Origin of the sequence: Streptomyces sp. NPDC085596 (genome assembly GCF_044541565.1) — a bacterium.
In the GTDB taxonomy this organism is placed as follows: Bacteria; Actinomycetota; Actinomycetes; order Streptomycetales; family Streptomycetaceae; genus Streptomyces.
On sequence record NZ_JBITTC010000005.1, the window covers coordinates 336,600 to 450,842 of the forward strand.

General features: G+C 70.3%; 100 protein-coding genes, 3 tRNA genes and 1 riboswitch (2 of these 104 running past the window's edge). Of the genes, 47 read left to right on the forward strand and 56 right to left on the reverse strand.

Going from position 1 to position 114,243, the window contains the following annotated elements:
• The 4 genes from ACIGA3_RS17635 to ACIGA3_RS17650 all read left to right on the forward strand — a co-directional run.
• A protein-coding gene (locus tag ACIGA3_RS17635) for an FtsW/RodA/SpoVE family cell cycle protein (protein WP_399716180.1) crosses the window boundary here: on the forward strand, positions 1-164 show its end. Its footprint begins 1,300 nt before the window's first position; the window shows 164 of its 1,464 coding nt (coding positions 1,301-1,464); the start codon falls outside the window, past its left edge; its stop codon occupies positions 162-164.
• A gap of 178 nt (positions 165-342) precedes the next feature.
• Positions 343-1,818: a peptidoglycan D,D-transpeptidase FtsI family protein gene (locus ACIGA3_RS17640; RefSeq protein WP_399716182.1), complete on the forward strand. Its 1,476-nt coding sequence runs from the start codon at positions 343-345 to the stop codon at positions 1,816-1,818.
• A gap of 170 nt (positions 1,819-1,988) precedes the next feature.
• A complete protein-coding gene (gene pknB / locus ACIGA3_RS17645) occupies positions 1,989-3,971 on the forward strand; it encodes a Stk1 family PASTA domain-containing Ser/Thr kinase (protein WP_399716185.1) in 1,983 nt (660 codons plus the stop codon).
• Positions 3,972-4,074: 103 nt separating this feature from the next.
• Positions 4,075-4,713, forward strand: a complete 639-nt coding sequence (locus tag ACIGA3_RS17650) for a restriction endonuclease (protein ID WP_399716187.1) — start codon at positions 4,075-4,077, stop codon at positions 4,711-4,713.
• Here the strand turns inward: ACIGA3_RS17650 and ACIGA3_RS17655 are convergent, their stop codons facing one another.
• The 5 genes from ACIGA3_RS17655 to ACIGA3_RS17675 all read right to left on the reverse strand — a co-directional run bounded on the left by ACIGA3_RS17655 (position 4,714) and on the right by ACIGA3_RS17675 (position 8,401).
• Positions 4,714-5,460: a class E sortase gene (locus tag ACIGA3_RS17655; RefSeq protein ID WP_399716672.1), complete on the reverse strand. Its 747-nt coding sequence runs from the start codon at positions 5,458-5,460 to the stop codon at positions 4,714-4,716.
• A gap of 47 nt (positions 5,461-5,507) precedes the next feature.
• On the reverse strand, positions 5,508-6,635 hold the full coding sequence (locus ACIGA3_RS17660) for a class E sortase (RefSeq protein ID WP_399716189.1): 1,128 nt from the start codon (positions 6,633-6,635) through the stop codon (positions 5,508-5,510).
• Entirely contained in the window at positions 6,632-7,273 is a 642-nt protein-coding gene (locus ACIGA3_RS17665) for an aminodeoxychorismate/anthranilate synthase component II (RefSeq protein ID WP_399716192.1), read from the reverse strand. Before ACIGA3_RS17665 ends, ACIGA3_RS17660 begins: the two co-directional genes overlap by 4 nt.
• Positions 7,270-7,431: a hypothetical protein gene (locus tag ACIGA3_RS17670; RefSeq protein WP_399716194.1), complete on the reverse strand. Its 162-nt coding sequence runs from the start codon at positions 7,429-7,431 to the stop codon at positions 7,270-7,272. Before ACIGA3_RS17670 ends, ACIGA3_RS17665 begins: the two co-directional genes overlap by 4 nt.
• 181 nt (positions 7,432-7,612) lie before the next feature.
• The gene (locus tag ACIGA3_RS17675) at positions 7,613-8,401 is read right to left on the reverse strand and encodes a DUF881 domain-containing protein (protein ID WP_399716197.1); all 789 of its coding nucleotides are present in this window, start codon (positions 8,399-8,401) and stop codon (positions 7,613-7,615) included.
• A 152-nt stretch (positions 8,402-8,553) separates the two neighbouring features.
• On the opposite strand from ACIGA3_RS17675, the gene crgA reads away from it, so the two are divergent.
• Positions 8,554-8,808 (forward strand): cell division protein CrgA, encoded by a 255-nt coding sequence (gene crgA / locus ACIGA3_RS17680; RefSeq protein ID WP_030805947.1) that lies wholly within the window; start codon positions 8,554-8,556, stop codon positions 8,806-8,808.
• 272 nt (positions 8,809-9,080) lie between these two features.
• On the opposite strand, the gene ACIGA3_RS17685 is transcribed toward crgA, so the two are convergent.
• Both ACIGA3_RS17685 and ACIGA3_RS17690 read right to left on the reverse strand, forming a co-directional pair.
• Positions 9,081-9,998 (reverse strand): rhomboid family intramembrane serine protease, encoded by a 918-nt coding sequence (locus ACIGA3_RS17685; RefSeq protein ID WP_399716200.1) that lies wholly within the window; start codon positions 9,996-9,998, stop codon positions 9,081-9,083.
• Positions 9,999-10,128: 130 nt separating this feature from the next.
• Complete coding sequence (locus ACIGA3_RS17690) at positions 10,129-10,659, reverse strand: peptidylprolyl isomerase (protein WP_399716202.1); 531 nt, start codon at positions 10,657-10,659, stop codon at positions 10,129-10,131.
• A 278-nt stretch (positions 10,660-10,937) separates the two neighbouring features.
• Between ACIGA3_RS17690 and ACIGA3_RS17695 the strand changes: the two genes are divergently transcribed.
• Positions 10,938-11,636, forward strand: a complete 699-nt coding sequence (locus tag ACIGA3_RS17695; protein ID WP_399716205.1) for a DUF5324 family protein — start codon at positions 10,938-10,940, stop codon at positions 11,634-11,636.
• Between the two features lie 138 nt (positions 11,637-11,774).
• On the opposite strand, the gene ACIGA3_RS17700 is transcribed toward ACIGA3_RS17695, so the two are convergent.
• A tRNA-Ala gene (locus ACIGA3_RS17700) sits at positions 11,775-11,847 on the reverse strand.
• Positions 11,848-12,027: 180 nt separating this feature from the next.
• On the opposite strand from ACIGA3_RS17700, the gene ACIGA3_RS17705 reads away from it, so the two are divergent.
• Together ACIGA3_RS17705 and ACIGA3_RS17710 are read left to right on the forward strand one after the other, a co-directional pair.
• A complete protein-coding gene (locus ACIGA3_RS17705) occupies positions 12,028-12,576 on the forward strand; it encodes a DNA-binding protein (RefSeq protein WP_399716207.1) in 549 nt (182 codons plus the stop codon).
• 86 nt (positions 12,577-12,662) lie between these two features.
• Positions 12,663-13,958, forward strand: coding sequence for a protein kinase (locus tag ACIGA3_RS17710; protein ID WP_399716209.1), 1,296 nt, complete (start codon positions 12,663-12,665; stop codon positions 13,956-13,958).
• Positions 13,959-14,028: 70 nt separating this feature from the next.
• Here the strand turns inward: ACIGA3_RS17710 and ACIGA3_RS17715 are convergent, their stop codons facing one another.
• Together ACIGA3_RS17715 and ACIGA3_RS17720 are read right to left on the reverse strand one after the other, a co-directional pair.
• Positions 14,029-15,327 (reverse strand): hypothetical protein, encoded by a 1,299-nt coding sequence (locus ACIGA3_RS17715; protein ID WP_399716212.1) that lies wholly within the window; start codon positions 15,325-15,327, stop codon positions 14,029-14,031.
• Between the two features lie 205 nt (positions 15,328-15,532).
• Entirely contained in the window at positions 15,533-15,661 is a 129-nt protein-coding gene (locus ACIGA3_RS17720; RefSeq protein WP_003999697.1) for a DLW-39 family protein, read from the reverse strand.
• A 338-nt stretch (positions 15,662-15,999) separates the two neighbouring features.
• On the opposite strand from ACIGA3_RS17720, the gene ACIGA3_RS17725 reads away from it, so the two are divergent.
• Complete coding sequence (locus tag ACIGA3_RS17725) at positions 16,000-16,389, forward strand: DUF6344 domain-containing protein (RefSeq protein ID WP_399716215.1); 390 nt, start codon at positions 16,000-16,002, stop codon at positions 16,387-16,389.
• Positions 16,390-16,526: 137 nt separating this feature from the next.
• On the opposite strand, the gene ACIGA3_RS17730 is transcribed toward ACIGA3_RS17725, so the two are convergent.
• The gene (locus ACIGA3_RS17730) at positions 16,527-16,715 is read right to left on the reverse strand and encodes a ferredoxin (protein WP_393913246.1); all 189 of its coding nucleotides are present in this window, start codon (positions 16,713-16,715) and stop codon (positions 16,527-16,529) included.
• A gap of 468 nt (positions 16,716-17,183) precedes the next feature.
• Between ACIGA3_RS17730 and ACIGA3_RS17735 the strand changes: the two genes are divergently transcribed.
• The gene (locus ACIGA3_RS17735; protein ID WP_399716218.1) at positions 17,184-21,254 is read left to right on the forward strand and encodes an AAA family ATPase; all 4,071 of its coding nucleotides are present in this window, start codon (positions 17,184-17,186) and stop codon (positions 21,252-21,254) included.
• A 214-nt stretch (positions 21,255-21,468) separates the two neighbouring features.
• Here the strand turns inward: ACIGA3_RS17735 and ACIGA3_RS17740 are convergent.
• The 9 genes from ACIGA3_RS17740 to dnaA all read right to left on the reverse strand — a co-directional run bounded on the left by ACIGA3_RS17740 (position 21,469) and on the right by dnaA (position 34,543).
• Positions 21,469-21,542, reverse strand: a tRNA-Ile gene (locus ACIGA3_RS17740).
• Between the two features lie 110 nt (positions 21,543-21,652).
• Positions 21,653-22,426: a DUF3566 domain-containing protein gene (locus ACIGA3_RS17745; RefSeq protein WP_399716220.1), complete on the reverse strand. Its 774-nt coding sequence runs from the start codon at positions 22,424-22,426 to the stop codon at positions 21,653-21,655.
• Positions 22,427-22,443: 17 nt separating this feature from the next.
• The gene (gene gyrA, locus ACIGA3_RS17750; protein ID WP_399716222.1) at positions 22,444-25,059 is read right to left on the reverse strand and encodes a DNA gyrase subunit A; all 2,616 of its coding nucleotides are present in this window, start codon (positions 25,057-25,059) and stop codon (positions 22,444-22,446) included.
• A 42-nt stretch (positions 25,060-25,101) separates the two neighbouring features.
• Positions 25,102-27,171, reverse strand: a complete 2,070-nt coding sequence (gene gyrB / locus ACIGA3_RS17755; RefSeq protein WP_399716224.1) for a DNA topoisomerase (ATP-hydrolyzing) subunit B — start codon at positions 27,169-27,171, stop codon at positions 25,102-25,104.
• A gap of 381 nt (positions 27,172-27,552) precedes the next feature.
• Positions 27,553-28,101, reverse strand: coding sequence for a DUF721 domain-containing protein (locus ACIGA3_RS17760; protein ID WP_399716227.1), 549 nt, complete (start codon positions 28,099-28,101; stop codon positions 27,553-27,555).
• On the reverse strand, positions 28,098-29,219 hold the full coding sequence (gene recF / locus ACIGA3_RS17765) for a DNA replication/repair protein RecF (protein WP_399716229.1): 1,122 nt from the start codon (positions 29,217-29,219) through the stop codon (positions 28,098-28,100). The genes ACIGA3_RS17760 and recF overlap by 4 nt, the downstream gene beginning before the upstream one ends.
• A gap of 82 nt (positions 29,220-29,301) precedes the next feature.
• The gene (gene gnd / locus ACIGA3_RS17770) at positions 29,302-30,183 is read right to left on the reverse strand and encodes a phosphogluconate dehydrogenase (NAD(+)-dependent, decarboxylating) (protein ID WP_389004458.1); all 882 of its coding nucleotides are present in this window, start codon (positions 30,181-30,183) and stop codon (positions 29,302-29,304) included.
• Between the two features lie 138 nt (positions 30,184-30,321).
• Positions 30,322-31,452: a DNA polymerase III subunit beta gene (gene dnaN, locus ACIGA3_RS17775; protein WP_030806004.1), complete on the reverse strand. Its 1,131-nt coding sequence runs from the start codon at positions 31,450-31,452 to the stop codon at positions 30,322-30,324.
• A 1,153-nt stretch (positions 31,453-32,605) separates the two neighbouring features.
• Positions 32,606-34,543: a chromosomal replication initiator protein DnaA gene (gene dnaA, locus ACIGA3_RS17780; RefSeq protein WP_399716232.1), complete on the reverse strand. Its 1,938-nt coding sequence runs from the start codon at positions 34,541-34,543 to the stop codon at positions 32,606-32,608.
• Positions 34,544-34,948: 405 nt separating this feature from the next.
• Between dnaA and rpmH the strand changes: the two genes are divergently transcribed.
• From rpmH to ACIGA3_RS17825, 9 genes are all read left to right on the forward strand, one after another.
• On the forward strand, positions 34,949-35,086 hold the full coding sequence (rpmH, locus tag ACIGA3_RS17785; RefSeq protein WP_064728817.1) for a 50S ribosomal protein L34: 138 nt from the start codon (positions 34,949-34,951) through the stop codon (positions 35,084-35,086).
• A gap of 21 nt (positions 35,087-35,107) precedes the next feature.
• Entirely contained in the window at positions 35,108-35,479 is a 372-nt protein-coding gene (gene rnpA / locus ACIGA3_RS17790; protein ID WP_399716235.1) for a ribonuclease P protein component, read from the forward strand.
• A complete protein-coding gene (yidD, locus tag ACIGA3_RS17795) occupies positions 35,476-35,838 on the forward strand; it encodes a membrane protein insertion efficiency factor YidD (RefSeq protein WP_030806014.1) in 363 nt (120 codons plus the stop codon). The genes rnpA and yidD overlap by 4 nt, the downstream gene beginning before the upstream one ends.
• A 3-nt stretch (positions 35,839-35,841) precedes the next feature.
• Positions 35,842-37,146 carry a membrane protein insertase YidC gene (gene yidC, locus ACIGA3_RS17800; protein ID WP_399716238.1) on the forward strand — a complete coding sequence of 435 codons (1,305 nt, stop codon included), beginning with the start codon at positions 35,842-35,844 and terminating at the stop codon, positions 37,144-37,146.
• 15 nt (positions 37,147-37,161) lie between these two features.
• The gene (locus tag ACIGA3_RS17805; RefSeq protein WP_399716240.1) at positions 37,162-37,674 is read left to right on the forward strand and encodes a protein jag; all 513 of its coding nucleotides are present in this window, start codon (positions 37,162-37,164) and stop codon (positions 37,672-37,674) included.
• A gap of 117 nt (positions 37,675-37,791) precedes the next feature.
• Entirely contained in the window at positions 37,792-38,508 is a 717-nt protein-coding gene (rsmG, locus tag ACIGA3_RS17810) for a 16S rRNA (guanine(527)-N(7))-methyltransferase RsmG (RefSeq protein WP_399570095.1), read from the forward strand.
• Positions 38,509-38,852: 344 nt separating this feature from the next.
• On the forward strand, positions 38,853-39,926 hold the full coding sequence (locus tag ACIGA3_RS17815; protein ID WP_399716244.1) for a ParA family protein: 1,074 nt from the start codon (positions 38,853-38,855) through the stop codon (positions 39,924-39,926).
• On the forward strand, positions 39,923-41,017 hold the full coding sequence (locus ACIGA3_RS17820; protein ID WP_399716247.1) for a ParB/RepB/Spo0J family partition protein: 1,095 nt from the start codon (positions 39,923-39,925) through the stop codon (positions 41,015-41,017). The genes ACIGA3_RS17815 and ACIGA3_RS17820 overlap by 4 nt, the downstream gene beginning before the upstream one ends.
• A 163-nt stretch (positions 41,018-41,180) precedes the next feature.
• Positions 41,181-41,798 (forward strand): GNAT family N-acetyltransferase, encoded by a 618-nt coding sequence (locus ACIGA3_RS17825; protein ID WP_399716250.1) that lies wholly within the window; start codon positions 41,181-41,183, stop codon positions 41,796-41,798.
• A 118-nt stretch (positions 41,799-41,916) separates the two neighbouring features.
• Here ACIGA3_RS17825 and trxA read toward each other — a convergent pair whose 3' ends face one another.
• The 7 genes from trxA to ACIGA3_RS17860 all read right to left on the reverse strand — a co-directional run bounded on the left by trxA (position 41,917) and on the right by ACIGA3_RS17860 (position 51,664).
• A complete protein-coding gene (gene trxA / locus ACIGA3_RS17830) occupies positions 41,917-42,249 on the reverse strand; it encodes a thioredoxin (protein ID WP_399716253.1) in 333 nt (110 codons plus the stop codon).
• A gap of 43 nt (positions 42,250-42,292) precedes the next feature.
• Positions 42,293-43,264: a thioredoxin-disulfide reductase gene (gene trxB / locus ACIGA3_RS17835; RefSeq protein WP_399716255.1), complete on the reverse strand. Its 972-nt coding sequence runs from the start codon at positions 43,262-43,264 to the stop codon at positions 42,293-42,295.
• A 171-nt stretch (positions 43,265-43,435) separates the two neighbouring features.
• A complete protein-coding gene (locus tag ACIGA3_RS17840) occupies positions 43,436-44,323 on the reverse strand; it encodes an anti-sigma factor family protein (RefSeq protein WP_399716258.1) in 888 nt (295 codons plus the stop codon).
• Positions 44,320-45,072, reverse strand: coding sequence for an RNA polymerase sigma factor SigM (gene sigM / locus ACIGA3_RS17845; protein WP_399716260.1), 753 nt, complete (start codon positions 45,070-45,072; stop codon positions 44,320-44,322). The genes ACIGA3_RS17840 and sigM overlap by 4 nt, the downstream gene beginning before the upstream one ends.
• Before the next feature lie 26 nt (positions 45,073-45,098).
• Positions 45,099-46,817 (reverse strand): protein kinase family protein, encoded by a 1,719-nt coding sequence (locus ACIGA3_RS17850; protein WP_399716262.1) that lies wholly within the window; start codon positions 46,815-46,817, stop codon positions 45,099-45,101.
• 118 nt (positions 46,818-46,935) lie between these two features.
• Positions 46,936-49,233 (reverse strand): murein biosynthesis integral membrane protein MurJ, encoded by a 2,298-nt coding sequence (gene murJ / locus ACIGA3_RS17855; RefSeq protein WP_399716264.1) that lies wholly within the window; start codon positions 49,231-49,233, stop codon positions 46,936-46,938.
• 46 nt (positions 49,234-49,279) lie between these two features.
• Positions 49,280-51,664 carry a DUF6049 family protein gene (locus ACIGA3_RS17860; protein WP_399716266.1) on the reverse strand — a complete coding sequence of 795 codons (2,385 nt, stop codon included), beginning with the start codon at positions 51,662-51,664 and terminating at the stop codon, positions 49,280-49,282.
• A gap of 260 nt (positions 51,665-51,924) precedes the next feature.
• On the opposite strand from ACIGA3_RS17860, the gene ACIGA3_RS17865 reads away from it, so the two are divergent.
• Positions 51,925-53,370, forward strand: a complete 1,446-nt coding sequence (locus ACIGA3_RS17865) for a CCA tRNA nucleotidyltransferase (protein WP_399716269.1) — start codon at positions 51,925-51,927, stop codon at positions 53,368-53,370.
• A gap of 35 nt (positions 53,371-53,405) precedes the next feature.
• Here ACIGA3_RS17865 and ACIGA3_RS17870 read toward each other — a convergent pair whose 3' ends face one another.
• The 3 genes from ACIGA3_RS17870 to ACIGA3_RS17880 all read right to left on the reverse strand — a co-directional run bounded on the left by ACIGA3_RS17870 (position 53,406) and on the right by ACIGA3_RS17880 (position 56,619).
• On the reverse strand, positions 53,406-54,716 hold the full coding sequence (locus ACIGA3_RS17870) for an MFS transporter (RefSeq protein ID WP_399716272.1): 1,311 nt from the start codon (positions 54,714-54,716) through the stop codon (positions 53,406-53,408).
• A 93-nt stretch (positions 54,717-54,809) separates the two neighbouring features.
• Positions 54,810-55,892: an inositol-3-phosphate synthase gene (locus ACIGA3_RS17875; RefSeq protein WP_399716275.1), complete on the reverse strand. Its 1,083-nt coding sequence runs from the start codon at positions 55,890-55,892 to the stop codon at positions 54,810-54,812.
• Positions 55,893-55,935: 43 nt separating this feature from the next.
• Positions 55,936-56,619 (reverse strand): helix-turn-helix transcriptional regulator, encoded by a 684-nt coding sequence (locus ACIGA3_RS17880; protein ID WP_399716278.1) that lies wholly within the window; start codon positions 56,617-56,619, stop codon positions 55,936-55,938.
• A 364-nt stretch (positions 56,620-56,983) separates the two neighbouring features.
• On the opposite strand from ACIGA3_RS17880, the gene ACIGA3_RS17885 reads away from it, so the two are divergent.
• Positions 56,984-59,626, forward strand: coding sequence for a transglycosylase domain-containing protein (locus ACIGA3_RS17885; protein WP_399716281.1), 2,643 nt, complete (start codon positions 56,984-56,986; stop codon positions 59,624-59,626).
• Positions 59,627-59,752: 126 nt separating this feature from the next.
• Entirely contained in the window at positions 59,753-61,258 is a 1,506-nt protein-coding gene (locus ACIGA3_RS17890; RefSeq protein WP_399716283.1) for a glycosyltransferase family 87 protein, read from the forward strand.
• A gap of 78 nt (positions 61,259-61,336) precedes the next feature.
• On the opposite strand, the gene ACIGA3_RS17895 is transcribed toward ACIGA3_RS17890, so the two are convergent.
• The 3 genes from ACIGA3_RS17895 to ACIGA3_RS17905 form a co-directional block, all read right to left on the reverse strand.
• Positions 61,337-62,368: an alanine racemase gene (locus ACIGA3_RS17895; RefSeq protein WP_384358713.1), complete on the reverse strand. Its 1,032-nt coding sequence runs from the start codon at positions 62,366-62,368 to the stop codon at positions 61,337-61,339.
• A gap of 135 nt (positions 62,369-62,503) precedes the next feature.
• Positions 62,504-63,625, reverse strand: a complete 1,122-nt coding sequence (locus ACIGA3_RS17900; protein WP_217463510.1) for a peptidoglycan bridge formation glycyltransferase FemA/FemB family protein — start codon at positions 63,623-63,625, stop codon at positions 62,504-62,506.
• Positions 63,626-63,807: 182 nt separating this feature from the next.
• The gene (locus ACIGA3_RS17905) at positions 63,808-64,125 is read right to left on the reverse strand and encodes a hypothetical protein (RefSeq protein ID WP_399716287.1); all 318 of its coding nucleotides are present in this window, start codon (positions 64,123-64,125) and stop codon (positions 63,808-63,810) included.
• A 275-nt stretch (positions 64,126-64,400) separates the two neighbouring features.
• Between ACIGA3_RS17905 and rpsF the strand changes: the two genes are divergently transcribed.
• From rpsF to rplI, 4 genes are all read left to right on the forward strand, one after another.
• Positions 64,401-64,691 carry a 30S ribosomal protein S6 gene (gene rpsF, locus ACIGA3_RS17910; protein ID WP_389003639.1) on the forward strand — a complete coding sequence of 97 codons (291 nt, stop codon included), beginning with the start codon at positions 64,401-64,403 and terminating at the stop codon, positions 64,689-64,691.
• Positions 64,692-64,769: 78 nt separating this feature from the next.
• Positions 64,770-65,372, forward strand: a complete 603-nt coding sequence (locus tag ACIGA3_RS17915) for a single-stranded DNA-binding protein (RefSeq protein WP_399716290.1) — start codon at positions 64,770-64,772, stop codon at positions 65,370-65,372.
• Positions 65,373-65,412: 40 nt separating this feature from the next.
• Positions 65,413-65,649 (forward strand): 30S ribosomal protein S18, encoded by a 237-nt coding sequence (rpsR, locus tag ACIGA3_RS17920; RefSeq protein ID WP_003949403.1) that lies wholly within the window; start codon positions 65,413-65,415, stop codon positions 65,647-65,649.
• Between the two features lie 17 nt (positions 65,650-65,666).
• The gene (gene rplI / locus ACIGA3_RS17925) at positions 65,667-66,113 is read left to right on the forward strand and encodes a 50S ribosomal protein L9 (protein ID WP_389003633.1); all 447 of its coding nucleotides are present in this window, start codon (positions 65,667-65,669) and stop codon (positions 66,111-66,113) included.
• A gap of 152 nt (positions 66,114-66,265) precedes the next feature.
• On the opposite strand, the gene ACIGA3_RS17930 is transcribed toward rplI, so the two are convergent.
• The gene (locus ACIGA3_RS17930) at positions 66,266-67,603 is read right to left on the reverse strand and encodes an MATE family efflux transporter (RefSeq protein WP_399716292.1); all 1,338 of its coding nucleotides are present in this window, start codon (positions 67,601-67,603) and stop codon (positions 66,266-66,268) included.
• A gap of 460 nt (positions 67,604-68,063) precedes the next feature.
• Here ACIGA3_RS17930 and dnaB point away from each other — a divergent pair, with 460 nt between their 5' ends.
• Positions 68,064-69,545 carry a replicative DNA helicase gene (gene dnaB, locus ACIGA3_RS17935; RefSeq protein ID WP_389003627.1) on the forward strand — a complete coding sequence of 494 codons (1,482 nt, stop codon included), beginning with the start codon at positions 68,064-68,066 and terminating at the stop codon, positions 69,543-69,545.
• Positions 69,546-69,606: 61 nt separating this feature from the next.
• A complete protein-coding gene (locus ACIGA3_RS17940) occupies positions 69,607-70,998 on the forward strand; it encodes a serine hydrolase domain-containing protein (RefSeq protein ID WP_399716295.1) in 1,392 nt (463 codons plus the stop codon).
• 69 nt (positions 70,999-71,067) lie between these two features.
• Here ACIGA3_RS17940 and ACIGA3_RS17945 read toward each other — a convergent pair whose 3' ends face one another.
• The gene (locus tag ACIGA3_RS17945; protein WP_399716297.1) at positions 71,068-71,520 is read right to left on the reverse strand and encodes a GNAT family N-acetyltransferase; all 453 of its coding nucleotides are present in this window, start codon (positions 71,518-71,520) and stop codon (positions 71,068-71,070) included.
• Positions 71,521-71,530: 10 nt separating this feature from the next.
• Complete coding sequence (locus ACIGA3_RS17950; protein WP_399716300.1) at positions 71,531-71,989, reverse strand: MarR family winged helix-turn-helix transcriptional regulator; 459 nt, start codon at positions 71,987-71,989, stop codon at positions 71,531-71,533.
• A gap of 144 nt (positions 71,990-72,133) precedes the next feature.
• Between ACIGA3_RS17950 and ACIGA3_RS17955 the strand changes: the two genes are divergently transcribed.
• Positions 72,134-73,342, forward strand: a complete 1,209-nt coding sequence (locus ACIGA3_RS17955; RefSeq protein ID WP_399716303.1) for an MFS transporter — start codon at positions 72,134-72,136, stop codon at positions 73,340-73,342.
• A gap of 98 nt (positions 73,343-73,440) precedes the next feature.
• Positions 73,441-73,860, forward strand: a complete 420-nt coding sequence (locus ACIGA3_RS17960) for a heme-binding protein (RefSeq protein WP_399716305.1) — start codon at positions 73,441-73,443, stop codon at positions 73,858-73,860.
• 63 nt (positions 73,861-73,923) lie between these two features.
• On the opposite strand, the gene ACIGA3_RS17965 is transcribed toward ACIGA3_RS17960, so the two are convergent.
• Complete coding sequence (locus ACIGA3_RS17965; RefSeq protein WP_399716307.1) at positions 73,924-74,790, reverse strand: GNAT family N-acetyltransferase; 867 nt, start codon at positions 74,788-74,790, stop codon at positions 73,924-73,926.
• Positions 74,791-75,132: 342 nt separating this feature from the next.
• Here ACIGA3_RS17965 and ACIGA3_RS17970 point away from each other — a divergent pair, with 342 nt between their 5' ends.
• Entirely contained in the window at positions 75,133-76,365 is a 1,233-nt protein-coding gene (locus ACIGA3_RS17970) for a globin domain-containing protein (protein ID WP_399716310.1), read from the forward strand.
• A gap of 15 nt (positions 76,366-76,380) precedes the next feature.
• Here the strand turns inward: ACIGA3_RS17970 and ACIGA3_RS17975 are convergent, their stop codons facing one another.
• The 5 genes from ACIGA3_RS17975 to ACIGA3_RS17995 form a co-directional block, all read right to left on the reverse strand.
• Positions 76,381-76,863: an NUDIX domain-containing protein gene (locus tag ACIGA3_RS17975; RefSeq protein ID WP_399716313.1), complete on the reverse strand. Its 483-nt coding sequence runs from the start codon at positions 76,861-76,863 to the stop codon at positions 76,381-76,383.
• A gap of 109 nt (positions 76,864-76,972) precedes the next feature.
• A complete protein-coding gene (locus ACIGA3_RS17980; RefSeq protein WP_399716315.1) occupies positions 76,973-77,878 on the reverse strand; it encodes a LysR family transcriptional regulator in 906 nt (301 codons plus the stop codon).
• Positions 77,879-78,071: 193 nt separating this feature from the next.
• A complete protein-coding gene (locus tag ACIGA3_RS17985) occupies positions 78,072-79,229 on the reverse strand; it encodes a cystathionine gamma-lyase (RefSeq protein ID WP_399716318.1) in 1,158 nt (385 codons plus the stop codon).
• Positions 79,226-79,717, reverse strand: coding sequence for a low molecular weight protein-tyrosine-phosphatase (locus tag ACIGA3_RS17990; protein ID WP_399716321.1), 492 nt, complete (start codon positions 79,715-79,717; stop codon positions 79,226-79,228). The genes ACIGA3_RS17985 and ACIGA3_RS17990 overlap by 4 nt, the downstream gene beginning before the upstream one ends.
• A gap of 7 nt (positions 79,718-79,724) precedes the next feature.
• Positions 79,725-80,102 (reverse strand): phage holin family protein, encoded by a 378-nt coding sequence (locus tag ACIGA3_RS17995; RefSeq protein WP_399716324.1) that lies wholly within the window; start codon positions 80,100-80,102, stop codon positions 79,725-79,727.
• A 60-nt stretch (positions 80,103-80,162) separates the two neighbouring features.
• Here ACIGA3_RS17995 and ACIGA3_RS18000 point away from each other — a divergent pair, with 60 nt between their 5' ends.
• The 4 genes from ACIGA3_RS18000 (at position 80,163) to ACIGA3_RS18015 (ending at position 82,418) form a co-directional block, all read left to right on the forward strand.
• Complete coding sequence (locus ACIGA3_RS18000) at positions 80,163-80,480, forward strand: cupin domain-containing protein (protein ID WP_399716326.1); 318 nt, start codon at positions 80,163-80,165, stop codon at positions 80,478-80,480.
• A gap of 130 nt (positions 80,481-80,610) precedes the next feature.
• Positions 80,611-80,823: a DUF5326 family protein gene (locus ACIGA3_RS18005; protein WP_030806132.1), complete on the forward strand. Its 213-nt coding sequence runs from the start codon at positions 80,611-80,613 to the stop codon at positions 80,821-80,823.
• Between the two features lie 202 nt (positions 80,824-81,025).
• A complete protein-coding gene (locus ACIGA3_RS18010; protein WP_389003587.1) occupies positions 81,026-81,883 on the forward strand; it encodes an IclR family transcriptional regulator in 858 nt (285 codons plus the stop codon).
• Positions 81,884-81,980: 97 nt separating this feature from the next.
• Positions 81,981-82,418, forward strand: a complete 438-nt coding sequence (locus ACIGA3_RS18015; RefSeq protein WP_161147327.1) for an SsgA family sporulation/cell division regulator — start codon at positions 81,981-81,983, stop codon at positions 82,416-82,418.
• A gap of 104 nt (positions 82,419-82,522) precedes the next feature.
• Here the strand turns inward: ACIGA3_RS18015 and ACIGA3_RS18020 are convergent, their stop codons facing one another.
• Complete coding sequence (locus tag ACIGA3_RS18020; protein WP_399716329.1) at positions 82,523-83,956, reverse strand: YibE/F family protein; 1,434 nt, start codon at positions 83,954-83,956, stop codon at positions 82,523-82,525.
• A 71-nt stretch (positions 83,957-84,027) separates the two neighbouring features.
• Positions 84,028-84,200: riboswitch (TPP riboswitch) on the forward strand.
• On the opposite strand from ACIGA3_RS18020, the gene thiC reads away from it, so the two are divergent.
• Positions 84,193-85,998, forward strand: coding sequence for a phosphomethylpyrimidine synthase ThiC (gene thiC, locus ACIGA3_RS18025; RefSeq protein ID WP_399716331.1), 1,806 nt, complete (start codon positions 84,193-84,195; stop codon positions 85,996-85,998). (Overlaps the previous riboswitch by 8 nt.)
• Positions 85,999-86,026: 28 nt before the next feature.
• Here thiC and ACIGA3_RS18030 read toward each other — a convergent pair whose 3' ends face one another.
• The 3 genes from ACIGA3_RS18030 to ACIGA3_RS18040 form a co-directional block, all read right to left on the reverse strand.
• On the reverse strand, positions 86,027-86,890 hold the full coding sequence (locus ACIGA3_RS18030) for a hypothetical protein (RefSeq protein WP_399716334.1): 864 nt from the start codon (positions 86,888-86,890) through the stop codon (positions 86,027-86,029).
• Positions 86,891-87,037: 147 nt separating this feature from the next.
• Complete coding sequence (locus tag ACIGA3_RS18035) at positions 87,038-88,111, reverse strand: metallophosphoesterase (protein WP_399716336.1); 1,074 nt, start codon at positions 88,109-88,111, stop codon at positions 87,038-87,040.
• 311 nt (positions 88,112-88,422) lie between these two features.
• Positions 88,423-89,535 carry a LacI family DNA-binding transcriptional regulator gene (locus ACIGA3_RS18040; RefSeq protein ID WP_399716338.1) on the reverse strand — a complete coding sequence of 371 codons (1,113 nt, stop codon included), beginning with the start codon at positions 89,533-89,535 and terminating at the stop codon, positions 88,423-88,425.
• Between the two features lie 429 nt (positions 89,536-89,964).
• Here ACIGA3_RS18040 and hisC point away from each other — a divergent pair, with 429 nt between their 5' ends.
• The 4 genes from hisC (at position 89,965) to cydD (ending at position 97,429) form a co-directional block, all read left to right on the forward strand.
• Entirely contained in the window at positions 89,965-91,062 is a 1,098-nt protein-coding gene (gene hisC / locus ACIGA3_RS18045; protein ID WP_399716341.1) for a histidinol-phosphate transaminase, read from the forward strand.
• A gap of 220 nt (positions 91,063-91,282) precedes the next feature.
• Entirely contained in the window at positions 91,283-92,791 is a 1,509-nt protein-coding gene (locus tag ACIGA3_RS18050) for a cytochrome ubiquinol oxidase subunit I (RefSeq protein WP_399716343.1), read from the forward strand.
• A gap of 16 nt (positions 92,792-92,807) precedes the next feature.
• Positions 92,808-93,812: a cytochrome d ubiquinol oxidase subunit II gene (gene cydB, locus ACIGA3_RS18055; RefSeq protein ID WP_399716346.1), complete on the forward strand. Its 1,005-nt coding sequence runs from the start codon at positions 92,808-92,810 to the stop codon at positions 93,810-93,812.
• 59 nt (positions 93,813-93,871) lie between these two features.
• Positions 93,872-97,429 carry a thiol reductant ABC exporter subunit CydD gene (cydD, locus tag ACIGA3_RS18060; protein ID WP_399716349.1) on the forward strand — a complete coding sequence of 1,186 codons (3,558 nt, stop codon included), beginning with the start codon at positions 93,872-93,874 and terminating at the stop codon, positions 97,427-97,429.
• A 12-nt stretch (positions 97,430-97,441) separates the two neighbouring features.
• Here the strand turns inward: cydD and ACIGA3_RS18065 are convergent, their stop codons facing one another.
• Positions 97,442-98,368 (reverse strand): HAD family hydrolase, encoded by a 927-nt coding sequence (locus tag ACIGA3_RS18065; protein WP_399716351.1) that lies wholly within the window; start codon positions 98,366-98,368, stop codon positions 97,442-97,444.
• A 107-nt stretch (positions 98,369-98,475) separates the two neighbouring features.
• On the opposite strand from ACIGA3_RS18065, the gene ACIGA3_RS18070 reads away from it, so the two are divergent.
• Positions 98,476-99,378, forward strand: coding sequence for an LLM class flavin-dependent oxidoreductase (locus tag ACIGA3_RS18070; protein WP_399716354.1), 903 nt, complete (start codon positions 98,476-98,478; stop codon positions 99,376-99,378).
• 13 nt (positions 99,379-99,391) lie between these two features.
• Here ACIGA3_RS18070 and ACIGA3_RS18075 read toward each other — a convergent pair whose 3' ends face one another.
• Both ACIGA3_RS18075 and ACIGA3_RS18080 read right to left on the reverse strand, forming a co-directional pair.
• Entirely contained in the window at positions 99,392-99,940 is a 549-nt protein-coding gene (locus tag ACIGA3_RS18075; protein WP_161187829.1) for an RNA 2'-phosphotransferase, read from the reverse strand.
• A 264-nt stretch (positions 99,941-100,204) separates the two neighbouring features.
• The gene (locus ACIGA3_RS18080; protein ID WP_399716357.1) at positions 100,205-101,956 is read right to left on the reverse strand and encodes an SDR family oxidoreductase; all 1,752 of its coding nucleotides are present in this window, start codon (positions 101,954-101,956) and stop codon (positions 100,205-100,207) included.
• Positions 101,957-102,250: 294 nt separating this feature from the next.
• On the opposite strand from ACIGA3_RS18080, the gene ACIGA3_RS18085 reads away from it, so the two are divergent.
• The 6 genes from ACIGA3_RS18085 (at position 102,251) to ACIGA3_RS18110 (ending at position 106,446) form a co-directional block, all read left to right on the forward strand.
• Positions 102,251-103,213, forward strand: a complete 963-nt coding sequence (locus ACIGA3_RS18085) for an ABC transporter ATP-binding protein (RefSeq protein WP_399716675.1) — start codon at positions 102,251-102,253, stop codon at positions 103,211-103,213.
• Positions 103,203-104,120: an ABC transporter permease subunit gene (locus ACIGA3_RS18090; protein ID WP_399716360.1), complete on the forward strand. Its 918-nt coding sequence runs from the start codon at positions 103,203-103,205 to the stop codon at positions 104,118-104,120. The genes ACIGA3_RS18085 and ACIGA3_RS18090 overlap by 11 nt, the downstream gene beginning before the upstream one ends.
• The gene (locus ACIGA3_RS18095; RefSeq protein ID WP_399716362.1) at positions 104,117-105,028 is read left to right on the forward strand and encodes an ABC transporter ATP-binding protein; all 912 of its coding nucleotides are present in this window, start codon (positions 104,117-104,119) and stop codon (positions 105,026-105,028) included. The genes ACIGA3_RS18090 and ACIGA3_RS18095 overlap by 4 nt, the downstream gene beginning before the upstream one ends.
• Positions 105,029-105,038: 10 nt before the next feature.
• Entirely contained in the window at positions 105,039-105,758 is a 720-nt protein-coding gene (locus ACIGA3_RS18100; protein WP_399716364.1) for an ABC transporter permease subunit, read from the forward strand.
• 96 nt (positions 105,759-105,854) lie between these two features.
• Positions 105,855-106,109: a hypothetical protein gene (locus ACIGA3_RS18105; protein ID WP_399716366.1), complete on the forward strand. Its 255-nt coding sequence runs from the start codon at positions 105,855-105,857 to the stop codon at positions 106,107-106,109.
• Positions 106,110-106,359: 250 nt separating this feature from the next.
• Positions 106,360-106,446 (forward strand) — tRNA-Asn (locus ACIGA3_RS18110).
• Positions 106,447-106,466: 20 nt separating this feature from the next.
• On the opposite strand, the gene ACIGA3_RS18115 is transcribed toward ACIGA3_RS18110, so the two are convergent.
• The 7 genes from ACIGA3_RS18115 to ACIGA3_RS18145 all read right to left on the reverse strand — a co-directional run.
• Positions 106,467-107,270, reverse strand: coding sequence for an HAD family hydrolase (locus ACIGA3_RS18115; RefSeq protein WP_399716369.1), 804 nt, complete (start codon positions 107,268-107,270; stop codon positions 106,467-106,469).
• Positions 107,267-108,544 (reverse strand): serine--tRNA ligase, encoded by a 1,278-nt coding sequence (gene serS / locus ACIGA3_RS18120; protein ID WP_399716372.1) that lies wholly within the window; start codon positions 108,542-108,544, stop codon positions 107,267-107,269. The genes ACIGA3_RS18115 and serS overlap by 4 nt, the downstream gene beginning before the upstream one ends.
• 503 nt (positions 108,545-109,047) lie before the next feature.
• Positions 109,048-109,980: a prephenate dehydratase gene (gene pheA, locus ACIGA3_RS18125; protein WP_399716375.1), complete on the reverse strand. Its 933-nt coding sequence runs from the start codon at positions 109,978-109,980 to the stop codon at positions 109,048-109,050.
• A gap of 113 nt (positions 109,981-110,093) precedes the next feature.
• Entirely contained in the window at positions 110,094-111,377 is a 1,284-nt protein-coding gene (gene efeB / locus ACIGA3_RS18130; protein ID WP_399716378.1) for an iron uptake transporter deferrochelatase/peroxidase subunit, read from the reverse strand.
• Positions 111,378-111,385: 8 nt separating this feature from the next.
• On the reverse strand, positions 111,386-113,485 hold the full coding sequence (locus ACIGA3_RS18135; RefSeq protein ID WP_399716380.1) for a copper resistance CopC/CopD family protein: 2,100 nt from the start codon (positions 113,483-113,485) through the stop codon (positions 111,386-111,388).
• A 13-nt stretch (positions 113,486-113,498) separates the two neighbouring features.
• Positions 113,499-113,951: a copper chaperone PCu(A)C gene (locus ACIGA3_RS18140; RefSeq protein ID WP_399716382.1), complete on the reverse strand. Its 453-nt coding sequence runs from the start codon at positions 113,949-113,951 to the stop codon at positions 113,499-113,501.
• Positions 113,948-114,243: the final stretch of an SCO family protein gene (locus ACIGA3_RS18145; RefSeq protein WP_399716384.1), read on the reverse strand. Its footprint extends 367 nt past the window's final position; 296 of the gene's 663 nt are visible here — the last part of the coding sequence; its start codon lies beyond the right edge, outside the window; the stop codon is at positions 113,948-113,950. The genes ACIGA3_RS18140 and ACIGA3_RS18145 overlap by 4 nt, the downstream gene beginning before the upstream one ends.

Here is a 114,243-nt window from a genome sequence, read left to right on the forward strand (position 1 = left end):
TCGCGTACGGCGGTTCGTCCGTCATCGCCAACTGGGCGCTCATCGGCATCCTGATCCGCATCAGCGACACCGCCCGGCGCCCCGCGCCCAGCCCGGCCGCCAACCCGGACGCCGAGATGACGCAGATCGTGCGCCCCGGCGCCACCGGGCCCGACCCGCAGTGAGCGCGGCGGGCGGCGGGACCGTACCTCTGGTCAGGTCCCGTCGCCCGGCTGCCGGAGCGTCCACGTCCACAGACGGTGCCCCTAGACTGTGGGCGGCCAAGGACGGGGGCCAGCACCAGCGACACCGAGAGACCGAAGCGACAGGCGCCGCCCCTGTCAGCTCGTGGAAAGGCCGGACGTGAACAAGCCCCTGCGCCGCATCGCAATCTTCTGCGGACTGCTCGTCCTGGCATTGCTGATCCGCGACAACTGGCTCCAGTACGTCCAGGCCGACAAGCTCCGCACCGCCGGGGACAACCGCCGGGTCGCCATCGAGCGCTACGCCGCCCCGCGCGGCGACATCATCGTGGACGGCAACCCGATAACCGGCTCCGTCGAGACCAAGGCCGGCGACTACAAGTACAAGCGCACGTACAAGAACGGCGCCATGTGGTCGCCCGTCACCGGCTACTCCTCCCAGGCGTTCGACAGCTCGCAGCTCGAGAAGATCAACGACGGCATCCTCACCGGCAACGACGACCGGCTGTTCTTCCGCAACACCCTCGACATGCTGACCGGCAAGCCCAAGCAGGGCGGCAATGTCGTCACCACGCTCAACTCGTCGGCGCAGAAGGCCGCGTACTCCGGGCTGAAGAACCAGGGCGGCAAGGGCGCGGTCGTCGCGCTGGAGCCCTCCACCGGCAAGATCCTCGCGCTGGCCTCGTACCCCTCGTACGACCCGTCGTCCTTCGCGGGTTCCCGTGACGACGACGCGGCCGCCTGGCAGAAGCTGCAGAAGAAGAGCGACTCCGCCGACCCGATGCTCAACCGGGCGCTGCGCGAGACCTACCCGCCGGGCTCCACCTTCAAGGTGGTCACCGCCGCGGCGGCGCTGGAGAACGGCAAGTACTCCTCGGCCGACCAGAAGACGGACACCCCGCTGCCCTGGGTCATGCCCGGTACGCAGACCGAGCTGAAGAACGAGGGCAACATCCCCTGCAAGGACGCGACGATGCGGGTCGCGCTCCAGTTCTCCTGCAACACCGTCTTCGGCAAGATCGGCGCCGACCTCGGCAACGAGAAGATGCTGGACGAGGCCAAGAAGTTCGGCTTCGACGCCGAGCAGTTCACGCCGATCCGCGCCAACGCCTCGGTGTTCGGCAAGAACATGAACGACTCGCAGACCGCGCTGTCCTCCATCGGCCAGTTCGACACCGCCGCCACCCCGCTCCAGATGGCCATGGTCGCCTCCGCGGTCGCCAACGACGGCAAGCTGATGAAGCCGTACATGGTCGACTCGCTGCAGTCCTCCAACCTCGACCCGGTCGAGAAGACCGACCCGCAGGAGATGAGCCAGCCGCTGTCGCCGGGCAACGCGCAGATCCTGCAGTCGATGATGGAGACGGTCGTCAAGGACGGCACCGGCAAGAACGCGCAGATCAACGGCGTGACGGTGGGCGGCAAGACGGGTACCGCGCAGCACGGTGTGGAGAACAGCGAGAACCCCTACGCGTGGTTCCTCTCCTACGCCAAGCTGCCCGACCACAGCTCGCCGGTGGCCGTGGCGGTGGTCATCGAGGACGACAACGCCGTCCGCGACGACATCTCCGGCGGCGGCCTGGCCGCCCCGATCGCGAAGAAGGTCATGGAGGCGGTCATCAACTCCAAGAAGTGAACCCGCTCACGTGTCCTTCACATCGGCGCACGTTGCGATACCGGTCCGGTATCGGGTTACCGGCTTGGCCAGGGCACACGGAGCGAGCCGGGTACGGTAGGCCCGGACGGCAGCTCCGGCCGCGCACACCCGTGCCGGCCGGGACCGACGGAGAGGGCTGGTAAGTAGCTATGGAAGAGCCGCGTCGCCTAGGCGGCCGGTACGAGCTGGGCCACGTGCTCGGCCGTGGTGGCATGGCCGAGGTCTACCTCGCGCATGACACCCGCCTCGGCCGCACCGTGGCGGTGAAGACGCTGCGCGCGGACCTCGCGCGTGACCCGTCCTTCCAGGCCCGGTTCCGCCGGGAGGCCCAGTCTGCCGCCTCGCTCAACCATCCCGCGATCGTCGCTGTCTACGACACGGGCGAGGACTACATCGACGGGGTCTCGATCCCGTACATCGTGATGGAGTACGTCGACGGCTCCACGCTCCGTGAGCTGCTGCACTCCGGGCGCAAGCTGCTGCCCGAGCGCTCGATGGAGATGACCATCGGCATCCTCCAGGGTCTGGAGTACGCCCACCGCAGCGGCATCGTCCACCGGGACATCAAGCCGGCCAACGTCATGCTGACCCGCAACGGCCAGGTCAAGGTGATGGACTTCGGCATCGCCCGCGCCATGGGCGACTCCGGGATGACGATGACGCAGACCGCGGCCGTGATCGGCACCGCCCAGTACCTCTCCCCGGAGCAGGCCAAGGGCGAGCAGGTCGACGCCCGTTCCGACCTGTACTCCACGGGCTGCCTCCTCTACGAGCTGCTGACCGTCCGTCCGCCGTTCGTCGGCGACTCCCCGGTGGCCGTGGCCTACCAGCACGTCCGCGAGGAGCCGCAGCCGCCGAGCGTGTTCGACCCCGAGATCACGCCGGAGATGGACGCGATCGTCCTCAAGGCGCTGACCAAAGACCCGAACTACCGCTACCAGTCGGCCGACGAGATGCGCGCCGACATCGAGGCGTGCCTCGACGGGCAGCCCGTCGGCGCGACCGCTGCCATGAGCACGGTCGGCTACGGCTACGCCGACGACCAGGCCACCACCGCGATGCGGCAGGAGTCGGCCGGGGCGACGACGATGCTCCCGCCGATGAACCCGGACGACGGCGGCTACGGCTACGACGACCGGCCCGACCGGCGGCGCCAGCAGAAGAAGAGCAACAACAACACCTCGACGATCCTGCTCGCGGTCGCGGGTGTGCTGGTGCTCGTCGGCGCCATCCTGATCGGGATGGTGATGTTCTCCGGCAAGACGGAGAAGCCGTTCGCGGCGCCGAGCTTCGTGGGCAACTCCGTCGAGGAAGCCCGGAAGATGGCGGACGCCACGGATCTGAAGCTGGGCGAGATCACGCGCAAGCCGTGTGAGAACCAGCCCAAGAACAAGATCTGTTCGCAGGACCCGGCGGCCGGTACGGACGTCAAGAAGAAGGACACCGTCAACCTGGTCGTCTCCACGGGCGCGCCCAAGGTGACGATCCCGAGCGTCATCGGGCTCACCTTCGACGAGGCCAGGGAGAAGCTGGAAGGCGACGACTACCAGCTCACGGTGAAGAAGGAGACCCGCGTCTCCAGCGACACCCCGGACAACGTCCTCGACCAGGACCCCACCGGCGGCAAGCAGGTGCAGAAGGGTTCCACGATCACCCTGATCGTCGCCAAGGCCGAGGAGAAGGTCACCATCCCGAACGTCGCGGGCAAGTCCTGCGACGAGGCGAAGGCCGACCTCCAGAACGCGGGCCTCGTCCCGACCTGCACCGACCAGCCCGTGGCCGACCCGGCCCAGAAGGACAAGGTCCAGGGCACCAACCCGGAGATCGGCCGCCAGGTCAAGAAGGGCACCCCGGTCTCCATCAACGTCGGCAAGAACGACGCCCCGCAGCAGGTCCAGGTCCCGGATGTCACCAAGCAGGCCCTGAAGGACGCCCGCAACACCCTCCAGGCCGCCGGCCTCCAGATCCAGCCCACGGGACCGGGCGCGGGCGACGACAACGCCACCGTCCTCACACAGAGCGTCCCCCCCGGCACCCTGGCCAACAAGGGCGACACCATCACGGTGATAGTCGTGAACCAGGGCAACAACGGAGCCGGAGGCGGCGGAATCTTCGGCGGCCAGAACGGCTGACCCCGCTCCCCGGTCCACGACACAGTCCCCGGCACCGTTTGGTGCCGGGGACTGTGTCGTTTTCCGATCGTGCCCTCATATGCCCGCAGGTCGTTGACAGCGCATGATCGACCAAACGGCACTCCTGGAGTCCAAGGCGCTGCGCACCAGCGTGCTGGACCGCACCGAGGTACTGGACCGGGTGAAGGCCCTCTCCCTGCTTCCGGATGGCCTGCATGTGACGACGGCGATGGTGGCGACCTACTTCGGGGTCACCATCGAGGCTGTGCGCCAGCTGACCCGGCGGCATCGGGAGGAACTCGCGGCCAACGGCATGGTCGTCCTGCGCGGCGCTGACCTGCGAACATTCGAGAGTGACAACGTGTCACTCTCGCTGGGAAGTTATCCACAGGCCCGTCGAAGCCTCACCGTCTACTCCCGCCGAGCCGTCCTCAACATCGCCATGCTCCTGCGCGACAGCGAGGTCGCCCGGCAGGTGCGCACGTACCTTCTCGATGTGGAGCAGTCGGTCCGTGCCCGGCTCGACGGCCCGGCGCTGGACGACCGTATCGATCAGCGGATCACACGCATCCTCGGCAGGACGGTCGTGCCGATGTTCAACGCGCTGATCGAGACCTCGGGCGAGCACCAGCGGGAGCTGGTCGCGCTGCGGGACGGGGTGCGGCGGATCGAGCGGCGGCTTCAGCTGCACCACGCTCGGTTGCGGCGGCTGGAGACTCCGCGGGGCGACCCGACGGAGTGATCAGCGGAGTTCCGCAGGGGGCGTCCGGTTGCTGTCCACCTTCTCCGTGCGGACCAGTTCGGCCCAGACCACGTAGCGGTAGCGGCTCGTGTAGACCGGGGTGCAGGTGGTCAGGGTGATGTAGTGGCCCGGCTTGGCCTTGCCGGACTCCTTCGGGATCTGGGCGAGGACGTCGACGTTGTACTTCGAGGTCTCGGGGAGGACCGAGTAGACCTTGTAGACGTACCACTTGTCCTTGGTCTCGAAGACGACCGGGTCGCCCTCGTGCACCTTGTCGATGTTGTGGAACTTGGCGCCGTGGCCGTCGCGGTGGGCGGCGAGGGTGAAGTTGCCCTTCTTACCGGTCATCGGGAGCACGGCCTTGGCCGGGTCGGTGTAGTAGCCGGCCACACCCTCGTCGAGGACGTCCGGGGAGGTGCCCTTCTCCACCAGCACCGTGCCGTTGCGCATCGCCGGGACGTGGAGGAAGCCGATGCCCGCCTTGGTGTCCAGCGCGCCGGGCCCGGTGTCGGAGCGCGCCCAGTGATCGCGGACCTTGTCGGCCTGGCGGTCGGCGTGCCGGTCGGCGACGACGTTCGTCCACCACAGCGAGTACACGACGAACAGCCCGAGCACCGCCCCGGCCGTGATGAGGAGTTCCCCGAGGAGGCTGACCGCCCGCGCGATCGGCCCCTGCCCCCGCGGCGGACCGCCGCCCATGCGGGACGCGGCCGTGTGCTCTTCGGTGCCGTCGGCGGTCGCTGCCACAGATCCCCTGCCCATGTTCGGCTCTTCGGCTGGTCGGCGGACCGCCGCTACTGGATGAGCGCGTCCGGCTTGCCCTTGCTGCGCGGGCGTTCCTCGACCATCTTGCCCCAGACGATCAGCCGGTACTTGCTGGTGAACTCGGGCGTGCAGGTGGTCAGGGTGATGTACCGCCCCTGCTGGGTGAACCCGGACCCCGTCGGCACCGGATTCAGCACACTCGTGTTCGACGGCGGCGTCACCGGCAGCATCGACGCCACCTTGTACACGAAGTACTCGTCCTGCGTCTCGACCACGACCGCGTCGCCCGCCACCAGCCGGTTGATGTAACGAAACGGCTCACCATGGGTGTTGCGGTGCGCGGCGAGCCCGAAGTTGCCGGTCTTGTCGTACGGCATCGCCGTCTTCAGCGGGGCCTCGCCGTAGTGCCCGACCATGCCCTTGTCGAGCACGTTCTTGTTGCTGACGCCCTCCGCGATCGGCGCGACCACGTCCAGCTTGGGGATGTGCAGGATGGCGAACCCCTGCCCCGGCTCGAACGCCCCCGGCGCCCGCTTGCCGTTCGCCCAGTCGTCCTGGAGCTGGCTCGTCTCGCTGCCGGCCTCCGCGTGCGCCCGTACGTTCGTCCACCACAGCTGGTAGGTGACGAACAGCAGCATGACCACACCGGTGGTGATGAAGATTTCGCCGATCGCCCGGCTGACCATGACAGTCGCACCCGGCTTGCGCGCCCGCGCCCGCTGCCGGGCCTCGACCCGCGACAGCGGCCGCCCGGCGCCCTCACCGAACCCCGTCGGCGCCACCGCATCCGCGTCCCGGTCCCCGCCGCTCCGCCCACCGCGCCCGCCACCCCGCTTGGCGGCCTTTCTGCGGGCCGCGCGCCCACCGGTGGCAGGTCCGGCGCCCGAGGCGCCCGCGGAGGCGCTCAGCGAGCCGTACGCGCCCTCCGGCCCACCGGGCACCCGCAGCGCCATCGTCCGGTCCTCGAGGGGGAGTTCGGGCATCGCCGCGTAATCGGTGTAATCGGCGTACTCGGTGTACCCGTTGTACTCGTCGCGCTCGTCCACGGCGGGCATCCGCGCCGTCCCCGGATCGCCCGCGCCCGCGAACGCCGGACCGTAGGACCCGTACGGCACCCCGCCGTACCCGTCCTCACGCTCCGGGCGCGGTGTGGTCACGCCGTGGCCCTGCCCACCACCGGGGCGAGCCCCGCCGACCTCGCCACCGCGTCCGCGTCGCCGCACTCCGCCAGCCAGTTGGCCAGCATCCGGTGGCCGTGCTCGGTCAGCACCGACTCGGGATGGAACTGCACACCCTCGACCGGGAGTTCACGGTGGCGCAGCCCCATGATGATCCCGTCCCCGGTGCGGGCGGTGACCTCCAGCTCGGCGGGCACGGTGGCCGGCTCGGCGGCCAGCGAGTGGTACCGGGTGGCGATGAACGGCGTCGGGAGCCCCGCGAAGACACCCCGGCCCTCATGGATCACGGGCGAAGTCTTGCCGTGCAGCAGCTCGGGCGCCCGGTCCACCACCCCGCCGTAGGCGACCTGCATCGACTGCATGCCGAGGCAGACCCCGAACACCGGGACGCCGGTCGCGGCGCAGTGCCGGACCATGTCCACGCAGACCCCGGCCTCCTCGGGCGTGCCCGGTCCGGGCGAGAGGAGGACGCCGTCGAAACCGTCCTGCGCGTGGGCGGTGGTCACCTCGTCGTTGCGCAGCACCTCGCACTCGGCGCCGAGCTGGTACAGGTACTGGACGAGGTTGAAGACGAAGCTGTCGTAGTTGTCGACGACGAGAATCCGGGCGCTGCTCACTGGTTGTCCACCGTCACATCGTTGAAGGGCAGCAGCGGTTCCGCCCACGGGAACACGTACTGGAACAGGACGTAGACCGCGGCCACGACGAGCACGAGCGAGATCAGTGCCCTCACCAACCCGTTGCCCGGCAGATGCCGCCAGATCCAGCCGTACATGCCGTCCCTTCCGTTCCTCCACGGCTCCTGACTCACGCCGCACGGCACCAGACTAACGGCGGCGGCCCCGCCACCGGCCTGCCTGGCGCACACCTGGACTTACGGGGACGGGCGCCGATCACCTCAATGACGAGCGGAACGGTTTCGCGCCGCGAACACGCGGTCGGCGGGTGAGTCGCGGCTACTTCACGGGCGTCGCGTAGTGCAGGTCCACGGTGCCGGTGTAGCCGGGCAGCGTGACGGTGCCGTCGTCGGCGACGTCCCAGCCGAGGCCGTAGACATTGACGTACACCATGTAGTTCTGGATCGCCTTGCTCGCGGCGAGCGCCTGCTTCAGCCGGTCCGGGTCGCCCACGGCGGTGATCTTGTACGGGGGCGAGTAGACGCGGCCCTGGAGGATCAGGGTGTTGCCGACGCAGCGGACCGCGCTGGTGGAGATCAGCCGCTGGTCCATGACCTTGATGCCCTGGGCGCCGCCGTGCCACAGCGCGTTGACGACCGCCTGGAGGTCCTGCTGGTGGATGACGAGGTAGTCGGGCTGCGGGGCGGGATAGCCGGGGAGCTTGGCGGTGGCGTTCGGCGGGGCGTCGTTGAGGGTGACGGTGACCGCCTTGCCGGTGAGCCGCTCGGTGCCGGCGCTCTTCTCCAGCCCGCCGAGCCGCTCGTCCTGGGCGCGGGTGCTGCCGTCGTCGCCCTCGGCGAGCGATTCGACGCTGTGCCGCAGTGTGGCGTTGGACTCGTCCAGGCCCTGGTTCTTCCGGCTGCGCTCCTGGATCAGGTCCGACAGCTTCAGCAGCGAGGTGTCGGTGCGCAGGTCGGTGCCCTTGGCGGTGTTGAAGCTGGTGACGAAGAGGAGCCCGGCCAGGGCGAAGACTCCGGCGCTGAGTATCCGCACCGGCCTGAAGCGCGCGCGGCGGGCCGGAGCGGGACCCATTGCTCCCGTCCCTGGGGAGTCGGCAGAATTGCTCAACGTACCCTTATCTCCTTCGGCGCCGCGGAAGCACTACGCTAACGGACGTCCGGGGGAGTGCTCGGTGTGCCCTTGCCGTCCCCTTGTACGCTGCCCCGAGCCCGACCCAGACACGTGCGCGGCCACGCAGCGCATCGACAGGAGAGACCCTCGTGCCGAAGTCACGTATCCGCAAGAAGGCCGACTACACGCCGCCGCCCGTCAAGCAGGCGCAGGCCATCAAGCTCACCAACAGCGCCTGGGTCGCGCCCGTCATGCTGGCCATGTTCCTCATCGGCCTGGCGTGGATCGTGGTGTTCTACGTGACCGACGGCTCGCTGCCGATCGACAGCCTGGACAACTGGAACATCGTGGTCGGCTTCGGCTTCATCGCCGCGGGCTTCGGCGTCTCCACCCAGTGGAAGTGACCGGGCTCCAGACCCGGCCCCCACGAGCTCTGCCCACGGCTCTCCGCTGAGTTATCCACAGGCCAACGAAGTATCCACATCCCCCTGGGGAAAAGGAATACGATCTGTGGATAACTAATCCCCGGTTGACGCCGACAACACCATCCGACGACCGGTTCTCCACCTCGCGCCCCCTGCCTGACCTGCGGAGTCACATCCGAGCGGCAGGGGGCACAGCTGTTCCCCCACAGTGTGCACAAGATCGGGCACAGACTGTGGACAACGGTTCGGGCTCAGATGAGCTGAACCGTTCTCACCAGGGTGAGGACGGCCACCACGACGAGCACCAGGGCACACGCGCCGTACTGGATCAGCGCCCGCCGCTCGCGCGGGGCGTGGATCATCGCGTACCCCACGACGACCCCGGCGACCAGGCCGCCGATGTGCGCCTGCCAGGCGATGCCCGGGACCCCGAAGGTGATGATCAGGTTGACCACCAGCAGCACGATGACCGGCCGCATGTCGTAGCGGAGGCGGCGCATCAGCACGGCGGTGGCGCCGAACAGGCCGAAGATCGCACCGGAGGCACCCAGCGACGGCTGGTTGGGCGCGGCCAGCAGATAGGTCAGCGCGCCGCCGGCCAGGCCGCAGACCAGATACAGCGTGAGGTAGCGGGCGCGGCCGAGGGCGCCCTCCAGCGGGCCGCCGATCCACCACAGGCTGAGCATGTTGAACAGGATGTGGACATACCCGCCGTGCAGGAACATCGAGGTCAGCAGCCGGTAGTACTGCCCCTCGGCGATGCCCTGCACGCCGATGAGGTGGGGGACGTAGGCCCGGCCGATCAGATCGAGCTGGTTGGTGAAGACGTCGCCCAGGGAGAGCTTGACCAGGAAAGCGGCCAGGTTCAGCCCGATGAGGATCTTGGTGACCAGCCGGGGGTCGCCGGCGAGGGTGCCGCCCGCCAGGGTGCGGGGCCGGCTGTCGGCCGGGGCGCGGCCCGCGCCGGGAGCGGTGTCGCCGGGGCCGGGGGCGGGGGTGCCGCCGCGCACACAGTCGGGGCACTGGAAGCCGACGGACGCGTCGACCATGCACTCGGGGCAGATCGGCCGGTCGCAGCGGGTGCAGCGCACGCCGGTCTCGCGGTCCGGGTGCCGGTAACACACGGGCACGCTGCGGGCGCCCGGGGCGCTGGCTGCGGCCTGGTCCATGAGATCCCCTTGTCTCTCGCGTCGTCCGCCGAAGCTCCGGGAGCGCGGCACCGCCCCCGCTCATCCTTACGGACGAGCCGGGCGTTTGGTTCCCTATGCGGGATTTACCGGGGCCGGGTCCGGCTCCCGGTCAGCCCTCGGTCTTCTCCACGACGACGGACTCGATGACCACGTCCTCGACCGGGCGGTCGTTGCGGCTGGTGGGGACGGCCGCGATGGCGTCGACGACCTTCTGGCTCGCCGGGTCCGCGACCTCGCCGAAGATGGTGTGCTTGCGGTTCAGCCAGGTGGTCGGGGAGACCGTGATGAAGAACTGCGAGCCGTTGGTGCCCGGCCCGGCGTTGGCCATGGCGAGCAGATAGGGCTTGTTGAAGGACAGGTCGGGGTGGAACTCGTCCGGGAACTGGTAGCCGGGGCCGCCGATGCCGGTGCCGAGCGGGTCGCCGCCCTGGAGCATGAAGCCGCTGATCACCCGGTGGAAGGTGGTGCCGTCGTAGAGCCGGTCCGTGCTCTCGACGCCGGTCCCCGGGTGCTTCCAGGAGCGCTCGCCCTGGGCCAGCTCGACGAAGTTCTTGACCGTGGCCGGCGCGTGGTTCGGGAACAGCCTGATCTTGATGTCGCCGTGGTTGGTCTTGAGGGTGGCGTAAAGCTGCTCGGCCACGATCTGCCTTCCGTTGTCTTTCCGTTCGCCTCCGATCCTCGCACGCTCCGGCCGGCCCGGAGCCGGGCGGGCGGCGGTGAGTTCGGCTCGGAATGGGCGGCGCCCGGCGGGGAATCGTGGCAGGGTCGTCAGCGGGGCCGGTTGCCCGGAATTTCCTGACTTCGACAGAGATCGGCACCCGTATGCCCGTCCACGCATGCTGTGTGGGCCACGGGCAGGCATGATCCGTAACAGGGTGGACAGTCGAAATACCGTACGCCACCGAGGAGGAGGTTCCCGTGACCCGCATCGACAGCGTGCGCGCCGCGACCGGTTCGGCCAAGGACAGCGTGCTGCACGCAGCGGACGTGGTGGCGCCTTACGCCGACACGGCCAAGGAGCGTGCCACGCATTACACGCAGGAGGCACGTGTACGGCTGGCGCCCGTGGTCTCACAGGCTGCCGACCAGGCCCGCCTGCAGTACGACGTCCGGCTCGCACCGCGGGTGGAGCGCGCCCTCTCCCATGTGCCGCCGAAGGTCGACCAGGCAGCGCAGGAAGCCGCCGAGCTGACCCGCAAGGCCGCCAAGCAGGCGGCCGAGTATTCCCGCCCCGTGATCGAGCAGGCCGTGGCCGCCGCCACCCCGGTGTACGACGAGGCCGCCGCGCGCAGCGCCGCCGCCTTCGTCGCGCTGCGGGGCAATGTCTCGGCCAAGGAGATCAAGAAGCTGGCCCGCCGCAATGAGCGCCGGGGCCGGACGGGCCGCGCGCTGAAGTACGTGGCGCTGGCGAGCCTGCTCGCGGGCGGCGCCTACGCCGCATGGCAGTGGTGGGACCGTCAGGCCAACCCGGACTGGCTGGTCGAGCCGCCGGCCGCGACGGAGATGCCGGACGCAGCCCGTCTGCACTCGGTCGACGGCACCGGCCCCTCCGTACTGGACCCGGAGGTCCAGGCGAAGCAGGTCGAGGACGACATCGAAGGCGACGAGAACAGGTGACCTGACGCCCCCAAGTCACGGGCACCGCACGCCGTTTCACGTGAAACAGCACCCCCCGAGGCCCGCCCCCGTCCCCACGGCGGCATAAAAAACCCCCTCTGACCTGCGGAAACGCAGATCGGAGGGGGTTTTTCGCTGTGGAGCCTAGGGGAGTCGAACCCCTGACATCTGCCATGCAAAGACAGCGCTCTACCAACTGAGCTAAGGCCCCGGACGGGAACGACCGGCAGGAGAACGGGCTCCCGGCGGGCGTCGCAGACCAGAGTACCGGTTCACCCCCCGTATCCCGCAAAAAGATTGGGGGTCCCCGCGAATCACCCCGCTCCGTAGGATGCTCGACGTGGTTCGCTACAGCGAACCTCGGTTTCTGGGGAAGCGATGGGGAGACGCAATGGACGCCGCACAGCAGGAAGCCACCGCGAGAGCGCGGGACCTCCAGCGGAACTGGTACGGGGAGCCGCTGGGGGCGCTCTTCCGTAAGCTCATCGACGATCTCGGGCTCAATCAGGCCCGGCTCGCCGCCGCTCTGGGGCTGTCGGCTCCGATGCTGTCGCAGCTGATGAGCGGCCAGCGCGCCAAGATCGGCAATCCCGCGGTGGTCCAGCGGGTGCAGCTGTTGCAGGAGCTGGCCGCGCAGGTCGCGGACGGCAGCGTGAGCGCGGCCGAGGCGACCGACCGCATGGACGAGATCAAGAAGTCCCAGGGGGGCTCGGTGCTGAGCAACACCACGCAGACGACGAGCAGTTCGGGCGCGCCGACGGTCAAGCGCGTGGTCCGCGAGATCCAGTCGCTGCTGCGCTCCGTCGCCGCCGCCGGCGACATCATCGACGCCGCTGACACCCTCGCCCCGACCCACCCCGAGCTGGCAGAGTTCCTCCGGGTCTACGGCGCGGGCCGCACCGCCGACGCGGTCGCGCACTACCAGTCCCACCAGAGCTGACCCCCGGCCCGGTCCGGAGGGGGTCCGGCACCGGGCCCGGTCATACGGCCGGGGCAGCGCACCAGGGGGAGGAGCTGCGAACGGTCATGGGTGAGGTCTTCGCGGGCCGGTACGAGCTGGCCGACCCGATCGGGCGTGGCGGTGTGGGCGCGGTATGGCGCGCCTGGGACCACCGCAGACGGCGTTATGTCGCCGCCAAGGTGCTTCAGCAGCGCGACGCCCACACCCTGCTGCGCTTCGTGCGCGAGCAGGCACTGCGCATCGACCATCCGCATGTGCTGGCACCAGCCAGCTGGGCGGCCGACGACGACCAGGTCCTGTTCACCATGGACCTGGTGTCCGGTGGCTCCCTGGTCCATCTGATCAACGACTACGGTCCCCTCCCACCGGTCTTCGTCTGCACCCTGCTCGACCAGCTGCTGTCCGGCCTGGGCGCCGTGCACGCCGAGGGGGTCGTGCACCGGGACATCAAGCCCGCCAATGTGCTGCTGGAGGCCACGGGCACCGGCCGGCCGAGGCTGCGGCTGTCCGACTTCGGCATCGCCATGCGCTTCGGAGAACCCCGGCTGACCGAGACCAACCTCGTGGTGGGCACCCCGGGTTATCTGGCACCCGAGCAACTGCTGGGGGCCGAACCCGACTTCCCCGGTGACCTGTTCGCCGTGGGCCTGGTCGCCCTGTACCTCCTGGAGGGGGCCAAGCCGGACGGCAAGGAGATCGTGCGGTACTTCCTGGAGCACGGGACGCCGGGTGCGCCCGCGCGGATGCCCGAACCGCTGTGGCAAGTGATCGCCACCATGCTCCAGCCCGATCCGGCGGCCCGTTTCCGCACGGCCACGGGTGCGCGCAAGGCGCTCGCGGCCGCCAGGGAACTCCTGCCGGAGCCCGGACCCGACGACGAGCCCATCGAGATCTTCGACCAGCTCGGCCCCCTGCCCCCCGGCTTCGGCCCCGAGGGCCCGCACAAGCCGGCCGCCGCGGTGGACGCGCGCTGGGAACGCCGGGCCCCCGATGCCCCGGACACCAGCGGCACCACGACCGACGCGCCGCTCCCCAGTGCCTCCGTCACACCCCCGACAGCCGACGTCGGCACCCCGCGCCCGGCCGTCACCGCCCCGACGATGTCCGACACGGGCAGCTTCCACCTCCCACCCCCGCGGCCGCCCCGCCCCACCGCCGACCCGCAGACCGCCGCGTACACCGCCCGCGACCCACGCACCCCTCCACCCGGCCACCCCACCCAGCACCCCCGCACCCCTCCCCCCAGCCACCGCGCAGACGCCCGCCGTCGCTCCGGCCCCCCGGCCAAGGTCGCGGTACCGGTGCTGCTGCTGGCGCTGCTCTGTTACGCCGTCGGCCTCTGGGCGCTGGCCCGCGTCTGAGACCGCCGGGCCGGCAACGATCAGGCCGCCCGGCACCCATGTCGCCGGTGCTGCCGCTCGCGCTGCTCCGTTACACCGGTGGCCTCTGGGTGCCGGCCCGCGCCTGAGACCGCCGGGCCACCAGCGTCCGGCCACCCAGCACCAGCAGCAGCGCGGTACCGGTGCCGAGGCCGCCGTAGGCGAGAGCCCGCATCGCCGGGTCGCTGCCCCCGGTGTCGCCGGTGGCCGCGGCCTGCCGGTCCCGCGCGGTCACGGTGAAGAGGCCGTCCGGCTCGGGGCGCCCCCGGTACTCCGGCCCGGCGTGCGCGTTTCCGTCCACCCGCACCCGGAGGGTCACGCCGAAGGGGCCGGTGCCGAAGGAGTCGGCCATGCGCTCGCTGAGGTGGACGACCAGGTAGTAGTCACCGGCGAAGCGGACCGCGTTCTCGCCGCTGGGTACGGCGTAGCGGTTGGTGTACTCGACCGGGGGCAGCGGTGCGAGGTCAGCGGCGCGCCGGGTGCCGGTGTAGCCGAGGGCCGCGTCGTCGACGGGGCCGCGCGCCGGGTTCAGCAGGGAGAGGGTGAGGGCGCCGCCGACGTAGCCGTGGCCGCCGGTGGTGGCGTCCAGTTCGGCTCCGGCGTGCACTTGGCGGCCCCAGTCGACCGGGACCTTGTAGAAGAGGGTGTCGCCGGGGGCGAGACGGGTGCGCCAGACGCCCTGGCCCAGCGGGCGGGCGGTGCCGAAGCCGCCGCCTCCCCTTCTTTCCCGTGGGGCGTCGTCGGGCGGCTGGGGTGTGGCGGAGTTCCAGGAGCGGGGCGGGGTGGAGGGGCCGGTGGCGGTGAGTCCGGGTTCGGTGGCGGGGGCCAGCTCCAGGTCCCAGCGGTCCGGGTCGGAGTTCTTGGCGTCCAGCCGCTCCACCAGCAGGTAGTACACGGCGGCGCTCTGGCACAGGGACTTCCCGGTGTCCCGCTGGCCGACGGCCGTGACGGGCCGGGGGCTGAGTCCGGCGCCGAAGGAGGCGGAGGAGTAGAAGCAGGGGTTGCCGTCGGCGTCCTGGAGCGAGATCCGGATGCCGTCCGTGGCGGCGACGGTCGCGCCGCGCGGGGGTACGGCGGTGACGGGGACGTAGACGTCGGCCGTGGCGGTGAGGGTGAGGCGGTAGTAGAGCCTGCCGTGCGCCGGGAGGGAGCTGCGGTAGGTCCGGCCGGGCACGAGCGTGCGCGCTCCGGCGGTGTCCGGTGCTCCCGCGAGGGGCTGGGCGCCGGGCGTGAAGGCGTAGTCGGTCCCGCGTGTCACGGCCTGGGCGTCCGGCGCGGGTGCCCAGGCGACGGCCCACATCGCGGCCCCCGCGCACAGGGCCCTCACCGTGAGCCGCAAGCCCCGCCGCATCCGCCGCCCCCTGCCCCTAGGTCACGTGCCGGGGCCCATCCTGCCCGGTTGCCGCTTGCGCCATCAGGGTTTTCGCGCGGCTGTCCGAAACGCCCGTGCCCTCGGGACGAGGCGTACCTCACGTATCGGAACCCGGCAACCCGGAGCAACACAGAACCCCGGCCGCTCGAGCGACCGGGGTTCGTACAGATCGTGGTGCCGGGTTTCAGGAACCGGTGGGCACGGAGTCGGTGGCCTCCGTCCACAGGTCCTGCTCGGCGCGATCGGCCTGGATCTGGCGGTACACAAGGAGACCGCCGATGGCGGCCAGTGCGACCAGGAGCAGCTTCTTCACCGCGCGACCTCGTCTTTCGTTGACGTAGGGGACCTCTGGCGCCCGACTATACACACCGGCCGAGACCGATCGGTGACCTGCGGCGGGCCCCCAACTCCCGCTCCCGCCAGGGGTTGCGGCGGCCCGGAGCCGTTGCGATCGGAGGGTGATCACACCCGCACAGAGGGTTGCGTTCCTCCCGTTTCGAGGTGTCTTCAGAGGCTTTCCACCTCCTTGCGTCCATCCGGGTGGTGTTCATCTGAACATCGACGCGCCACGGGCGTCGGTCCACCACTTCGCGGCCCACATACACATCATGAGGAAAGTACGCAAATCGCCCAAGCTGAAAGTGAGGGGTTATGGCCAGGAACAAGGTCATGACGCTGTGGACCGCCATCGTCACCGCCTTCCTCGCGCTGTGCACGGCGCTCGGACTCGTCACCGCGACCGCCCCGGTCGCCTCGGCCCGCACCGAGAGCCCGAGTCACGGCAGCACGGAGCACACCGCCCCGGAGGCACCGGCGGCCATCAGCCCCCAGGTCTGGCCACAAGCCAGGGCCCTGCCCCCCACGATGAAGCAGCGCATCCGGGCCGAGGCCCACGGGAAGTCCCCCAACTGCCGGCACCGCTCACTCGCCGGACGGGAAGCGGGCACCCTCGCCCCGCACCGCGTCAACGCCCCGGACCGCACCGAGACCACCCACCGGCAGGAAAGCACCGAGCAGTACGTGTCCCACCTCGACTGCTGAGCCCATCGGCCAGGCATCCAGCACCGCGGACGTCTCGACACACTGGCGACTTGCGTACCCGACCGTCGACACGGAACGCCCCCCGGCCCACCGGCCTGGGGGCCCGCACCACGTCCGCCGCGTTCCCCCAGCGGCGCTCAGTCCCCCAGCAGCACAGCCTGCGAAGGACACTTCTCCACGATCTCGCGCACCAGCGGATCGTCGCCGGAATCCTCCCGGCCGGGCCTGACCACGCCGTATCCCTCGACGAAGTCGAAGACCTCGGGAGCGCGGTACGCGCACTCGGCCGAGCCGTAACACGCGTTCCGGTCCACGGACACCTTCATGCGTCCTCCCCTGCTCGCACGGGCGGTGGCCCGGCGCGGCGGGCCACCAGCGGCCCGCGCCTACGACGACCCTGCCCCCGCGACGCCCGCCCGAACCGGCGGCGCGGGTACGGCGCGCGCCACCGCCCGTCCGGTACCGGTCCCTCCCCTCGTGGGGACCGGTACCGAACGGAGCGGGGGGTCTTCGTCCCGCGCCGTGCCGGTGCACCCGGCACGGACGGACGGATCTCATGGCGTCCCGCCACGCCGTGACAGCGTTCCCGGCGAACTTTGACCGAGAACGTTCGGCGCCCGGCGGGGCCTTCTCCCGGAGTCGGCAGGTGGCCTGTCCGGACGGTGTGTGACAGCTCCGCTACCGCGATGTGATCCTGCCATCTATGGCAACCGGCGAGGAGATCCGGAGCACCGAACCAGGGCTTTCCCGCAGGTCAGCCGTATAGGGTGAGTTTTCCGGTCCGGACGCATCAGATGGGGGAAGTGAGGGGTGGGACCTTGGGTTCCGACTCAGGGGCACGCACAGCCTTCGCCGAACGCCTCGCCCTGCTGTACAAGGAGGCCGGCAACCCGCCCCTGAAGAGCGTGTCGGAGGCGGTCGGCCGGCTCCAGCGGGTGGACGAGCGCGGGCGTCCCGTAAGGGTCTCAGCGCAGCGCATCAGTGACTGGCGGCGGGCCAAGAACGCGCCCGCCCAGTTCGCCGCCCTCGCCGCCGTCCTGCAGATCCTCATCCCCGAGGCCCGCCGCGCCAGCCCCGCCCCGGTCTCCAGCGGCCTGTACGACCTGGCCCAGTGGCAGCGGCTGTGGGAACGCGCCCTGGCCGACCCGGTGGGCGAGCGCCCCGACGGCCCCGCCGAACCGCCCCCCGCACAGGACCCGCCCGTCTCGGTCTGCCCGTACCGGGGCCTCGCCTCCTACCGGCAGGAGGACGCCCGCTGGTTCTTCGGCCGGGAGCGCGGCACGGAGGCGCTGGTGGCCCAGTTGCGCGCCGCCGAGCGCGGCGGGGGACTGGTGATGCTGGTCGGGGCCTCGGGCGCCGGGAAGTCGTCGCTGCTCAACGCCGGCCTGATGCCCGCGCTGGAGGAGGGGGGCGCGCGCACGGTCCTCCAGCTCGTGCCGGGCGCCGATCCGCTGGGGGAGCTGACCCGTCTGGTCCCGGCTCTCGCCCCGCTCGCCGCCGAAGCGCGGGCCGCCGAGGAGAAGGAGACGGGCGCCCCGGCTCTCTCCGGGGCGATACGGGAGGCAGTCACCGAGTGGGCGCTCGCCCACAGGCCCCCGGGGACAACCCTCACCATCCCCGGCCCGCGCACCTCACCGGAGTCCCCGGCCCCCCTACCGGAGACCGGCGCCCGCAAGGCGGCCCGGCCGGTGCTGATCGTGGACCAGTTCGAGGAGACCTTCACGCTCTGCCCGAGCGAGGCCGACCGCCGGGCCTTCGTCCAGTTCCTGCACGCCGCCTGCACCCCAGGCCCCTCCGGCCCCGCCCCCGTCCGGGTCGTCCTCGGCATCCGCGCCGACTTCTACGAGGAGTGCCTCGGCTACCCCGAACTCGCCGACGCCCTCCAGCACCGGCACATGGTGCTCGGCCCGCTGACCACGGCCGAGCTGCGCGAGGCGGTGACCGGGCCGGCCAGGGCCGTCGGGCTGGAGCTGGAGGCGGGGCTGACCGAGCTGATCGTCCGCGAGGTGAGCGCGGACGGCCCGCGCGGCGCCCATGACGCGGGCGTGCTCCCGCTGCTCTCCCACGCCCTGCTCGCCACCTGGCAGCGCCGCAAGGCAGGACGGCTGACGGTGGCCGGATACCGGGCGGCCGGCGGCATCCAGGGCGCGGTCGCCGCCACCGCCGAGCGCGCCTGGTCCGGGCTCGACCCGGCCGCCCGTACCGCCGCCCGGCTGCTCCTGCTGCGCCTGGTCCGGCTCGGCGAGGACACCCAGGCCACCCGCAGGCGCGGCACCCGGCGCCAGCTGGCAGCTGAGTCCACGGACCCGGACAAGACCGAGGAGTCGCTGGAGGCGCTGGTCCGCGCCCGGCTGGTCACCCTCGACGCGGAGACCGTGGAGATCACCCACGAGGCGCTGCTGCACGCCTGGCCCCGGCTGCGGCACTGGATCGACGACAACCGGGGCGACCATCTGCTGCGCCAGCGGCTGGAGGAGGACGGCCGGTCCTGGGAGGTGTCCGAGCGCGACAGCTCCCTGCTGTACCGGGGCTCCCGGCTGGAGCAGGCGCGCGGCTGGGCGGAGTCGGCCGGGGACACCTATCTGACGAGGGGCGCGCTGGACTTCCTGGCCGCCTCGGTACGGCTGCGCAGGCGCACGGTGCTGATCAGCCGGGCCGCGGTGGCGGCGCTGACCGTGCTGGCGGTGCTCGCGGCGGGGGCGGCGGTGGTCGCCTGGCAGCAGCGCAACGACGCGGTGTTCGAGCAGGTCCTCGCGGAGGCCGACCGGGTCCAGCACACCGACCCGTCGCTGGCGGCGGGCCTCGACCTGGTGGCGCACCGGCTGCGCCCGGACGACGAGGGCGCCTACAGCAGGCTGATCTCCATCGTGAACGCCCCGCTCGCCACCCCGCTGACCGGCCACTCCGGTGCCGTCTACCTCACCTCCTTCAGCCCGGACGGCAAGATCCTCGCCACCGCCGGCTACGACCGCACCGTCCGCCTGTGGAACGTCGCCGACCGAGGCCGCCCGAAGCCCCTGGGTGCCCCGCTGCACGGTCACCGGAGCTGGGTGAGCAGCGCGGTGTTCAGCCCGGACGGGCACACTCTGGCCAGCGCGGGCGACGACGGCACGATCCACCTGTGGGACGTCACCGACCCCGCGCATCCCAAATCCCTGGGGGAGCCCCTCACGGGTCACGACGGCACGATCTACCTGGTCGCGTTCAGCCCGGACGGCCGCACCCTGGCCAGCGCGGGCGAGGACCGCACCGTACGGCTGTGGAACGTGGCCGACCCGCATCGGGCGAAGCCGCTGGGCGCGCTGCGCGGGCACACCGCGCCGGTGCGCTCGGTGGCGTTCAGCCCGGACGGGCGGACCCTCGCCTCGGCGGGCGACGACGACACCGTCCGGCTGTGGGACGTGGCCGACCCCCGGCGCCCCGAGGCACGGCGCGAGGTGTTGCGGGGGCACACCGATCTGGTGCATTCGGTGGCGTTCAGCCCCGATGGCAAGGTGCTGGCCAGTGGCAGCGCGGACGACACCATCCGGCTGTGGAACGTGGCCGACCCGGCGCGTCCGGCCGCGCTCGGCTCGCCGCTCACCGGGCACACCGGGCCCGTGTGGTCGGTGGCGTTCAGCCCGGACGGGGGCAGGCTCGCCGCGGCCAGCGCCGACAGCACGGCCAGCCTGTGGAACGTCACCGACCCCGCCTCCCCGTCCCAGGTCGGCGAGCCGCTCGCGGGGAGCAGCGGGGAGATGTACGCGCTCGGGTTCAGCCCGGACGGCCGTACCCTCGCCACCGGCAGCGGCGACGGCAAGGCCCGGCTGTGGGCAATGCCGACCTCGGACATGGCCGGGCGCAGCGCCGCGTTCCGCCCGGACGGCGAGGTGCTGGCCACGGCCGCGCGCGACGGCCGGGTCCGGCTGTGGCGGGTCACGGCACCGGGCCGGCCGGTGGCGCTGGGCGCGCCGTTCATGCCCGCGGACGGCGGGCAGCGCACGCTGATGTTCGCCCCGGACGGCCGCACGCTGGCCGTGCTGACCGGGAACCGCTCGGTGTACCTGTGGAACGTCCGCGACCCCGCGCATCCGGTGGTGGCCGGGCCGCCGCTGCGGCTGATGACTCGTTTCATGGGCTCCGACGCGCTCGCCTTCAGCCCCGACGGCCGCATCCTGGCCACCGCCTACGACGACCACCGGCTGCGGCTGTGGAACGTGTCCGACCCCGCCCGTCCGGCCCCCTACGGGGCACCCCTGGCCGGACACCGGGGGTACATCAACGCGCTGGAGTTCACCCCGGACGGGCACACCCTGGCCAGCGGCAGCGCGGACGGCACGATCCGGCTGTGGAACGTCCGCGACCCGGCCCGGCCCGTCCTGCGCGGCCGCCCGCTCACCGGGCACTCCGGCCCGGTCAACGCGCTGGAGTACAGCCCGGACGGCCACACCCTGGTCAGTGGCGGCGACGACGACACGGTACGGCTGTGGGACGTCACCGACCCCGGCTCGGCGGGCCCCGTCGGCCGTACCCTGACCGGGCACACGGAGTCGGTGACCTCACTGACCTTCAACGCCGACGGCCACACCCTGGCCAGCGGCGGCAACGACAACACCGTCCGCCTGTGGGACCTCACCGACCCCGGCTCGGCGGCCCCCATCGGCCAGTCGATGAGCCCGTACGCCAAGACGGGCAACTTCCTCGCCTTCAGCCCCGGCAGCCACGTCCTCGGCGTCTCCAGCGGCGCGGACACGGTACGGCTGTGGAGCCTGGACGCGGACGAGGCGGTCCGCCACATATGCGCGGTCACCCGGGACGTCCTGACCCCGCAGAAGTGGCACGAGTACCTCCCCCGCCTCCCCTACGACCCCCCGTGCCCCCACTGACCCACCAAGATCAGCCAACTCCCCCACCGTTCAACCCCGTTGGCCCCGCAACGCCCCCAACCTTGTTACCCTTGGCCATAGCCCGATCGCTGGTGCATCCCCCGTCGCCAGCGATCGGGTCTTTTGCGTTCACAGGGCCGGCCACAGTCGGCGCGCCCGGCCTCCGGACAGCAGAAGACCCCCGGTCCAAGTGGACCGGGGGTCTTCGCAAATGTGGGGCTAACAGGATTTGAACCTGTGGCCTCATCCTTATCAGGGATGCGCTCTAACCAACTGAGCTATAGCCCCGCCCGCGCTCTGCGGGGTGACCCGCGCGCTGACTCCTGAAGATTAGCGCACGACCGGGGCAGTCCCAAAATCGGTTGTCGGGGGGCCGTCAACCGGGCCGGGAGGCACCCTCACTCGTCCTCCGCCAGCGTCAGTTCGACGCCGCCCACGAAGCCCGCGGAGAGGTTGTAGATGAAGGCACCCAGCGTCGCCAGGGCCGTGGCCAGGACGACGTCGATGACCGCGATGATCGTGGCGAACATCAGCACGTGCGGCAGGGACAGATACGCCTGGAGGTCGAAACCGGTCGCCTCGGTGGCCCCGGTCGCCTCGGAGATCGTGCCGCCCACGGTGGAGAACACGCCCATCGCGTCCAGCACCATCCACAGCACCGCCGACGCCACGATCGTGCAGATACCCAGCGCGATGGAGAGCAGGAAGCTGACCTTCATCACCGACCACGGGTCGGCCTTGGCCACCCGCAGCCGTGCCTTGCGGGTGCGCGGCGCCGTCCCCACACCGGAGCGCGGACGGCGTACCGCGCCCGCCGGCGGCTGCGCCGCGTACGCCTGCGGTGGGTGATAGGGCCCGGCGGGCTGCTCGGGGCCACGCTCACCGGGCAGCGGGGAGGCTGCCATGCCCTCGGTCGCACCGGCCTTGGCCTGGGCACCACGGGTGTCCGTCACGGTTCCCCCCTGGGAACTCGAAGAATCAGGAGTAGAAGCAGAAGAGTCAGCGGAAGGAGTCGGCTGAGTCGGCTCGGCCGACTGCGGGCCGGTCGCGGTACCGGCGCTCCCCGCGCCGCCCCGCTTCCGCCCCGCCTTCGCGGCGGAGCCACGGCCGCCGCCGTCCGTCTCCGTACCCGTTGAGGTACCGGCCGATCCGGCGCCCGTGGCTCCGCTCACGTGATCCACTCCTCGTGCTACTCGACTGAGGGCGCCTCACCCTCGTCCGTGCCGGTGATCTCGATGACCTCGACGGTCTCGTCGACGACGATCTCGCCGTCGACCTCCTCCGCCTCACGCCCCGCTTCGGCGTTGCGAGCGATACCGACCACGGCATCGCGCTTGCCCAGGTTGATCAGCTGGACGCCCATGGTGTCACGGCCCGTCTCCCTGACTCCGCTGACGCGCGTACGAATCACACCGCCGGAGAGGGTGATGGCGAGGATCTCGTCACTCTCCTCGACGATCAGCGCGCCGACGAGCGAACCGCGGTCCTCCACGATCTTGGCAGCCTTGATGCCCAGACCGCCACGCCCCTGGACGCGGTACTCGTCCACGGGCGTGCGCTTGGCGTAACCGCCGTCCGTCGCGGTGAAGACGAACGTACCCGGTCGCACCACGTTCATCGACAGCAGCTCGTCGCCCTCGCGGAAGCTCATGCCCTTGACGCCCGAGGTGGCACGGCCCATCGGACGCAGCGTGTCGTCCGAGGCGGTGAACCTGATGGACTGCGCCTTCCGGCTGACGAGGAGCAGGTCGTCGTCCGCGGAGACCAGCTCGGCGCCGATCAGCTCGTCGTCCGTGCCGTTCTCGCGTGCCCGCAGGTTGATGGCGATGACACCGCCGGAGCGCGGCGAGTCGTAGTCCTTCAGCGGGGTCTTCTTCACCAGGCCCGCCTTCGTGGCCAGCACCAGGTACGGCACCGCCTCGTAGTCGCGGATCGCCAGGATCTCGGCGATCGCCTCGTCCGGCTGGAAGGCGAGCAGGTTGGCCACGTGCTGGCCGCGCGCGTCCCGGCCGGCATCGGGCAGCTCGTACGCCTTCGCCCGGTAGACCCGGCCCTTGTTGGTGAAGAACAGCAGCCAGTGGTGCGTGGTGGAGACGAAGAAGTGGTCGACGATGTCGTCCTCCTTCAGCTTCGCGCCCCGCACCCCCTTCCCGCCGCGCTTCTGCGCCCGGTAGTCGTCCGTCTTGGTGCGCTTGATGTAGCCGCCGCGCGTGACGGTGACGACGATGTCCTCCTCGGCGATCAGGTCCTCGATGGACATGTCACCGTCGTAGGGCACCAGGGTGCTGCGCCGGTCGTCGCCGAACCGCTCGACGATGGTGGCCAGCTCGTCGTGGACGATCTGGCGCTGGAGCGGCTCGGAGGCGAGGATGCGGTTGTACTCGTTGATCTTCGCCTGGAGCTCGTCATGCTCCTGGACGATCTTCTGGCGCTCCAGGGCGGCCAGGCGGCGCAGCTGCATCTCGAGGATGGCGTTGGCCTGGATCTCGTCGATGGCGAGGAGATCCATCAGGCCGGTGCGGGCGATGTCGACGGTCTCACTGCGCCGGATCAGCGCGATGACGTCGTCGATGGCGTCCAGGGCCTTCAGCAGACCGCGCAGGATGTGCGCGCGCTCCTCGGCCTTGCGCAGCCGGAACCGGGTCCGGCGGACGATGACCTCGATCTGGTGCGTCACCCAGTGCCGGATGAACGCGTCCAGCGACAGCGTGCGCGGCACCCCGTCGACCAGCGCCAGCATGTTGGCGCCGAAGTTCGTCTGCAGCTCGGTGTGCTTGTACAGGTTGTTCAGCACGACCTTGGCGACCGCGTCCCGCTTGAGGACGATCACCAGACGCTGACCGGTGCGCGAGGACGTCTCGTCGCGGACGTCGGCGATGCCGCCGATCTTGCTGTCCTTCACCAGGTCGGCGATCTTCTGCGCCAGGTTGTCGGGGTTCACCTGGTACGGCAGCTCGGTGACGACCAGGCACTGGCGGTTCTGGATCTCCTCGACCTCGACCACCGCGCGCATCGTGATGGAGCCGCGCCCGGTGCGGTACGCCTCCTCGATGCCCTTGCGGCCCACGACCAGCGCGCCGGTCGGGAAGTCCGGGCCCTTGATGCGCTCGATGAGGGCGTCCAGCAGCTCCTCCTGCGACGCCTCCGGGTGCTCCAGGTGCCACTGGGCGCCGGCCGCGACCTCACGGAGGTTGTGCGGCGGGATGTTGGTCGCCATGCCGACCGCGATACCGGCCGAGCCGTTGATCAGCAGGTTGGGGAAGCGGGCGGGCAGGACGGTCGGCTCCTGGGAGCGGCCGTCGTAGTTGTCCTTGAAATCGACGGTGTCCTCGTCGATGTCGCGGACCATCTCCATCGACAGGTGCGCCAGCTTGCACTCGGTGTAGCGCATGGCGGCCGCGGGGTCGTTGCCCGGCGAGCCGAAGTTGCCGTTGGAGTCGACGAGCGGCATGCGCATCGCCCACGGCTGGGCGAGGCGGACCAGGGCGTCGTAGATCGAGCTGTCGCCGTGGGGGTGGTAGTTACCCATGACGTCGCCGACGACGCGGGCGCACTTGTAGAAGCCGCGGTCGGGGCGGTAGCCGCCGTCGTACATGGCGTACAGCACACGGCGGTGGACGGGCTTGAGGCCGTCCCGGACGTCGGGCAGCGCACGCGACACGATGACGGACATCGCGTAGTCGAGGTAGGAGCGCTGCATCTCGGCGTCGAGCCCCACCGGCTCGATCCGGAGGGTGACGGTCTCGCCCGTCTCCTCCTCCGGCGTCACCGGTTCGGGCATGAGGTTCGGGGTTTCGTCGGTCATTGCTGGTGAAGATCCTTCCTGGTGCGGTCAGCCGGGACCGACTCAGATGTCGAGGAAGCGGACGTCCTTGGCATTGCGCTGGATGAACTGGCGGCGGGCTTCGACGTCCTCGCCCATCAGGACCGAGAAGAGGTCGTCGGCCTGGGCGGCGTCGTCGAGGGTGACCTGGCCGAGGACGCGGAGGTCGATGTCCATCGTGGTCACACGCAGCTCCTCGGCGTTCATCTCGCCAAGGCCCTTGAAGCGCTGGATCGAGTCCTCGCGGACCCGCTTGCCACGCTGACGGCCGATCTCGAGCAGGGCGTCCCGCTCGCGGTCGGAGTACGCGTACTCGAAGTCGTCCCGGCCCCACTTGATCTTGTACAGCGGCGGACGCGACAGGTAGACGTGCCCGGCCTCGATCAGGGGCCGCATGAAGCGGAACAGGAAGGTCAGCAGCAGGGTGTTGATGTGCTGGCCGTCGACGTCGGCGTCCGCCATCAGGATGATCTTGTGATAGCGGAGCTTCTGGATGTCGAAGTCCTCGTGCACACCCGTGCCGAAGGCGGAGATCAGTGCCTGGATCTCCTGGTTCTGCAGGATCTTGTCGATCCGCGCCTTCTCGACGTTGAGGATCTTGCCTCGGATCGGGAGGATCGCCTGGTACTCCGGGTTACGGCCCGACTTGGCCGAACCGCCGGCGGAGTCGCCCTCGACGATGAAGATCTCGCACTTGGCCGGGTCGTTCGACTGGCAGTCGGACAGCTTGCCCGGCAGCGCCCCGGACTCCAGCAGGCCCTTGCGCCGGGTGAGGTCACGGGCCTTGCGGGCCGCCACGCGCGCGGTGGCCGCCTGGATGCCCTTGCGGATGATCTCCGCCGCCTCGACCGGGTTGCGGTCCAGCCAGTCGTTGAGGTGCTCGTAGACCGCGCGCTGCACGAAGGTCTTGGCCTCCGTGTTGCCCAGCTTGGTCTTGGTCTGGCCCTCGAACTGCGGCTCGCTCAGCTTGACCGAGATGATCGCGGTCAGGCCCTCGCGGATGTCGTCACCGGTGAGGTTGTCGTCCCGCTCGCGCAGCAGCTTCTTGTCGCGCGCGTACTTGTTGATCAGGGAGGTCAGCGCGGCCCGGAAGCCCTCTTCGTGCGTGCCGCCCTCGTGCGTGTGGATGATGTTGGCGAAGGAGTAGACACCCTCGCTGTATCCGCCGTTCCACTGCATGGCGACCTCGAGGGACAGGCTCTTGTCCTTGTCCTCGGCCTCCAGCGAGATGACGGTCGGGTGCACGACGTCGCCCTTGCGGGAGTTGAGGTACGTCACGAAGTCGACGATGCCGCCGTCGTAGCGGTACGTGACCGACTTGACCTCGGCCTTCTCGTCCGCGCCCGCCTCGTCCGCGCCGCTCGTGGCCTTCGCCGACTCGCGCTCGTCGGTGAGCTTGATCGTCAGGCCCTTGTTGAGGAACGCCATCTCCTGGAAACGCCGCGACAGCGTCTCGAAGGAGTACTCCGTGGTCTCGAAGATCTCCGGGTCGGCCCAGAAGGTGACCGACGTGCCGGTCTCCTCGGTCGCCTCGTTCCGCACCAGCGGCGCCGTGGGGACGCCCATCTTGTAGTCCTGCGTCCAGCGGTAGCCGTCCGTCTTCACCTCGACGGCGACCTTCATGGACAGCGCGTTCACCACGGACACGCCCACACCGTGCAGACCGCCGGAGACGGCGTAACCGCCTCCGCCGAACTTGCCGCCCGCGTGCAGCACGGTCAGCACGACCTCGAGGGCCGGCTTGCCCTCGGAGGCCACGATGCCCACCGGGATGCCTCGGCCGTTGTCCACCACACGGACCCCGCCGTCGGGCAGGATCGTCACGTCGATGGTGTCCGCGTGGCCGGCCAGCGCCTCGTCGACCGAGTTGTCGACGACCTCGTACACCAGGTGGTGCAGACCGCGCTCACCGGTGGAACCGATGTACATGCCGGGGCGCTTGCGGACCGCGTCCAGCCCTTCGAGCACGGTGATGGCACTGGCGTCGTACGAGGTGGAGACGGCTGCCTCGCCGTTGACGCCGGCGTCGGTGGAAGGGATGTTCTCGTTGGGGTTGCCGGAATCGGCCACGAAGCGCCCTTTCTGGCACAGCACGAGCGCTCCTTGGGGGTGCGCGCCCTCCGGGAGGAGGGTTGCCGGAGCGGCTGCGGCATGTTGCGTTGGTAAGCCCTGAATCAGCGTTGCTCAGCTTTCCCGGACGGTCCCCACGTTTGGGGCGGGATCGCCTTCCAGTCTACCGGTAGCGCCGACAGTGATGGGGGTTTGCGGGCACCTGAGTCCGCATGTGCCGCCCTGAACCGGCCTCGACCGGGTCCCGATATAGGGAAGGGTGCTGCGAGGGGCTCACAGCGGCGCTCAGGGCCTCGGGCCGTCAGCCCTTGTCCATCGGGGGGTCGGCCCATGATCGGCCCGTGATCCGTACACCCGTACGGCCGTGGAGTGCCCGCACGCCCCGCTGGTCAGACGTGAGGTACGTCACCCGTAGGTGTCACCCGGACCGGCGCTTCCGGGCGCCCTGAGGGGGCCGTAACGGCGCACCGGAGCACCCGGACCGTTCACCTTGATCATCCGGACCGTGCCGTGCCCGAGGTCCTCGTTCAGCCGGGCCACCAGGGTCGGCGCCAGCAGCCGCAGCTGCGTCGCCCACGCCGTCGAGTCGCAGGCGACCGACAGCACCCGCTCGTCCTCGTCGTACCGCTGCGGCACACAGTGCTTCGCCAGGTCCTCGCCGACGATCTGCGGCCAGCGGCCCATCACCCCGCCGACCGCCGCCGGGGCCTCCCAGCCGCGCTCGTTCAGCAGCCGGTTGATCGCCGCGCCCAGCGCCATCGGATCGCGGCCGTCCGCCCGAGCGCCCGAGCGCAGGCCCCCGCCGCGCCGCACCTGCTTCTTCTGCCGCGCCGCGTCCCCACGCGCGCGTGCCTGCTCCTTCGCGGCCCGCAGCGCCACGCGCGCGAGGTCGACACCGGACGGCTCCTGCGCCTTGCGGTCCTGCCCGTCCCGGGGGGCCTCACCGGCGCTCATGCCGGCTCCACCGTCCCGTCGGCGACCGCGTACCGGGCGCCCGCCAGGACGTGCGGCACGTCGTCGTCCACCGCGGCCGTCACGAGCACCTGCTCGCCGGGCGCGACCAGCTCGGCCAGCCGCTCACGGCGGCGCGCGTCCAGCTCGGCGAAGACGTCGTCCAGGATCAGCACCGGCTCGTTGCCCTCGTCACGCAGCAGGTCGTACGAGGCCAGACGCAGCGCGAGCGCGTAGGACCAGGACTCGCCGTGCGAGGCGTAGCCCTTGGCGGGGAGGCGGCCGAGCCGGAGCACCAGATCGTCCCGGTGCGGGCCGACCAGCGTCACACCCCGCTCGATCTCCTGCTTGCGCGCCTCGGCGAGTGCCGCCAGCAGCTGCTCGGCCAGTTCCTCGCGGGTGTGCGCCGGGCCGGGCGCGGAGGACTTGTAGTCCAGCGCTACGGGGCCGCCACCGGGGGCCAGCTGCTCGTACGCCTTGTCGGCGAGGGGCTGGAGCACCGCGATCAGGTCCAGGCGCTGCGCCAGCAGCTCGGCGCCCGCGCGCGCGAGGTGCTGGTCCCACACGTCGAGCGTGGAGAGGTCCATGGAGCGGCCGCCGTGCCGGCGCGCGAGGGCCGCCGACTTCAGCAGGGTGTTGCGCTGCTTGAGCACCCGCTCGTAGTCGGAGCGGACGCCCGCCATGCGCGGGGAGCGCGCGGTGATCAGCTCGTCCAGGAAACGGCGCCGCTCACCGGGGTCGCCCTTGATCAGCGCCAGGTCCTCGGGCGCGAACAGCACGGTCCGTACGATCCCCAGCACATCACGCGGCCTGGCCTGCGCGGACCGGTTGATCCGGGCCCGGTTGGCGCGGCCGGGGTTCAGCTCCAGCTCGACCAGCTGCTGCCGCTCGCCCTGCCGGACCTGCGCCCGCACGACGGCGCGCTCGGCGCCCATGCGGACCAGGGGGGCGTCGGTGGAGACCCGGTGGCTGCCGAGGGTGGCCAGATAGCCGACGGCCTCGACCAGATTGGTCTTGCCCTGGCCGTTGGGGCCGACGAAGGCGGTGACGCCCGAGCCGAGCGGAACCTCGGCCCGGGCGTACGAGCGGAAGTCGGCCAGCGAAAGATGCGTGACGTGCATGGTCGTTCGCCGACCTCCCTCAACAGCCTGTGGATCGCGGGCGCGACCCTGTGGACCACTTCTTCGTTACGGCTTTTCTTCGTTACGGCTTCTTCTCGACGGCGTGGCCGCCGAACTGGTTGCGCAGCGCGGCGATCATCTTCATCTGCGGCGAGTCGTCCTGCCGCGAGGCGAACCGCGCGAACAGCGACGCGGTGATCGCGGGCAGCGGCACCGCGTTGTCTATCGCGGCCTCCACCGTCCAGCGTCCCTCACCGGAGTCCTGCGCGTAGCCGCGGAGGCCGTCCAGGTGCTCGTCGTCGTCCAGCGCGTTGACCGCGAGGTCGAGCAGCCAGGAGCGGATGACCGTGCCCTCCTGCCAGGAGCGGAAGATCTCGCGGACGTTCTCCACGGAGTCGACCTTCTCCAGCAGCTCCCAGCCCTCGGCGTACGCCTGCATCATGGCGTACTCGATGCCGTTGTGGACCATCTTGGAGAAGTGGCCCGCGCCGACCTTGCCGGCGTGCACGGAGCCGAAGTCACCCTCGGGCTTGAGCGCGTCGAACACGGGGCGCACCTTGGCGACGTTCTCCTCGTCACCGCCGTACATCAGCGCGTAGCCGTTCGCCAGGCCGTGGACACCGCCGGAGACGCCGCAGTCGACGAAGCCTATGCCCTTGGCCGCCAGCTCCTCGGCGTGCTTCTCGTCGTCCGTCCAGCGGGAGTTGCCGCCGTCCACGACCACGTCGCCGGGCTCCAGCAGCTCGCCGAGCCGGTCCACGGTCGCCTGCGTCGCCTCGCCCGCCGGAACCATCACCCAGACCACGCGCGGGGCGCTGAGCTTGCCCACAAGCTCTTCGAGGCTGTGGACGTCCGCGAGGTCCGCGTTGCGGTCGTATCCGATGACGGTGTGGCCTGCGCGGCGGATGCGCTCACGCATGTTGCCGCCCATCTTGCCGAGGCCGACGAGACCGAGCTCCATCAGTTGTTCCTTAGGTCGCTGTGTGGCGTGCCGGGCACGTGGGTGCCCGGCACCGAGCCTAACGGCGGCCCGTCCCGCACAGCTGTGGGCATACGCGCTCATACGTACGCCCCCACCTGGGCTTTTGCCGGGGAGCCCGACTCAGCCGCTCAGCCGCACCGGCATGATCAGGTACTTGTAGGCGTCGTCCGCCTCCGCGTCCAGCGCGGGCTTGCCGCTGAGCAGCGCCGGCTTGGTGGACGTGGTGAACGACAGCTGGGCGACGGGTGAGTCGATCGCGCTCAGGCCGTCCAGCAGGAAGGTCGGGTTGAAGGCGATCGAGATGTCGTCGCCGTCCAGCTGGGCGTCGACCCTTTCCACAGCCTGTGCGTCGTCGCTGGAGCCGGCCTCCAGGATCAGCACGCCTTGCTCGAAGCTCAGCCGCACCGGGGTGTTGCGCTCGGCGACCAGGGCGACGCGCTTGACGGCCTCCACGAAGGGGGCGGTCTCGATCACGGCGACCGAGTTGAACTCCGTCGGGAACAGCGTGCGGTACTTCGGCAGGTCGCCCTCGAGCAGCCGCGTGGTGGTGCGGCGACCGGCGCCCTCGAAGCCGATCAGGCCCTCGCCCGAACCGGAGCCGGAGAGCGCCAGGGTGACGCTGTCACCGGCGCCGAGCGACTTGGCGGTGTCCAGCAGCGTCTTGGCCGGGACCAGGGCGACCGCGGAGGCGTCCGGGTTCTCCGGCTTCCACAGGAACTCGCGGACCGCGAAGCGGTAGCGGTCGGTGGAGGCCAGGGTGACGGTGTCGCCCTCGATCTCGATGCGCACACCGGTGAGGACGGGCAGCGTGTCGTCGCGCCCGGCGGCGATGGCCACCTGGGACGCGGCGGCCGCGAAGACCTCGCCGGGGACGGTGCCCGTGGCGGTCGGCATCTGCGGCAGCGCCGGGTACTCCTCCACCGGCAGGGTGTGGAGGGTGAAGCGGGAGGAGCCGCAGACCACGGTCGCCCGTACACCGTCTGTGGAGATCTCCACCGGCCGGTTGGGCAGCGCGCGGCAGATGTCGGCGAGCAGCCGGCCGGAGACGAGGACGGTGCCCTCCTCCTCGACCTCGGCCTCGACGCCCACCCGGGCGGAGACCTCGTAGTCGAAGCCCGACAGGCTCAGCTGGCCTTCCTCGGCCTTCAGCAGCAGCCCGGCGAGGACAGGCGCCGGCGGACGGGCCGGAAGGCTGCGTGCCGCCCACGCCACTGCCTCCGCGAGTACGTCGCGTTCCACCCGGATCTTCACCGTAAGCCGCCTCCTGCTGTTGCGTCTGAGTCCTCCGACTCGGTGCCGCCGCCCATTGCCGGGGGAAGGACACCGGTGACCAGTCTGACGCACTGCGCTGACAGCAGGTGCCGGTCGGGGTCAAGTCGGGCCGAGCGGCAGCCGGGCTCGAAACAGCGAGTTGTGCACAGGCCCCGCTTCGAAACGGATTCCTAACTCTCTCTAGTTGGAAGTAGTAGTAGGGGCTGTGGATACCGTGGATAACCTCGTTTTCCCAGGTCAGACCCCAAATTTTATCCACTGCCCCTGTGGGCGGAGCCGGTGGAAAACTCGGCCTCTCTGTGGAGAACAGAAAGTTCTGCACACACCGCCCACAGGACAGGGCAAGTTCTCCCCAGCTGCGTCCCCAGGTTTGGCGACGTTTCCCACAGGGTCGGTCGGCAGCTTCGTGTGACGGCTTTCACTCGACGCAGTGACGGAGCCCGTGGAGTTGCCGAACAGTGGACAGTGATGTGGAGAAGCTGGCTTCTGCTGGGGACAACCGCCCCCAACCTGTGGGCCGAGCCGTGGACAACGTTACGCACAGGGTGTGGACGGAGTCTTTGTCCACACCCTGTGGAGATCGTTCGTCCACGAATCCACAGCCCTCTGAGCTGGGCAGACGCCCAACGCCCAGGGTCCCTGTGGACACAGCTTGGGACAACTTCGCAGTCCCCAGGCTGTGGGCGGAAGAAAGTCGGGAAATCTGTGGAGGGAGGCCGTAACCCCACAGGGAATCGAACACAAGGTTGCTGGTGGGACACGGCCCTGCGGGGCTCGGGTGGGGCTCGGGTGGGGCTTGGACGGCGTCGCGGCGGGGGTTGGCGGTGTTTCCGGGTGACTTCGGGGGTCGGTCGCGGGTGCCGGGCGGGCGCCGCGAGGTGGCTCCGCGGGGCGGGTGGGCGCCGTGAGGGGCTTCGGGGGAGCTGAGGGGGTGCTGAGGGGGTGCTTGAGGGGCCGCGGCGGGGCAAAGAGGGCTGCGGCAGGGCCGACGGCCTCGGGGGCGCTTGCGGTCGGCATCCTCGGCCTGAGGGCGGTCACGCACCGCCTTCGCGGCAGACGCTTCGCCGCGGGAACGGCGAAGGGCGCCCCGGAGACCTCCCGGAGCGCCCTCAGAGCTCGTACGCGGCCGGCGTCAGCCGTTCTTGATGCGGTTCGTCAGCTCGGTCACCTGGTTGTAGATCGAGCGCCGTTCGGCCATCAGGGCCCGGATCTTGCGGTCCGCGTGCATGACGGTGGTGTGGTCCCGGCCGCCGAACTGCGCGCCGATCTTCGGCAGCGACAGGTCGGTCAGCTCACGGCACAGGTACATGGCGATCTGCCGGGCGGTGACCAGCGCGCGGCCGCGCGAGGTGCCGCACAGGTCGTCCACCGTGAGCCCGAAGTAGTCCGCGGTGGCCGCCATGATGGCCGTGGCCGTGATCTCCGGGGCGGAGTCCTCGCCGCCGGGGATCAGGTCCTTGAGGACGATCTCGGTGAGCCCCAGGTCCACCGGCTGCCGGTTGAGCGAGGCGAACGCCGTCACCCGGATCAGCGCGCCCTCCAGCTCACGGATGTTCCGCGAGATCCGGGAGGCGATGAACTCCAGCACCTCCGGCGGGGCGTTGAGCTGCTCCTGCACCGCCTTCTTCCGCAGGATGGCGATCCGCGTCTCCAGCTCGGGCGGCTGGACGTCGGTGATCAGGCCCCACTCGAAGCGGTTGCGCAGCCGGTCCTCCAGCGTGACCAGCTGCTTGGGCGGCCGGTCGGAGGACAGCACGATCTGCTTGTTGGCGTTGTGCAGCGTGTTGAAGGTGTGGAAGAACTCCTCCTGCGTCGACTCCTTGTCCGCGAGGAACTGGATGTCGTCGACGAGCAGGATGTCCATCTCCCGGTACCGCTTGCGGAAGCTGTCGCCCTTGCCGTCGCGGATGGAGTTGATGAACTCGTTGGTGAACTCCTCCGAGCTCACGTACCGCACGCGCGTGCCGGGGTACAGGCTGCGCGCGTAGTGCCCGATCGCGTGCAGCAGGTGCGTCTTGCCCAGCCCCGACTCCCCGTAGATGAAGAGGGGGTTGTACGCCTTCGCCGGCGCCTCGGCGACGGCCACCGCGGCCGCGTGCGCGAAGCGGTTGGACGCGCCGATGACGAAGGTGTCGAAGAGGTACTTCGGGTTCAGCCGCGCGGTCGGCTCGCCGGGGCCCCCGGCGGCCGGGGACGAGGAGGACGACGAGCCTGAGCCGCCGCGGCCGGTGGAAGGCAGTTCGGGACGCCCGGTCCCGCCGCCGCGGCGCGGGTGGCCGCTGTCGGACGGCGGCTCGGGCAGCTCGCGGCGGACCGGGTCGCGCTGGTCGTACTCGGCGCGGGGCGCGCCGTACTCCCGGCGCGGTGCGTCGTAGCCGGGGCGCTGCTGCTCGTACCCCTGGCGCTCGCGGCCGGGCGCGCGGTAGTCCGGCGCGCCGTAGGAGTCCTGGGACGGGGAGGCGTAGGGGTCGCGCTCGGGGTAGCCGAGGCGGGGCTGCTGCCAGCCGTAGTCGTCCTGGCCGGAGCGCGGCCAGGCGCCGGGCTCGGGGCGCTGGTACTCGGCCGGGTAGGTGGGGCGGGCCGTCGGCATCCGCTCCTCGCGCCCGGTCGGCGGGCGTTCGCCTCGGCCGGCCGGGCCGTCGCCCGGAAGCTGGTGGTCCTCGGTGCGGCGGCGTCCGTAGCCCTCGTAGGGGCCCGAGGGAAGTTCCGGCTCCTCGTAGCGAGGCTGGGCGCTCTGCTCATGGGCGTCCGGCTGCTCGTGGTCGTCGGACGGCTGCGGGGCCGGGGGGCCACCGACGGAGTCGTCCACGGTGATGGCGATCCGGATGGGACGGCCGCACTCGCGGCTCAGGGTCTCGCTGACGACCGGGGCCAGGCGGCCCTCCAGTACGCCCTTGGCGAATTCGTTCGGCACGGCGAGCAGCGCGGTGTCCGCGACCAGAGCCAGCGGCTGGCAGCGCCTGATCCAGTGCTCGTCCTTGGTCTCGACGCCCTGGCCCCGGCCCTCGCCCAGGAGTTTCTCCAGTACGCGTGGCCACACTGCGGCAAGATCGGCAGGTACGTCAGCCACAGGGCACGCTCTCTCGCAGGTCCCACGAACGTGTGGTTGTGGGATGGGTCGGGATGACAATCAGGTGGACGGGCCGGACTGTGCCGGGCAATCCCGGTCGGGCTGGGACAAGGGAACGAATCGGAGTCCAGCCACGGTAGTCAGGGCGGCGGGTAGGGTTCAAGTTGTTGTCCCCAGCCTGTGGACAGTGTCCCCCGACGGGCGCCGGTTTGACCGGATGGCGTAGCCGCGCGTACCGTGACCAGGTCGAGTTGTCGATGGCTGCTGCCGCCTGCCTCCGATGGGCACAGATCACTTCAGGTGATCGGGAAGCGGTGCACTCGGGCGCGTTGCGAGCTACTCGTGGGCGCACGGTGACAGCCAGGACGGCACCCCGCCACTACCGATTTCTTCTGGAGCCCCCGAGTGAGCAAGCGCACCTTCCAGCCGAACAACCGTCGTCGCGCGAAGACCCACGGCTTCCGGCTGCGTATGCGTACCCGTGCCGGCCGCGCCATCCTGGCGACCCGCCGCAGCAAGGGTCGCACCCGTCTGTCCGCCTGATCCCGATCAGGTCATGACATCGTGCTGCCCTTCGAAAACCGGCTGAGGCGGCGCGAGGACTTCGCATCCGCGGTACGACGAGGACGCCGGGCCGGTCGCCCGACTCTCGTCGTCCACCTTCGTAGCGGTGCCACGAACCCGCACGCGCCTGGGGAGAGCGCTTCCCCGACGCGTGCGGGTTTCGTCGTGAGCAAGGCCGTGGGAAACGCGGTCGTCCGCAACACAGTGAAGCGCAGACTGCGTCACCTGATGCGTGACCGAGTCGCCCTGATTCCCCCCGGTAGCCTGGTAGTCGTACGCGCGCTGCCCGGATCGGGCGACGCGGACCACGCACAGCTGGCCCGAGACCTGGACGCCGCTCTTCAGCGGCTGATGGGAGGGGGCACGCGATGAAGTACCCGCTACTGGCTCTGATCAAGTTGTACCAGTGGACGATCAGTCCGCTGCTGGGGCCGGTGTGCAAGTACTACCCGTCGTGCTCCCACTACGGCTACACGGCCATCGACCGGCACGGTGCCATCAAGGGAACAGCTCTCACGGCCTGGCGCATTCTCCGCTGCAATCCGTGGTCGCTGGGCGGTGTGGACCATGTCCCGCCGCGCAAGCGCCCGCGGTGGCACGAGATGCTGCGCAACGCCTGGGGCGCACGCAAGGGCGGGAACTCCGCCGACCCGGCCACCGAGGCGAAGCTTTCTTCCGAGCCACCTTCGGGCCCGGCCGCAGAGACCTCGTCCCATGCCCAAGGAGCATGATTAGTGGACACGATTGCCAGCTTCTTCAGCTTCATCACGACACCCGTCTCCTGGGTCATCGTCCAGTTCCACACGGTGTACGGGTCCATCTTCGGCCCGGACACGGGGTGGGCCTGGGGCCTGTCCATCGTGTCCCTGGTGGTCCTGATCCGGATCTGCCTGATCCCGCTCTTTGTGAAGCAGATCAAGGCCACGCGGGCGATGCAGACGCTCCAGCCGGAGATGAAGAAGATCCAGGAGCGCTACAAGAACGACAAGCAGCGCCAGTCCGAAGAGATGATGAAGCTGTACAAGGAGTCGGGTACCAACCCGCTCTCCTCGTGCCTTCCCATCCTGGCGCAGTCGCCGTTCTTCTTCGCCCTGTACCACGTGCTCAACGGCATCGCGTCGGGCAAGACCATCGGCGTCATCAACGACTCGCTGCTGGAGAGCGCCCGTAAGGCCCACATCTTCGGTGCCCCGCTCGCGGCGAAGTTCAAGGACGGCGCGGACACCCTCCAAGCGCTCGGTGCCACGGTCACCGATGTGCGGGTCGTCACCGCGATCATGATCATCCTGATGTCGGCGTCGCAGTTCTACACGCAGCGCCAGCTGATGACGAAGAACGTCGACACCTCGGTGAAGACCCCGTTCATGCAGCAGCAGAAGATGCTGATGTACGTCTTCCCGATCATGTTCGCCGTCTTCGGCATCAACTTCCCGGTCGGTGTCCTCATCTACTGGCTGACCACCAACGTGTGGACCATGGGCCAGCAGATGTATGTCATCCGCAACAACCCGACTCCGGGCTCCAAGGCGCAGGCCGCCTACCTGGAGCGGCTGACCGGCCACGTCACGCACCACGGCAAGGTCCGCCGCCGCAGCTCCCGGGTGATCGTCAAGGCGATCGTCGCCAAGGGCCGCGACCGTAACGATGCCGAGCGGAAGTTCATCAACGCCCTCAGCAAGGCGGGACTCACGGCCCAGGCCGACGGCAGCGTGGTCAAGAGCGAGAGCCAGGCCGTCGACCAGGCCGAGGACGGTACGCCCACCGCGGCCGCCGCGGCGCGTCGTCAGCAGCCCAAGCGGCAGAGCAAGTCCCAGCGCCAGTCGGGGCAGAAGCAGCCGCACGAGGCCGAGCCGACTTCCGAGCCGACCCCTGAGCCGGCCTCCGAGCAGGCGCTCTCGCTGAGCAAGTCCGACGAGCCGCAGGACGCCGCGCCCGCGGCCGCCAAGCAGACCCCGAAGCCCGGTTCCGGCACCCGCAGCAAGGCCCAGTCCGGGCAGCGCAAGGGTGGCCAGCGGCCCAAGTCCCCGTCCAAGAAGTAAGAAGGAGCCCATCCCGTGACGGAAGGCACCACCACCGCCGCCGCCGAGGGTGTAGACACCCTCACCCGCCTGGAGCAGGAGGGCGAGATCGCTGCGGACTACCTCGAGGCTCTGCTGGACATCGCCGACCTCGACGGCGACATCGACATGGACGTGGAGGCCGACCGCGCCTCCGTCTCGATCATCAGTGACGCGAGCGGCCGGGATCTGCAGAAGCTGGTCGGCCGGGACGGTGAGGTGCTGGAGGCGCTCCAGGAGCTGACGCGTCTGGCCGTGCACCGCGAGACCGGTGACCGCAGCCGGCTGATGCTGGACATCGCGGGCTTCCGGGCCCAGAAGCGCACTGAGCTGGCCGAGCTGGGCGCCAAGGCGGCCGCCGAGGTCAAGAGCAGCGGCGAGCCCATGAAGCTCAAGCCGATGACGCCGTTCGAGCGCAAGGTCGTCCACGACGCGATCAAGGGTGCGGGACTGCGCAGCGAGTCCGAGGGCGAGGAGCCGCAGCGCTTCGTCGTCGTGCTGCCCGCCTGATCGGCGCCATGGTTCCATCGGCCCCGTCTGACCAACAGACGGGGCCGAAGTTTGTCAGCCTGGTAGTTCTGAGGGCCGGTGCGTGAAGCACCGGCGCGGTACGGAAGGACGGTCCCCGTGACGGAGGCAGCTGAGCTTCCCCCCGCGCCCGAACAGGCGCGGGAAGTGTTTGGCGATCGCTTCGACGATGCGGTCCGCTATGCGGAGCTGCTGGCCGAGGCAGGAGTCCAGCGTGGCCTGATCGGCCCGCGGGAGGTACCCCGCCTGTGGGAGCGGCACCTGCTGAACTGCGCGGTGCTCTCCGAGGCCGTCCCCGAGGGGGTGACGGTGTGCGATGTCGGCTCGGGTGCGGGACTGCCGGGCATTCCGCTGGCCCTGGTGCGTGACGACCTGAACATCACCCTGCTGGAGCCCCTGCTGCGCCGCACCACGTTCCTCACCGAGGTCGTGGAGCTGCTGGGCCTGGACCATGTCACCGTGGTCCGCGGCCGGGCGGAGGAGATGCTGGGCAAGGTGCCGCCGGTCCATGTGGTGACCGCGCGTGCCGTGGCCCCGCTGGACCGGCTGGCGGCCTGGGGCATCCCGCTGCTGCGGCCGTACGGCGAGATGCTGGCGCTCAAGGGTGACACCGCCGAGGAGGAGCTGAAGGCGGCGTCGACCGCGCTCAGCAAGCTCGGTGCGGTGTCGACCTCGGTCCTCCAGGTGGGCGAGGGCGTGGTGGACCCGCTCTCCACGGTGGTCCGGGTGGAGGTCGGTGAGAGTCCTGGCGGTGTGCGGTTCGCCGCCAAGCGGGCCAAGGCGGCCCGGACGAGCCGGACCCGCCGTCGCCGCTGAGTCCTGGGCCACTGAGTTCTAAGCCGCTGAGTCCTGGAGAGTGCGCCCCTGGCTGAGGCCGGGGGCGCTTTCTCTTGCCCGGCTTCCTTGTTCCGTGATCTGCCTCAGCCGGACTAGTCGGCTGGGCGGGCCGGAGTGTCGCAGAGCCCCGGCCCTCGTGGCTGTGCATCGTGTTTCACGTGAAACGTCGCTCTCTGCTGCACGGCATCATCAGCCGCGGTCGCGCCGCGGCAGAACCCCACGACAGGCGGCCTCTTGGTTCACTCGGAGGGGTACCGAAGTTGTCCACAGAGGTGGACTTCTCCACAGAACGCCAGGGCTCACTGGTTCACGCCCCCGAAGGCATGGGAGGCTCTGTTCATTGCGAGCCTGTAGTCGAGGAGAGTGAATCCTTGCGGTCCGACGCCAACATCGCGGGACCGATGACCGATCCGGTCCCCGGTCCCCGTACCGAATCGAGGGAGACGGATGTTTCACGTGAAACACCGCCTCCGATGGACGACACTCCCATCGGTCGTGCGGCCCAAGTGGCGGTCGACGCCCTTGGCCGTGCCGCGGAGGGCATGCCGAGGCCGGAGCAGACCCGAGTCATCGTGGTCGCCAACCAGAAGGGCGGCGTCGGCAAGACGACGACGACCGTCAACCTCGCCGCCTCCCTCGCGCTGCACGGCGGCCGGGTCCTGGTGATCGACCTCGACCCGCAGGGGAACGCCTCCACGGCCCTGGGGATCGACCACCACGCGGAAGTCCCCTCCATCTACGACGTCCTGGTGGACAGCCAGCCGCTCGCCGAGGTCGTCCAGCCCGTCTCTGATGTCGAGGGTCTTTTCTGCGCTCCCGCCACGATCGACCTCGCCGGCGCGGAGATCGAACTGGTCTCCCTGGTGGCCCGTGAGAGCCGGTTGCAGCGCGCGATCCAGGCGTACGAGCAGCCGTTGGACTACATCCTCATCGACTGCCCGCCGTCGCTGGGCCTGTTGACGGTCAACGCACTCGTGGCCGGCCAGGAAGTCCTCATCCCGATCCAGTGCGAGTACTACGCGCTGGAGGGCCTGGGCCAGCTCCTGCGCAACGTCGACCTGGTACGGGGTCACCTCAACCAGTCCCTGCATGTGTCGACGATCCTGCTCACCATGTACGACGGCCGGACACGCCTCGCCTCCCAGGTCGCGGAAGAGGTACGCACCCACTTCGGCGACGAGGTGCTGCGGACGAGCATTCCCCGCTCGGTCCGCATCTCCGAGGCGCCGAGTTATGGACAGACGGTCCTGACCTACGATCCAGGATCGAGTGGCGCGCTCTCCTACCTTGAGGCCGCCCGAGAGATCGCGCTGAGGGGCGTGGGGATCGGCTATGACCCGACCCGGGCTCATCTCGGCACCCAGAACGACCGGAACATGGTGGAGGGGATGCAGTGAGTGATCGACGAAGGGGGCTGGGCCGAGGACTTGGCGCACTGATCCCCGCAGCGCCGACAGAGAAGATCCCGGCTTCGGCCGTGCTGGGCGGTGGATCGCCCGCCTCCTCGGTATCGGGCCCGACGCTGTCGCCCGACCGCAGGCCCACCGGGATCGGCCGCGGCGGTGTCCTGCCGTCGGCGGCCCAGGAGATGGAGGAGGTTCCGGCGAGCCCGGCCGACGAGCGGCCCGCACCGCCCGCCGGGGCCTACTTCGCCGAGCTGTCGATCGAGGCCATCACGCCGAACCCGCGCCAGCCGCGCGAGGTCTTCGACGAGGACGCGCTGAACGAACTGGTCATCTCCATCAAGGAGGTGGGCCTGCTTCAGCCCGTCGTCGTACGGGAACTGGGCGGCGACCGCTATGAACTGATCATGGGTGAGCGCCGTCTGCGCGCCAGCCGTGAGGCGGAACTCGAGACCATCCCGGCGATCGTCCGCGCCACGGACGACGAGAAGCTCTTGCTGGACGCCCTGCTGGAGAACCTGCACCGCGCGCAGCTGAACCCGCTGGAAGAGGCACACGCCTACGACCAGTTGCTCAAGGACTTCAACTGCACGCACGACCAACTGGCCGACCGCATCGGGCGCTCCCGGCCGCAGATCTCCAACACCCTGCGGCTGCTGAAGCTTTCGGCGACCGTGCAGAAGAGGGTTGCCGCAGGCGTGCTCTCGGCGGGGCATGCGCGGGCGCTGCTGTCCGTGGAGGACTCCGAGGAGCAGGACCGGCTGGCACACCGCATCGTGGCCGAGGGGCTGTCGGTGCGGGCCGTCGAGGAGATCGTGACGCTGATGGGGTCGCGGCCGCAGGGGACCCAGCGTGCCAAGGGACCGCGGGCCGGCGCTCTGGTCTCCCCGGCGCTGAGCGGTCTGGCGACGCGGCTCTCCGACCGGTTCGAGACCCGCGTGAAGGTCGATCTCGGCCAGAAAAAGGGCAAGATCACCGTCGAGTTCGCTTCGGTGGAGGATCTGGAACGCATCCTCGGCACGCTGGCTCCTGGTGAGGGGCCGATCCTGCCTAAGGGGTCCCAGGAGAACGAGTCCGAGGAGTAGCACTCCGGGAGGGCGTCCAGTCAGTGGGACTGCGAGAGCGGGCCGTGTCCGGTGTGTACCGGAACACGGTCCGCTCTTTGCTTTGCGCCGGTATCGAGGGAATCGCATCGTGGATACGATGCGAGCGGATGTGACGCGGCGAAGGAAGCGAGGAACAGCTTTCATGGGGCGTCGGCTCGTACCGCTCACGCTGGACAACCTTCAGGACCTCCCCCAGCGGTGCCGCTCGTGCGTCTTCTGGGAGCTGGACCCCGTCAGCGCCGAAGCCGCCGTGCGTGCGGGCACCACGGAGATGGAGAAGGAGTCCTGGATCTCCGCCGTCCTGCTGGACTGGGGCTCGTGCGGCCGCGTGGCCTATGTCGATGACGTACCGGTCGGCTTTGTGCTCTACGCCCCGCCCGCTTATGTCCCACGCGCGACGGCGTTCCCTACGAGCCCGGTCTCCCCGGACGCCGTGCAGCTCATCACGTCGTTCATCATGCCCGGCTACCAGGGGCAGGGGCTGGGGCGGGTACTGGTGCAGGCGGTCGCCAAGGACCTGCTGCGCCGGAACTTCAAGGCCATCGAGGCGTTCGGCGACACCCGCTGGAAAGAGCCCGCCTGCCTGCTGCCCGCCGATCATCTCCTCGCCGTCGGCTTCAAGACGGTGCGGCAGCACTCCAGGCACCCCCGGCTGCGCCTGGAACTGCGCTCGGCGCTGTCCTGGAAGGACGACGTCGAGCTGGCCCTCGACCGGCTGCTGGGCGCGGTGCACAAGGAGCCCGCGCTGCGCCCGCTGTGAAGGTCTTCGCGGTTTCCGGGTGAGGAACATACTGATGCGGAACATACGGATCGGAACATGGCGAAGGGGCCGACCCTGATGGGCCGGCCCCTTCGTGAGCCATGTTTCACGTGAAACGTCAGCTGGTGATGAAGTCGTCCAGGTCGCGGACGAGCGCCGCCTTCGGCTTGGCACCGACGATCGTCTTGACGACCTCGCCGCCCTGGTAGACGTTCAGCGTCGGAATGGACATGACGCCGTACTTGGCGGCCGTGGCCGGGTTCTCGTCGATGTTCAGCTTGACGATCTGGATCTTGTCGCCGTGCTCGGCGGCGATGGCCTCCAGGGACGGAGCGATCTGGCGGCACGGACCGCACCACTCGGCCCAGAAGTCCACCAGGACGGGCTTGTCGCTCTTGAGGACATCCTCGTCGAAGGAGTCGTCAGTCACTTTCTTCACGGTGCCGGCCACAGCGGGCTCCTCACTTGATCATTCGGGGGGGGATGGGGGTAAGTCAGACGGCGGTCTTCTCGGGCTCGGCGTGGCCGTCCTCGTCCAGCAGGGACGCGAGGTAGCGCTCGGAGTCCAGGGCCGAGGCGCAGCCGGTGCCGGCCGCGGTGATCGCCTGGCGGTAGGTGTGGTCGACCACGTCACCCGCGGCGAAGACGCCGGGCAGGTTGGTCCGGGTGGAGGGCGCGTCCACCTTGAGGTAGCCCTCCGCGTCCAGATCCAGCTGGCCCTTGAAAAGCTCGGTGCGCGGGTCGTGGCCAATGGCGATGAACAGACCCGTGACGGGCAGGTCGGACAGCTCGCCGGTCTTGAGGTTGCGGAGCTTCAGCCCGGTGAGCTTCTTCTCGCCCAGGATCTCGACGACCTCGCTGTCCCAGGCGAACTTGATCTTCGGGTCGTTGAAGGCACGCTCCTGCATCGCCTTGGAGGCGCGCAGGGTGTCCCGGCGGTGGACGATCGTCACGGACTTGGCGAACCGGGAGAGGAAGGTGGCTTCCTCCATCGCGGTGTCGCCACCGCCGATCACGGCGATGTCCTGGTCCCGGAAGAAGAAGCCGTCACAGGTGGCACACCACGAGACGCCCCGGCCGGACAGCGCGTCCTCGTTGGGCAGCGCGAGCTTGCGGTGCTGGGAGCCGGTGGCGACGATGACGGCCTTGGCCCGGTGGACCGTACCCGCGGTGTCGGTGACGGTCTTCACGTCGCCGGTCAGGTCGACGGATACGACGTCGTCCGGGAGCAGCTCGGCGCCGAAACGCTCGGCCTGCGCCCGCATGTTGTCCATCAGCTCGGGGCCCATGATGCCGTTGGGGAAGCCCGGAAAGTTCTCCACCTCGGTGGTGTTCATCAGCGCGCCACCGGCGGTGACGGCACCCTCGAACACCAGGGGCTTCAGGGACGCACGCGCGGTGTACAGCGCCGCCGTGTAGCCCGCGGGCCCGGAGCCGATGATGATCACATTACGGACGTCGCTCACGGGTTGGTTCCTCGTCTCTGGTCTGTCTCAGCCGACCGGTGGGAGTCCCTGCCGGGACTCTCACACCACCCAACCGATCCTAAGGGGCGCACATTCCCCTGATGTCCGGCCACGCGACGGCTCACACCGTACGGGCGAGGGGAGGCGGACCGAGATCACGCCCGCGCCGTCTCAGGGACGGGCGAGAGACTGCTTCAGCAGCACAACGCCGGCGGAGGCGGGGCGCCGGGTCGTGCAGGAGGCATCGACCACATAGGCCGTGACCCGCTTGCTGTCGGCCTTGTCGGGCACCACGACGAGGTAGGCACTCTTGTCGGCGTAGGTGCCGCTCTTCGCCCCGAGAACCGTTTCACCGGAGCTGATCGCTCGCCGGACGCAGTCGGGTACCGGGATCTCGGTCTGGATCAGCGTGTTCGCGCTCTGCGTAGGACCCGAGGGGCCCAGGTCCGTCTCCGCGTCCTGCTGCGGGCGCTGACTGCCCCGCTGAAGCCCCTGGCGGGCGGTGAGCAGGTCCGTCACCTGACTCTTGACGCTGACCCCGGAGAAGGCACCGACGACCGGTGAGGCCGCGCTCTGCGCCGTCTTGTCGGACGAACCGCTGTCGAGGGACTGCACGAGCAGGGACCCGGCCCCGAGCATGGCAGCGGTGAGTACGGCGCCCAGCGCGGCTGTCCTGCGGCGGCTCCGGCCACGCTCCTTCCGGCCGGGGCCGGTGGTGGCGCGTGAGCGCTTGGCGGGACGTTCCGGCGGGGTCGGTGTTTCACGTGAAACACGACAGCCGGGGGTGGTGGTGTCCGTCTGCGCGTGCTGTTCCGCTGCCTCGGCGGAGAGGGCGGCGTCGATCCGGCCAGCGATGTCCATGGGCATCGGGGGCACGTCCGGAACGGTGCCCAGCAGCCCCTGGATCTCGGTCAGCGCGGCGAGAACCTCCGCGCACGGCTCGCACCCCTCCACGTGGCGCCGCAGCTCCGCGCTGCGGGACGGCGGAAGGAGCCCTTCGGTCAGGTCGGAGATCTCGGCGACATCCGGGTGCCCGGTCGTGTCCGTCGAGGACGTCATGCTCGCCCACCTCCGCCCTTCACGACGGCTGAACCACTCGGCCCGGAGTCTTCGGTTCCCTCGCCCGCAGATCCTGTCGCAGGTGGGACGGATGCCCCGTGCACCCGGTTCCGTCCCGCCACGGGTTCTTTTCCACCGTCAGGGGCGGCGGCGCCGCTTCTCTCACCCGGGGCGCCGGGTCGCAGGTGGGCGAGCAGAGGGAGGAGCCTGGCCCGGCCCCGTGCGCACCGGCTCTTCACCGTCCCGGTGGGCACGTCCAGAATCCGGGCCGCCTCGGCGACGGGGTAGCCCTGCATGTCCACCAGGACCAGTGCGGCCCGCTGCTCGGCGGGAAGGGTGCCCAGGGCTTCGAGGAGCTGACGGTGGAGGTCGTTGCGCTCGGCCGGGGCGGAAGCCGACTCGTGCGGCTCCAACAGCTGTTCCAGGCGCTCGGTGTCGTCGACGGGCGCGGTCTTCCGCGAGGCCGCCTTGCGGATGCGGTCCAGGCAGGCGTTCACGGTGATCCGGTGCAGCCAGGTCGTGACGGCCGACTGCCCGCGGAAGGTGTGCGCGGCCCGGTAGGCCGACACCAGCGCGTCCTGCACCGCGTCGGCGGCCTCCTCGCGGTCCCCCAGTGTCCGCAGCGCGACCGCCCACAGCCGGTCCCGGTGCCTCCGGACGATCTCACCGAAGGCATCGGGTTCACCCTGCACATGACGGGCGAGCAGATCCTCGTCCCGCACCTCGCCGTACCGACTACCGCCTGCCATCGTCCCCCTCCGACTCGGATGAGACGTCAGCCCGTGAAATGTACTTCGGTGATGGCCTGCTTGTAGCCCGCGTTCGAGTAGGTGGCCGCGTCGTAACCGGACATGGGAACAGCCGTCAGCCAGACCAGGACGTACCGCGTCTTCACCGGCTTGTCAGGCTTCACCGTGGCGGTGGAACCCGAGGTGGTGCTGCTGCCGACCTTGTGCATCGAGTCCAGCGACACCGGTGCCGAGTCGGCCGTGTAGAGGTCGACCGTCGTGTGATCCCCGGAGTAACGCAACCCGATCGTGGCGGCGTCGAGGTCCTTCTCCGAGCCGAGGTCATAGACGATGCCCACACCCGGCTTGAGGGGGGCGATCTGAGGACCCTGGGTGAAGCTCTTGGTCCGCCAGGCCGTCGACGGGTCCCCGTCATAGGTCTTGGCGACATCGGCCGGGTGCTGGGCGCCACCCTCGGCGACGAACTCCTGGGCACCCTGGATCTTCACCGGTTGCGGCGCCACCTTGGCCGCGCCCTTGTCGCCGTCGTCCTGGGTCTGGGTGGTGTCGGTGTTGTTGGAGTTGTCGCCGCGGTTCATCAGGGCGTCCGCCAGCTGCCAGCTGCCGAGGCCGAGCGCGGCGATGAGCAGTGCGGAGACCGCCCACTTCAGCGCCTTGCCCGTCCGGCTCTGGAGCGGGGGCGGCGGAGCCGCTACGGGCTGCGTGACACCGGGATGCGCCGAGGTACGGCCGTAGGTGCCCTGCTGGTAGGTCGTGCGCTGGTACTCCGGCGGACGGGTGAACGCGGGCTCCGGCGGCCGGACGCGGGGCATCTCGCCGATCGCCTTGACCAGCTCCTCCGGCGTGGTGCACGCGGCCTCGTGCCGGGAGGCGGTGGCGCCGTCGTTGACGAGCGCGCGCATCGCCAGCTCGGACAGGCCCCGGTGGATTCCGGCGCGCACCTGGTCCGGCGCGATGAGGCCGACGTCCTTGGGCAGGCCGGCCAGGCCGTACGCGTCGCTCTCGTAGGGCCAGCGCTGTGTCAGCGCCGCGTACAGCAGGGCGCCGATCGCCTCGGTGTCGGTGCGCTGGGGAGTGTCGGAGCCGACGCCGCGCAGGACGGCGTTCACGGCGAGGCCGCGGATACGCCACTGCCCGGAGGAGGTGCGCAGGACCGCGTTCGGGTTCAGCCGCAGATGGGCGAGGCCCTCGCGGTGGGCGGCCGCCATGGCGGCCGCTACCTGGCTGACCATCTGGTAGGCGTCGTGCGGCTCCATCGGGCCGGCCGCGAGCAGCGCGGTCAGCTCGGTGGCGTCGGGCAGCCACTCGTGCACCACGTAGACGAGGTCGTTCTCCTCGACCGCGTCGAGGACCTGCACGAAGCGCGGATCGCCGAGCAGCGCCGCCGAACGGGCGGCCGCCAGCACGGCACGGGCGCGTACGTGGTCGGCGGGCAGGATGTGCACACCGACGGCTCGCCGCAGTTTCTCGTCGACCGCGCGCCAGCTGCTGAATCCGTCCAGACGGGTGACGCACTCCTCGAGGCGGTAACGCCTGGCGAGTTTGTGACCGCTGTGCAGCTCAGTGGGCGAAGACGTCCTGCCGGGGTCTTCCGCCCCGCCGCTCCCCTGCGCCTGGTCGATGTCCGTGTCCCGCTCCGGGTTCTTGGCCACCCCGTCGGCCGTGGCCTGATCCGCCTTGGCGGTCAGCGGCTCGTCACCGCTGTTGTCTGCCACGTCGACGGCAGCCGTGCTCCGTTCCGCCACCGTCGTCCCTGCCTCCCCATCCGTTGCACGCTGTCCGACGCCGAAACCAATTGTGCCCACAGTCCGCCGCAATGCACGACACGCAGAGGGGGACGATGGTTGTGCGACTACCCCCGCCTCAACGCCCCAGACGCCCGCGAACCATGCCGACGAGCGAATTGAGCTCGTCGATCCGCATACGGCGCGCGGCCACGAAGAAGACGCCCAGCAGTACCGCACCACCCGCCACAAGCGCAACGAGCGAGCCGAAGACACCCTGTCCGAGGGAGTGCCCGATGCCGTAGCAGGCCGCGCCGCTGAGCAGCGCTGCCGGAACCGAGGCGATCGCCAGGCGCGCGTATGTCCGCAGCACCCGGGAGCCGTCCAGGTCGCCGCCCAGCCGCTTGCGCAGGCGCCGCCAGGCGATACCGACGCCGATGGCGTAGGAGAGGCCGTACACGGCCGCCATGCCCGCTACCGCCCAGCGGGACGGGAGCAGGAAGTAGCAGAGCGCGGAGGCGCCCGCGTTGACCGCCGCCACGATGACCGTGTTGTAGAAGGGGGTGCGGGTGTCTTCGTACGCGTAGAAGGCTCGCAGGACGACGTACTGCACCGAGTACGGGATCAGGCCGAGGCCGAAGGCCATCAGCATGAAGCCCATGTTGGTGGCCGAGCTGGTGCCCGAGGAGCCGAAGATCAGCGTGCACATCGGGATGCCGAGCGAGACGAAGCCGAAGGCGATGGGCACGATGGCCACCGCCGTGGTGCGCAGGCCCTGCGAGATGTCGTCGCGGACGGCGCCGCCGTCGCCCTCGGCGGCCGAGCGCGACAGCCGCGGCAGCAGCGCGGCCATGAGGGACACGGTGATGATGGCCTGCGGCAGACCCCAGATCAGCTGGGCATTGGCGTAGGCGGAGAAGCCCGCGCCCTTGATCCCGGAGTCCTTTCCGGCGGCGGTGGAGAGCTGGGTGACGACCATGGCGCCCGCCTGGTTGGCGAGCACGAACAGCACCGTCCACTTGGCGAGCATCGCGGCCTTGCCCAGGCCGTGGCCCCGCCAGTCGAACCGGAGCCGGATACGGAAGCCGGTCTCACGCAGGTACGGGATCATCGCCAGGGCCTGCACGACGAGACCGAGCAGGATGCCGATGCCCAGCAGGCGCTGGCCTTCCTGCGGGATGTTGTTGACGGTCATGTGGGAGTTGGCCGCGGAGCCGTAGACCCACAGGAACATGCCGAGCGTGACGATGATGACGATGTTGTTCAGGACCGGGGTCCACATCATCGCGCCGAACTTGCCGCGTGCGTTCAGGATCTGACCCATCACCACGTGGATGCCCATGAAGAAGATCGAGGGCAGGAAGTAGCGGGTGAAGGTGACCGCCACCTCGTTGGCCGCCGGGTCGGTGGCGATCGGGTCCGACAGCACACGCACCAGGTACGGCGCGCCGAGCATCGTCAGTGCGGTCAGCGCGGCGAGCGCGACCATCACGAGGGTCAGCAGCCGGTTGGCGAAGGCCTCGCCGCCGTCCTCGTCCTCCTTCATCGATCGCACAAGCTGGGGCACGAAGACGGAGTTGAGGCCGCCGCCGACGGTCAGGATGTAGATCATCGTGGGCAGCTGGTAGGCGACCTGGAAGGAGTCGCCGAGGACGCCGAGGCCCAGCGCCGCGACGATCATCGCGGAGCGGACGAAGCCGGTGAGCCGCGACACCATCGTGCCCGCGGCCATGACGGCGCTGGAGCTGAGCAGCCCGGAGGCGCGCCCCTTCGCCGGGGCCGGCGCCGGTGGGGCGGGGGTCTCCACGGGGCCGGAGGGCCCGGCCGGGGCGGGTACGGGTGGCTGCATGGGGTTCCCGGAGGCTGCCTGGTACGGGGTTCCGCCACCGCCGTGGTGCGCGGGGCTCTGGGTGTGGGGCGGCGGGTACGCGCCGCCGGCGCCCTGGCCCGCGCGGGCCGACGCGGCGGAGCCGCTGTGCTGCTGGTCCCGCAGGAGGTGCGCGAACGCGTCCGGCTCGTGGTATTCCTCGCCGGAGTGCGAGACCAGGTCGTCCACGCCGACGAACTGGGTCGTGCGCGGGTGATCGCCGTACGGCAGGTGCTGGGTGGCGTCGCCCTCCGGCTCGGGCGCCGGGGTCTTGGCCCACACGCGCGGGTCGGGGGAGTACGAGGACTGCGACGGGGGTGCGTAGAGCGGCTGGCGCTGCTCGTAGGTGCCCGGAGGCGGCGGCGGATGCGCGGCGCGGTCGTAGAGCGCCTCGGCGACCGGGTCCTGGGCGGAGAGGTCCCGCGCCCGGTAGGGGTCCTGGTCGTAGGCGTCCTGGAGGTACATGTCCGCCGCGGGCTGCGGCGGCTCGTGGCCGGGCTCGGACGGGGTTTCGGGCCGGCCCGAGTCGGCGGCATCCCCGCCGCGGTCACCGTCGTACGGCGCGTTCATGGTTGCCCCACCTCATCGTCCCTGGCCACACGGGCCGCGGCGTCGCTCAACGGTCCACTCTCTCACCCGTGCCGGACGGGTCGGCGCTTTCCGGTGCGGTGTCCGGTGCAGGGTCACCCGGCTGGTCCGGCCCGGCTGCCCCGGCGGGGGAACCGGACTCCTCAGGGAGACGGTCCTCGGAGCCGTCGGGGTTCCCTGAGCCGTCGCCGGAGTCCGCCTCTGCCTCACTCGGACCGTCGCCTTCGCCCTCGCCCTCGGCCTGGCGGGCGGCCGCGCGCTTGCGCTGGGTGTACATCCGGAATCCGGCGAGGACCAGCAGCAGCACCCCGCCACCGATCACCAGCATGACGGTAGGTGTGACCTCGGTGACCTTCACGTCGAAGCTGACGGGGTCGCCGTACTCCTGGCCGTCCTCGGTGTACAGCTGGGCGAGGACCGTGGCCCGGCCGTTGGCGTTGGCCGAGGTGGTGAACTTCACCGACTGGCTGTGCCCGCCGGAGACCTCCACGGGCTGCTCGTAGTACGCCTTGCCGCCGATCTTCAGCCGGGTCGGCTGGGTCGAACTGAGCCGCAGATACAGATGGCCGACGGGCTGGACGAGGTTGTTCTGCACGGTCACCGGGATGGTGGCACTGCGCCCGGAGAGCTTGGTCTCCGACTTGTCGATCAGCTTGACCTGCTCGCCGAGGTTGTCGAGCCAGCTCTCCACACCCGCGCGGAAGCCTTCCGCCCTGGTGGCCTGGCCCCGCCACGACGTGGACATCCCGCGGTTTATGGCCCTGCCGAACGGCGTGACCACGCGGGACTGGTCGGTGAGGATCACCTGGAAGTTGTCGAGCTTGTCCTGCGTGTCGGCGATCTGCTCGAAGGCACTCCTCGGGAGTTCCTGCTTGCGCAACGACGAGGGGTAGGCCGACGTGGAGGGGATGCGCGTGGTGGCGTCCGGGTCGGGCTTGGCCTTGGCGGCGTCGGTGAGGTTCTCGGGCTGCGACCAGTTGCCGTCCTGGAGCGCCTTCACGGCGGTGGCCATCGCCTGCGCCTGGCTGGCGGTCGGCGTGCGCTGCGGGGCGACCACGATGCTGCGCTGCTCGTCCTTCTGCACATTGACCTCGAGGCTCTGTGCGAGGAACTGCTGCACCGCGAGCGTGGAGGTGTCCGCCTTGGTGAGGTCGCCCTCGAAGGCCGTGGACATCCGCGCGTCCGCCACCACCGCCGTGGTGCCGCCGCCGATGGGGCGGGCTGCGGACGGCGTGTAGGACAGCCCGGCGGTCTCCCGGAGGCTGTCGCTGCGGGTGATCACCCGGTCGGCGCCCGCGGAGGTGGCCACCTTGATGATCGAGGGGTCGACGGCGCCCTCCACGGGCCACGCGAAGTCGGTGCTCGGCGTGACATGGAGCACGGTCTTCACCGTGATGGCGGCGACGTCGGTGGCGTCCTTGAGGTGGCTCAGCGAGCCGGTGACGCTGGTGCCGGTGTGGGCGAGCGAGGCCAGGTCCGGGTCGGCGAACGGCAGCGCGACGACCTCCTTGCCCGCCACGGCCTTCTGCAGACCGGCCAGCCACTGCTTGGCGACCGCCTGGTTCTCGCGCGAGCCCGCCTTGGTGGTGCCGTCGGGCTGCTGGACCCGGTAGCTGTTCGCCATCGCGTCCACGGCGGCCAGCAGGTCCGGGTCGATCACCCAGGTGACGTCGAGGTCCCTGCCCAGCTCCATCATCTGTGCCAGGCGGCCGCCGGGAGCGATCTCCTTGGCCAGCTCGTCGTCCTGGAAGACGGGGGTCTGCCGCTCTCCGGCGCCTGTGCGGGCCGTCATGTGGACGGAGGAGAGCAGCGGCCACAGGAACGTCGTCCTGCTCGTGGTGTCCGCCCCGGACGGCTGCCAGGGCAGGAAGGTCCGCTCGATGCCGAGCATCTGGTCCCAGGGCCGCGCCGAGGTCTGGCCGGACACGGAGACACCGAACGAGTAGACGCCGTCCTTGCCGAGGTCCAGCTTGTCCACCGGGACGGAGATGCTGAAGTGCTCGGCCACGCCCGGAACCAGCTTGGTGAACTTCTCCGTGTACTTGCCGCCGACCTCGTCGCCGGTGCCGCCACGGAGATCGTTCGGGTGCTGGGCAATGGCGTCGACCGCGGAGCGGGTGTTCAGCAGGGGGCCCACCCGGAGCCCGACATGGGCTCCGTTCACGGTCTGCCTGCCGTTGTTGATCACCGTGCCGGACACGGTCAGCGTGTCGTCCTCGGTGGGCGCGCTGGGCGTCAGTGAGTCCAACGCCACGGACACAGAGTCCGCCGGCGCCGCCTGCGCGGGCTCGGCCGCGGTCAGCTGGAGCAGCCCGGCCAGCAGCGGGGCGCCCGCCAGCAGTGCTCCGGCCCGCCGCAGTCGGCGGCGGGCGGGAGAGGCACTGGGCCCCTGGAATTCAGCCGCGTCGGCCACGCGCTAGCCCGTCCCTCGTCGTCGTCATCAGTGGTCGTCGGAATGTGCGTCCCCGCATGGTAACGATGACCGCTGAGGTGAAGTGCCACGGACCGTTCCCCAAGATCGCCCCGGAGCGTTCGCCTGTCCTCTATATCCATTAACGAGCGGAGAGCCGGTGTCCGCCGCATGGGGAGCCCTTGTGGGGGTATGGCAGGGAGCCTCCGCGCCGGTCAAATGGGTGCGGTCCTGGTCGGCCGGGCCACGTACCCTCTTCTGTTGTGCCGAACCCCAACGATGACAATCCCGCTGCCCTCAGCCAGGTGCAGCAGCGCGCGGTGAGCGAGCTGCTGCGGGTGGCTCCCGTCGCCGACGACCTCGCCCGCCGTTTTCAGGAGTCCGGGTTCTCGCTCGCCCTGGTCGGCGGCTCGGTCCGTGACGCGCTGCTCGGCCGGCTGGGGAACGACCTGGACTTCACGACCGACGCGCGCCCCGAGGACGTGCTGCGGATCGTCCGGCCCTGGGCGGACGCCGTCTGGGAGGTCGGGATCGCCTTCGGCACGGTGGGCGTCCAGAAGGACGGCTACCAGATCGAGGTGACCACCTACCGGTCGGAGGCGTACGACCGCACCTCCCGCAAGCCCGAGGTGTCGTACGGCGACTCCATCGAGGAGGACCTGGTCCGGCGTGACTTCACGGTCAACGCGATGGCCGTGGCCCTGCCGGAGAAGGAGTTCATCGACCCGCACGGCGGTCTGGAGGACCTCGCGGCGCGGGTGCTGCGCACTCCCGGCACACCGGAGGAGTCGTTCTCCGACGACCCGCTGCGCATGATGCGGGCCGCACGGTTCGCCGCCCAGCTGGACTTCGAGGTGGACCCGGCGGTCGTCACGGCGATGACCGAGATGTCCGCGCGGATCGAGATCGTGTCGGCCGAGCGGGTCCGGGACGAGCTGAACAAGCTGGTGCTCTCCGCGCACCCCCGCAAGGGACTCACCCTGCTGGTCGACACCGGGCTCGCCGCCCATGTCCTGCCGGAGCTTCCGGCGCTCCGGCTGGAGCGTGACGAGCACCACCGCCACAAGGACGTCTACGACCACTCGCTCATCGTGCTGGAGCAGGCGATCGACCTGGAGGAGAACGGCCCGGACCTCACGCTCCGGCTGGCCGCGCTGCTGCACGACATCGGCAAGCCCCGGACGCGCCGCTTCGAGGAGGACGGCCGGGTCTCGTTCCACCACCACGAGGTGGTCGGCGCCAAGATGACCAAGAAGCGCATGACGGCCCTGAAGTACTCCAATGAGCTGGTGAAGGACGTCTCGCGCCTGGTCGAGCTGCACCTGCGCTTCCACGGCTACGGCACCGGGGAGTGGACGGACTCCGCCGTCCGGCGCTACGTCCGCGACGCGGGCCCGCTGCTGGAACGGCTGCACAAGCTGACCCGCTCCGACTGCACCACCCGCAACAAGCGCAAGGCGACCACGCTGTCCCGTGCTTATGACGGGCTGGAGGCGCGCATCGCCGAGCTCCAGGAGCAGGAGGAGCTGGACTCCATCCGCCCCGACCTCGACGGCAACGAGATCATGAAGATTCTGGGCGTCGGCCCCGGTCCCGTCATTGGTCAGGCGTACAAGCAGATGCTCGAGCTGCGCCTGGAGAACGGCCCGATGGAGCATGACGCGGCGGTCGCGGCCCTCCAGGAGTGGTGGGCGCAGCAGCAGGACTGAGCGCTTCCGGGATCATGTTTCACGTGAAACATGACTCAGCGGTGGGGTGGTGTTTCACGTGAAACACCACCCTTTTCGCTGTCCCGCCGCCACTCGAAGCGGGCCATGGCCACGGTGACGACGCCGTAGAGCAGGGCCACGAGGATCACCAGCAGCGCCGACCGGCCGTCCGGCGGGAGCATCAGGGCGGCCACCCCGGCGGCGCCGACGAAGGCGACGTTGAAGAGGACGTCGTAGACGGAGAAGACCCGGCCCCGGAAACCGTCCTCGACCGACGCCTGGACGATCGTGTCCGTAGCGATCTTGGCGCCCTGGGTGACCAGCCCCAGCAGGAAGGCCGCGATCAGCAGTGGCACCGTGGCGAACGGAAGGCCGAGCGCCGGCACCAGGACGGCGGCGGCGCCCGCACAGACCGTGATCCACCGCCCGGAACCCAGCCGGCCTGCGCTCCAGGGTGTCACCACGGCGGCTGCGAAGAACCCCGCGCCGGACACCGCCAGCACCAGCCCCAGCAGACGGAGCCCGTCCGCAGGCGTATCGGAGAGGCCGTACCGGCACAGCATGAGCAGCAGGACCAGCAGCGCTCCGTAGCAGAAGCGCATGCAGGTCATCGCCGTGAGCGCCCAGACGGCTTCCCTACGCCGGGGCTCGGTCAGGTACCGCACGGCCGCGATGAGGCCGTGCGCCGTGTCGGCGAGGACGGTGCGCAGCTGGGGCAGGACCGGTGGGCGGTCGGGACCGAGCAGGGAGGGGGCCATGGTCAGGGCGGTCAGGCCCGCGCACAGATACAGCAGGGCGCCGAGCAGGACCACCGCCGCGTCCGAGTCCGACACGACGAACCGGACGCCGAAGGCGAGGGCGGCGCCGAGGGTCGCGGCCAGCGTTCCGGCGGTCGGGCAGAGGGAGTTGGCCAGCACCAGGCGCTCGGTGTCGACCACCCGTGGCAGTGCCGCCGAGAGTCCAGCGAGGACGAACCGGTTGACGGCTGTGACGCACAGCGCGGAGGCGTAGAACAGCCAGTCGGGCGCGTGGACGGCCATCATCATGGCGGTGGCGGCCGCCAGCAGGGCGCGCAGCACATTGCCGTGGACGAAGACCTGACGCCGGCGCCAGCGGTCCAGCAGCACCCCCGCGAAGGGCCCGATCAGCGAGTAGGGCAACAGCAGGACCGCCATCGCGGAGGCGATCGCCGGGGCCGAGGTCTGCTTCTCGGGGGAGAAGACGACGTACGAGGCGAGCGCGACCTGGTAGACGCCGTCCGAGCCCTGGGAGAGCAGACGGACGTACAGCAGGCGCCGGAAGTCCCGTACGCGCAGCAGCAGGCGCAGATCACGGACGACAGGCATGGGCACAGCCTCACACATGCGGAAGGCCCCCGGGGTCGCAGACCCCAGGGACCCTCACAGCCCTGGCAGGAGCGTTCTCGTGCGAGCCGGCGCTTAGCGCTCGACGTCGCCGCGGATGAACTTCTCGACGTTCTCGCGGGCCTCGTCGTCGAAGTACTGGACCGGCGGGGACTTCATGAAGTACGAGGACGCCGACAGGATCGGGCCGCCGACGCCCCGGTCCTTGGCGATCTTCGCGGCACGCAGGGCGTCGATGATGACACCGGCGGAGTTCGGGGAGTCCCAGACCTCCAGCTTGTACTCGAGGTTCAGCGGGACGTCGCCGAACGCACGGCCCTCCAGGCGGACGTAGGCCCACTTGCGGTCGTCCAGCCAGGCCACGTAGTCGGACGGGCCGATGTGGACGTTCTTCTCGCCGAGGTCCCGGTCGGGGATCTGGGAGGTGACGGCCTGCGTCTTGGAGATCTTCTTGGACTCCAGGCGGTCACGCTCGAGCATGTTCTTGAAGTCCATGTTGCCGCCGACGTTCAGCTGCATGGTGCGGTCCAGGATCACACCGCGGTCCTCGAACAGCTTCGCCATCACGCGGTGCGTGATGGTGGCGCCCACCTGCGACTTGATGTCGTCACCGACGATCGGCACACCGGCCTCGGTGAACTTGTCCGCCCACTCCTTGGTGCCGGCGATGAAGACCGGAAGGGCGTTGACGAAGGCGACCTTGGCGTCGATGGCGCACTGGGCGTAGTACTTCGCCGCGTCCTCGGAGCCCACGGGCAGGTAGCAGACCAGGACGTCGACCTGCTTGTCCTTCAGGATCTGGACGACGTCGACCGGCTCGGCGTCCGACTCCTCGATGGTCTCGCGGTAGTACTTGCCGAGACCGTCGAGGGTGTGACCGCGCTGGACGGTGACACCGCTGGAGGGCACGTCGCAGATCTTGATGGTGTTGTTCTCGGAGGCGCCGATGGCATCCGCGAGGTCGAGGCCGACCTTCTTGGCGTCCACGTCGAAGGCGGCGACGAACTCGATGTCCCGCACGTGGTAGTCACCGAACTGTACGTGCATCAGGCCGGGGGCCTTGGCCGCCGGGTCGGCGTCCTTGTAGTACTCGACTCCCTGCACCAGCGACGCGGCGCAGTTGCCGACACCGACGATGGCTACGCGAACCGAACCCATTCCGGTTGCTCCCTGTGTGTACGAGTGAGGCCCTGACGGGCCGTCACGTGGCGGTGTCGCCGGGCGTATCCGTCCCCGGAAGATCCCTGGGACGGGGCAGGCCGCCCGTCGATCCAGATGTGGTGTCCTGCTGAGCGGACTCGCCGGATTCGGGACCCTTCAGGTCCCGCCCGGCCCGCTCGCTCTCGATGAGCTCGTTCAGCCAGCGCACTTCGCGCTCCACGGACTCCATTCCGTGGCGCTGGAGCTCGAGCGTGTAGTCGTCGAGGCGCTCCCGCGTGCGTGCCAGGGAGGCGCGCATCTTCTCCAGGCGCTCCTCCAGGCGGCTGCGCCGGCCCTCCAGCACACGCATACGCACATCGCGCGAGGTCTGCCCGAAGAAGGCGAACCGGGCGGCGAAGTGCTCGTCCTCGTATGCGTCGGGGCCGGTCTGCGACAGGAGTTCCTCGAAGTGCTCCTTACCTTCGGCCGTCAATCGATAGACGATCTTCGCGCGGCGTCCGGTGAGAGGGGCGGCCAGAGCGTCTTCATGGGTGTTCCCCGGTTCCTCGATCAACCAGCCGTTGACGACCAGCGTCTTGAGGCACGGGTAGAGCGTCCCGTAGCTGAACGCCCGGAACACACCCAGGGACGTGTTGAGTCGTTTGCGCAGCTCGTAGCCGTGCATCGGCGACTCGCGCAGCAGCCCGAGCACGGCGAACTCAAGGATGCCGGAACGTCGGCTCATGATCGCCTCCTCTCGGTACACAGCGCTTTTATCTCGCTCTGATGTATCGACTCGATACATCACGACGATAGAACGGGCTTCGGTATGCGACAAGGGGGCGGACCGTGAACGGGATCACATCACTGATTCGCAGGAGGCAAGTTGCCTGTTTTGGGGTGAACTTCGGGGCTCGGAGGGTTTTGGCGGTGCGTAGTCTGTGCGGCATGCACAACACCGGGAACCAAGGGGCGCTTGGGGAGCGTCGTGATCCTCGGTGCAGTACGGGTGAATGCAGCAACGACCACATCCGTACTTCGGGGGGACCGGAAACCAGCCGCTGTTTCCAGGCGCGCACGGATGCGCCTGCCCGAGGAGTAATCGTTCGATGAGCGAGCACCGTCGCAAACCGCCGCCGCCGCAGGGAGGCGGACGTGCCGCGGCCCGACGCGGCCAGCCCGGCCCGTCCTCCGGCCGTCCCGCGGCACCGCGAGGCGCCAACGGGGCCTCTGACCACTCCTATGGGTCTCATTCCCAGGGACCGGACTCTTACGGCTCTGGGGGTGATGGGCGTGAGTACGGCAGCCGTGCCGAGGCACGCCGGGCCGCCCAGAGAGGCGGCGGCCGCCGCCGGGGCGCCGAGAACGCGCCCTCGGGGCGCGGCCGGGGCCACGACCAGGGGCCGCCGGACGACCCCCGGTTCATCGACTATCCCCGTGTGGGCAAGTACGGCTGGCGGCGCTGGGTGCCGTCCTGGCGGCTGGCCACAGGTCTGGGCATCGGGTTCGCGGGCAGCGTGGTCGTCATGGCCGGCGTGGGCTACGCGCTGGTCAACATCCCCAGTGAGAACGACGCGGCCAAGTCGCAGAACAACGTCTACTACTGGGCTGACGGCAGCCAGATGGTGGCCACGGGTACCGGTGTGAACCGGCAGAATCTCAAGATCGAGAAAATCCCCAAGGCCATGCAGTACGCGGTGATCTCCGCGGAGAACAAGAGCTTCTACAAGGACTCGGGCGTGGACCCCATGGGTATCGCGCGGGCCTTGGCCAACATGGCGCGTGGCGGGCAGACGCAGGGTGGTTCCACGATCACCCAGCAGTTCGTCAAGAACACCTACCTGAGCCAGGACCAGACCCTCACGCGCAAGTTCACGGAGATGTTCATCTCCGTGAAGGTGGGCACGAAGCTCAGCAAAGACCAGATCATGCAGGGCTATCTGAACACCTCGTACTACGGGCGTGGCGCCTACGGCATCCAGGCCGCCGCGCAGACGTACTACGGCAAGGACGCCAATGAGCTGTCGGCCAGCCAGTGTGCGGTTCTCGCTTCCCTGCTGAAGGGCCCGACGTACTACGACCCGGCCGGCAACGCGGATCTCGACAAGACCGCGACGCAGGAGGCGAACACCGCGCGCTCCCAGGGGCGCTGGCGCTGGATTCTCAGTGAGATGCACAAGGACAACCGCCTCACCGACACCCAGTACCAGGAGGCGGTCAGCAAGTACCCCATGCCGCAGGGCCGCAAGGCGACCAGGGGCATGACCGGCCAGATCAGCTACATGGTCGACACGGCGAAGAAGTACGTCCTGAACCACTCCACCATCACGGAGGCCAAGTTCGACCAGGGCGGCTACCAGATCAACACGACCTTCCAGAAGGACAAGGTCGAGGCCCTGAACGCGGCCGTGAAGAAGATCCAGAAGTCGCGGCTGAAGCCCGAGACCAAGGAGCTGGACAAGTACGTACAGTTCGGCGCGGCCTCGGTGGTGCCCAACGACGGTGCGATCGTCGCCCTCTATGGCGGCGACGGCTACGAGAACGGTCACTTCACCAACAACGCCGACACCTCCGGTGTCCCGGTGGGCTCGACGTGGAAGCCGTACGTACTGGCCGCGGCGATGCAGGACGGCACGTACAACTCGGACGGTGAGGGCATCTCCCCGATGAGCAAGTACAACGGCAACGACCACCTCAAGGTCCGTCGCCCCGACGGTTCGTACTACCTCAACAAGGACAACTCGTTCTTCTTCCAGGCGAACGAGAGTGATCACCCCTGGGGTTACATCAGCCTGCGCAAGGCGATGGAGCAGTCGATCAACACGCCGTTCGTGCAGCTCGGTGTCGATGTCGGCATGTCGAAGGTCCGGGACATGGCCCGGTCCACCGGCATCCTGGAGAACAGCATGGCCAGGGACCTGAACCCGTCCTTCGCCATCGGTACCTCGACCCCGAGCGCGATCCGTATGGCGGACTCCTACGCGACGTTCGCCGCGTCCGGAAAGCAGGCGGACCCCTACTCCGTCACCGCGGTCAAAAAGGATGGTCAGGACCTGACCGGCTTCACCAAGCCGAAGTCCAAGCAGGTGATGGACTCCAGCATCGCCAACAACGTCACCGACGTCCTGCAGAACGTGATCCAGAACGGCACGGGCAAGAACGCGCGGGCCCTGGGTCGTACGGCCGCGGGCAAGACGGGTACCACCGACGAGAACAAGTCGGCCTGGTTCGTCGGATACACCCAGCAGTTGTCCACCTCGGTGGCGATGTTCCGTGAGAACCCCAAGGACCACAGGCTGCTGTCCATGAACGGTACGGCGGGCACGGACTCCATCCACGGTGGTGACATTCCGACCTCGGTCTGGACCGAGTACATGCTGGCCGCGCTGAAGGGCAAGAACGACCCCGGCTTCCCGGACGCCATCAAGATCGGCAAGATCCACAACGAGGCGGGTGCTCCCACGCCGACCCCGAAGCCGAGCATTCCGCCGAGCCCGACGGCGTCCGCGTCGCCGACCCCGTCACCGAGCCAGAGCACGACGACGCCGTCGCCCTCCGCGAGCGAGACCTGCCGGTTCTTCTGCAACGACGATGGCGGCACCGGCACCGGCCCCGGTGGCGCGGACGGCGGAACCAGCGCCTCGCCGACCGACTCGACCTCACCCGGAAGCGGTGGAGTCAGGGGTAATACCAACGGCGGGGGCAATGGGACCGATGGCGGAAGCTTCTTCGGAGGCCAGGACGGCCAGTAGAGCCGCCCGACCGATTGGCGGTCATTTCGACCGGCACGGGTGTTTCACGTGAAACGAGGGCCGTCGCACCCACCAGGTGCGGCGGCCCTCGGCGTTTTACCGAGCGAGTACGGCAGGATGTGCCCCATGCCCAGTGCAGAGACGACGCCCGCGCGCGTGCGTGAACCGGAGACGGTACGACCGACGCGGGAGGACGAGATCGCCGCGGCCGGCAGCGAGCTGATCGGCGGCCCCCTCGGGCGACGCGCCCTGACCGGGACGTCCTGGTGGACGCCGGTCCGGGTCGTCGCGCTCGTGGCGATCGGGATGTTCGCCCTCGGACTCGTCCAGAAGGCGCCCTGCTACGACGGTGCCTGGTTCTTCGGGGCCAGCTCGCAGTACACGCACGCCTGCTACTCGGACATCCCCCACCTCTTTCAGGGGCGTGGCTTCGCCGACGGGCTCGTGCCGTACTTCGACAAGCTGCCCGGCGACATGGACTACCTCGAGTACCCAGTGCTGACCGGGGTGTTCATGGAGGTCGCCTCCTGGCTCACGCCGGGCAGCGGCGGCATCCAGCGGCAGGAGCAGTGGTACTGGTTCGTCAACGCCGGGATGCTGATGGTCTGCGCGGCCGTCATCGCCGTCTGCGTCAGCCGGACCCACCGCCGTCGCCCCTGGGACGGCCTGCTGCTCGCTCTGGCGCCGGCCTTCGCGCTGACCGCCACCATCAACTGGGACCTCCTGGCGGTGGCCCTGACGGCCGCGGCGATGCTGATGTGGTCGCGCGGCCGGGCCGTCGCCTTCGGTGTGCTCCTGGGCCTTGCCACGGCCGCCAAGCTCTATCCCCTCGTCCTGCTCGGCCCCCTGTTGGTGCTGTGCTGGCGGGCGGGCAAGTGGCGGGAGTTCTTCCTGGCGGTCGGCGGCGCGGCGGGCGCCTGGCTCGTGGTGAACGTGCCGGTGATGCTGTTCGCCTTCCAGGGCTGGTCGAAGTTCTACACGTTCAGCCATGACCGGGGTGTCGACTTCGGCTCGTTCTGGCTGATCTGGTCGCAGAACTCCAGCAACCCGCCGAGCATCGACTTCGTGAACACCACCGCCAGTGCCCTGGTGGTGTTGTCGTTCCTCGGCATCGCGGCGCTGACGTTCACCGCCCCGCGCCGGCCTCGCTTCGCCCAGCTGGCCTTCCTGATGGTGGCGGCCTTTATCCTCACCAACAAGGTCTACTCCCCCCAGTACGTGCTGTGGCTGGTGCCGCTGGCGGTCCTCGCCCGGCCCAAGTGGCGGGACTTCCTGATCTGGCAGGCGTGCGAGGTGGCGTACTTCCTCGGCATCTGGCTGTACCTCGCCTACACGACCAGTGGAGAAGCCCACAAGGGCCTGCCCACCGAGGGCTACCACTGGGCCATCGCCCTGCACCTGCTGGGCACCCTCTACCTGTGCGCCGTCGTCGTGCGCGACATCCTCCGGCCGGAGCGGGACGTGGTGCGCCGGTCCGGGGACGACGACCCCTCCGGCGGCGTACTCGACGGCGCGGCCGATGTCTTCGTCCTGCGCGGGCTCCGGCACCCGGAGCACGAGTTGCCCGAAGAGCCGTCGCGGACCGACTGGGGCGGCCCGGAACCACTGCCCCACGAAGCGCGTTCGCTCTGAGCGAACAGCCCTGGCGGGCATGAAGAAGGCCGTGCACGAAACCTCGTGCACGGCCTTTCCGTCTGCTTCAGCCCGGTCCTAGCGGTCCACGATCCGGTCGAACGTCGTGGTGGTGTGCCGCAGATGGGCCACCAGCTCGTCGCCCACCTTCGGCTCGGGAGCGTCGGAGGGGACGAACAGGATCGACACCTGCATGTGCGGCGGCTCGGCGAACCAGCGCTGCTTGCCGCCCCACACGAACGGCGCGAGGTTCCTGTTCACCGTGGCGAGGCCGGCCCGCGCCACGCCCTTGGCACGCGGCATGACGCCGTGCAGGGCCTTCGGGGCCTCCAGGCCCACCCCGTGCGACGTGCCGCCCGCCACGACCACCAGGAAGCCGTCCGAGGCCGCCTTCTGCTGCCGGTAGCCGAAGCGGTCGCCCTTGGTCACCTTCGTGACGTCCAGGACGGCTCCCCGGTACTCGGTGGCGTCGTGGTCGCCCAGCCAGAGCCGCGTGCCGATCCGGGCGCGGAAGCGGGTCTGCGGGAACTGCTGCTGGAGCCGGGCCAGTTCATCGGCCTTGAGGTGGCTGACGAACATCGTGTGCAGCGGCAGCCGGGCCGCGCGCAGCCGGTCCATCCACCCGATGACCTCCTCGACGGCGTCCGAGCCGTCGGTGCGGTCCAGCGGCAGATGGATGGCGAAGCCCTCCAGGCGGACGTTCTCTATGGCCTGGTGCAGCTGCGGCAGGTCCTGCTCGCTGATGCCGTGCCGCTTCATCGAGGACATGACCTCGATGACGACACGGGCACCCACCAGGCCGTACACGCCGTCGACCGAGGACACCGAGCGGACCACCCGGTCCGGCAGCGGCACCGGCTCCTCGCCGCGCCGGTACGGGGTCAGCACGAGCAGGTCGCCGCTGAACCAGTCCTTGATGCGCGCGGCCTCGTACGTGGTGCCGACGGCGAGCATGTCCGAGCCCAGCCGGGTGGCCTCCTCCGCGAGCCGTTCGTGGCCGAAGCCGTAGCCATTGCCCTTGCAGACCGGGACGAGCCCCGGAAACTGCTCCTGCACGTGCTTGTGGTGCGCACGCCAGCGCGCGGTGTCGACGTAGAGCGTGAGCGCCATGGCCGGACCCGGAACCTTTCTCGTGGCTGCGGTGGATTCAGTGGGACGTCCCCGAGGGTGGTACGGGGACCGGTGAACGGTGAAGCCTTGTGAAGGCTATGGAACCAGAAGGCGGGGCGGGCGGGAGACCGCCGCTCAGCGCCGCGACATGTAGATGTCGAGCGCCTTGTGCAGCAGCTTGTTCAGCGGGAAGTCCCATTCGCCGAGGTATTCGGCCGCCTGGCCGCCGGTACCGACCTTGAACTGGATCAGGCCGAACAGGTGGTCCGTCTCGTCCAGCGAGTCGGAGATGCCGCGCAGGTCGTAGACGGTGGCGCCGAGCGCGTAGGCGTCGCGCAGCATCCGCCACTGCATGGCGTTGGAGGGCCGGACCTCACGGCCGATGTTGTCGGATGCGCCGTAGGAGTACCAGACGTGGCCGCCGACGATCAGCATGGTGGCAGCCGACAGGTTCACGCCGTTGTGGCGGGCGAAGTACAGCCGCATCCGGTTGGGGTCCTCGGTGTTGAGGGCCGTCCACATGCGCTGGAAGTACGACAGGGGGCGCGGCCGGAAGTGGTCGCGCACCGCGGTGATCTCGTACAGCCGCTGCCACTCCTCCAGGTCCTGGTAACCGCCCTGGACGACCTCGACGCCGGCCTTCTCGGCCTTCTTGATGTTGCGGCGCCACAGCTGGTTGAACTGCTTGTGGACCTCTTCGAGCGAGCGGTTGGCCAGCGGCACCTGGAAGATGTAGCGCGGCTGCACGTCGCCGAAGCCCGCGCCGCCGTCCTCGCCCTGCTGCCATCCCATGCGGCGCAGCTTGTCGGCCACCTCGAAGGCGCGCGGCTCGATGAAGTCGGCCTCCATGTCGCGCAGCCGCTTCACGTCCGGGCTCTGGATGCCCTTCTTGATGGTCTCCGCGTTCCAGCGGCGGATGATCACCGGCGGGCCCATCTTGACCGAGAACGCGCCCTGTTGCTTGAGGTGGGCCAGCATCGGCTGGAGCCAGTCCTCCAGGTTCGGCGAGAACCAGTTGATGACCGGGCCCTCGGGCAGATACGCGAGGTAGCGCTTGATCTTGGGCAGCTGGCGGTAGAGGACCAGGCCGGCGCCGACCATGTCACCGGTGCGCTCGTCGAACCAGCCGAGGCTTTCCGAACGCCACTCCGCCTTCACGTCGGCCCATGCGGGGACCTGCATGTGGCTGGCCGACGGCAGGCTCTGGATGTACGCCAGATGCTGCTCGCGGCTGATGGTCCTCAGGGTCAGACTCATGTCGGGGCGCTCCTCGGGCTGGTGTGTCCCCATGGGATCAGGGGCTCCGGCTCTCGCGCCGAAGCCTACTGCGCCCTGCGAGCGCCCCGAATGGGGCGTACAGCACCGGCGTTCCGGCCCGTTGGCGGGCCGGAACGCTCGTCGGTGCCCATGACGTCGTCGTGGACGGCGGGCCGGGTGCGTCAGCTGCCGATGAGGCCCCCGAAGAGACCGCCGTTGGCCATGCCGATCAGGAAGCCGATCCCGGAGGCGCCGAGCCCGACGACCAGGCCGAAGCGCTCCCGTGTGGTGATCGAGATCCACTGCCCGTAGGCACCGGTGAGCAGGCCGATCAGGCCGGCCCAGGAGGCCACCAGGTGGAGGCCGCCGATGAAACAGGTGACGAAGGCCAGCAGGCCCAGGACGAGCGTCACCACCGTCAGGGTGTCCTGGACCGGATGGGGCTTGCCGTCACTGGCGAAGAGGGAGCCGGCGGTGGTCGGTCGCAATGCCTGGGTCATGAGGCACCTCCTGCGGATCGCGGCGCACTGTAGCGCCCTACACACCCGATGTGTACAGATTGAGGGCTCCCAGGGCCGGATTTCAACCGGAAGCGAGTGGGCGGGTAGTCTGTAACGTCTGCACCGGTGTCTGCCCTGGCCCGTCGCGGCCCACTGTGGACGGTTCCTCGCGGAGCCTCCGATTGTCAGTGGTGGCCGATACCGTTGCGTACGCATCACGACCCTCCTGCCACGGAACGACCGTGGCCGCTGAGTCCAAAGGAGGTGGGTTCCACATGCGTCACTACGAGTTGATGGTCATCCTCGACCCCGATCTCGAGGAGCGTTCTGTCTCCCCGCTGATCGAGAACTTCCTCTCTGTCGTCCGCGATGGCGGCGGCAAGGTGGAAAAGGTCGACACCTGGGGCCGTCGTCGTCTCTCGTACGAGATCAAGAAGAAGCCTGAGGGCATCTACTCGGTCATCGACCTGCAGGCCGAGCCTGCGGTCGTCAAGGAGCTCGACCGCCAGATGAACCTGAACGAGTCGGTCCTCCGGACCAAGGTCCTCCGCCCCGAGATGCACTGAGCTCTCCCGCTCAGCTGATCTCGGGATTCGAGTAGCAGCAACCAAGCAGCCAGAGCAATCCCGCCGAGAGGTTCCCCCATGGCAGGCGAGACCGTCATCACGGTCATCGGCAATCTTGTCGACGACCCCGAGCTGCGCTTCACCCCCTCCGGTGCGGCGGTCGCAAAGTTCCGCGTCGCGTCCACTCCCCGCACCTTCGACCGTCAGACCAATGAGTGGAAGGACGGCGAGAGCCTGTTCCTGACCTGCTCGGTCTGGCGTCAGGCGGCGGAGAACGTCGCGGAGTCGCTCCAGCGAGGCATGCGCGTCATCGTGCAGGGCCGGCTGAAGCAGCGGTCGTACGAGGACCGCGAGGGCGTCAAGCGCACGGTCTACGAGCTGGACGTCGAGGAAGTCGGCCCCAGCCTGCGCAACGCGACGGCGAAGGTCACCAAGACCTCCGGCGGCGCCCGCGGCGGCCAGGGCGGTTACGGCGGCGGTGGCAACCAGGGCCAGGGTGGTGGCGGCTGGGGCGGTGGCTCCGGCGGCAACCAGGGCGGCTCCCAGGCCGACGACCCGTGGGCTTCCGGCGCTCCCGCCGGTGGCAACCAGGGTGGCGGCGGCTGGGGCGGCGGCTCCGGCTCCGGCTCTGGTTCCGGCTCCGGCGGCGGTGGCGGCTACTCGGACGAGCCCCCCTTCTAAGGGCTCGCATCCCACTTCTTGATCACACAGGAGAAACACCATGGCGAAGCCGCCTGTGCGCAAGCCTAAGAAAAAGGTCTGCGCTTTCTGCAAGGACAAGGTCACGTACGTGGACTACAAGGACACGAACATGCTGCGGAAGTTCATTTCCGACCGCGGCAAGATCCGTGCCCGCCGCGTGACCGGCAACTGCACGCAGCACCAGCGTGACGTCGCCACGGCCGTCAAGAACAGCCGTGAGATGGCGCTGCTGCCCTACACGTCCACCGCGCGCTAAGGAAGGGTGACCTACACATGAAGATCATCCTCACCCACGAGGTCTCCGGCCTCGGTGCCGCCGGCGACGTCGTCGACGTCAAGGACGGGTACGCCCGCAACTACCTGATCCCGCGGAATTTCGCTATCCGCTGGACCAAGGGTGGCGAGCAGGACGTGGCGCAGATCCGCCGCGCCCGCAAGATCCACGAGATCCAGACCATCGAGCAGGCCAACCAGATCAAGGGCCAGCTCGAGGGTGTCAAGGTCCTTCTGGCCGTTCGCTCCGGCGACGCCGGTCGTCTCTTCGGTTCCGTCACCCCGGCCGACATCGCTTCCGCGATCAAGGCTTCCGGTGGCCCCGAGGTCGACAAGCGTCGCATCGAGCTGACCGCTCCGATCAAGACCCTGGGCGCCCACGAGACGTCCGTGCGTCTGCACCCCGAGGTTGCCGCCAAGGTGACCCTCGAGGTCGTCGCGGCCTGATCGCCGTGACCGCTCGGCTCGTTTGAGCTGGTGAGGGGCCGCATCCTTTCGGGGATGCGGCCCCTTTCTCATGCGCTCAGCGGCCGGACGGGTCTCATGCGCTCAGCGGCCGGACCGCCCCGCGGGCCACGGGCGCGTTTCACGTGAAACGGTCAGCGGGTCGCGCCCGTCACGATCCATCGGCCGGACCGGGTGCGTACCCAGAGGGTCACCATCCGGACCGTCATCATCAGCGTCATGGCCGCCCAGATCGCGGTGAGGCCGCCGCCCAGCGTGGGCACGAGCAGGGCGACCGGAGCGAAGACCGCCAGCGTGAGCACCATGGCCCAGGCCAGATAGGGCCCGTCGCCCGCGCCCATCAGCACCCCGTCCAGCACGAAGACGACCCCGCAGATGGGCTGGGAAAGCGCGACCACCAGGAGCGCGGGCAGTGCCACGTCTTTCACCCCGGCGTCACTGGTGAACAGCGGGAGGAAGAGCGGCCGCGCTGCCACCACGAGCAGGCCGAGGGCGACACCGGTGGCGATGCCCCACTGCACCATGCGGCGGCAGGCCGCGCGGGCGCCGGGTGCGTCGTCGGCGCCGAGGTAGCGGCCGATGATCGCCTGCCCTGCGATGGCGATCGCGTCCAGGGCGAAGGCCAGCAGACTCCACAGGGACAGCACGATCTGGTGGGCGGCGATGTCGGCGTCACCGAGGCGGGCCGCCATCGCGGTGGCGATCATGAGGATGGCCCGCAGGGACAAGGTGCGGACCAGCAGTGGTACGCCGGCCTGCGCCGAGGCCCGGATGCCGGCGAGGTCCGGGCGCAGGGACGCCTCGTGTCGTCGCGCGCCCCGGACGACCACCCAGAGATAGACGGCGGCCATGCCGCACTGCGCGATCACGGTGCCCCAGGCGGAACCCGCGATGCCGAGCCCGGCGCCGTAGACGAGCAAGGCGTTGAGGGCGGCGTTGGCGATGAAGCCGCCGATGGCGACGTACAGCGGGGTCCTGGTGTTCTGGAGTCCGCGCAGTACACCGGTGGCAGCCAGGACGGCCAGCATGGCCGGGATGCCGAGGGCGGAGATACGCAGATAGGCGGTGGCGTAGGGCGCCGCGGTGGCGGAGGCGCCGAAGAGGTCCACGATGCCGGGTGCGAGCGGCACGACGACGGCGATGACGACGGCGCCAATGAGCAGGGCCAGCCAGATCCCGTCCATGCCCTGGCGGACCGCGGCCCGTAGATCTCCCGAGCCGACGCGGCGGGAGACCGCCGCCGTGGTGGCGTAGGCGAGGAAGACGAAGATGCTCACGGCGGTGGTGAGGAGCGCCGAGGCGACGCCGAGACCGGCGAGCTGGGCGGTGCCGAGATGGCCGACGATCGCGCTGTCGGCCATGACGAAGAGAGGCTCGGCGACGAGCGCGCCGAAGGCCGGGAGGGCGAGGGCCACGATCTCCCGGTCATGGCGTCGCCTCGTGGCCTTGGAGATCGCGGGAGCCTGTGTCATGCGCATCAATCTAATCGTCCACAGGTAAGAGATGCAACTATGATCTGACCCTTACTTCCGTTTCCGGAAGGCAAGGTTTCGCGCGGCGTTCGAGGTGATCTTGGTCCGAGTGGGAAAGTTTTTCTTCTGCACAGCCGGTGGACGGTAAAGATGCAGGTCAGTGCGGTCTCGCCGATGGGGGCGAGGTCTTGTTCACAGGGCTGTCCACCGGGTCGTGCACAGGTTTCGGTGAGTTCTCCACAGCATCTGGGCCGTCGTCCACATGGCCTGTGGATAACCAGATTGGCTGACGGTGCCGGGGGGCCTACCGTGGTCCGGCGCCCGCTCCTATTCCCGGCCGTGGAAACGTCACATATCCGACGCGCCGGAACCGGAGTTGGGCCTCTCATTTTGTCAGTGCCGTGCCGTAGAACAGAGGGCATGGCGAGGTCCGCTCCGGCGGACGGGAGGAGGTGGCTCGGTGAGCATTTCCGAGCCCTTGGACGATCCGTGGGCCGACAGCGGTCCCAGCGATCGTCTCCCCGCCTCCCGGCGCCGCGGTGACGCCAACCGCGGCGGCCGTGACGAGCAGCATGAGCGCGGTCGCGAGAACGGCGGCTGGGACGACGGCGGCTCCACCTTTGAACGGGTGCCGCCGCAGGACCTGGACGCCGAGCAGTCCGTGCTGGGCGGCATGCTGCTGTCCAAGGACGCCATCGCCGACGTGGTCGAGATCCTCAAGGGCCACGACTTCTACAAGCCGGCGCACGAGACGATCTACACGGCGATCCTCGATATCTACGCCAAGGGCGAGCCGGCCGACCCCATCACCATCGCGGCCGAACTCACCAAGCGCGGTGAGATCAACAAGGTCGGCGGCGCCGCCTATCTGCACACCCTCGTCCAGACGGTGCCGACTGCGGCGAACGCCGAGTACTACGCGGAGATCGTCCACGAGCGGGCCGTCCTGCGTCGTCTGGTGGAGGCCGGCACCCGCATCACGCAGATGGGATACGCGGCCGACGGCGACGTCGACGAGATCGTCAACAGCGCCCAGGCCGAGATCTACGCGGTCACCGAGCAGCGCACCAGCGAGGACTATCTGCCGCTCGGCGACATCATGGAGGGGGCCCTCGACGAGATCGAGGCGATCGGTTCGCGCAGTGGCGAGATGACCGGTGTACCCACCGGGTTCACCGACTTCGACTCGCTGACCAACGGCCTGCACCCCGGCCAGATGATCGTTATCGCCGCCCGCCCCGCCATGGGTAAGTCGACGCTCGCGCTGGACTTCGCGCGGGCCGCGTCGATCAAGCACAACCTGCCGAGCGTGGTCTTCTCCCTCGAAATGGGCCGCAACGAGATCGCCATGCGCCTGCTGTCCGCCGAGGCCCGTGTCGCCCTGCACCACATGCGTTCCGGCACGATGACCGACGAGGACTGGACGCGCCTGGCCCGTCGGATGCCGGACGTGTCGGCCGCGCCGCTCTACATCGACGACTCCCCGAACCTGTCGATGATGGAGATCCGCGCGAAGTGCCGTCGACTGAAGCAGCGCAACGACCTGAAGCTGGTCGTCATCGACTATCTCCAGCTGATGCAGTCCGGTGGCTCCAAGCGGGCCGAGAGCCGTCAGCAGGAGGTCTCGGACATGTCCCGTAACCTCAAGCTCCTCGCCAAGGAGCTGGAGATCCCGGTCATCGCGCTCTCCCAGCTGAACCGTGGCCCCGAGCAGCGCACCGACAAGAAGCCCATGGTCTCCGACCTGCGTGAGTCGGGCTCCATCGAGCAGGACGCCGACATGGTCATCCTGCTGCACCGCGAGGACGCCTACGAGAAGGAGTCCCCCCGCGCGGGCGAGGCCGACCTGATCGTCGCCAAGCACCGAAACGGCCCCACGGCCACGATCACGGTGGCCTTCCAGGGCCACTACTCCCGCTTTGTGGACATGGCCCAGACCTGACCGGGTGCCGACCGAGGCAAATGGGCTCGACGTGTCCCCTTCCAGCCGATGGACTGGGGGCATGACGACATCGCACGAAGAGCTGCTTCCCGCGACCCGCAGGGCGTTGACGCACCGGATCGCCGTCGCGCAGGCCGAGGGGCGGGCGCCGTCGCTCGTCGCCGCGGTGGTGCGCGGTGGACGGGTGGTGTGGCACGGTGCGCGGACCTCGGTGGACGGGCACGGGCCGGACGAGGACGTGCAGTACCGGATCGGGTCCATCACCAAGACCTTCACCGCCGTCCTGGTGCTGCGGCTGCGGGACGAGGGCGTGCTCGATCTCGGTGACCCGCTGGAGAAGCATCTGCCCGGTACCGGCGCCGGTGAGGCGACCATCGCCGAACTGCTCGCCCACACCGCCGGGTTGGCCGCCGAGTCGCCCGCGCCGTGGTGGGAGCGGACGCCGGGCTCGCTGCGGCCCGAACTGAGCGATGTACTCGGCGAGAAGCCCCCGCTGCACCCGGCCGGACGGCGCCACCACTACTCCAACCCCGGCTACACCCTCCTCGGGGCGCTGGTGGAGGAACTCCGGGGCGCTCCCTGGGAGCAGGTACTGCGCGACGAGGTGCTCCATCCCCTCGGACTCCACCGCACGACCATGCGGCCCGAAGCACCGCACGCGGGCGGCTGGGCGGTGCACCCCTGGGCCGACGCGCTGCTGCCCGAGCCGCTGGAGGACCTCGGCCGGATGGCCCCGGCCGGGCAACTGTGGTCCACCACGGGCGACCTCGCCCGCTTCGCCGCCTTCCTGGTCCAGGGAGACGACCGGGTGCTGAGCGCCGAGTCGGTACGGGAGATGCGCACCCCCGCCGCGCCCGCCGAGCCCGCGGACGTGGTCGACGGGGCCACGTACGGTCTCGGGCTCCAGATCCAGCACCGGGACGGCCGGCTGCTCGCCGGGCACTCCGGTTCGCTGCCGGGATTCCTGGCGAACCTCGTGTTCAGCGTGGCGGACGATGTGGCAGCGGTGGTGCTGGCCAACTGCACCAGCGGCCCCCTGGTCGGCGCGGTGGGCGCCGACCTCGTCCGTATCGTCGCCATGGCCGAACCGCGTATCCCCGAGCCGTGGCGCCCGCTCAGTGAAGTCGACCCAGGAGTGCTGGAGTTGGCGGGCCCCTGGTACTGGGGGACCCATCCTTTCGCCCTGCGGGTGATGGCCGACGGCCTCCTCACGCTGGGGCCGCTGGCCGGGGGTGGCCGCCGTGCCCGGTTCCGGCCGAACGGCGACGGCAGCTGGACGGGCCTGGAGGGTTACTACGCCGGGGAGTTGCTGGAAGCCATGCGACGCCCGGACGGAACGGTGAGCCATCTCGACCTCGGGTCGTTCGTGTTCACGCGTCAGCCGTATGACGCGGACGCGCCCGTACCCGGCGGGGTGGATGCGGAGGGCTGGCGGGGGATCGCCCAGCCATAACGGCACATAGACGGTGCGAAGGGTCCTGTTTCACGTGAAACAGGACCCTTCGTGGCATCAAGTGCGCGGTCAGAGGCTCCGTTTGAAGCCTTCGTGCGAGGCCGTGAAGCCCAGCCGCTCGTAGAAGCGGTGGGCGTCGGTGCGTGTCTTGTCCGAGGTCAGTTGCACCAGGTGGCAGCCGAGGTGGCGCGAGGTGTCGACCGCCCACTGGATCAGCTCGCTGCCCAGTCCGCTGCCGCGCTCGTCCGCGTGGACCCGTACGGCCTCGATGAGGGAACGAGTGGCGCCCTTGCGGGAGAGCCCGGGGATGATCGTGAGCTGGAGTGTCCCGACGACCCGGCCACCCCGGACCGCCACGACGAGATGCTGGTTCGGGTCGGTGTCCAGGCGCTCGAATGCCGGCAGGTAGGGCGTCAGGTCGTCGGGTGACTCGCGCTGGGCGCCCAGTGGATCGTCGGCGAGCATGGCCACGATCGCCGGGATGTCGTCCGGGGTCGCGGGCCTTATGTCGAGGTCGGTCATGGCGCGCAGCCTATGCGGGGACGTGCAGCGCCTCCACGGCCTTGACCAGCGGGGCGAGTTCGGGAGTCAGCGCCGCCGCGTCCAGTGCCTCGCGCAGCGCGGCGTCATTGGTCGGGCGTGCCTTCTCCAGCAGCCCCAGACCGGCCTCGGTGACATTGGTGTAGATACCCCGGCGGTCGGTGGGGCACAGGTAGCGCTCCAGCAGGCCGCGGTCCTCCAGGCGGGTCACCAGCCGCGTGGTGGCGCTCTGGCTGAGGACGACGGCGTCGGCGACCTGCTTCATCTGCAGATGACCGCCATCACCGTCGTGCTGCCTGCTGAGCACGTCGAGCAGGGAGTACTCGCGCACGCTCAGCTCGTGCTGCGCCTGGAGGGCGCGCTCGATGTGCGCCTCGATCCTCCCGTGCAGCAGAGACAGGGCGCACCAGCCCTGCGCGAGGGCGGTGAGCGCGGGGTCCGTCGCTGTCATTGGGGTGTTCCTCCGTCCCGGAGCGGCTGAACTCCAGAGTAGAGCACGGCCGCAATATCCAGCGATTGCGTTTAACCCGCGTCTGCAACTATTGTGGAAGCACGCAAAACGCTCCTGCAATCGTTTGGGAAGGTCTACCCCCTCATGCCTCTCGCGCTTCTGGCCCTGGCGATCGGGGCCTTCGGAATCGGAACGACCGAGTTCGTGATCATGGGGCTGCTGCCCCAGGTGGCGGGCGATTTCGGGGTCTCCATCCCCACCGCGGGCCTGCTCGTCACCGGCTACGCCCTCGGCGTGGTGATCGGCGCCCCGCTGATGACCGTGCTCGGCACCAAGGTCTCGCGCAAGCGGATGCTGATGGTGCTGATGGGCCTGTTCATCGCCGGCAACCTGCTCTCGGCCGTCGCGCCCGTCTTCGCGGTCATGCTGATCGGACGGGTGGTCGCTTCCCTCGCCCACGGTGCCTTCTTCGGCATCGGCTCGGTCGTCGCGGCCGAGTTGGTGGCACCACAGAAGAAGGCCGGCGCCATCGCCATGATGTTCACCGGGCTGACCGTCGCCAATGTGATCGGCGTCCCGCTGGGCACGCTCATCGGGCAGCAGATCGGCTGGCGCGTGACCTTCGGCATCGTCGCCGTCCTCGGCGTGATCGGCCTCGCGGGCATCGCGAAACTCGTGCCCGATGTGCCCAAGCCCGAAGGCGTGCATCTGCGTCATGAGCTGGCCGCGTTCAAGAACGCCCAGGTCCTGCTCGCCATGGCGATGACCGTGCTCGGCTTCGGCGGAGTCTTCGCCGCCATCACCTACATCGCGCCGATGATGACCCACGTCGCCGGTTTCGCCGACGGCTCGGTCACCTGGCTGCTGGTCCTGTTCGGCCTCGGCATGGTCGGCGGCAACCTGATCGGCGGCAAGTTCGCCGACCGTGCCCTGATGCCCATGCTCTACGTCTCGCTGGGCGCCCTGGCTGTCGTCCTCGCGCTCTTCACGCTCACCGCCCACAACAAGATCGCGGCGGCCGTGACCATCGCCCTGATCGGGGCCCTCGGCTTCGCCACCGTCCCGCCGCTGCAGAAGCGCGTCCTCGACCAGGCGCACGGCGCCCCGACCCTCGCCTCGGCCGTGAACATCGGCGCGTTCAACCTGGGCAACGCCCTGTCCGCCTGGCTCGGCGGCATGGTCATCGCGGCCGGGTTCGGCTACACCGCCCCCAACTGGGTCGGCGCCGTCCTCGCCGCGGCCGCCCTGCTGCTCGCCGTCCTGTCGGCCGCCCTGGAGCGCCGCGACGCCAGGTCCGGCGCGGTGACCGCCTCCGGCGCACCCGCCGGCCGGCCGGAGCCCGCCCGCCCCTGAGGCCGCCACGGCAGCCCCACAGACCCCCGCCCGCACCGGTGACGAACACGACCCGGCCCGGACGGACCACCTCAGAAACATCCAAGGAGACCCCCACCATGAGCACCACCACCTTCGCCCCGCTCACCATCGAGGACGCCGAGCTGCTCATCGCCACCGCCCGGCGCGCGGCCGAGGACGCCGGTGTGACCGTCAGCGTCACCGTCCTGGACGCCGGTGGCCACCTGCTCGCCTTCCGCCGGGACGACCGGGCCGTGCTGATCTCCGGCGAGACCAGCACCCGCAAGGCGTACACCGCTCTCCAGCTCAATGCGCCGACCGCCGACCTGGTCGACCTCGTGCAGCCCGGCGGCCTCTTCCACACGCTGCCCACGGCGCTCGACCGCCCGCTGCTCTTCATCGCCGGTGGCGTTCCCGTCCACCGTGACGGCCGGCTGATCGGCGCGATCGGTGTCGGCGGCGGTGCGCCGGACCAGGACCACGGCTTCGCCACCGAGGCTGTGAGCGCCCTCGTCTGAGCGAGCCCCGCACACCATGACGACGGCCCCCGCCGCATCGCGGGGGCCGTCGTCATGCCGGGGTCAGCCCGCGGCCACCGTCAGCGGTGCGAACCTGCGGGTCCAGTCCCCCGGTAGATCAGCCACGCCGAGGACCATGACGGAATTCGACATCACCGGCGCGAGTCCCCGCTCCTTCGCCCAGGTCAGCAGTTCCTCGTGGCGCACGTCCACGTCGGTGCGCAGTGGTCGGCCGGTACGGGCCGCGAGCGAGCCGATGAGGGCTTTGGCCGTCTCCGTGTCGCGGGCGATCAGCGGGCCGACGACATGGGTCTGCATGTTGGGCCAGGCGGCGGCGTATCCGGTGATCCGGCCGTTCTCCTCCGCCACCCGCACCTGATCGGCGAAGGCGGGCAGCCGGACGAGTACCGAGGTGCGGTCGACGCCGAAGACCTCCGCGTCGAGGCGGAGGATCGACGGAAGGTCCTCGGCGGTCGCGGCCCGCGTCGCCACCGGCGGCTCCGACCGGTCCGGCGTGAAGTGCCCCATGAGCATCTCCGCCCGGCCCACGGTCTTGAAGCCGATCTCCTCGTAGAGCGGGCGGCCCACGGGCGTGGCGTGCAGGGTCAGGGGAGTGCCGTCCATGGCCGCCACGACGTGCCGCATCAGACGGCGCCCCACACCCTTACGGGAATGGCGTTCGGCGACCAGGACCATGCCGATGGCACCCAGCTCCAGCCGCTGCCCGGAGCCGTACTCCGTGACGACGCACGCGGCAACGAGGCCACCGTCGGGATCGTCGATGCCGAAGCCGTTGCCGGCAGTCAGCAGGAGCCCCCACTTGTGTTCCTCGCGGGACCACCCCCGGTCCTCGGACAGATCGGCGCAGGCGGTGAGATCGCGCGGAGTCAGACGACGGATGGGCAACGCGGCGAGTGAAGAGATCGGCACGCCGGTCAGGCTGTCCGACGGACACCCCTCACGTCCACCGGATTCGGAGACTTCTTACCGCTTCAGGCCAGTCCCGGCAGGGTCGTTTCACGTGAAACACCCCTGCCAAACGGTTTACCGCACGCGGAAGTTGATCAACTCGTCGGTTTCATACGGGGTTTGGCGGCCGACAGCGTAACCGGACGAAGCGCGTCAAGAGCTGTGTTTCCGGGTAACGGAACGCGGCATCCGGCCACGGTGTCACGCTGCGGAGCGAGTGCTGCGGTCCTCCGCCTCGTCGGGGATCACGCGCTTCCGAGGGGGAGAGCGCAGACCGCCGCAGGAGTGCGAGCGAGGGCACACATGGAAGCTCCGGCCACCCCATCGGGGAACGACGGCCTGCCGAACCAAGGCGACCGACGGCCGAGGCGCGGCACCGAGACGGAGCCGGTCGTCGCGCGCCCGGCGCGGCCCCTCGCGCAGGCGTCCTGGGACGCGCTGCTCATCCGCCGCACGATGGCGGAGATCGCACCCGTCGCCGACAAGGTGACCTCCTACTTCTACGCTCTCCTCTTCGTACGCCACCCGGAGCTGCGACCCCTGTTCCCGCCCGCGATGGACACCCAGCGGGACCGTCTGCTGCGGGCACTGCTCACGGCGGCGGAGCACATCGACAACCCGCCCGTGCTCGTCGACTACCTGCGAAACCTAGGCCGGGGCCACCGTAAGTACGGCACCCGAGCCGAGCACTACCCGGCCGTGGGTGCGTGCCTGATCGGCGCCCTGAGCACCTACGCCACCCACACCTGGAACCCGCAGGCGGAGGCAGCCTGGGGCCGGGTCTACGCGACCATCTCCCAGGTCATGATCGACGCAGCCGCGACGGACGGGCGGGATGCTCCGCCCTGGTGGCATGCCGAGGTCGTCACCCACGACCTGAGGACACCCGACGTCGCGGTCCTCACGCTGCGCCCCGACCAGCCGTACCCCTTCCTGGCCGGGCAGTACGCGAGTGTGGAGACCCCCTGGTGGCCGCGCGTCTGGCGGCACTACTCCTTCGCCTCCGCACCCCGCGCCGACGGCCTGCTCACCTTCCATGTGCGCGCGGTCCCGGCCGGCTGGGTCTCCAACGCCCTGGTCCACCGCGCCTGCCCCGGAGACGTGGTGCGCCTCGGGCCACCGGTCGGCTCGATGAGCGTCGACCACGGCACCGACAGCGGCCTGCTCTGCCTGGGCGGCGGCACCGGCATAGCCCCGATCAAGGCCATGGCCGAGGAGGTGGCCCAGCATGGCGCCCGCCGTCCGGTCGAGGTGTTCTACAGCGCCCGCAATGACCATGACCTGTATGACATCGACACCCTGCTCCGGCTGCGGCAGGCCCACCCCTGGATATCCGTCCGGTCGGTCATCGACCGGGAGGACCGCCACCTCCACGACGCCGTCCGGGCGAGCGGCCCCTGGCGGGACTACGACGCCTATCTCTCCGGTCCGCCCGGCATGATCCGCAGCGGTGTCTCCGCGTTGCAGGCGCTCGGCGTTCCCGCGCCCCGCATACGGCACGACCCGGTCGAGGACCTGGTGGTCGTCGGTTTCTGAGCGCGTGGGCCCCGGCTAGCCGAGGTCGGGGGCGTGCATGGCGCGGACGCCTTCGATGTTGCCGTCCAGGTAGTGCCGCAGCGACAGCGGGACGAGGTGGACGGAGGCGATGCCGACCCGGGTGAAAGGGATGCGGACGATCTCGTACTCCCCGGCGGGTTCCTCCACCTCGGGGCCATGGCGGAGGGAGGGGTCCATGGACGCCAGCCGGCAGACGAAGAAGTGCTGGACCTTCACACCGGTCGCGCCACCGTCCTCGCCGATGTGCTCCACGGTGTCCACGAAGCAGGGCACGACATCACTGATCTTGGCGCCGAGTTCCTCGTACACCTCGCGGTGCAGGGCGTCCACGACGGTCGGGTCCTCGGGCTCGACCCCGCCACCGGGGGTGACCCAGTAGGGATCGACACCGGGCTTGGTGCGCTTGATCAGGATCAGGTCGTCACCGTCCAGCAGAACGGCGCGGGCGGTGCGCTTGACCACGGGTCGGACGGTCATGGGAACAATGTGGCCCGGCTGGTTCCACGTGAAACATCGCAGGCGGCTTCGGCCGCACGACGCGGAGACATTCCCGGAGGAAAGCCCGCTCGGCACCGGGAAAGCCCGCTCAGCACCACCGCGAGGCAGCCCGCTGAAGCCACTCGTGCGCCCGTGCCACATGTGGCAGAGCCAGCGAGCCGGTGCGCACCACCAGGAAGTAGGTCCGCAGCGGCGGCACGGCCGGGTCGTGCAGCAGCACCACCTCGGCGCGGTCCAGGGCGGTGGCGCACAGATAGCGGGGCAGCACCGCGAGCCCCGCGCCCGCCCCGGCACAGGCCAGCACGGCACGCAGGTCGGGGACGATGACCGTGCCCGAGATCCCCGGACGCGTGTCGAAGACGGAGGCCCAGTAGCGCGAGACGAAGGGCAGCGACTCGTGGACCTCGACCACGGGCAGGTTCTTCAGCGCGGCCGCTCCCGTCAGCCGCAGCGCTTCCGGACCGATCCGCTCGGCCCAGCGTGGGGCGGCGACCAGCACATGTTCCTCGTCGCAGAGCGGGCTCGCGCTCAGCAGGGCGCCGCGCGGCCGGAGCGTGCTGATGGCCAGCTCGTGATGGCCGGCCGCGAGCCCCTCCAGCACTTCCTCCGCGGTGCCGAAGGAGGCGCGCAGGGCAAGGCCCTGACCGTCGGCGCCGGTCAGTTCCGTCAGGGCGGGCAGCGCGCGCTCGGCGGTGAACTCCGGGGGGCCGGCCAGATGCAGCGTGCGCAGCGAGGACTCGTCGTCCAGGCCGCTCTCGGCTATCTCCACCAGGGCGTCGAGATGTGGTGCGGCCTTGTGGGCCAGTTCGTCGCCGATGGTCGTGGGCGTCACCCCGCGGGCCTGCCGCAGGAAGAGGGGGCGGCCGAGCTGGCGTTCCAGCGTGCGGATCTGGGAGGTGACGGCGGGCTGGGACAGGCCCAGCAGGGCGGCGGCGCGGGTGAAGGAGCCGGCCCGGTGCACGGTGACGAAGGTCCGCAGCAGGGCCAGGTCCATGGCGGGGTCCCCTTTCCCTGCCTCCTCCGGCGGCCGGGCAGGCCCCAACTATAAATAAGTCGATAGGTCTCTGTCGTTACCGTGATTGGACACTGACGCAGAGTCAACTAGCCTTGCTTGCGCGGTTCTTCGCGCGCGGAACCGGTGACGGTCCGAGCCACGAGGGGGGAGGCTCGGACCGTCCGCACCGCCTTCAGTCCGCGGACTCGGCGGACTCGTTCAAGGCGCGCAGCACGTCCGCCACCAGGTCCTCGGCGTCCTCGGCCCCCACCGACATGCGGATGAAGCCCTCCGGCACCGCGTCCCCGCCCCAGCGGCCGCGCCGCTCGGCAGTGGAGCGGACCCCGCCGAAGCTCGTCGCGTCCTCGACCAGACGCAGTGCTTCGAGGAACCGCTCGGCCCGCTCGCGGGTGGGCAGCGTGAAGGAGACCACGCAGCCGAAGCGGCGCATCTGCCGCGACGCGACCGCGTGCGACGGATCGTCGGGCAGCCCCGGATACCGCAGGCCGGAGACCTCGGGGCGCCCGCGCAAAGCCTGGGCCACCTCCAGCGCCGTGGCGTTCTGCCGGTCGACGCGGAGCGGAAGCGTGGCGATCGAGCGGTGGGCGAGCCACGCCTCCATCGGGCCGGGGATCGCCCCGACGATCTTCCGCCAGCGGCGTACCGCGTCCATCGCCTCGCCCGCGCGCCCGACGACGTAACCCAGCAGGACGTCGCCGTGGCCGGTCAGCTGCTTGGTTCCGCTGGCCACGGCGAAGTCGGCGCCCAGCTCCAGCGGGCGCTGCCCGAGCGGCGTGGCGAGGGTGTTGTCGACGGCCACGAGCGCGCCGCGCGCGTGGGCCTCCTTCACCAGTCGCCGGATGTCGCACACGTCGAGCCCGGGGTTGGACGGCGACTCGATCCACAGCAGCCGCGCCCCGTCGAGCGCGTCGAGCTGGGCGTCGCCGCCGGTGGGCGCGGTGCGCACCTCGATGCCGAACGCCTCCAGCTGGGCCCGGACCAGGGGGAGCGCCTGGTAGCCGTCCGAGGGCAGCACGACCGTGTCGCCGGAGCGCAGCTGGGAGAAGAGCACGGCGGAGATCGCGGCCATGCCGGAGGCGAACACCAGCGTCTCGGCGTCGTCGCCGCCGGGCGCCTCCAGCTCGCCGATGGCACGTTCCAGCAGGGTCCAGGTGGGGTTGCCGTCGCGGCCGTAGGAGTACGGGCCGCTGACGTCGCCGGGCAGGTGGAAGTGCGCGGCGAACACCGGCCCCGGCAGGGTCGGCTCGTGCTTCACCGGCTCGGGAAGGCCGGCCCGGACGGCGCGGGTGCCGTCGCCGGTCGAGTCCGGGTGCGCGGCTGTGTCGTTCATACGGGCCGTTCCTCCAGATGTTCGCGTACGGAATCGAGCAGTCCGGCGCTCGCCGCCTCCACCATCTCGAGGCACTCCTCGAAGCCGTCGCGGCCCCCGTAGTAGGGGTCCGGAACGTCGAGGTCGGCGTCGGCCGCCGGGTCGTAGGAGCGCAGCAGGCGCACCTTGCGCGCGTCCGCCTCGGTCGGGGCGAGGCGGCGCAGGGCCTTGAGATGGCCGGTGTCGAGGGCGATCACCAGGTCGAGGCGGCCGAACCAGGACGGCCGGAACTGCCGCGCGGTGTGCTCGGTGCCGTAGCCGTGCTCGTCGAGGACGGACACGGTGCGCGGGTCGGCGTCGTCGCCCTCGTGCCAGCCACCGGTGCCGGCGCTGTCGACCTCGACCAGGCCGTCGAGTCCGGCTTCGGCGACACGCGCCCGGAAGACCGACTCGGCCATCGGGGAGCGGCAGATGTTGCCGGTGCACACGAAACAGACGCGGTAGGCCATGACCGGATCAGTCCTCGTCGGGCAGAACGAGATTCAGTGCCCAGGAGACGATGGAGATGATCAGCCCGCCGAGCACGGCCGTCCAGAACCCGTCGACATGGAAACTGAGGTTGAGCTGGTCGCACACCCACGAGGTCAGCAGCAGCATCAGCGCGTTGACGATGAGGGTGATCAGGCCGAGGGTCAGGATGAAGAGCGGGAAGGTCAGCACCTTCACGACCGGCTTGACCAGAAGGTTCACCAGTCCGAAGACCAGCGCGACCACGATCAGCGTGCCGATCTTCTTGCCCGTGCTGTCACCGGTGAGGGTGATCTTGTCGAGGAGCCACACGGCGACCGCGAGGGCGCCCGCGTTGGCGATCGTCTTGACTACGAGATTCTTCATGTGTCTGATCGTTGCAGACCAGAATCAGAGTGGGCGGCGGGGCAAGGGCGGACGACGGCGATGAAGGCATTCCGGCTGGACGAACTGGAGGCGGAGCGCGCCGCCAACGAGGGCGCCTACCTCCAGTTCCTGCGCGAGCGGAACATGTCGGTCGGCCTGTACGCCCTCGACGCCGGCTCCCACGACCCGCAGAAGCCCCATCTCCAGGACGAGGTGTACTTCGTCGTCAGCGGCCGGGCCTCGATCACGGTCGGGCTGGAGACCACGGAGGTCGCGCGGGGCAGCGTGGTGTACGTGCCGGCGGGTGTGGCCCACAAGTTCCACCACATCAGCGAGGACCTGAGGGTCCTGGTGGTGTTCTCTCCCCCCGAGGCGTGAGGGGCGGCTCTCAGGGTTCCCTAGGGGATGGATCAGGGGACGACAAGGGGTGCGAGGCCCCCACGGAGCCCCTCGTCGGCTCTAGCATCGAAGCGGGACATCGAGAACCGCTAGCGCAAAGGACGAGGCGATGCGAGAGATCTTCACGGGATTGCCGTGGTGGGTGAAGTGGGTCGCGGTGCCGGTCATCGCGCTGGTCGTGTTCGGCGGCCTGATAGCGACCGTGGTCGGCTTCCTGATCGGTCTGCTCTTCAAGCTCCTGCTCTTCGTCGCCCTGGTCGGCGGACTCATCTACGTGGTGCGGAAGTTCACCGCCGGCTCCTCGTCGCGCGGAGACTGGTGACGCGCGCGGGTGCCGGGGAGCGGTAACACGGATCGCCGGTTCCCTCGGGGGAGGGAAGTTTCCCCGGCAGGCCGTCCGCGTGCGGTGGTGGACGGTTAGAGTCCGGACTCCCGTGGGGCCCCGAACCCCACGGGCGGCACGCACCCCACCCGTGTCCACCCCGCACGGGCCGCCCCCACCTCCGCGCTTCGGGAGTAAATCCTTGGCCACGGTCGACACCGCCCCGGCAGGACCCCACGCACCCCCGGCTCCGGCGCGGTCCTGCGCGCCCCCGATGCAGCGGCCCCCCGCCGCCACCGCCCCCGACAAGCACTCCGCGACCCTCATCGGGTCCGTCCAGCGCGCCATGCGCCTGCTGGAGACGGTCGCCGGGCACGAGTACGGCGCTCCCGCCAAGCAGCTCGCCCGCGAGACGGGCCTCGCGCTCCCCACGGCCTACCACCTGCTGCGCACCCTGGTGCACGAGGGCTATCTGCGCCGGGACAAGGGGCGGTTCTTCCTCGGCGACGCGGCGGACCGGCTCAGCAGCAGCGGAGCGCAGCAGAAACGTCGCAGCACGGTGGCCGACACCCTCGCGCACTGGCGCGATTCGATCGGCGCCCCGGTGTACTACGCGATGTACCGGGACGGCGAGATCGAGGTCATGTGCGTGGCCGACTCGCGGGAGACCCCGGCCGTCGCGGAGTGGGCCGACTTCCGCGAGACGGGACACGCCCACGCCATCGGGAAGTGCCTGCTCTCCCAGCTGGACGAGGACGCCCGCCGCGACCACCTCGCGCGCTACCCGGTGCGCTCCCTCACGCCGTACACCGTGCGCGACAACGACGCCCTGCTGCGGCGGCTGGCCAGGACCCGGCGCATGGAACCGGTGGTGGAACGGCAGGAATACGCCCTTGGAGCGGTCTGTGCGGCGGTGCCGATCACTGTCGGTACAACCGCCGCGACGATGGCGATCTCGCTCCCGGCCCATCAGGCTGATCAACTTCCGTGCATGACAAGGAGGTTGCAGTCGGAGATGGGTCGTCACATGGGAGCGCTGGCACTCTCTATCAGCATCTGAAAACTCACTCCTTGTGATCTGCCATGTACGTTCAGCTAGATTTGACCCCAGTCAGGGATTAAACCCGGCCAGTCGATGTCATACGACGGGGTAGGCGATGCGCGAGTCCGTACAGGCAGAAGTCATGATGAGCTTTCTCGTCTCGGAGGAGCTTTCCTTCCGTATTCCGGTGGAGTTGCGCTACGAGACGAGTGATCCCTATGCGGTGCGGCTCACCTTCCATCTGCCCGGTGACGCCCCGGTGACCTGGGTCTTCGGCCGGGAGTTGATGATCGACGGGGTCGGCCGGCCGTGCGGCGAGGGGGATGTGCACATCGCCCCCGTCGACTGCGAGGTGCTGGGCGAGGTGTTGATCCGGCTTCAGGTGGGCGGTGATCAGGCGCTGTTCCGCTCCTCCACCCCGCCGCTCGTGGCATTCCTCGACCGCACCGACAAGCTGGTGCCGCTCGGGCAGGAGGGTGCGCTGGCCGACTTCGACACCCACCTCGACGAGGCCCTGGGCCGCATCCTGGCCGAGGAGCAGAGCGCGGGCTGACGCGGCCCGGCCGGGGGGCGCCGAGCGTTCCGCCGGGCTCCGTGAACCTTTGAAGAAACGCTTCTTCAGGGGTTCGCGGTCCGACGGGCCCCGGGCGGCGCCTCTCAGCGCTTCCGGCGCCGTCCCCTGCCGCCGGAGGCCGCGACGGGCTGAGCGGCCTCGGGAGCCGCCGTACCGGGCGCGGGACGGTCGGCCGATACGACCAGGGCGGCGAGCGCGGTGGTGACCGGCACCGAGGCGACCAGACCGATCGAGCCGACCAGCGTGCGCACGATCTCCTCCGCGACCAGTTCACTGGTGGCCACCGTGCCCACCCCGCTCTGCGCGATGGAGAACAGCAGCAGCAGGGGCAGCGCGGCGCCCGCGTAGGCGAGGACGAGGGTGTTGACGACGGAGGCGATGTGGTCGCGGCCGATGCGGATGCCCGCCCGGTACAGCCCGCGCCAGCCCATCGAGGGATTGGCCTCGTGCAGCTCCCACACCGCCGAGGTCTGGGTGACCGTCACATCGTCCAGCACGCCCAGCGAGCCGATGATGACACCCGCGAGCAGCAGGCCGCTCATGTCGATCGACGGGTAGAGACCGTGGATCAGACCGGTGTTGTCGTCCGTGTTGCCGGTGAGCGCGGCCCAGCCGATGAACTGCGAGCCGAGGAAACCGATCAGCAGCAGTGAGACGAGGGTGCCGAGCACCGCGACGGAGGTCCGCGCGGACAGGCCGTGGCACATGTACAGCGCGATGAGCATGATCGCGCTCGACCCGACCACGGCCACCAGCAGCGGATTCGAGCCCTGGAGCACCGCGGGCAGGATGAACAGGGTCAGCACCATGAAGCTGACGGCCAGGGCCACCAGCGCCATGACGCCGCGCAGCCGGCCCACCACCACGACGGCGACCGCGAAGATTCCGGCCAGCAGCGCCATGGGGAACTTGCGGTCCAGATCGGTGACGGCGTACTGGAGGTCCTTGGGGGCCTTGGGCTCGTAGGCCACCACGACCTTGTCGCCCTGGTGCAACTGCCGGGTCTGGTCGGGCTGCACCAGCTCGGTGAAGGTGCGTCCCTGGTCCTTGCCGGTGTCGACCCGGACCGTCGCCTTCTTGCAGGGGCCCTTCTTGTCCTCCTGGGCAGCCGGACCCGCGCCCGTGGCGGAGGGGTCGCCGGCCGGGGCTCCCCCGCCCGCGCCGCCCACCTGGCAGCTCACCGAGGTGACCCGGGTGACCGTGGCCTGCTGCGTCTGGCGGTCGAAGCCGACCCCGGTGCGCTGGTGCGGCGGCGCGCCTCCGGGCCAGAGCACCACCAGACCCACGACGACGGCCGCGCTGAACGGGATCAGGATGGCCGCGATGACCTTGCGCAGATGCCTGGAGACCGGCGTGGCGGGGCCGTGGCTGTGGGAGTGGCCGTGCCCGTGGCCATGACCCCCGTGCCCGCCTCCGGAGCCCGGCCCATGCCCACCCCCGTCGCCGGGGCCTGGTCCGGAGCCGGGCCGGTGGGGCGGGCCGGGGGGAGGGTAGGGAGGCTGCTGCGTCGTGGTCACGGCCCGATCATTGCAAGAACGGGGGAGGCCCACTGTTCATCCCGTCACACGGGGCGCTAGCGTGGAGGCACCTTTGCACACGCGGGAGCTCGGAGCACCGGGCTGAGAGGGCGCTGACCTCCGTCGTTGCGATGTTTCACGTGGAACGTGGTTCCCCGAGAACATCTGCGGACGGAAATCGCTGCGTCGACCGCCGAACCTGTTACCGGGTAATGCCGGCGTAGGGAGTAGGTCTCATGACCAACAAGGACGCACGCACGCCTGCCTCCACGCAGAACACGACGAACAGTTCGTCGGGCGAGGAGGCCGGGAAGTCCATCGGCTGGCACAAGGCGTATGTCGAGGGCTCACGCCCCGATCTGCGGGTGCCGGTCCGTCAGGTGCACCTCACCAACGGGGGGTCGGTCACGCTGTACGACACCTCCGGCCCGTACACCGATCCGGAAGCCGACACCGATGTCCGCCGGGGGCTGGCCCCGCTGCGGGAGAACTGGATCGTCGCCCGTGGCGACACCGAGGAGTACGCGGGCCGTCCCGTCCGGCCGGAGGACGACGGGATCAAGCACACCTCGCCGCGCGGCGGGCTGCGCAATCTGGACGCGGTCTTTCCGGGGCGGCCCCGGCAGCCCCGGCGCGGTCGGACGGGCCGGGCGGTCACCCAGCTCGCCTATGCCCGCCAGGGCGAGATCACGCCCGAGATGGAGTTCGTGGCGCTCCGGGAGAACGTCTCTCCCGAGGTGGTCCGCGAGGAGATCGCGGCGGGGCGGGCCGTGCTGCCCGCCAATGTGAACCACCCGGAGATCGAGCCGATGATCATCGGTAAGCGGTTCCTGGTGAAGGTGAACGCCAACATCGGCAATTCCGCGGTCACTTCCTCGATCGAGGAGGAGGTGGAGAAGATGACCTGGGCGACCCGCTGGGGCGCCGACACGGTCATGGACCTCTCCACCGGCCGAAACATCCACACCACCCGCGAGTGGGTGCTGCGCAACTCCCCCGTGCCCATCGGCACCGTGCCGCTCTACCAGGCCCTGGAGAAGGTCGACGGCAGGGCCGAGGAACTGACCTGGGAGGTCTACAAGGACACGGTGATCGAGCAGGCCGAACAGGGCGTGGACTACATGACGGTTCACGCGGGTGTGCGCCTGCCGTACGTCCCGCTCACGGCGAACCGTAAGACCGGCATCGTCTCGCGCGGCGGCTCGATCATGGCCGCCTGGTGCCTGGCGCACCACAGGGAGTCGTTCCTGTACGAGAACTTCGAGGAACTCTGCGAGATCCTTGCCGCCTACGACGTCACCTACTCGCTCGGCGACGGTCTGCGGCCCGGTTCGATCGCGGACGCCAATGACGAGGCGCAGTTCGCGGAATTGCGCACGCTCGGGGAACTCAACCGGATCGCCAGGCGTTTCGATGTACAGACGATGATCGAGGGCCCCGGTCACGTCCCGATGCACAAGATCAAAGAGAACATCGACCTTCAGCAGGAGATCTGTGATGAAGCTCCGTTCTATACGCTCGGCCCGCTGACCACCGACGTCGCGCCGGCGTACGACCACATCACCTCGGGTATCGGCGCCGCGATGATCGCCTGGTGGGGCACGGCGATGCTCTGCTACGTCACGCCCAAGGAGCACCTGGGCCTGCCGAACCGGGACGACGTCAAGACCGGCGTCATCACCTACAAGATCGCCGCCCACGCGGCCGATCTGGCCAAGGGGCACCCCGGAGCCCAGGAGTGGGACGACGCTCTCTCGGACGCCCGCTTCGAGTTCCGGTGGGAGGACCAGTTCAACCTCGCCCTGGACCCGGACACGGCACGGGAGTTCCACGACGAGACCCTGCCCGCCGAACCCGCGAAGACGGCCCACTTCTGCTCCATGTGCGGCCCGAAGTTCTGCAGCATGAAGATCTCGCAGGACATCCGGCGCGAACACGGCGGGAACCGGGCCGAGATCGAGGAGGGCATGGCGAGGAAGTCCCTGGAGTTCGCGGCCACGGGCAACCGGGTCTACCTGCCGATCGCGGAGGACCGGCCCTAGCCGGGCTGGGCTCCAGCCGGGCCGGGCCCTAGTCCGGCTGGTGTTCCGGGCCGCCGAAGTCCGGGCTCGTGTAGTCCGGGCTGCTGAAGCGGGGGCGGTCGGTGGCCGCTCCGTCGTCGGGGCTGCTGAAGCCGGGGCGGCCGTAGCCCAGGCGTGGCATCCGGCCGCTCGGTCCGGGGGCCGGCAGGGGCTGTGCGGCGGGTGTGCCGGGCTGGGCGAGGGCGTCGCGCAGGAAGGGCAGGATGCCGCGTTCGAGCAGCGCGTCCCGCCACTCCTGACGCGCCCTCGCCACCGCCTCGTGCGCCTCCTCCTGGGCGGCGGCCCCGGCGGAGGAGCTGTTGCGCAGCGCGGTGATCAGCAGCGCCACCCCGGCGGTCAGGATCGCCGCCGCCGTCACGGCGCCGAAGACCCAGCCGACGGTGAGCATGGTCCGGCCGAACTGCTGGCCGGGGGCGAGCATCTTCAGGATGTAGCCGACCAGCAGGAAGATCACTGCGGCCGTTCCGGCGAGCACGGGAGCCAGTACCGCGATCATCGCGCTGGCGCCCGCGCCGGCGGCCTCGGCGGTCTCGCCGAGGGCGGCGGCGAGCCCCAGAGGGCCCGGCCCCGGTTCCGCCGAGCCGGATTCGGTGCCGGACGCCTCGGCGGGCGGTGCCGGGTGGCGCAGTTCCTCGCGGGTCTTGACGTAGTGCTGGTACTCGGTGGTGGCGGCCGCCGTGATGAGGGCCGTGGCGTTGAGCGCCATCGTGCGCAGCTGTTCCGGGTTGAGCCGCTCTCCGACGGCGGACAGTTCCGGGTGGTCGGGTGCGGAGCGCAGCGCCTCATCGAGGAGCCGCTCGAATTCCCGGCGGTCCTCGCTCAGCAGGTGCTGCGGAACGCTGTTCATGTGCATCCCCCGATGCTCCGTAGGGCTTGGGGCTCGCATGGCGGCGAGCCGTCGGGCAGAAACGGAGGGGAGCCTGCTACGGATAAGCCGATGGTAGAGCTGTCACACCGCACGGTGACAGGGGGTTGCTGGAAATTGAGACCAGGCGAACCGTCAGGCGTCCAGGGGAAGTTGCTGGACCAGCAGCTTTCCGGCCATGGTCACGCCGCCGTCCATGGCGATGGCGAGACCGTCGGCGTAGACGTGCGGACCCTCGACATGCGGGTCGCTCCGGTCCTCGCTCTCCTCGGAGCCGACCTGGCCGAGCAGATAGGGAATCGGGCTGTGGCCGTGAACCACACGGGCGCCGCCGTACGTATCGAGGAGGGAGCGCACGGCGTCGGCGCCGCCCTCGTCGCGGAACGAGAAGCGCTTGGTGAACTTGCGGAACAGGTCCCACACCTCGTCCGCGTCATTGCGGGTCAGCGCCTCGCGGACGGTGTCGTTGACGGCCTCGATCGAGTCGCCGTAGTCGAGGTAGGCGGTGGTGTCGGAGTGGACCAGCAGATGACCGTCGACCTCCTCGACCGCGTCGAGCCGGGCCATCCACTGCAGGTGGTGGTCCTGGAGGCGGTCCATGTCGGTCTTCTGGCCGCCGTTGAGCAGCCAGGCCGCCTGGAAGGTGGCGGTGCCCGCGCCGGAGTTGACCGGGGTGTCGCCGAACCGCTTGGCGCCCAGCAGCAGCAGCTCGTGGTTGCCCATCAGGGCCTTGCAGTAGCCGCCGGCCGCCGCGGCCTCGGCGGACAGCCGCATCACGAGGTCGATGACGCCGATGCCGTCCGGACCCCGGTCGGTGAAGTCGCCGAGGAACCACAGCCGGGCGGTGCCCGCGCACCACTGGCCGGCCTCGTCGATCAGGCCCTTCTCCCGCAGCGCGCTCAGCAGCTCCTCGATGTAGCCGTGGACGTCGCCGACGACGAACAGCGGGCCGGGGCCCGCTTCGGGCTGCGGCGCCGGGGCGGCCGCCGGTTCGACCGGCGGCGGGAGGGTGTCGCCGCGCTGGATGACCGGCAGGTCGCGCTCGGTCGGGGTGTACCCGTCGGGGTGCTCCTCCTCGTGCGGAGGGACGACGTCACCGGGGTGGACGTCGGCGTACGGACCGGTCTCATGGACGTACGCGGGCACCCGGAAGTCGCGCAACGTCGCCGTTCGCTCCGTCTCGGGTCCCTGACCGGCCCCCTGAGTCATCAGACCCCTCCACCATCGCGCCGCAGCTGCACCGCTTCGGACTGCCTGGTCGCAGCGGCCCGCGGTGTCGTGGGCCCATCATAGGAATGCGCGTCGCGCCATGTGATGACCCAGGGGTGGTGAATCACGGCGAGGCTCCTGATCGCCAAGGCTTTCGTCCCGATTGGGCAGGAGTTCGACTGGTTGCCCGGCCGTGATCGGCTCGCTCGCCGGGCGGTCGTCCGCCCCGCTTCGGCGAGGCGCGACCGACCCGGGCACGCCTCGCGCAACCGCCCGCTCCCGCCGGGCGGACGACCTCGGGCCCGGGTCCGTCAGCCCCGCTCCGGCGCCCTGGGCGGGCTGACCGTGGTGCGCGGCGGACGGCGCTGGGACGAGGTGCGCACGATCAGCTCGGTCGGCATCACCTGCTCGACCGGCTGGTCCGACTCGACCCCCTCGATGGCGTCGATGAGGAGCTGCACGACCGCCGTGCCGATGCGGCGCGGCTTGAGCGAGAGCGTGGTGATGGGCGGCTCGGTCGTGGCGTACACCGTGGACTCGCTGCAGCACACCAGCAGCAGGTCGTCCGGGACGCGCAGCCCGTAGCGCCGGGCGGCGGCGAGCAGATCGGTGCCGTTGGGGTCGAAGAGACCGTAGACGGCGTCCGGGCGGTCGGGGCGGGCGAGCAGCCGGTCGGCGGCGACGGCGCCCGCACACGGGTCGTGCGCCGGGTACGACTCGTAGACCGGGTCCTGGCCGACCCGCTCGCACCAGCGCAGATAGGCGGTGGTGGACAGATGGGTGTACGTGTCCGTGGTGGTGCCGGTGAGCAGTCCGATGCGGCGTGCCCCGGCGGCGGCGAGGTGGTCGAGGATGCCGAGGACGGCGGCCTCGTGGTCGTTGTCGACCCAGGCGGTGACCGGGAGGGAGCCGGCCGGGCGGCCGTCGGAGACGACCGGTAAACCCTGCCGGACGAGTTCGCTGACGACGGGGTCCTGGTCGGAGGGGTCGATGACGACCGTGCCGTCCAGTGCGACGTTCGACCACACGTCGTGGCGGGAGGTCGCGGGGAGGATGACGAGGGCGTAGCCGCGGGCGAGCGCGGCGGAGGTCGCGGCCCGCGCCATCTCGGCGAAGTAGGCGAACTCGGTGAAAGTGAAGGGTTCATCCCCGTACGTGGTCACGGTCAGGCCGATCAGGCCGGACTTTCCGGTACGGAGGGTGCGGGCGGCGGCCGAGGGCCGGTAGCCCAGTCGGTCCGCGACCTCACGGACATGGCGGCGGGTGGCATCCGGGAGCCGCCCCTTGCCGTTGAGGGCGTCGGAGACGGTCGTGATGGAGACCCCGGCGGCGGCGGCCACGTCTCTGATGCCCGCCCGGCCCGGCCGGCTGCCTCGCCGGGAGGTTTCCCCGCGGCTCACCTGGTGCTTCCCTGCTGCTGTCATGGCGAGCCGATAGTAGGGCTCTTGTGGTGGGGTAGGGCGGACGCATATGCATGCGTTGACAGGCACGTTTCTGCATGATCATCAAGCCGCAACAGCCTTGGAAAGCAAGCCAGTTGGCCGGTCCAATGGCAGGACGTGACTTGTCGACGCGCGTGGGCCTGCCAAGTGCCCGATGTTTCGAAGAGGTCTCAACTCACCTTCACGGGGGATGCGCGCCACGGCGCGAGCCACCGGCGCATGGACAAATGCGCGATGCGCCCCCTAATGCGCAGGCAGTCGCCCGGCGCGGCCCATGATGCCCGTGGGACGACGGAGGCGGGCCCCCGACCGGGTCGCGCGGGTACGCAAGCGCGCCGAATCCTCATAAGGTGAGGAGCATTGGATGCCGGCGGCGTCGACGGTCCGCCGGTGGTCGCGAGGAGGACTGCGGTGAGCGAGACGAGCCCCAAGCTGCGCGCCGAGCTGGAGGGTATCCCCACCTACAAGCCGGGCAAGCCCGCCTCGGCCGAGGGTCCGGTCGCCTACAAGCTGTCCTCCAACGAGAACCCCTATCCCCCGCTGCCCGGTGTCATGGAGCGGGTCGCGGCGGCTGTCGCCGAGTTCAACCGCTACCCCGACATGGCGTGCGGCGCCCTGATGACCGAACTGGCGGACCGCTTCGGCGTCCCGGTCTCCCACCTGGCCACGGGCACCGGCTCGGTCGGTGTGGCCCAGCAGCTGGTGCAGGCGACCAGCGGACCGGGCGACGAGGTCATCTACGCCTGGCGCTCCTTCGAGGCGTATCCGATCATCACGCGGATCAGCGGCGCCACGCCGGTGCAGGTGCCGCTCACTCCGGGCGATGTGCACGACCTGGACGCGATGGCGGACGCGATCACCGAGCGGACCCGGCTGATCTTCGTGTGCAACCCCAACAACCCGACCGGCACGGTGGTGCGGCGAGCCGAGCTGGAACGATTCCTCGACCGGGTGCCGAAGGACGTGCTGGTGGTGCTGGACGAGGCGTACCGGGAGTTCATCCGCGACCCCGAGGTGCCCGACGGGGTCGAGCTGTACCGGGAGCGGCCGAACGTCTGCGTGCTGCGCACCTTCTCCAAGGCGTACGGGCTGGCCGGGCTGCGGGTCGGGTTCGCCATCGCGCACGAGCCGGTGGCCGCCGCGCTGCGCAAGACGGCGGTGCCGTTCGGGGTCAGCCATGTCGCGCAGGAGGCGGCGATCGCCTCGCTCCAGGCAGAGGACGCGCTGCTGGGCCGGGTCGGTTCGCTGGTGTGCGAGCGCGCCCGGGTGGTCGACGCGCTGCGCGCGCAGGGCTGGACGGTGCCGGAGACTCAGGCCAACTTCGTGTGGCTGCGGCTGGGGGAGCGGACCATGGAGTTCGCGGCGGCGTGCGAGGACCACGGTGTGGTGGTGCGGCCGTTCCCCGGCGAGGGCGTGCGGGTGACGGTCGGGGAGACCGAGGCGAACGACCTGTTCCTGAAGGCCGCGGAGGCGTTTCGCCGCGAGGTGGCGGGCGACGGGGAGAGCTGACGCCGATCTCCCGACGATGAGTCAGGGCCCCGCTTCAGGCGGGGCCCTTCGTCGTTGCGGGCAGTCGTCGAGGGCCCCCCTTTCGGGTGACGAATACCTGTGCGCCATAATGGCTTGTGAATGTGAACGCTTTCACAAGCTCCGTCCGGATTGCTCCATATGTGTGGGACATAAGCGGCGAACACCGCACCGGAACGGCGAAGTAGGGAGGGGTGACGACGTGGAACTGGCGCTGGCGCCGGAGACCCTGGCGCGCTGGCAGTTCGGCATCACCACCGTCTATCACTTTCTGTTCGTCCCCCTGACGATCTCCCTGGCCGCGCTCACGGCCGGGTTGCAGACCGCCTGGGTGCGCACGGAGAAGGAGGTCTACCTCAGGGCCACGAAGTTCTGGGGCAAGCTCTTCCTGATCAACATCGCGATGGGTGTGGTCACCGGCATCGTGCAGGAGTTCCAGTTCGGCATGAACTGGTCGGACTACTCGCGCTTCGTCGGGGACATCTTCGGCGCCCCGCTGGCGTTCGAGGCGCTGATCGCCTTCTTCTTCGAGTCGACCTTCATCGGTCTGTGGATCTTCGGCTGGGACAAGCTGCCGAAGAAGATCCACCTGGCCTGCATCTGGATGGTCTCGCTGGGCACGGTCCTCTCGGCGTACTTCATCCTCGCGGCCAACTCCTGGATGCAGCACCCCGTGGGCTTCCGGATCAACAAGGAGAAGGGGCGCGCCGAACTGACCGACTTCTGGGCCGTGCTGACCCAGAACACCGCGCTCAGCCAGGCGTTCCACACGCTCTCTGCGGCCTTCCTGACCGGCGGCGCCTTCATGGTGGGCATCGCCGCCTACCACCTGGCCCGCCGCCGGCACATCCGGGTGATGCGGACCTCGCTGCGGCTCGGACTGGTCACCGTGGTCGTCGCCGGCCTGCTCACCGCGGTCAGCGGCGATCTGCTCGGCAAGGTGATGTTCAAGCAGCAGCCGATGAAGATGGCCGCCGCCGAGGCCCTGTGGGACGGTCAGAAACCCGCGCCGTTCTCGGTCTTCGCCTACGGCGACGTGGACAAGGGCCACAACACCGTCGCCATCGAGGTGCCGGGACTGCTGTCCTTCCTCGCCAACGACGACTTCTCCTCCTACGTCCCCGGCATCAACGACGTCAACAAGGCCGAGCAGGAGAAGTTCGGGCCCGGCGACTACCGGCCCAACATCCCGGTCGCCTACTGGGGCTTCCGCTGGATGATCGGGTTCGGCATGGCCTCCTTCACCCTCGGGGCGATCGGGCTCTGGCTGACCCGGAAGAAGTTCCTGCTCCCCCGGCAACTGCGCACCGGCGACGACGAGCTGCCGCATCTGGTGCTGTTCGGGAAGCGGACGCTGGGCCCGAAGCTGACCCCCTGGTTCTGGCGCGTGGCCACCTGGACGATGGCCTTCCCGCTGATCGCCAACTCCTGGGGCTGGATCTTCACCGAGATGGGCCGCCAGCCCTGGGTCGTCTACGGCCTGTTCCAGACCCGGCAAGCGGTCTCCCCCGGTGTCTCCCAGGCCGAGGTCGCCATCTCGATGGCCGTCTTCACCGCGCTGTACGCGGTCCTCGCGGTCATCGAGGTCCGGTTGCTGGCCAAGTACGCCAAGGCCGGCCCTCCGGAGCTGACCGAGGCCGACCTCAACCCGCCCACGAAGATCGGCGGCGACCACCGCGACGCCGACCGGCCGATGGCCTTCTCGTACTAGCGCTGGGGGAACAGCCATGGAACTTCATGACGTCTGGTTCGTGCTCATAGCCGTGCTGTGGACCGGCTACTTCTTCCTGGAGGGGTTCGACTTCGGGGTCGGTGTCCTCACCCGGCTGCTCGCCCGGGACCGGTCCGAGCGGCGTGTGCTGATCAACACCATCGGGCCGGTGTGGGACGGCAACGAGGTGTGGTTGCTCACCGCGGGCGGTGCGACCTTCGCCGCCTTCCCGGAGTGGTACGCCACCCTGTTCTCCGGCTTCTATCTGCCGCTGCTGGCCATCCTGGTCTGCCTGATCGTGCGGGGCGTGGCCTTCGAGTACCGGGTCAAGCGGCCCGAGGAGAACTGGCAGCGCAACTGGGAGTGGGCGATCTTCTGGACCTCGCTGATCCCGGCGTTCCTGTGGGGCGTGGCCTTCGGGAACATCGTGCGGGGCGTGAAGATCGACCGGAACTTCGAGTACGTCGGGGGTCTCGGTGACCTTCTCAACCCCTACGCCCTGCTCGGCGGCGCGGTGACGCTCACCCTGTTCACCTTCCACGGGACGGTGTTCACGGCGCTCAAGACCGTCGGTGACATCCGGGAGCGGGCGCGGAAGCTGGCGCTGCGTACCGGCCCGGTGACCGTCGTCCTGGCGCTCGCCTTCCTGGTCTGGACGCAGCTCCACAGGGGGGACGGTGCGAGTCTGGTCGCCCTGGTCGTGGCGGCCGTCGCCTTGGTCGGCGCGCTGGGAGCCATCTGGCGGGTGCGGGAGGGATGGGCGTTCGCGCTGTCCGGGGTGACCATCGCGGCCACCGTGGCGATGCTGTTCCTGTCGCTCTTCCCGAATGTGATGCCGTCCACTCTCGACGCGGACTGGAGCCTCACGGTCACCAACGCCTCGTCCAGCCCCTACACCCTCAGGATCATGACGTGGTGCGCCGCGATCGCCACCCCGCTGGTCATGCTTTACCAGGGGTGGACCTACTGGGTGTTCCGCAAGCGCATCGGTACCCACCACATCGCCGAAGCCGCACACTGAGCGTCCCAAGGGTATGTTTCACGTGAAACACACTCTCGGGACTGAAGGACACGTTTCACGTGAAACCGATCGATCCCCGCCTCCTGCGCTACGCCCGTGCCACGCGCTTCTTCCTCGTGGCGGTCGTCGTCCTCGGCGGGCTCGGCGCCGGGCTGGTCATCGCCCAGGCGATGCTGATCGCCGAAGTGGTGGTCGGAGCCTTCCAGCAGGGCAAGTCCGCAGGTGACCTGGTCACCCCGCTGGCCCTGCTGGCCGGTGTCGCCTGCGGCCGCGCCCTGGTCTCCTGGCTCACCGAGCTGGCGGCGCACCGGGCCAGCGCGGCCGTGAAGTCCGAGCTGCGGGAGCGGCTCGTCGAGCGGGCCGCCGTGCTCGGACCCGGCTGGCTGAGCGGACAGCGCACCGGCTCACTGGTCACCCTGGCCACGCGCGGGGTCGACGCCCTGGACGACTACTTCTCGCGGTACCTCCCGCAGATGGGGCTCGCCCTGGTCGTCCCGGTGGCGGTGCTGGCGCGGATCGTCACCGAGGACTGGGTGTCGGCGGCGATCATCGTCGCCACCCTGCCCCTCATCCCGATCTTCATGATGCTCATCGGCTGGGCCACCCAGTCCCGGATGGACCGGCAGTGGTCGCTGCTGTCCCGGCTGTCCGGCCACTTCCTGGATGTGGTCGCGGGACTGCCCACGCTGAAGGTGTTCGGCCGGGCCAAGGCGCAGGCCGAGTCCATCCGCCGGATCACCGGCGAGTACCGCCGGGCCACCATGCGGACCCTGCGGATCGCCTTTCTCTCGTCCTTCGCGCTGGAGCTGCTGGCCACGCTCTCCGTCGCGCTGGTCGCCGTCACGATCGGCATGCGACTGGTGCACGGCGGGATGGACCTGTACATCGGCCTGGTCATCCTGATCCTGGCCCCGGAGGCGTATCTCCCGCTGCGCCAGGTGGGCGCGCAGTACCACGCGGCGGCGGAGGGCCTGGCGGCCGCGGAGGAGATCTTCGCCGTGCTGGAGACACCGGTCCCGGCCACCGGCACCGCGCCGGTTCCCTCCGGCTCGATGGCCTTCGACTCCCTGACGGTCCGCTATCCGGGCCGGTCGGCGGATGCCGTCACCGATGTGTCCTTCTCCGTGGAGCCCGGCGAGACCGTGGCGCTGATCGGGCCGAGCGGCGCGGGCAAGTCCACCCTGCTGAGCGTGCTCCTCGGCTTTGTCCGGCCCACCGAGGGCCAGGTCCGTATCGGCGGCGCCGACCTCGCCGACCTCGATCTGGAGGAGTGGCGCTCCCGGATCGCCTGGGTGCCGCAGCGGCCGCACCTGTACGCCGGGACCATCGCGGAGAACGTACGGCTGGCCCGCCCCGACGCGGACGACACCGCCGTACGCCAGGCGATGGCGGACGCGGGCGCGCTGGAGTTCGTGGACGCGCTCCCCGCGGGCGCGGACACGGTGCTCGGTGAGGACGGGGCCGGGCTCTCCGCAGGTCAGCGGCAGCGCCTCGCCCTGGCCCGCGCCTTCCTCGCCGACCGGCCGGTGCTGCTCCTGGACGAGCCCACCGCCGCACTGGACGGCGCGACCGAGGCCGATGTCGTCGAGGCGGTCCGGCGGCTCGCGGTGGGCCGTACGGTGCTGCTGGTCGTGCACCGGCCCGCGCTGCTGGAGGTCGCCGACCGGGTGGTGCGGCTGGAGCTGTCCGAGCCGGCCGCCGCTCCCGAGCCGGTCATGGCCGAGGTGACCGCTCCCGAGCCGGCCGCCACCGCGCTCGACGCGCACGTGCCCGAGCCCGCCGCCGGGCCCGGCAAGCCCTTCTTCCCCGAGCCGGACGACGCCGACGACGACCTGGACGAGCCCGCGCCCGAGACGGCGGCGGCCCGTGAACGGGGCATCCTGGCCCGCGTCCGCTCCGTGGCCGCGGCCCGGCGTGGCCGGCTGCTCTTCGCGCTGCTGCTCGGCAGCCTGGCCCTCGGCTGCGCCGTCGGTCTGATGGCGACCTCCGGCTGGCTGATCTCGCGCGCCTCGCAGCAGCCCCCGGTGCTGTATCTGCTGGTGGCCGTGACGGCCACGCGGTTCTTCGGCATCGGCCGTGCCGTCTTCCGGTACAGCGAGCGGCTGGTGTCGCACGACGCGGTGCTGCGCATGCTCGCCGACACCCGCGTCGCCGTCTACAAGCGTCTTGAGCGCCTGGCCCCGGCCGGACTGCGGGGCACCCGGCGCGGCGATCTGCTCACCCGGCTCGTCGCCGACGTGGACGCCTTCCAGGACTACTGGCTGCGCTGGCTGCTGCCCACCGGTGTGGCGGTCGTCGTCTCCGCCGCCTCGGTCGGCTTCACGGCCTGGCTGCTTCCCGAGGCCGGCCTCGCGCTCGCCGCGGGGCTGCTGCTGGCCGGTGTCGGCGTCCCGCTGATCACCGCGGCCGTCGCCCGGCGCACCGAACGACGGCTGGCGCCCGCCCGGGGCGTGCTGGCCACCCGCGTGACCGACCTGCTCACCGGCACCGCCGAGCTGACCGTCGCCGGGGCGCTGCCCTCGCGTACGGCGGCCACCCGGCAGGCCGACGGCACCCTCACCCGGATCGCGTCCCGCGCGGCCGGGGTCACCGCGCTCGGCGACGGCCTCACCGCGCTGATCTCGGGACTGACCGTCACCGTCGCCGCGCTGCTCGGTGCGCAGGCGGCGGCCGGGGGCCGTATCCACGGCGTCGTGGTGGCCGTGGTCGTCCTGACCCCGCTGGCCGCCTTCGAGGCCGTGCTCGGCCTCCCGCTGGCCGTGCGCTACCGGCAGCGGGTCGCCCGCAGCGCCGAGCGCGTCTACGAGGTCCTGGACGCCCCGGTGCCGGTCCACGAGCCCGAGCACCCCCGCGAGGCACCCGCCTCGCCCTTCCCGCTCGTGGTGAAGGACCTGACCGCCCGCTACGAGGACCAGCACCGCGACGCGCTCGACGGGCTCGACCTCACCCTGGACCGGGGCCGCCGGATCGCCGTGGTCGGCCCCTCCGGCTCCGGCAAGACCACCCTCGCCCAGGTGCTGCTGCGCTTCCTGGACGCCGGCTCGGGCACGTACACGCTCGCCGGGGTACCGGCGGACGAGATGGACGGCGACGACGTACGGCGGCTCGTCGGGCTGTGTGCCCAGGACGCCCACCTCTTCGACAGCACCGTGCGGGAGAACCTGCTGCTCGCGCGGAAGGACGCGACCGAGGCCGAGCTGCGGGACGTGCTGCTGCGGGCCCGGCTGCTGGACTGGGTGGACGGGCTCCCCGAGGGCCTGGACACGCACGTCGGCGAGCACGGGGCCCGGCTCTCCGGCGGCCAGCGGCAGCGGCTCGCGCTGGCCCGCGCGCTGCTCGCGGACTTCCCGGTGCTGGTGCTGGACGAGCCCGCCGAGCACCTCGATCTGCCCACGGCGGACGCCCTCACCGAGGACCTGCTGGCCGCGACCGAGGGCCGCACCACGCTGCTGATCACGCACCGGCTCGCCGGTCTCGCCGCGGTCGACGAGGTGCTCGTCCTCGACGCGGGCCGCGTGGTGCAGCGCGGCCCGTACGCCGAGCTGGTCACCGTGGACGGCCCGCTGGCCGCGATGGCCCGCCGCGAGGCCGAGGCGGAGTCCCTGGTGGTGCTGTGACCGGCGGGGTGGTCAGACCCGGCCGGTGAGGAGGTCCTCGATCACGCGGGCCACGCCGTCGTCGTTGTTGGCGTGGGTGCGGCCGGTGGCGGCGGCCAGCGTGTCGGGGTGGGCGTTGCCCATGGCGTAGGAGCGGCCGGCCCAGGTCAGCATCTCGATGTCGTTGGGCATGTCGCCGAAGGCGACGACCTCCTCGTGCGAGATGCCGCGCTCGGCGCAGCACAGGGCCAGGGTGCTGGCCTTGGAGACACCGGGCCCGCTCAGCTCCAGCAGGGCGCTGGGGCTGGAGCGGGTGACGTTGGCGTGGCCGCCGATGGCGATCCGGGCGAGGGTGAGGAAGGCGTCCGGGTCGAGGCCGGGGTGGTGGGCGAGGATCTTCAGCACCGGCTGGCTCGCGGCGACGCCGTCCGGCGCGAGCAGTTCCTCGGCGGGCCGCAGGGTGTCCGGGATCTCCATGTGCAGCTTGGGATAGGCGGGCTCCTGGTGGAAGCCGTAGGTCTGCTCGACCGCGAACAGGGTGCCGGGGGCCGCGTCGCGCAGCAGCTGTACGGACTTCAGGGCGTTCTCCCTGGCCAGCTCGCGCACCTTCACGAACCGGTGGGCGCCGGGTCCGCCGTGCAGGTCGACCACGGCGGCGCCGTTGCCGCAGATCGCCAGGCCGTGGCCGTGCACATGCTCGCTGACGACGTCCATCCAGCGGGCGGGGCGGCCGGTGACGAAGAAGACCTCGACACCCGCCTCCTCGGCCGCGGCCAGCGCGGCGACGGTCCGTGCGGAGACGGTCTGGTCGTCGCGCAGCAGGGTGCCGTCGAGGTCGGTGGCGATCAGGCGCGGCGGCGGGAGAGAGGCCCCTCCTCGTCCGGACTGGGCCGACGGCTGGGCGGAGGCCGGGGTCCCCGGCTGTCTGGTCGCTGAGGTCACCCGGCCATTCTCGCGCATATGCGCGCACGACCGTGCGCGAGACCGCGCAGATGAGTTCAGGGATGCGTCAGATGAGTTCAGGATCGCGTCCCGACCGGCCATCCGGGCGTCGTAGGCTCATCGGCATGGCCCTTCGTCTCAGTACCGTGATCCTTCCCGTCGACCGCTGGAACGAGGGAGGCCGGGCGAAATGGCAGCGGGCCGAGGAGCTGGGGTTCCACGCCGCTTACACCTATGACCATCTCTCGTGGCGGTCCTTCCGGGACGGGCCCTGGTTCGGGGCGCTGCCGACGCTGACGGCCGCCGCCGGGGTGACCGAGCGGCTGCGGCTGGGGACGCTGGTGACCTCGCCGAACTTCCGGCACCCGGTGACCCTGGCCAAGGAGCTGATCTCCCTGGACGACATCTCCGGCGGCCGGGTCACCCTGGGCATCGGGGCGGGCGGCTCCGGGTTCGACGCGACGGCGCTCGGGCAGGAGGCGTGGTCGCCGCGTGAGCGTGCCGACCGGTTCGCGGAGTTCGTGTCGCTGCTGGACCAGCTGCTGACCGAGGACGCCGTTTCCTACGCGGGCGACCACTACTCGGCGCACGAGGCACGCAACATCCCGGGCTGTGCGCAGGAGCCCCGGCTGCCGTTCGCGGTGGCGGCGACGGGCCCGCGCGGGCTGCGGCTGGCCGCCCGGTACGGGCAGGCGTGGGTGACCACGGGCGACCCGAAGCTGTTCGAGACGGGCACGTCCGAGCAGTCGGTGCTGGCGGTCGAGCAGCAGATCGGCCGGCTCACCGAGGCGTGCGCGGAGATCGGCCGGGACGTGACCGGGCTGGACAAGATCATGCTGACCGGGTTCACCCCGGACCGGAGCCGTCCGCTGGAGTCCGTCGACGCGTTCGTGGACTTCGCCGGCCGGTACGCCGCGCTGGGCGTCACCGAGCTGGTGATCCACTGGCCCATCCCCGACTCGGACTTCGCGGCCGATCAGGCCGTCTTCGAGAAGATCGCCACCGAGGCCGTCGCCCAGCTCGGCTGAGCGGGCGGAGACCTCAGCGCGGCTCGGAGAAGCGCAGGTAGCGCGGCGGGACGGCGTCGGTCAGCCAGACGCCGTTCGCGCTGACGTGGAAGACGTGGCCGTCGCGGTGCATGGCGCCCGCGTCCACGGCGAGGACCACGGGCCGGCCACGGCGGGCGCCCACCCTGGTCGCGGTCTCGCGGTCGGCCGAGAGGTGGACGTCGTGGCGGTTCATGGGGCGCAGCCCCTCGGCGCGGATCGCGTCCAGGCTGCGGGCGACGGTGCCGTGGTACAGGTACGGCGGCGGGGTGGCCGGGGGCAGGCCGAGCGCCACCTCGACGCTGTGGCCCTGGCTGGCGCGGATTCTGCCGCCCTCGACGGCGAAGCGCCGCTTGTCGTTGACGGCCACCACATGGTCCAGCTCCGCGCGTGTGACGGGGAAGCCGTGGGCCGCCGCGGCGGCGAGCAGCGTGTCGATCTCCACCCAGCCCGCCGGGTCGAGGGTGAGCCCGATGCGCTCGGGCTGGTGGCGCAGGTGTTTCGAGAGGTACTTGGACACCTTTACGGTGCGTCTGTCATCCATCACTTCTGATGTACTCATTTCTGTCATATGGCGCTTTTCGTATCTCCCTCTCTTCTGTCTGCTCCGCGTTTTCCGCCCCTCGCCAGCCTGCTGGAGAGACGCGGATCACGCATCTGATTTTCGGCGGAAGGTTTGATCCACAGGCAACGCCCGTTATCCACAGGTGTTTTGGCGATTCTGTGGACAACTGGCGTCCACTTCAGGCAGGTTGGTCAACTTCAGGGCACTTCACGGTAGATGAAGCGTCCTCGGTCGACCCTGCCTTCACAACTTCGGCTCCACCCGCGCCACTTTGCGCAGCGCCCCCGGCAGGAACCGCGCCAGCAGATATGCACCCCGCGCCTCAGGAGTTACCGGCACCACGGCCCGGTTCTCCGCCACCGCGTCCAGGATCGCCCTGGCGACCTTCTCCGGCGGGTAGTTGCGCTTCCCGTAGAGCAGGGACGACCGCTCCTGACGCCGCCGCGCCTCGGTCTCGTCCACCCCCGTGAAGCGCGTCGTCGAGGTGATGTTGGTGTTGACGATGCCGGGACAGATGGCCGTGACTCCGATGTCCCGCGAAGCGAGTTCGGCGCGCAGGCACTCCGAGAGCATCAGCACCGCCGCCTTGGACGTGCTGTACGCCGGCAGCGCCCGGGAGGGCTGGAAGGCCGCCGCCGAGGCGATGTTGACGATGTGGCCGCCCTGCCCCCGCTCGGCCATGCGGGCGCCGAAGAGGCGGCAACCATGGATCACACCCCACAAGTTGACGTCCAGCACCTTGCGCCAGTCGTCCGGGGTCGTGGTGAAGAAGGAGCCGGACAGGCCGATGCCCGCGTTGTTCACCAGCACGTCCACCACCCCGTACTCGCGGTGCACACGCTCGGCCAGCTTCTCCATGGCCTGCTCGTCCGAGACGTCCACCGTCTCCGGCCAGGCCCCCGACGCACCTGCCGCCAGCGCCAGTTCGGCGGTGCGGGCAGCGGTCTCGGCGTCCCGGTCGACCGCCACCACACGCGCCCCGGCCTCCGCGAGAGCGAGGGCCGTGGCGCGCCCGATACCGCTGCCCGCACCCGTGATCAGCGCCAACTGGCCGCCGAAACGGTCGGCATGAGGACCGCTGCCCCGCGAAGGCTCGCCCTGTTCCACGGAGGTCACGAACTCCTCTATCCATCGCGCCAGTTGGTCGGGCCGGGTGCGCGGTACCCAGTGCTTGGCCGGGAGCGTGCGCCGGGTCAGCCTCGGCGCCCACCGCTCCAGGTCGTCGTAGAGCCGCTCCGACAGGAACGCGTCGCCCTGCGGGGTGATCAGTTGCACGGGCACGTGCGCGACGGCGTCCGGGCGGGGGTGGCGCAGGCGGGGGCGGACGTTGTCCCGGTACAGCCAGGCGCCGTGGGCCGCGTCCGAGGGCAGTGAGGCCGTCGGATAGTCGCCGGCCGGGATCTTCTCGGCCCGCTCCAGCAGCTTCGGCCACCGCTTGCCCAGCGGCCCGCGCCAGGCCAGCTCCGGCAGCACCGGCGTGTGCAGCAGGTACACGTACCAGGACTTGGCGCCCTGGCCCAGGAGCTGGCCGACCCGGCGCGGGGTCGGGCGCTTCACGCGGGCGTCGATCCAGTGGCCGAAGTGGTCCAGCGAAGGGCCCGACATGGAGGTGAACGAGGCGATGCGGCCCCGTGTCCGCTCGACCGTCACGAACTCCCAGGACTGCACCGAACCCCAGTCGTGCCCGACCAGATGCACCGGCCGGTCCGGGCTCACCGCGTCGGCCACCGCGAGGAAGTCGTCCGTCAGTTTGGCCAGGGTGAAACCGCCGCGCAGCGGCTTCGGCGCGGTCGAGCCGCCGTGGCCCCGCACGTCGTAGAGCACCACGTGGAAGTGGTCCGCGAGGCGGGCGGCCACCTCGGACCAGACCTCCTTGCTGTCCGGGTAGCCGTGCACCAGCACCACGGTGGGGCGCCCCGGATCACCCAGTTCGGCCACGCACAGCTCGATCCCGCCGGTGCGCACCCGCCGCTCACGCGCGTCCTTCAGCGTCACTTGTCCTCCGCCCGACTCCGTCCAGCGCCACCCGTGCGACGCCACCGTGCGACGCCACCCGCGACTCCCTGCGAATGTGGCAGTTGTTAGAGGTGGCGTCAATAGGGGAGATCCCCCAGGGGGCGGCCCCACCAGACTCGCCCGCCCCACCAGACCCACGGTCACCATCCCCGCGTGTCCCATCCCTTAGGGCCACGACCCCCTAGGGCCCCGTACTACCCGAGACGGACCCCAAGACGGCTCTGAGGTCTGACGACCCGCGTGCCCCATGTCACTACCGTCGAGGACGTGACTGTGATCGTGACCGAGAGCCTGAGCAAGCGGTTCCCACGGGTGACCGCGCTCGACCGGCTGTCCGTGGACATCGGACCCGGTGTGACGGGACTCGTCGGTGCCAACGGCGCCGGCAAGTCCACCCTGATCAAGATCCTGCTGGGTCTGTCCCCCGCCACCGAGGGCCGTGCCGCCGTGCTCGGCCTCGACGTGGCCACCGAAGGCGCCGCCATCCGCGAGCAAGTCGGCTACATGCCGGAGCACGACTGCCTGCCGCCCGACGTCTCGGCCACCGAGTTCGTCGTGCACATGGCGCGCATGTCCGGCCTGCCACCCACCGCGGCCCGCGAGCGCACCGCCGACACCCTGCGCCACGTCGGGCTGTACGAGGAGCGCTACCGCCCCATCGGCGGCTACTCGACCGGCATGAAGCAGCGGGTCAAGCTGGCGCAGGCGCTGGTGCACGACCCCCGGCTGGTCTTCCTGGACGAGCCGACCAACGGCCTCGACCCGGTCGGCCGGGACGAGATGCTCGGCCTGATCCGGCGTGTCCACACCGACTTCGGCATCTCGGTCCTGGTCACCTCCCATCTGCTGGGCGAGCTGGAGCGCACCTGCGACCACGTCGTGGTCGTCGACGGCGGCAAGCTGCTGCGGTCCAGCTCCACCACCGACTTCACCCAGAACACCACGACGCTGGCCGTCGAGGTCACCGACAGCGACACCCACCCCGACGGCACCCGCGCCCTGCGCGAGGCGCTGCACGCGCGCGGGATCGACACCCACGACGACGGCGGCGGCCTGCCCGGCGCCGGTCACATCCTGCTGCTCACCGCACAGGGCGAGGAGACGTACGACCTGGTGCGCGACACCGTCGCCGGGCTCGGCCTCGGCCTGGTCCGGATGGAACAGCGGCGTCACCACATCTCCGAGGTGTTCACCCGTGACGAGCAGCGGAAGGAGGCAGTCGCCCATGGCGGTTGACCAGCCCGTCCCCACGGCACCGGCGCCCTCGGGCGACCAGTCCCGCATCCACGACATCGGCTACCGCGGCTACGACGGCCCCCGCCTCGGCCGCGCCTACGCCCGCCTCTCGCTGTACTCGCAGTCCCTGCGCGGCGCCTACGGCCTCGGCCGCTCGGCCAAGTCCAAGGTGCTGCCGATGCTGCTGTTCGCGGTGATGTGCGTGCCGGCCGCCATCATGGTCGCCGTCGCGGTGACCACCAAGGCGCACGAACTTCCGGTCCCCTACACCCGGTACGCGATCATCATGCAGGCCGTTATCAGCCTGTTCGTCGCCTCCCAGGCACCGCAGTCCGTCTCCCGCGACCTGCGCTTCAAGACGGTCCCGCTGTACTTCTCGCGGCCCATCGAGACCGCCGACTACGTGCTCGCCAAGTTCGCGGCGCTCGCCTCGGCCCTGTTCATCCTCACCGGGGGCCCGCTGCTCGTGCTGTACGTGGGCGCGCTGCTCGCCAAGATGGGCGTGGCCCACCAGAGCGAGAAGTTCGGCCAGGGACTGGTCGCGGTGGTCCTGCTCTCCCTGCTGTTCGGCGGGATCGGCCTGGTCATCGCCGCCATCACCCCGCGCCGCGGCTTCGGCATCGCCGCCGTCATCGCCGTCATGACGATCTCCTACGGGGCCGTCTCCACCCTCCAGGCCATCGCCGACGCCCAGGGCAACAGCGGTTCGGTGCCGTGGATCGGCCTGTTCTCCCCGGTCACCCTGATCGACGGCGTCCAGTCGGCGCTGCTCGGCGGCACGTCGTCCTTCCCCGGCGGCGTCGGCCCGTCCACCGGCGAGGGCTTCGTCTACCTGATCGTCGTCCTCGGCCTCATCGCCGCGAGCTACGGCCTCCTGCTGCGCCGCTACAAGAAGGTGGGCCTGTGACCACGCTCCAGATCGACCACGTATCCCGCTGGTTCGGCAACGTGGTCGCCGTCAACGACATCACCATGACCATCGGCCCCGGCGTGACGGGTCTGCTCGGCCCCAACGGCGCGGGCAAGTCCACGCTCATCAACATGATGGGCGGCTTCCTCGCCCCCTCCACCGGCACCGTCACCCTCGACGGACAGCCGGTGTGGCGCAACGAGTCGGTGTACCAGCACATCGGCATCGTTCCCGAGCGCGAGGCGATGTACGACTTCCTCACGGGCCACGAATTCGTCCTCGCCAACGCCGAGTTGCACGGACTCGGCGCCAAGGCCGCCCAGCGCGCCCTGGCCACGGTCGAGATGGAGCCCGCCCAGGACCGGAAGATCTCCACCTACTCCAAGGGCATGCGGCAGCGCGTGAAGATGGCGTCCGCCCTCGTCCACGACCCCTCGCTGCTGCTGCTCGACGAGCCCTTCAACGGCATGGACCCGCGCCAGCGGCTCCAGCTGATGGAGCTGCTGCGCGCCATGGGCGACGAGGGCCGCACCGTGCTGTTCTCCTCGCACATCCTGGAGGAGGTCGAGCAGCTCGCCCGGCACATCGAGGTCGTCGTCGCCGGACGGCACGCGGCCAGCGGCGACTTCCGCAAGATCCGCCGCCTGATGACCGACCGCCCGCACCGCTATCTGGTCCGCTCCAGCGACGACCGCGCCCTCGCGGCCGCCCTGATCGCCGACCCGTCGACCGCGGGCATCGAGGTCGACGCCGTCGAGGGCGGCCTGATCGTCCAGGCCGTCGACTTCGGCCGCTTCACCACGCTGCTGCCCAAGGTCGCCAGTGACCAGGGCATCCGGCTCCTCACGGTCTCGCCCTCGGACGAGTCCCTGGAGTCCGTCTTCTCGTATCTCGTAGCGGCGTAGGAGGCCGAAGATGTACGACCCCACAGTCGCCCGGCTCACCTACCGGGCCCTGCTCGGCCGCCGCCGGGCCCTCGTCCTCGGCGCCCTGCCCCTGCTGCTCATCGTGATCTCGGTGGCCGTCCGCGCCCTGACCGGGGCCGACGACCAGGTCGCCGCCGACGTGCTCGGCGGGTTCGCGCTCGCCACGATGGTGCCGATCATCGGCGTCATCGCGGGCACGGGCGCGATCGGACCGGAGATCGACGACGGCTCCGTGGTCTATCTGCTGTCCAAGCCGCTGAAGCGGCCGACGATCATCTTCACCAAGCTGATCGTCGCCATCGCGGTGACCATGGTGTTCTCCGCGCTGCCCACCCTGATCGCGGGCCTGATCCTCAACGGCAACGGCCAGCAGGTCGCCGTCGCCTACACGGTCGCCGCGCTCGTCGCGTCCATCGCCTACTCGGCGCTGTTCCTGCTGCTCGGCACGGTCTCGCGGCACGCGGTGGTCTTCGGTCTTGTCTACGCCCTGGTCTGGGAGGCCCTGTTCGGCTCCCTGGTGTCCGGCGCCCGCACCCTGAGCGTCCAGCAGTGGTCGCTCGCGGTCGCGCACAAGGTGGTCGGCAGCAACCTGATCACCTCCGACGTCGGCCTGCCCACCGCCACCGCCCTGCTGGTCGTGGTCACCGTCGCGGCCACCTGGTACGCCGGCCAGCGCCTGCGGGCCCTGACCCTGGCGGGCGAGGAGTAGCAGCCGCGCCGCCCTTGACGGGGACCTCATCCCCGTCCCGGCACACTGGGCGGCACCGGACACGGACGCGGGCGGACGTACGGCGAGGAGGCCGCCATGGCACAGGAGCACCCCCGGCCCGGCGAACCCGAGCGTGCCGGGGACGGGGAGGCAACGCCCGACCCCTGGGACGGCGTCGAACTGGACGAGGACTTCGTCCGGGCCGCCGAGACCTCCGAGCCGTCCGCCCGTGCCCGTATGCTCGCCGCCCGCTGGCGGGCCGAGCGCCCCGAACCCCAGCCGTGGCGGGCCGACAAGCCGCCCGCGGGCTGGTTCTTCAGCCGCTCGTGGCGGCGCAGGCGCGGGCGTTAATTCGCTGGCGCCGGCCTTCCGGACCGGGGCACAGTGGGGGAACCGACGCCGGGTTCCAGAGCCCGGCGCGCCCCGTACCGGGAGAGGAGCTGGGCGGTGTCGCCGCACGACAGTACGTTCAGCTCCCGGCAGGACGGCCCCGGGCGGGCTCCGGTGTAGTTACCCCACCGTCGAGCCCGCTCCCGCACAGGGACCGTCCGGGGCGGCCGCTTCGAGCACGCGATGTCGCTCTCGCGTGGGCCGCCCACCCGGAGGATTGGCCGAGAGGCAAGGCACCGGCTTGTTCCGAGCCGTGGTCGGGCGCGAGCCCGCGCACGTTCGATCCGTGCATCCTCCACCGCGAACGCGGCGCACGGCTCAGCCGAGCAGTCGCTCCAGGACCAGCGCGATGCCGTCCTCCTCGTTGGAGGCGGTCACCTCGTCGGCCACGGCCTTCAGCTCCTCGTGGGCGTTGGCCATGGCCACGCTGTGCGCGGCCCAGGCGAACATCGGCAGGTCGTTCGGCATGTCGCCGAAGGCGATCGTGTCGGCCGCCTTCAGCTTCAGCCGCCGGGCCGCCAGCGACAGCCCCGTGGCCTTGGACAGCCCGAGCGGCAGCAGCTCCACGATGCCCTCGCCCGCCATGACGACGGTGACGAAACCGCCCGCCGCGCGCGAGGCGGCGTCCGCCAGCTCGTCCGTGGACAGCGTCGGATGCTGGATGTAGATCTTGTTCAGCGGGGCTTCCCACAGGTCGGCCGCGTCCGTGAACGCCTTGGCCGGCAGCCGGCCGGTGACCGCGTAACCGGGGCCCACCATGACCTCGCCGTCCAGCCCGTCCCGGCTCGCCGCCAGGTACAGCGGGCCCACCTCGGCCTCGATCTTGGCCAGGGCCACGCCCGCCAGCTGCCGGTCCAGGGTCACCGAGGTCAGCAGCCGGTGCTGTCCGGCGTCGTAGACCTGGGCGCCCTGGCCGCAGACGGCGAGGCCCTCGTAGCCGAGGTCGTCCAGGATGTGCCGGGTCCAGGGGACCGCGCGGCCGGTGACGACGATGTGCGCGGCACCCGCGGCCGTGGCGGCGGCGAGCGCCTCACGGGTGCGCGGCGAGATCGTCTCGTCGCCGCGCAGCAGCGTGCCGTCCAGGTCGGTCGCGATCAGCCGGTAGGGAAGGGGGCTGCTCACTTGGCGACCGGCTCCAGGACTTCCCGTCCGCCCAGGTAGGGGCGCAGGACCTCGGGGACACGGACCGATCCGTCGGGCTGCTGGTGGTTCTCCAGGATCGCCACGATGGTGCGCGGTACGGCGCACAGGGTGCCGTTCAGCGTGGCCAGCGGGCGGACCTGCTTGCCGTCGCGCATCCGGATCTGGAGCCGGCGGGACTGGTACTCGGTGCAGTCCGAGGTGGACGTCAGCTCGCGGTACTTGCCCTGGGTCGGAATCCACGCCTCGCAGTCGAACTTGCGGGCGGCGGAGGAGCCCAGGTCACCGGTGGCCACGTCGATCACGCGGAACGGCAGCTCCAGCGAGGTCAGCCACTGCTTCTCCCACTCCAGGAGACGCTGGTGCTCGGCCTCGGAGTCCTCCGGGGCGACGTAGGAGAACATCTCCACCTTGTCGAACTGGTGGACCCGGAAGATGCCCCGGGTGTCCTTGCCGTGCGAACCGGCCTCGCGGCGGAAGCACGGGGAGAACCCGGCGTAGCGCAGCGGCAGCCGGTCCGCGTCGATGATCTCGTCCATGTGGTACGCGGCGAGCGCCACCTCGGAGGTGCCGACCAGGTACAGGTCGTCCTTGTCCAGGTGGTACACGTCCTGCGCGGCCTGGCCGAGGAAGCCGGTGCCCGCCATGGACTGGGGGCGGACCAGCGCCGGGGTCAGCATCGGGGTGAAGCCGGCCGCGGTGGCCTGCGCGATGGCCGCGTTGACCAGGGCCAGCTCCAGCAGGGCGCCGACGCCGGTGAGGAAGTAGAAGCGGGAGCCGGAGACCTTGGCGCCGCGCTCGGTGTCGATCGCGCCGAGGATCTGGCCGAGTTCCAGGTGGTCCTTGGGCGCGAAGCCCTCGGCGTCGAAGTCACGGATCGCGCCGTGCGTCTCCAGGGTGACGAAGTCCTCCTCGCCGCCCACCGGGACACCGGGGTGCACGAGGTTGCCGAGCCCGAGCAGCAGGCGCTGGGTCTCCGCGTCGGCCTCGTCGCGCTCGGCGTCGGCCGCCTTCACGTCGGCCTTCAGCTGCTCGGCACGGCTGAGCAGCTCGGCCCGCTCCTCGGGCGTGGCCTTGGGGATCAGCTTGCCGAGCTGCTTCTGCTCGGCGCGCAGCTCGTCGAAGCGGACGCCGGAGGACCTGCGCCGCTCGTCGGCAGACAGGAGGGAGTCGACGAGCGCGACATCCTCTCCACGGGCACGCTGGGAGGCGCGCGCACGGTCAGGGTCCTCACGAAGCAGGCGAAGGTCAATCACAGGCCCAAGGCTACCGGTGCGCGTGGAGCGGCCGGGACCCATATCCCTATGACGCAGAGTGACCGGTGGGTCGAATACGGTCGTCGTGGACGGGAAAGACGGGACCGCCCTTTCCGGGAGCGGCCGTGCCGGTTCGGACTCCCTTGCGGTGGCGGGTACTTGGCGGCCCGGTGGGGCCGGCCGTCGTCCACAGAGATCCACACCTCGGGGAAAGTTATCCACAGGCTGTGTGGAGTGACTGTGGATTTCGGAATTGATCATTCCGAGTGGGTTGTCGTTCCGAAGAATTCCCGGTTCAAACTCCCTGGGTAGCCACTTTCGGGTGGAAAGTGGTCGCCTTAAAAGCTGAATCGATGGAAACAGGTGGACGAAGGGTGATCCGGACTGGGCTGAATGCACCCGTGGACAGAAGGGTGATTTGTCGACCGGATGACCCTTGTTATCGACTTGTCCCCAGGTCGAGAAGCGGACCTGTGGATAACTTCTGTGGATAACGAGACCCGCTAGAAACGGCCGTCCTGGCAGCGCGTCACCCAGTCGGAGGCGGCCAGGAACTCCTGGTCCGACGTACCCGGCAGCATCGGCCGTGCCCCGCCCGGCGCGATGTCGGCACGCGGATAGGAACCCAGGAATCGCACCTGGAGACAGATCCGCTTCAGCCCCATCAGCGCCTCCGCCATCCGCCGGTCGGAGATGTGCCCCTCGGCGTCCACGCAGAAGCAGTAGTTTCCGATGCCCGCACCGGTCGGCCGGGACTGGAGCAGCATCAGGTTGATGCCACGGGTGGCGAACTCGCCCAGCAGATCACGCAGGGCACCGGGGTGGTCGTCCCGCTGCCACAGCACCACCGAGGTCTTGTCGGCTCCGGTCGGCGCGGCGGGCCGGGCGGGCCGGCCGACCAGCACGAACCGGGTCTGCGCGTTCTCCGCGTCGTGGATGTTGGTCTCCAGCGGCACCAGGCCGTACCGCGCCGCCGCGAACTCGCCCGCGAAGGCCGCGTCGTACCGGCCCTCCTGGACCAGGCGGGCGCCGTCCGCGTTGGAGGCGGCCGACTCCCACAGGGCGTCCGGGAGGTGGGCGCGCAGCCAGTTGCGGACCTGTGGCTGGGCGGCGGGATGCGCGGTGACCGTCTTGATGTCGGCGAGCTTCGTGCCCGGCCGGACCAGCAGCGCGAAGGTGATCGACAGCAGCACCTCGCGGTAGATCGTGAGCGGCTCGCCCGCGACCAGCTCGTCCAGGGTGGTGGTGATCCCGCCCTCGACCGAGTTCTCGATCGGCACGAACGCGGCCTCCGCCTCGCCGGTGCGCACCGCGTCCAGGGCGGACTGCACCGAGACGTACGGGATCAGCTCGCGGGTGGCGGCCTCCGGGAGAGTGCGGAGGGCGACTTCGGTGAAGGTGCCTTCGGGACCGAGATACGCGTAGCTCGCTGGCATGCCCTCACCCTAATGGCCGTGCCGCGACCCGGCTCGACCGTCTCACCACAGCCACTCTTCCGGGTGGTTTCGATCCCGGACACCTGCGAAGACGGGGCCCACGGCACCCCCTGTCAGCCCTCCAGCAGCCGCTGCCCCACGTACTCGCCCTCCGCCGCGCCGCCCGGCACCGCGAAGAGCCCGCTGGCCTCGTGCCGCAGATACCGCGACAGCGCGTCGCCCCGGTCGAGCTTGCGCTGCACCGGCACGAAGCCGCGCAGCGGATCGGCCTGCCAGCAGATGAACAGCAGCCCGGCGTCGGGGGCGCCGTCCGCGTCGAAGCCGTCGTGGAAGGAGAACGGGCGGCGCAGCATCGCCGCCCCGCCGTTCTGGTCGGGCCGGGTGATCCGGGCGTGCGCGTTGAGCGGGACGACGTACTCGCCCTGCGCGTCCGCCTTCTCCAGGTCCATCGGCGTGGTCTCGTCACCGCCGGACAGCGGGCCGCCGTCCGACTTGCGGCGGCCGATCACCGCCTCCTGCGCCGGGCGCGCCAGCTTCTCCCAGTCGTCCAGGAGCATGCGGATGCGGCGGACGACGGCGTAGGAGCCGTTGGCCATCCAGGCGGGCTCGCCCGAGGCGGGCACGAAGATCCGCTGGTCGAAGTCGGGCTCGGCGGGCTTGGGATTGCGGGTGCCGTCGATCTGACCCATGAGGTTGCGCGTGGTCATGGGGTGCGCGGTGGTGCCGGGTGAGCGGTTGAAGCCGTTCATCTGCCAGCGGACGCGGGCCGCGTCGCCCGCCTCCTGCTGGAGCGTGCGCAGCGCGTGGAAGGCGACCAGCGCGTCATTGGCGCCGATCTGCACCCAGAGGTCGCCCTCGCCGCGCTTCTTGTCCAGGTGGTCGGCGGAGAAGTCGGGCAGCGGGTCCAGCGCGGCCGGCCGCTGCTTCTCCAGCCCGGTGCGGGCGAAGAAGCTGTGCCCGAAGCCGAAGGTGACGGTCAGCGAGGAGGGACCGGCGTCGCGGGCCACATCGGTGTCGTCGTGCGGCGCCGCCTCGCCCGCCATCAGCCGCTCGGCCGCCGCCGACCAGCGGCGCAGCAGGGCCGCCGCCTCCTTGCGGCCCGCGCCCGGCTTCAGATCGAAGGCGACGAGATGGCCGTGGGCCTGGAGCGCGTCGGTGATGCCGGGCTGATGTTTCCCGTGAAACATCGCGCGGTCGGAACCGATCGAGGTGAGCGGCGTGGCCGGGGCGGGCGCGGCGGCGTAGCCCAGGGCGCCTCCCGCCGCGCCGAGCACGAGGCCGGTGGCCCCGGCGGTGCCGAGCAGGGTGCGCCGGGAGACGCCCCGGCGCTGGTCGGGCGCGGGCCGCTGCGTCTCGGCTTCCGGAGTGCGGGCCTGGGGGACGGACGGGTCGGGCATGGTGCGGTTCAGCCGATCTGCGCGTTCTTGGAGACGGTCACCTGGTCGATGTCGGAGGTCCGTACGGTGACGGCGACCTCCCAGTCTCCTGCCATGGGGATCTGCACACCGCTCGCCGCCCAGTGGCCGGTGGTGATGTGTTCCGGGGCCACGGGAAGCGGCCCGATCTTCTTCGCCTTCAGGGTGAGGGCGACCTTCACCTCGGGGATGTCGTACGGCCGGCCGTCGGGCCGCTGGACGTAGAGGTGCATCTCGTTGGCGCCGACGCTGGCGGGGTCGAGGTCGATCCGGACCAGGCCCTTGCCGTTCTTGCCGCCGGTGTCGAAGGGCATGTCGAGGGTGAGGGCGCCGGAGGTGTCGGCCGGGGAACTGGTGGCCGGGGCGGTGGCCGCCCTGGCCTCCTGCTCGGTGCGGCCGGGCTCGGTCTGGGTGAGCGCGGTGGTCACGGCGAGCAGCACGACGGCGACGGCCGCCTCGGCGAGCACCGAGCGGCGCAGGCCGGAGCGGTTCGGATCGGCGTCGCGCAGCCGCTTGCGCCGCGCGGCGTCGACCGCGTCCCGCTGCCGGGCGAGCTGGGCGGCCCGGCCGGCGTCGGCCGGGTCGGTGGCGTCGGCGCCGGTCGACTCGGTGGCGGTCGTGGACGCCCCGCCCTTCGCCGCCCGCCCGGCCTCACCGGGTCCGGCGGTGGCAGCGCCGGTCGGCACGGTGACGGCGAAGGACGCCTCCTCCTGGGCCTCGGACTGCGCGGCGGCCCCAACTGCCTCGGATTCGGCGGCTGCGGCGCCGGTCGGCACGGCCGCGGACACCTCCGCCGCCTCCGCTTCCGTCTCCGCTTCCGTCTTTGTCACGCCCGACTCCGCCAGCCGCCCGGTCCAGCGCCGGGAGATCCACGCGAGCCCGACCATGACGGCGACGAGCCCGAGCTTGACCAGCAGCAGCTGCCCGTAGCGGGTGTCGGTGAAGGCGGACCAGGAGCCCAGCTGACGCCAGGACTGGTAGACGCCGGTGGCGACCAGCGCGAGGACGGAGCCGAAGGCGAGCCGGGAGAAGCGGCGGACGGCGTCGGCCCCGAGCGGGGTGTCGGCGGGCGCCCGGTACAGGGCGACGAGCAGGGCGGTCAGTCCGCCGAACCAGCCGGCGACGGCGAGCAGATGGACGATGTCGACGGGCATGGCGATGCCGGGCTGGAGCCCGGTGGACGCGTGCTCGGCCATCGCCCAGCTCGCCGCGAGCCCGGCGCCGACGACGATCCCGCCGATGGCGAGCCCGAAGCCGAGGTCACGCCGCTCGGCGGCCGCCTCCTCCGCGACACCCTCCTCTTCTTCCCGCCGCGCGTACGCGCCGAAGAGGACGGCGACGAACAGCGCGGCCGCGGCGAGCAGCAGCAGTCGGGAGACCAGCGCGGCCCCGGTCTTGGTCTGGAGCACCTGGCCGAGCAGCTCCAGGTCGAAGACGTCCCCGAGCTTGCCGGAGGAGGTGTACGAGCCGCGCAGGAGCAGCAGCCCCAGCGTGGCCGCGGTGAGCGTCAGCCAGCCCCCGACCACGAGCCGTTGCAGCGCCCGTACTCCCGCACCCTGCCGCCAGCAGGCCAGCACGAAGGCGGCGCCGCCGACCAGCACGATGAAGCCCGCGTAGGACAGATAGCGGCCGAAGGAGTACAGCCCGCCCACGGCTCCGCCGCCCGCTCCCGCCCCGGTGTCGGAGACGACGGTGCGCGAGGGCGCGCCGATGGAGAAGGTGTAGGCGCCGGCGACGGGATGGCTGTCGGCGGAGACGACCTGGTAGGCGACCGTGTAGGTGCCGTCGGCCAGCCCGGCGTGCAGCCGGACCGCGTAGGTGGTGCCGCTGACGTTCACGGGCCTGCCCGACTGGGCCGGCTTGCCCTTGGGGTCCAGGACGCGCAGGGAGCCGTCGCCCATCGCCACCTGCTCGGAGAAGGTGAGCGAGATCTGGGTGGGCGCCCGGTCGACCACCACTCCCTGCGCGGGGTCGCTGCCGGTCAGCGCGGCGTGCGCGGAGGCGGGCGCGGCGCCCGCGAACAGCGCGCCGGTGACGGCGAGGAGCAGCAGTACCAGGGTGCGCAGCCGGGGGGTGATGGTCCGCGTCAAGGTGGTCCCTCCCTCAGTGTCCGGTCGACGGGTTGTACGTGGCGGACCGCACCGGCATCTCGACGGTGAGCGGACCGGACCTGGCGAAGCCCAGCTTCAGGGTGACGGTCTGGCCCTGGCGCGGCTTCTGCCTGAGCTGCTCGAACATCAGGTGGTTGCCGCCGCTCCTGAAGACGAGCCGGCCGTGGGCGGGCACCTCGAAGGAGGTGCGCTCGGCCATGGTTCCGCCGCTGGTGCTGTGCATGGTCACCCGGCCGATGTCGCTGCTGACCGAGGTCAGTTCGTCCCGCTCGCCGCCCTTGTTGGTGACGGTGAGGAAGCCCGCGGCCATGTCGGCGGCGACCGGCTGGGGCATGTAGGTGGCGCTCACCGACAGCTCCGGCTCGCCGGAACCCTGGCCGGAGCCGCAGCCCGCGAGGGCCAGGGCGGCGGCGAGGGCGGTGACGGGCAGCGCGGCTCGCCTCACGGCTTCGCTCCGCGCACGAGCTTCGGCAGATCCTTGGTCCAGTCGTCGACGGTGGCGTCCTCGCCGTAGAGGACGTAGCCGCCGTCCGTCTTCGGGGAGAAGGCGATGACCTGGGTGCCGTGGACGGAGACGGTCTTGCCGTTCTTGTCCTTGCTGGTCGGCTCGATGGAGATGCCCAGCGAGCGGGCGCCTGCCTGGATGGTGGAGAAGTCGCCGGTCAGGCCGGTGAAGCGCGGGTCGATGCTCTTGAGCCACTTGCCCAGCTCGGCCGGGGTGTCGCGGCCGGGGTCGG

What these genes read in the sequence shown, in the direction of transcription:
- pknB (WP_399716185.1), top strand. Translation starts at nt 1,989, where the DNA reads ATGGAAGAGCCGCGTCGCCTAGGCGGCCGGTACGAGCTGGGCCACGTG.
- ACIGA3_RS17650 (WP_399716187.1), top strand. Translation starts at nt 4,075, where the DNA reads ATGATCGACCAAACGGCACTCCTGGAGTCCAAGGCGCTGCGCACCAGC.
- ACIGA3_RS17670 (WP_399716194.1), bottom strand. Translation starts at nt 7,431, where the DNA reads ATGTACGGCTGGATCTGGCGGCATCTGCCGGGCAACGGGTTGGTGAGG.
- ACIGA3_RS17685 (WP_399716200.1), bottom strand. Translation starts at nt 9,998, where the DNA reads ATGGACCAGGCCGCAGCCAGCGCCCCGGGCGCCCGCAGCGTGCCCGTG.
- ACIGA3_RS17705 (WP_399716207.1), top strand. Translation starts at nt 12,028, where the DNA reads ATGGACGCCGCACAGCAGGAAGCCACCGCGAGAGCGCGGGACCTCCAG.
- ACIGA3_RS17710 (WP_399716209.1), top strand. Translation starts at nt 12,663, where the DNA reads ATGGGTGAGGTCTTCGCGGGCCGGTACGAGCTGGCCGACCCGATCGGG.
- ACIGA3_RS17715 (WP_399716212.1), bottom strand. Translation starts at nt 15,327, where the DNA reads ATGCGGCGGGGCTTGCGGCTCACGGTGAGGGCCCTGTGCGCGGGGGCC.
- ACIGA3_RS17725 (WP_399716215.1), top strand. Translation starts at nt 16,000, where the DNA reads ATGGCCAGGAACAAGGTCATGACGCTGTGGACCGCCATCGTCACCGCC.
- ACIGA3_RS17730 (WP_393913246.1), bottom strand. Translation starts at nt 16,715, where the DNA reads ATGAAGGTGTCCGTGGACCGGAACGCGTGTTACGGCTCGGCCGAGTGC.
- ACIGA3_RS17735 (WP_399716218.1), top strand. Translation starts at nt 17,184, where the DNA reads ATGGGGGAAGTGAGGGGTGGGACCTTGGGTTCCGACTCAGGGGCACGC.
- gyrA (WP_399716222.1), bottom strand. Translation starts at nt 25,059, where the DNA reads ATGACCGACGAAACCCCGAACCTCATGCCCGAACCGGTGACGCCGGAG.
- ACIGA3_RS17760 (WP_399716227.1), bottom strand. Translation starts at nt 28,101, where the DNA reads ATGAGCGCCGGTGAGGCCCCCCGGGACGGGCAGGACCGCAAGGCGCAG.
- recF (WP_399716229.1), bottom strand. Translation starts at nt 29,219, where the DNA reads ATGCACGTCACGCATCTTTCGCTGGCCGACTTCCGCTCGTACGCCCGG.
- yidD (WP_030806014.1), top strand. Translation starts at nt 35,476, where the DNA reads ATGAAGTACCCGCTACTGGCTCTGATCAAGTTGTACCAGTGGACGATC.
- ACIGA3_RS17815 (WP_399716244.1), top strand. Translation starts at nt 38,853, where the DNA reads ATGGGAGGCTCTGTTCATTGCGAGCCTGTAGTCGAGGAGAGTGAATCC.
- ACIGA3_RS17825 (WP_399716250.1), top strand. Translation starts at nt 41,181, where the DNA reads ATGGGGCGTCGGCTCGTACCGCTCACGCTGGACAACCTTCAGGACCTC.
- ACIGA3_RS17840 (WP_399716258.1), bottom strand. Translation starts at nt 44,323, where the DNA reads ATGACGTCCTCGACGGACACGACCGGGCACCCGGATGTCGCCGAGATC.
- sigM (WP_399716260.1), bottom strand. Translation starts at nt 45,072, where the DNA reads ATGGCAGGCGGTAGTCGGTACGGCGAGGTGCGGGACGAGGATCTGCTC.
- murJ (WP_399716264.1), bottom strand. Translation starts at nt 49,233, where the DNA reads ATGAACGCGCCGTACGACGGTGACCGCGGCGGGGATGCCGCCGACTCG.
- ACIGA3_RS17870 (WP_399716272.1), bottom strand. Translation starts at nt 54,716, where the DNA reads ATGCCTGTCGTCCGTGATCTGCGCCTGCTGCTGCGCGTACGGGACTTC.
- ACIGA3_RS17875 (WP_399716275.1), bottom strand. Translation starts at nt 55,892, where the DNA reads ATGGGTTCGGTTCGCGTAGCCATCGTCGGTGTCGGCAACTGCGCCGCG.
- ACIGA3_RS17880 (WP_399716278.1), bottom strand. Translation starts at nt 56,619, where the DNA reads ATGAGCCGACGTTCCGGCATCCTTGAGTTCGCCGTGCTCGGGCTGCTG.
- ACIGA3_RS17885 (WP_399716281.1), top strand. Translation starts at nt 56,984, where the DNA reads ATGAGCGAGCACCGTCGCAAACCGCCGCCGCCGCAGGGAGGCGGACGT.
- ACIGA3_RS17890 (WP_399716283.1), top strand. Translation starts at nt 59,753, where the DNA reads ATGCCCAGTGCAGAGACGACGCCCGCGCGCGTGCGTGAACCGGAGACG.
- ACIGA3_RS17895 (WP_384358713.1), bottom strand. Translation starts at nt 62,368, where the DNA reads ATGGCGCTCACGCTCTACGTCGACACCGCGCGCTGGCGTGCGCACCAC.
- ACIGA3_RS17900 (WP_217463510.1), bottom strand. Translation starts at nt 63,625, where the DNA reads ATGAGTCTGACCCTGAGGACCATCAGCCGCGAGCAGCATCTGGCGTAC.
- ACIGA3_RS17905 (WP_399716287.1), bottom strand. Translation starts at nt 64,125, where the DNA reads ATGACCCAGGCATTGCGACCGACCACCGCCGGCTCCCTCTTCGCCAGT.
- rpsF (WP_389003639.1), top strand. Translation starts at nt 64,401, where the DNA reads ATGCGTCACTACGAGTTGATGGTCATCCTCGACCCCGATCTCGAGGAG.
- ACIGA3_RS17915 (WP_399716290.1), top strand. Translation starts at nt 64,770, where the DNA reads ATGGCAGGCGAGACCGTCATCACGGTCATCGGCAATCTTGTCGACGAC.
- rpsR (WP_003949403.1), top strand. Translation starts at nt 65,413, where the DNA reads ATGGCGAAGCCGCCTGTGCGCAAGCCTAAGAAAAAGGTCTGCGCTTTC.
- rplI (WP_389003633.1), top strand. Translation starts at nt 65,667, where the DNA reads ATGAAGATCATCCTCACCCACGAGGTCTCCGGCCTCGGTGCCGCCGGC.
- ACIGA3_RS17930 (WP_399716292.1), bottom strand. Translation starts at nt 67,603, where the DNA reads ATGACACAGGCTCCCGCGATCTCCAAGGCCACGAGGCGACGCCATGAC.
- ACIGA3_RS17940 (WP_399716295.1), top strand. Translation starts at nt 69,607, where the DNA reads ATGACGACATCGCACGAAGAGCTGCTTCCCGCGACCCGCAGGGCGTTG.
- ACIGA3_RS17945 (WP_399716297.1), bottom strand. Translation starts at nt 71,520, where the DNA reads ATGACCGACCTCGACATAAGGCCCGCGACCCCGGACGACATCCCGGCG.
- ACIGA3_RS17950 (WP_399716300.1), bottom strand. Translation starts at nt 71,989, where the DNA reads ATGACAGCGACGGACCCCGCGCTCACCGCCCTCGCGCAGGGCTGGTGC.
- ACIGA3_RS17955 (WP_399716303.1), top strand. Translation starts at nt 72,134, where the DNA reads ATGCCTCTCGCGCTTCTGGCCCTGGCGATCGGGGCCTTCGGAATCGGA.
- ACIGA3_RS17960 (WP_399716305.1), top strand. Translation starts at nt 73,441, where the DNA reads ATGAGCACCACCACCTTCGCCCCGCTCACCATCGAGGACGCCGAGCTG.
- ACIGA3_RS17970 (WP_399716310.1), top strand. Translation starts at nt 75,133, where the DNA reads ATGGAAGCTCCGGCCACCCCATCGGGGAACGACGGCCTGCCGAACCAA.
- ACIGA3_RS17975 (WP_399716313.1), bottom strand. Translation starts at nt 76,863, where the DNA reads ATGACCGTCCGACCCGTGGTCAAGCGCACCGCCCGCGCCGTTCTGCTG.
- ACIGA3_RS17980 (WP_399716315.1), bottom strand. Translation starts at nt 77,878, where the DNA reads ATGGACCTGGCCCTGCTGCGGACCTTCGTCACCGTGCACCGGGCCGGC.
- ACIGA3_RS17985 (WP_399716318.1), bottom strand. Translation starts at nt 79,229, where the DNA reads ATGAACGACACAGCCGCGCACCCGGACTCGACCGGCGACGGCACCCGC.
- ACIGA3_RS17990 (WP_399716321.1), bottom strand. Translation starts at nt 79,717, where the DNA reads ATGGCCTACCGCGTCTGTTTCGTGTGCACCGGCAACATCTGCCGCTCC.
- ACIGA3_RS17995 (WP_399716324.1), bottom strand. Translation starts at nt 80,102, where the DNA reads ATGAAGAATCTCGTAGTCAAGACGATCGCCAACGCGGGCGCCCTCGCG.
- ACIGA3_RS18000 (WP_399716326.1), top strand. Translation starts at nt 80,163, where the DNA reads ATGAAGGCATTCCGGCTGGACGAACTGGAGGCGGAGCGCGCCGCCAAC.
- ACIGA3_RS18005 (WP_030806132.1), top strand. Translation starts at nt 80,611, where the DNA reads ATGCGAGAGATCTTCACGGGATTGCCGTGGTGGGTGAAGTGGGTCGCG.
- ACIGA3_RS18015 (WP_161147327.1), top strand. Translation starts at nt 81,981, where the DNA reads ATGCGCGAGTCCGTACAGGCAGAAGTCATGATGAGCTTTCTCGTCTCG.
- thiC (WP_399716331.1), top strand. Translation starts at nt 84,193, where the DNA reads ATGACCAACAAGGACGCACGCACGCCTGCCTCCACGCAGAACACGACG.
- ACIGA3_RS18030 (WP_399716334.1), bottom strand. Translation starts at nt 86,890, where the DNA reads ATGCACATGAACAGCGTTCCGCAGCACCTGCTGAGCGAGGACCGCCGG.
- ACIGA3_RS18035 (WP_399716336.1), bottom strand. Translation starts at nt 88,111, where the DNA reads ATGACTCAGGGGGCCGGTCAGGGACCCGAGACGGAGCGAACGGCGACG.
- ACIGA3_RS18040 (WP_399716338.1), bottom strand. Translation starts at nt 89,535, where the DNA reads ATGACAGCAGCAGGGAAGCACCAGGTGAGCCGCGGGGAAACCTCCCGG.
- cydB (WP_399716346.1), top strand. Translation starts at nt 92,808, where the DNA reads ATGGAACTTCATGACGTCTGGTTCGTGCTCATAGCCGTGCTGTGGACC.
- ACIGA3_RS18065 (WP_399716351.1), bottom strand. Translation starts at nt 98,368, where the DNA reads ATGCGCGAGAATGGCCGGGTGACCTCAGCGACCAGACAGCCGGGGACC.
- ACIGA3_RS18070 (WP_399716354.1), top strand. Translation starts at nt 98,476, where the DNA reads ATGGCCCTTCGTCTCAGTACCGTGATCCTTCCCGTCGACCGCTGGAAC.
- ACIGA3_RS18075 (WP_161187829.1), bottom strand. Translation starts at nt 99,940, where the DNA reads ATGGATGACAGACGCACCGTAAAGGTGTCCAAGTACCTCTCGAAACAC.
- ACIGA3_RS18090 (WP_399716360.1), top strand. Translation starts at nt 103,203, where the DNA reads ATGGCGGTTGACCAGCCCGTCCCCACGGCACCGGCGCCCTCGGGCGAC.
- ACIGA3_RS18100 (WP_399716364.1), top strand. Translation starts at nt 105,039, where the DNA reads ATGTACGACCCCACAGTCGCCCGGCTCACCTACCGGGCCCTGCTCGGC.
- ACIGA3_RS18105 (WP_399716366.1), top strand. Translation starts at nt 105,855, where the DNA reads ATGGCACAGGAGCACCCCCGGCCCGGCGAACCCGAGCGTGCCGGGGAC.
- pheA (WP_399716375.1), bottom strand. Translation starts at nt 109,980, where the DNA reads ATGCCAGCGAGCTACGCGTATCTCGGTCCCGAAGGCACCTTCACCGAA.
- efeB (WP_399716378.1), bottom strand. Translation starts at nt 111,377, where the DNA reads ATGCCCGACCCGTCCGTCCCCCAGGCCCGCACTCCGGAAGCCGAGACG.